Source organism: Marinicauda pacifica, assembly GCF_004793635.1.
GTDB classification, from domain to species: Bacteria; Pseudomonadota; Alphaproteobacteria; order Caulobacterales; family Maricaulaceae; genus Marinicauda; species Marinicauda pacifica.
The window spans coordinates 55,670-169,787 of sequence record NZ_SRXV01000003.1 but is presented as its reverse complement, the minus strand read 5'-3'; the positions used below and the strand labels follow the sequence as shown (position 1 = coordinate 169,787).

General features: G+C 65.3%; 105 protein-coding genes, 1 tRNA gene and 1 other RNA gene (2 of these 107 cut by a window edge). 62 read left to right on the top strand and 45 right to left on the bottom strand.

Annotated elements, in window-relative coordinates; genetic code table 11:
- From E5162_RS10795 to E5162_RS10780, 4 genes are all read left to right on the top strand, one after another.
- On the top strand, positions 1-540 hold the 3' portion of the coding sequence (locus E5162_RS10795; protein WP_135945273.1) for a zinc-ribbon domain-containing protein. The gene continues 216 nt to the left of window position 1, outside the view; only the last 540 of its 756 coding nucleotides appear in the window; its start codon lies off the left edge, out of view; the stop codon is at positions 538-540.
- A gap of 178 nt (positions 541-718) precedes the next feature.
- The gene (locus tag E5162_RS10790) at positions 719-982 is read left to right on the top strand and encodes a DUF4212 domain-containing protein (RefSeq protein WP_135945694.1); all 264 of its coding nucleotides are present in this window, start codon (positions 719-721) and stop codon (positions 980-982) included.
- An 11-nt stretch (positions 983-993) separates the two neighbouring features.
- The gene (locus E5162_RS10785) at positions 994-2,943 is read left to right on the top strand and encodes a sodium:solute symporter family protein (protein WP_135945272.1); all 1,950 of its coding nucleotides are present in this window, start codon (positions 994-996) and stop codon (positions 2,941-2,943) included.
- Between the two features lie 107 nt (positions 2,944-3,050).
- Entirely contained in the window at positions 3,051-6,482 is a 3,432-nt protein-coding gene (locus E5162_RS10780) for an ATP-binding protein (protein ID WP_135945271.1), read from the top strand.
- 4 nt (positions 6,483-6,486) lie between these two features.
- On the opposite strand, the gene E5162_RS10775 is transcribed toward E5162_RS10780, so the two are convergent.
- Entirely contained in the window at positions 6,487-7,119 is a 633-nt protein-coding gene (locus tag E5162_RS10775; RefSeq protein WP_135945270.1) for a LuxR C-terminal-related transcriptional regulator, read from the bottom strand.
- Between the two features lie 179 nt (positions 7,120-7,298).
- Between E5162_RS10775 and E5162_RS10770 the strand changes: the two genes are divergently transcribed.
- Positions 7,299-8,657: a DcaP family trimeric outer membrane transporter gene (locus E5162_RS10770; RefSeq protein ID WP_135945269.1), complete on the top strand. Its 1,359-nt coding sequence runs from the start codon at positions 7,299-7,301 to the stop codon at positions 8,655-8,657.
- 21 nt (positions 8,658-8,678) lie between these two features.
- Complete coding sequence (acs, locus tag E5162_RS10765) at positions 8,679-10,655, top strand: acetate--CoA ligase (protein ID WP_135945268.1); 1,977 nt, start codon at positions 8,679-8,681, stop codon at positions 10,653-10,655.
- A gap of 145 nt (positions 10,656-10,800) precedes the next feature.
- Here the strand turns inward: acs and E5162_RS10760 are convergent.
- Together E5162_RS10760 and cpdR are read right to left on the bottom strand one after the other, a co-directional pair.
- A tRNA-Val gene (locus E5162_RS10760) sits at positions 10,801-10,877 on the bottom strand.
- A 124-nt stretch (positions 10,878-11,001) separates the two neighbouring features.
- Positions 11,002-11,370 (bottom strand): cell cycle two-component system response regulator CpdR, encoded by a 369-nt coding sequence (gene cpdR / locus E5162_RS10755; RefSeq protein ID WP_135945267.1) that lies wholly within the window; start codon positions 11,368-11,370, stop codon positions 11,002-11,004.
- 141 nt (positions 11,371-11,511) lie between these two features.
- Here cpdR and E5162_RS10750 point away from each other — a divergent pair, with 141 nt between their 5' ends.
- The 3 genes from E5162_RS10750 to hisN all read left to right on the top strand — a co-directional run bounded on the left by E5162_RS10750 (position 11,512) and on the right by hisN (position 13,800).
- Complete coding sequence (locus E5162_RS10750; RefSeq protein WP_135945266.1) at positions 11,512-12,381, top strand: N-formylglutamate amidohydrolase; 870 nt, start codon at positions 11,512-11,514, stop codon at positions 12,379-12,381.
- A 162-nt stretch (positions 12,382-12,543) separates the two neighbouring features.
- The gene (locus E5162_RS10745) at positions 12,544-12,942 is read left to right on the top strand and encodes a helix-turn-helix domain-containing protein (protein WP_135945265.1); all 399 of its coding nucleotides are present in this window, start codon (positions 12,544-12,546) and stop codon (positions 12,940-12,942) included.
- 45 nt (positions 12,943-12,987) lie between these two features.
- Positions 12,988-13,800 carry a histidinol-phosphatase gene (hisN, locus tag E5162_RS10740; protein WP_135945264.1) on the top strand — a complete coding sequence of 271 codons (813 nt, stop codon included), beginning with the start codon at positions 12,988-12,990 and terminating at the stop codon, positions 13,798-13,800.
- Between the two features lie 22 nt (positions 13,801-13,822).
- Here the strand turns inward: hisN and E5162_RS10735 are convergent, their stop codons facing one another.
- The gene (locus E5162_RS10735) at positions 13,823-14,836 is read right to left on the bottom strand and encodes a class I SAM-dependent methyltransferase (RefSeq protein WP_188634451.1); all 1,014 of its coding nucleotides are present in this window, start codon (positions 14,834-14,836) and stop codon (positions 13,823-13,825) included.
- Between the two features lie 230 nt (positions 14,837-15,066).
- Here E5162_RS10735 and E5162_RS10730 point away from each other — a divergent pair, with 230 nt between their 5' ends.
- Complete coding sequence (locus tag E5162_RS10730) at positions 15,067-15,543, top strand: Hsp20 family protein (protein WP_135945263.1); 477 nt, start codon at positions 15,067-15,069, stop codon at positions 15,541-15,543.
- A 125-nt stretch (positions 15,544-15,668) separates the two neighbouring features.
- On the opposite strand, the gene E5162_RS10725 is transcribed toward E5162_RS10730, so the two are convergent.
- From E5162_RS10725 to gpmA, 4 genes are all read right to left on the bottom strand, one after another.
- Positions 15,669-17,750, bottom strand: coding sequence for an NAD(+) synthase (locus tag E5162_RS10725; protein WP_135945262.1), 2,082 nt, complete (start codon positions 17,748-17,750; stop codon positions 15,669-15,671).
- A 96-nt stretch (positions 17,751-17,846) separates the two neighbouring features.
- Positions 17,847-19,148, bottom strand: coding sequence for a pentapeptide repeat-containing protein (locus E5162_RS10720; RefSeq protein ID WP_135945261.1), 1,302 nt, complete (start codon positions 19,146-19,148; stop codon positions 17,847-17,849).
- Positions 19,149-19,216: 68 nt separating this feature from the next.
- Positions 19,217-19,822 carry a bifunctional diaminohydroxyphosphoribosylaminopyrimidine deaminase/5-amino-6-(5-phosphoribosylamino)uracil reductase RibD gene (ribD, locus tag E5162_RS10715; RefSeq protein WP_233342201.1) on the bottom strand — a complete coding sequence of 202 codons (606 nt, stop codon included), beginning with the start codon at positions 19,820-19,822 and terminating at the stop codon, positions 19,217-19,219.
- Positions 19,819-20,538, bottom strand: a complete 720-nt coding sequence (gpmA, locus tag E5162_RS10710) for a 2,3-diphosphoglycerate-dependent phosphoglycerate mutase (RefSeq protein WP_135945260.1) — start codon at positions 20,536-20,538, stop codon at positions 19,819-19,821. The genes ribD and gpmA overlap by 4 nt, the downstream gene beginning before the upstream one ends.
- Positions 20,539-20,729: 191 nt before the next feature.
- On the opposite strand from gpmA, the gene E5162_RS10705 reads away from it, so the two are divergent.
- The 6 genes from E5162_RS10705 to galU all read left to right on the top strand — a co-directional run bounded on the left by E5162_RS10705 (position 20,730) and on the right by galU (position 26,737).
- Positions 20,730-21,698, top strand: coding sequence for a KpsF/GutQ family sugar-phosphate isomerase (locus tag E5162_RS10705; RefSeq protein ID WP_135945692.1), 969 nt, complete (start codon positions 20,730-20,732; stop codon positions 21,696-21,698).
- A complete protein-coding gene (locus tag E5162_RS10700) occupies positions 21,698-22,273 on the top strand; it encodes a hypothetical protein (protein WP_135945259.1) in 576 nt (191 codons plus the stop codon). The genes E5162_RS10705 and E5162_RS10700 overlap by 1 nt, the downstream gene beginning before the upstream one ends.
- Positions 22,274-22,449: 176 nt before the next feature.
- Positions 22,450-22,653: a hypothetical protein gene (locus E5162_RS10695; RefSeq protein ID WP_135945258.1), complete on the top strand. Its 204-nt coding sequence runs from the start codon at positions 22,450-22,452 to the stop codon at positions 22,651-22,653.
- Positions 22,654-22,754: 101 nt separating this feature from the next.
- Positions 22,755-24,263, top strand: coding sequence for a phosphomannomutase/phosphoglucomutase (locus tag E5162_RS10690; RefSeq protein ID WP_135945257.1), 1,509 nt, complete (start codon positions 22,755-22,757; stop codon positions 24,261-24,263).
- A 132-nt stretch (positions 24,264-24,395) separates the two neighbouring features.
- Positions 24,396-25,709, top strand: a complete 1,314-nt coding sequence (locus tag E5162_RS10685; RefSeq protein ID WP_135945256.1) for a UDP-glucose dehydrogenase family protein — start codon at positions 24,396-24,398, stop codon at positions 25,707-25,709.
- A 149-nt stretch (positions 25,710-25,858) separates the two neighbouring features.
- Positions 25,859-26,737 (top strand): UTP--glucose-1-phosphate uridylyltransferase GalU, encoded by an 879-nt coding sequence (galU, locus tag E5162_RS10680; protein WP_135945255.1) that lies wholly within the window; start codon positions 25,859-25,861, stop codon positions 26,735-26,737.
- Here galU and E5162_RS10675 read toward each other — a convergent pair.
- Genes E5162_RS10675 through E5162_RS10640 form a run of 8 tightly spaced genes read right to left on the bottom strand, consistent with a single transcriptional unit; the run spans position 26,734 to position 35,271 of the window.
- Complete coding sequence (locus E5162_RS10675) at positions 26,734-27,468, bottom strand: VTT domain-containing protein (protein WP_158291285.1); 735 nt, start codon at positions 27,466-27,468, stop codon at positions 26,734-26,736. The two genes, galU and E5162_RS10675, sit on opposite strands and share 4 nt — an antisense overlap.
- 19 nt (positions 27,469-27,487) lie before the next feature.
- On the bottom strand, positions 27,488-28,252 hold the full coding sequence (locus E5162_RS10670; protein ID WP_135945253.1) for an SDR family NAD(P)-dependent oxidoreductase: 765 nt from the start codon (positions 28,250-28,252) through the stop codon (positions 27,488-27,490).
- On the bottom strand, positions 28,245-29,585 hold the full coding sequence (locus E5162_RS10665) for an FAD-binding oxidoreductase (protein ID WP_135945252.1): 1,341 nt from the start codon (positions 29,583-29,585) through the stop codon (positions 28,245-28,247). Before E5162_RS10665 ends, E5162_RS10670 begins: the two co-directional genes overlap by 8 nt.
- On the bottom strand, positions 29,582-31,006 hold the full coding sequence (locus E5162_RS10660) for a UbiA family prenyltransferase (protein ID WP_158291284.1): 1,425 nt from the start codon (positions 31,004-31,006) through the stop codon (positions 29,582-29,584). The genes E5162_RS10665 and E5162_RS10660 overlap by 4 nt, the downstream gene beginning before the upstream one ends.
- A complete protein-coding gene (locus E5162_RS10655) occupies positions 31,003-31,440 on the bottom strand; it encodes a GtrA family protein (RefSeq protein WP_206751101.1) in 438 nt (145 codons plus the stop codon). Before E5162_RS10655 ends, E5162_RS10660 begins: the two co-directional genes overlap by 4 nt.
- Positions 31,430-32,767 carry an NAD(P)/FAD-dependent oxidoreductase gene (locus E5162_RS10650; RefSeq protein WP_135945249.1) on the bottom strand — a complete coding sequence of 446 codons (1,338 nt, stop codon included), beginning with the start codon at positions 32,765-32,767 and terminating at the stop codon, positions 31,430-31,432. The genes E5162_RS10655 and E5162_RS10650 overlap by 11 nt, the downstream gene beginning before the upstream one ends.
- An 8-nt stretch (positions 32,768-32,775) precedes the next feature.
- Positions 32,776-33,705, bottom strand: a complete 930-nt coding sequence (locus tag E5162_RS10645) for an NAD-dependent epimerase/dehydratase family protein (protein WP_135945248.1) — start codon at positions 33,703-33,705, stop codon at positions 32,776-32,778.
- A 3-nt stretch (positions 33,706-33,708) separates the two neighbouring features.
- Entirely contained in the window at positions 33,709-35,271 is a 1,563-nt protein-coding gene (locus tag E5162_RS10640) for a hypothetical protein (RefSeq protein ID WP_135945247.1), read from the bottom strand.
- Between the two features lie 200 nt (positions 35,272-35,471).
- Between E5162_RS10640 and E5162_RS10635 the strand changes: the two genes are divergently transcribed.
- The 14 genes from E5162_RS10635 to E5162_RS10570 all read left to right on the top strand — a co-directional run bounded on the left by E5162_RS10635 (position 35,472) and on the right by E5162_RS10570 (position 56,140).
- On the top strand, positions 35,472-36,548 hold the full coding sequence (locus E5162_RS10635; protein ID WP_135945246.1) for a phytanoyl-CoA dioxygenase family protein: 1,077 nt from the start codon (positions 35,472-35,474) through the stop codon (positions 36,546-36,548).
- Between the two features lie 5 nt (positions 36,549-36,553).
- Positions 36,554-38,122, top strand: coding sequence for a hypothetical protein (locus tag E5162_RS10630; RefSeq protein ID WP_135945245.1), 1,569 nt, complete (start codon positions 36,554-36,556; stop codon positions 38,120-38,122).
- A 54-nt stretch (positions 38,123-38,176) separates the two neighbouring features.
- Positions 38,177-39,220, top strand: a complete 1,044-nt coding sequence (locus tag E5162_RS10625) for a sulfotransferase family protein (protein ID WP_135945244.1) — start codon at positions 38,177-38,179, stop codon at positions 39,218-39,220.
- 159 nt (positions 39,221-39,379) lie between these two features.
- Positions 39,380-41,098 carry a hypothetical protein gene (locus E5162_RS10620; RefSeq protein ID WP_135945243.1) on the top strand — a complete coding sequence of 573 codons (1,719 nt, stop codon included), beginning with the start codon at positions 39,380-39,382 and terminating at the stop codon, positions 41,096-41,098.
- The gene (locus tag E5162_RS10615) at positions 41,095-42,147 is read left to right on the top strand and encodes a glycosyltransferase family 2 protein (RefSeq protein ID WP_135945242.1); all 1,053 of its coding nucleotides are present in this window, start codon (positions 41,095-41,097) and stop codon (positions 42,145-42,147) included. The genes E5162_RS10620 and E5162_RS10615 overlap by 4 nt, the downstream gene beginning before the upstream one ends.
- 51 nt (positions 42,148-42,198) lie before the next feature.
- The gene (locus tag E5162_RS10610) at positions 42,199-42,999 is read left to right on the top strand and encodes a hypothetical protein (protein ID WP_135945241.1); all 801 of its coding nucleotides are present in this window, start codon (positions 42,199-42,201) and stop codon (positions 42,997-42,999) included.
- Positions 42,999-45,647 carry a glycosyltransferase family 2 protein gene (locus E5162_RS10605; RefSeq protein WP_135945240.1) on the top strand — a complete coding sequence of 883 codons (2,649 nt, stop codon included), beginning with the start codon at positions 42,999-43,001 and terminating at the stop codon, positions 45,645-45,647. Before E5162_RS10610 ends, E5162_RS10605 begins: the two co-directional genes overlap by 1 nt.
- Positions 45,648-45,753: 106 nt before the next feature.
- A complete protein-coding gene (locus E5162_RS10600; RefSeq protein WP_135945239.1) occupies positions 45,754-46,527 on the top strand; it encodes an ABC transporter permease in 774 nt (257 codons plus the stop codon).
- The gene (locus E5162_RS10595) at positions 46,524-47,342 is read left to right on the top strand and encodes an ABC transporter ATP-binding protein (protein ID WP_135945238.1); all 819 of its coding nucleotides are present in this window, start codon (positions 46,524-46,526) and stop codon (positions 47,340-47,342) included. The genes E5162_RS10600 and E5162_RS10595 overlap by 4 nt, the downstream gene beginning before the upstream one ends.
- A 127-nt stretch (positions 47,343-47,469) precedes the next feature.
- On the top strand, positions 47,470-50,436 hold the full coding sequence (locus E5162_RS10590) for a rhamnosyltransferase WsaF family glycosyltransferase (RefSeq protein WP_158291283.1): 2,967 nt from the start codon (positions 47,470-47,472) through the stop codon (positions 50,434-50,436).
- Between the two features lie 304 nt (positions 50,437-50,740).
- Positions 50,741-52,291, top strand: coding sequence for a hypothetical protein (locus E5162_RS10585; RefSeq protein ID WP_135945236.1), 1,551 nt, complete (start codon positions 50,741-50,743; stop codon positions 52,289-52,291).
- A 156-nt stretch (positions 52,292-52,447) separates the two neighbouring features.
- A complete protein-coding gene (locus tag E5162_RS10580) occupies positions 52,448-54,226 on the top strand; it encodes a GspE/PulE family protein (protein WP_135945235.1) in 1,779 nt (592 codons plus the stop codon).
- 23 nt (positions 54,227-54,249) lie between these two features.
- On the top strand, positions 54,250-54,936 hold the full coding sequence (locus E5162_RS10575; protein ID WP_135945234.1) for a class I SAM-dependent methyltransferase: 687 nt from the start codon (positions 54,250-54,252) through the stop codon (positions 54,934-54,936).
- A 4-nt stretch (positions 54,937-54,940) separates the two neighbouring features.
- Entirely contained in the window at positions 54,941-56,140 is a 1,200-nt protein-coding gene (locus E5162_RS10570) for a type II secretion system F family protein (RefSeq protein ID WP_135945233.1), read from the top strand.
- On the opposite strand, the gene E5162_RS10565 is transcribed toward E5162_RS10570, so the two are convergent.
- The gene (locus tag E5162_RS10565; RefSeq protein WP_135945232.1) at positions 56,122-56,847 is read right to left on the bottom strand and encodes a class I SAM-dependent methyltransferase; all 726 of its coding nucleotides are present in this window, start codon (positions 56,845-56,847) and stop codon (positions 56,122-56,124) included. The genes E5162_RS10570 and E5162_RS10565 overlap by 19 nt on opposite strands.
- Before the next feature lie 102 nt (positions 56,848-56,949).
- Between E5162_RS10565 and gspG the strand changes: the two genes are divergently transcribed.
- Positions 56,950-57,417 carry a type II secretion system major pseudopilin GspG gene (gene gspG / locus E5162_RS10560; RefSeq protein WP_135945231.1) on the top strand — a complete coding sequence of 156 codons (468 nt, stop codon included), beginning with the start codon at positions 56,950-56,952 and terminating at the stop codon, positions 57,415-57,417.
- Positions 57,417-57,854, top strand: a complete 438-nt coding sequence (locus tag E5162_RS10555; RefSeq protein ID WP_135945230.1) for a pilus assembly FimT family protein — start codon at positions 57,417-57,419, stop codon at positions 57,852-57,854. Before gspG ends, E5162_RS10555 begins: the two co-directional genes overlap by 1 nt.
- Here the strand turns inward: E5162_RS10555 and E5162_RS10550 are convergent.
- The 9 genes from E5162_RS10550 to E5162_RS10510 form a co-directional block, all read right to left on the bottom strand.
- On the bottom strand, positions 57,802-58,221 hold the full coding sequence (locus E5162_RS10550) for a hypothetical protein (RefSeq protein ID WP_158291282.1): 420 nt from the start codon (positions 58,219-58,221) through the stop codon (positions 57,802-57,804). The genes E5162_RS10555 and E5162_RS10550 overlap by 53 nt on opposite strands.
- A complete protein-coding gene (locus E5162_RS10545; protein WP_135945228.1) occupies positions 58,218-58,847 on the bottom strand; it encodes a prepilin peptidase in 630 nt (209 codons plus the stop codon). Before E5162_RS10545 ends, E5162_RS10550 begins: the two co-directional genes overlap by 4 nt.
- A gap of 2 nt (positions 58,848-58,849) precedes the next feature.
- Positions 58,850-60,988, bottom strand: a complete 2,139-nt coding sequence (locus E5162_RS10540) for a secretin N-terminal domain-containing protein (RefSeq protein ID WP_158291281.1) — start codon at positions 60,986-60,988, stop codon at positions 58,850-58,852.
- Complete coding sequence (locus E5162_RS10535) at positions 60,981-61,472, bottom strand: SctD/MshK family protein (protein ID WP_135945226.1); 492 nt, start codon at positions 61,470-61,472, stop codon at positions 60,981-60,983. Before E5162_RS10535 ends, E5162_RS10540 begins: the two co-directional genes overlap by 8 nt.
- On the bottom strand, positions 61,469-62,065 hold the full coding sequence (locus E5162_RS10530) for a hypothetical protein (RefSeq protein WP_135945225.1): 597 nt from the start codon (positions 62,063-62,065) through the stop codon (positions 61,469-61,471). Before E5162_RS10530 ends, E5162_RS10535 begins: the two co-directional genes overlap by 4 nt.
- Entirely contained in the window at positions 62,062-62,913 is an 852-nt protein-coding gene (locus E5162_RS10525; protein ID WP_135945224.1) for a hypothetical protein, read from the bottom strand. Before E5162_RS10525 ends, E5162_RS10530 begins: the two co-directional genes overlap by 4 nt.
- A 115-nt stretch (positions 62,914-63,028) precedes the next feature.
- Positions 63,029-64,153, bottom strand: coding sequence for a hypothetical protein (locus E5162_RS10520; RefSeq protein WP_158291280.1), 1,125 nt, complete (start codon positions 64,151-64,153; stop codon positions 63,029-63,031).
- Positions 64,150-64,797, bottom strand: coding sequence for a prepilin-type N-terminal cleavage/methylation domain-containing protein (locus tag E5162_RS10515; RefSeq protein ID WP_135945222.1), 648 nt, complete (start codon positions 64,795-64,797; stop codon positions 64,150-64,152). The genes E5162_RS10520 and E5162_RS10515 overlap by 4 nt, the downstream gene beginning before the upstream one ends.
- A gap of 63 nt (positions 64,798-64,860) precedes the next feature.
- The gene (locus E5162_RS10510) at positions 64,861-66,423 is read right to left on the bottom strand and encodes a DUF2793 domain-containing protein (protein WP_158291279.1); all 1,563 of its coding nucleotides are present in this window, start codon (positions 66,421-66,423) and stop codon (positions 64,861-64,863) included.
- A gap of 256 nt (positions 66,424-66,679) precedes the next feature.
- Between E5162_RS10510 and rfbC the strand changes: the two genes are divergently transcribed.
- From rfbC to cysN, 8 genes are all read left to right on the top strand, one after another.
- A complete protein-coding gene (gene rfbC, locus E5162_RS10505) occupies positions 66,680-67,237 on the top strand; it encodes a dTDP-4-dehydrorhamnose 3,5-epimerase (RefSeq protein WP_135945220.1) in 558 nt (185 codons plus the stop codon).
- Positions 67,238-67,285: 48 nt separating this feature from the next.
- Complete coding sequence (gene rfbB, locus E5162_RS10500) at positions 67,286-68,350, top strand: dTDP-glucose 4,6-dehydratase (RefSeq protein ID WP_135945219.1); 1,065 nt, start codon at positions 67,286-67,288, stop codon at positions 68,348-68,350.
- On the top strand, positions 68,347-69,246 hold the full coding sequence (rfbD, locus tag E5162_RS10495; RefSeq protein WP_206751100.1) for a dTDP-4-dehydrorhamnose reductase: 900 nt from the start codon (positions 68,347-68,349) through the stop codon (positions 69,244-69,246). Before rfbB ends, rfbD begins: the two co-directional genes overlap by 4 nt.
- Positions 69,239-70,114 carry a glucose-1-phosphate thymidylyltransferase RfbA gene (rfbA, locus tag E5162_RS10490; protein ID WP_135945217.1) on the top strand — a complete coding sequence of 292 codons (876 nt, stop codon included), beginning with the start codon at positions 69,239-69,241 and terminating at the stop codon, positions 70,112-70,114. The genes rfbD and rfbA overlap by 8 nt, the downstream gene beginning before the upstream one ends.
- A gap of 111 nt (positions 70,115-70,225) precedes the next feature.
- A complete protein-coding gene (gene glmS, locus E5162_RS10485) occupies positions 70,226-72,046 on the top strand; it encodes a glutamine--fructose-6-phosphate transaminase (isomerizing) (RefSeq protein ID WP_135945216.1) in 1,821 nt (606 codons plus the stop codon).
- Between the two features lie 97 nt (positions 72,047-72,143).
- Positions 72,144-73,262 carry a DegT/DnrJ/EryC1/StrS family aminotransferase gene (locus E5162_RS10480; RefSeq protein ID WP_135945691.1) on the top strand — a complete coding sequence of 373 codons (1,119 nt, stop codon included), beginning with the start codon at positions 72,144-72,146 and terminating at the stop codon, positions 73,260-73,262.
- A gap of 169 nt (positions 73,263-73,431) precedes the next feature.
- Complete coding sequence (cysD, locus tag E5162_RS10475; RefSeq protein WP_135945215.1) at positions 73,432-74,400, top strand: sulfate adenylyltransferase subunit CysD; 969 nt, start codon at positions 73,432-73,434, stop codon at positions 74,398-74,400.
- Entirely contained in the window at positions 74,400-76,295 is a 1,896-nt protein-coding gene (gene cysN, locus E5162_RS10470) for a sulfate adenylyltransferase subunit CysN (protein WP_135945214.1), read from the top strand. The genes cysD and cysN overlap by 1 nt, the downstream gene beginning before the upstream one ends.
- Before the next feature lie 27 nt (positions 76,296-76,322).
- Here cysN and cysQ read toward each other — a convergent pair whose 3' ends face one another.
- From cysQ to E5162_RS10455, 3 genes are read right to left on the bottom strand one after another with little or no spacing between them, the layout of a single operon-like run.
- Complete coding sequence (cysQ, locus tag E5162_RS10465) at positions 76,323-77,132, bottom strand: 3'(2'),5'-bisphosphate nucleotidase CysQ (RefSeq protein WP_135945213.1); 810 nt, start codon at positions 77,130-77,132, stop codon at positions 76,323-76,325.
- Between the two features lie 24 nt (positions 77,133-77,156).
- A complete protein-coding gene (locus tag E5162_RS10460) occupies positions 77,157-77,900 on the bottom strand; it encodes a phosphoadenylyl-sulfate reductase (RefSeq protein ID WP_135945212.1) in 744 nt (247 codons plus the stop codon).
- A gap of 35 nt (positions 77,901-77,935) precedes the next feature.
- Complete coding sequence (locus tag E5162_RS10455; RefSeq protein WP_135945211.1) at positions 77,936-79,123, bottom strand: NAD-dependent epimerase/dehydratase family protein; 1,188 nt, start codon at positions 79,121-79,123, stop codon at positions 77,936-77,938.
- Between the two features lie 225 nt (positions 79,124-79,348).
- Here E5162_RS10455 and E5162_RS10450 point away from each other — a divergent pair, with 225 nt between their 5' ends.
- The 6 genes from E5162_RS10450 to E5162_RS10425 all read left to right on the top strand — a co-directional run bounded on the left by E5162_RS10450 (position 79,349) and on the right by E5162_RS10425 (position 82,553).
- A complete protein-coding gene (locus E5162_RS10450) occupies positions 79,349-79,660 on the top strand; it encodes a DUF4164 family protein (RefSeq protein WP_135945210.1) in 312 nt (103 codons plus the stop codon).
- Entirely contained in the window at positions 79,661-80,020 is a 360-nt protein-coding gene (locus tag E5162_RS10445) for a cell division protein ZapA (RefSeq protein ID WP_135945209.1), read from the top strand.
- Between the two features lie 34 nt (positions 80,021-80,054).
- Positions 80,055-80,214, top strand: a non-coding RNA gene (gene ssrS, locus E5162_RS10440) — 6S RNA.
- Between the two features lie 29 nt (positions 80,215-80,243).
- Entirely contained in the window at positions 80,244-80,819 is a 576-nt protein-coding gene (locus E5162_RS10435; RefSeq protein ID WP_135945208.1) for a 5-formyltetrahydrofolate cyclo-ligase, read from the top strand.
- A gap of 109 nt (positions 80,820-80,928) precedes the next feature.
- Positions 80,929-81,699 carry a ferredoxin--NADP reductase gene (locus tag E5162_RS10430; RefSeq protein ID WP_206751099.1) on the top strand — a complete coding sequence of 257 codons (771 nt, stop codon included), beginning with the start codon at positions 80,929-80,931 and terminating at the stop codon, positions 81,697-81,699.
- Positions 81,700-81,731: 32 nt separating this feature from the next.
- Entirely contained in the window at positions 81,732-82,553 is an 822-nt protein-coding gene (locus tag E5162_RS10425) for a TIGR00282 family metallophosphoesterase (protein WP_135945206.1), read from the top strand.
- A gap of 3 nt (positions 82,554-82,556) precedes the next feature.
- On the opposite strand, the gene E5162_RS10420 is transcribed toward E5162_RS10425, so the two are convergent.
- Positions 82,557-83,519 (bottom strand): NAD-dependent epimerase/dehydratase family protein, encoded by a 963-nt coding sequence (locus E5162_RS10420; protein WP_135945205.1) that lies wholly within the window; start codon positions 83,517-83,519, stop codon positions 82,557-82,559.
- A gap of 181 nt (positions 83,520-83,700) precedes the next feature.
- Here E5162_RS10420 and E5162_RS10415 point away from each other — a divergent pair, with 181 nt between their 5' ends.
- Complete coding sequence (locus E5162_RS10415) at positions 83,701-85,965, top strand: S8 family peptidase (protein ID WP_174235005.1); 2,265 nt, start codon at positions 83,701-83,703, stop codon at positions 85,963-85,965.
- Positions 85,966-86,054: 89 nt separating this feature from the next.
- Positions 86,055-87,290, top strand: a complete 1,236-nt coding sequence (serA, locus tag E5162_RS10410; protein ID WP_135945203.1) for a phosphoglycerate dehydrogenase — start codon at positions 86,055-86,057, stop codon at positions 87,288-87,290.
- Positions 87,291-87,312: 22 nt separating this feature from the next.
- Here serA and glmM read toward each other — a convergent pair whose 3' ends face one another.
- From glmM to kdsB, 6 genes are read right to left on the bottom strand one after another with little or no spacing between them, the layout of a single operon-like run.
- A complete protein-coding gene (gene glmM / locus E5162_RS10405; RefSeq protein ID WP_135945202.1) occupies positions 87,313-88,653 on the bottom strand; it encodes a phosphoglucosamine mutase in 1,341 nt (446 codons plus the stop codon).
- A 39-nt stretch (positions 88,654-88,692) separates the two neighbouring features.
- A complete protein-coding gene (fsa, locus tag E5162_RS10400; RefSeq protein WP_135945201.1) occupies positions 88,693-89,349 on the bottom strand; it encodes a fructose-6-phosphate aldolase in 657 nt (218 codons plus the stop codon).
- Positions 89,350-89,390: 41 nt separating this feature from the next.
- Positions 89,391-90,800, bottom strand: coding sequence for an exopolysaccharide biosynthesis polyprenyl glycosylphosphotransferase (locus tag E5162_RS10395; protein WP_135945200.1), 1,410 nt, complete (start codon positions 90,798-90,800; stop codon positions 89,391-89,393).
- A 49-nt stretch (positions 90,801-90,849) separates the two neighbouring features.
- Positions 90,850-92,070, bottom strand: a complete 1,221-nt coding sequence (locus E5162_RS10390; RefSeq protein ID WP_135945199.1) for an O-antigen ligase family protein — start codon at positions 92,068-92,070, stop codon at positions 90,850-90,852.
- Complete coding sequence (locus tag E5162_RS10385; RefSeq protein WP_135945198.1) at positions 92,070-92,720, bottom strand: histidine phosphatase family protein; 651 nt, start codon at positions 92,718-92,720, stop codon at positions 92,070-92,072. The genes E5162_RS10390 and E5162_RS10385 overlap by 1 nt, the downstream gene beginning before the upstream one ends.
- 1 nt (position 92,721) lies before the next feature.
- Positions 92,722-93,501 carry a 3-deoxy-manno-octulosonate cytidylyltransferase gene (gene kdsB / locus E5162_RS10380; RefSeq protein ID WP_135945197.1) on the bottom strand — a complete coding sequence of 260 codons (780 nt, stop codon included), beginning with the start codon at positions 93,499-93,501 and terminating at the stop codon, positions 92,722-92,724.
- A 190-nt stretch (positions 93,502-93,691) separates the two neighbouring features.
- Between kdsB and E5162_RS10375 the strand changes: the two genes are divergently transcribed.
- The 5 genes from E5162_RS10375 to tkt all read left to right on the top strand — a co-directional run bounded on the left by E5162_RS10375 (position 93,692) and on the right by tkt (position 99,703).
- Positions 93,692-94,462 carry a YebC/PmpR family DNA-binding transcriptional regulator gene (locus E5162_RS10375; protein ID WP_135945196.1) on the top strand — a complete coding sequence of 257 codons (771 nt, stop codon included), beginning with the start codon at positions 93,692-93,694 and terminating at the stop codon, positions 94,460-94,462.
- A 27-nt stretch (positions 94,463-94,489) separates the two neighbouring features.
- The gene (gene cmk, locus E5162_RS10370; protein ID WP_135945195.1) at positions 94,490-95,116 is read left to right on the top strand and encodes a (d)CMP kinase; all 627 of its coding nucleotides are present in this window, start codon (positions 94,490-94,492) and stop codon (positions 95,114-95,116) included.
- A 60-nt stretch (positions 95,117-95,176) separates the two neighbouring features.
- Positions 95,177-95,986, top strand: a complete 810-nt coding sequence (locus E5162_RS10365; protein ID WP_158291277.1) for an aldo/keto reductase — start codon at positions 95,177-95,179, stop codon at positions 95,984-95,986.
- Between the two features lie 115 nt (positions 95,987-96,101).
- Positions 96,102-97,652 carry a glucose-6-phosphate isomerase gene (pgi, locus tag E5162_RS10360; RefSeq protein WP_135945193.1) on the top strand — a complete coding sequence of 517 codons (1,551 nt, stop codon included), beginning with the start codon at positions 96,102-96,104 and terminating at the stop codon, positions 97,650-97,652.
- 62 nt (positions 97,653-97,714) lie between these two features.
- Entirely contained in the window at positions 97,715-99,703 is a 1,989-nt protein-coding gene (tkt, locus tag E5162_RS10355; protein WP_135945192.1) for a transketolase, read from the top strand.
- Positions 99,704-99,790: 87 nt separating this feature from the next.
- On the opposite strand, the gene E5162_RS10350 is transcribed toward tkt, so the two are convergent.
- Positions 99,791-100,504 (bottom strand): hypothetical protein, encoded by a 714-nt coding sequence (locus E5162_RS10350; protein WP_135945191.1) that lies wholly within the window; start codon positions 100,502-100,504, stop codon positions 99,791-99,793.
- Positions 100,505-100,550: 46 nt separating this feature from the next.
- On the bottom strand, positions 100,551-101,327 hold the full coding sequence (locus tag E5162_RS10345) for a hypothetical protein (RefSeq protein ID WP_135945190.1): 777 nt from the start codon (positions 101,325-101,327) through the stop codon (positions 100,551-100,553).
- 261 nt (positions 101,328-101,588) lie between these two features.
- On the opposite strand from E5162_RS10345, the gene ruvC reads away from it, so the two are divergent.
- The 5 genes from ruvC to ybgC all read left to right on the top strand — a co-directional run bounded on the left by ruvC (position 101,589) and on the right by ybgC (position 105,600).
- Complete coding sequence (gene ruvC, locus E5162_RS10340; RefSeq protein ID WP_174235008.1) at positions 101,589-102,074, top strand: crossover junction endodeoxyribonuclease RuvC; 486 nt, start codon at positions 101,589-101,591, stop codon at positions 102,072-102,074.
- Entirely contained in the window at positions 102,071-102,724 is a 654-nt protein-coding gene (gene ruvA / locus E5162_RS10335) for a Holliday junction branch migration protein RuvA (RefSeq protein WP_135945188.1), read from the top strand. Before ruvC ends, ruvA begins: the two co-directional genes overlap by 4 nt.
- Positions 102,721-103,758, top strand: coding sequence for a Holliday junction branch migration DNA helicase RuvB (gene ruvB / locus E5162_RS10330; protein WP_135945187.1), 1,038 nt, complete (start codon positions 102,721-102,723; stop codon positions 103,756-103,758). The genes ruvA and ruvB overlap by 4 nt, the downstream gene beginning before the upstream one ends.
- 118 nt (positions 103,759-103,876) lie before the next feature.
- A complete protein-coding gene (locus tag E5162_RS10325; RefSeq protein ID WP_135945186.1) occupies positions 103,877-105,130 on the top strand; it encodes an SAM-dependent methyltransferase in 1,254 nt (417 codons plus the stop codon).
- Positions 105,131-105,147: 17 nt separating this feature from the next.
- Positions 105,148-105,600, top strand: coding sequence for a tol-pal system-associated acyl-CoA thioesterase (gene ybgC / locus E5162_RS10320; protein ID WP_135945185.1), 453 nt, complete (start codon positions 105,148-105,150; stop codon positions 105,598-105,600).
- On the opposite strand, the gene E5162_RS10315 is transcribed toward ybgC, so the two are convergent.
- Complete coding sequence (locus E5162_RS10315; RefSeq protein ID WP_135945184.1) at positions 105,597-106,178, bottom strand: cob(I)yrinic acid a,c-diamide adenosyltransferase; 582 nt, start codon at positions 106,176-106,178, stop codon at positions 105,597-105,599. The two genes, ybgC and E5162_RS10315, sit on opposite strands and share 4 nt — an antisense overlap.
- 114 nt (positions 106,179-106,292) lie before the next feature.
- Positions 106,293-106,499 (bottom strand): twin transmembrane helix small protein, encoded by a 207-nt coding sequence (locus tag E5162_RS10310; RefSeq protein ID WP_135945183.1) that lies wholly within the window; start codon positions 106,497-106,499, stop codon positions 106,293-106,295.
- Positions 106,500-106,695: 196 nt separating this feature from the next.
- Here E5162_RS10310 and E5162_RS10305 point away from each other — a divergent pair, with 196 nt between their 5' ends.
- Entirely contained in the window at positions 106,696-107,319 is a 624-nt protein-coding gene (locus E5162_RS10305) for a TetR/AcrR family transcriptional regulator (RefSeq protein ID WP_135945182.1), read from the top strand.
- Here the strand turns inward: E5162_RS10305 and E5162_RS10300 are convergent.
- From E5162_RS10300 to cobT, 3 genes are all read right to left on the bottom strand, one after another.
- Positions 107,300-108,271, bottom strand: coding sequence for a DMT family transporter (locus E5162_RS10300; RefSeq protein ID WP_135945181.1), 972 nt, complete (start codon positions 108,269-108,271; stop codon positions 107,300-107,302). The genes E5162_RS10305 and E5162_RS10300 overlap by 20 nt on opposite strands.
- A gap of 87 nt (positions 108,272-108,358) precedes the next feature.
- The gene (locus E5162_RS10295) at positions 108,359-109,351 is read right to left on the bottom strand and encodes an esterase-like activity of phytase family protein (RefSeq protein WP_135945180.1); all 993 of its coding nucleotides are present in this window, start codon (positions 109,349-109,351) and stop codon (positions 108,359-108,361) included.
- Between the two features lie 3 nt (positions 109,352-109,354).
- Entirely contained in the window at positions 109,355-111,295 is a 1,941-nt protein-coding gene (gene cobT, locus E5162_RS10290) for a cobaltochelatase subunit CobT (RefSeq protein ID WP_135945179.1), read from the bottom strand.
- Between the two features lie 133 nt (positions 111,296-111,428).
- Between cobT and E5162_RS10285 the strand changes: the two genes are divergently transcribed.
- Together E5162_RS10285 and E5162_RS10280 are read left to right on the top strand one after the other, a co-directional pair.
- A complete protein-coding gene (locus tag E5162_RS10285; protein ID WP_135945178.1) occupies positions 111,429-111,710 on the top strand; it encodes a type II toxin-antitoxin system Phd/YefM family antitoxin in 282 nt (93 codons plus the stop codon).
- Positions 111,707-112,099, top strand: coding sequence for a type II toxin-antitoxin system VapC family toxin (locus E5162_RS10280; RefSeq protein WP_158291276.1), 393 nt, complete (start codon positions 111,707-111,709; stop codon positions 112,097-112,099). The genes E5162_RS10285 and E5162_RS10280 overlap by 4 nt, the downstream gene beginning before the upstream one ends.
- 10 nt (positions 112,100-112,109) lie before the next feature.
- Here the strand turns inward: E5162_RS10280 and cobS are convergent, their stop codons facing one another.
- Positions 112,110-113,099, bottom strand: a complete 990-nt coding sequence (gene cobS, locus E5162_RS10275; RefSeq protein ID WP_135945176.1) for a cobaltochelatase subunit CobS — start codon at positions 113,097-113,099, stop codon at positions 112,110-112,112.
- 95 nt (positions 113,100-113,194) lie between these two features.
- Positions 113,195-113,821, bottom strand: a complete 627-nt coding sequence (locus E5162_RS10270; protein WP_135945175.1) for a J domain-containing protein — start codon at positions 113,819-113,821, stop codon at positions 113,195-113,197.
- A 54-nt stretch (positions 113,822-113,875) separates the two neighbouring features.
- Between E5162_RS10270 and E5162_RS10265 the strand changes: the two genes are divergently transcribed.
- On the top strand, positions 113,876-114,118 hold the 5' portion of the coding sequence (locus E5162_RS10265) for a BolA family protein (protein WP_135945174.1). 42 nt of this gene lie beyond the right edge of the window; only the first 243 of its 285 coding nucleotides appear in the window; the start codon lies at positions 113,876-113,878; its stop codon lies beyond the right edge, outside the window.

The following is a 114,118-nucleotide window of genomic DNA, read 5'->3' as shown; positions in this document are numbered from 1 at the left end:
GCCGAATCGCGCCGCCGCCAGGCGCGCCTGGCGACCGAGGGCGCCGGCTGGGCCGCTGTCGCGGCCCTGTTCGTCGTCATCATGGCCGGGGCCTGGCTGTTCCGCGTCGATGTGGTGCAGGCCTTCCCGCGTGCCGCCAATGTGTATGCCAGCGTGGGCATGACGGTGAATCCGCACGGGCTGGAAGTGCACGAACTCGTCGTCGAGCGGATTGAGGCGCGGGGCACACCGGCGCTCGCCATCGAGGGCGCGCTGGTCAATGTGACGGGGCGCGAACGCCCGGTCACCCCGCTGCGCGCCGCCGTGCTGGACGCCGACGGCGCGGTTCTGGTCGAATGGACGGTGCTTCTGGAGAGTCCAGAGCTGGCCGCCGGCGCGCTGGAGCGCTTCCGCACCGTGCTGCCCGATCCGCCCGCAAACGGCACGGAAGTCCTGGTCGAGCTTGCCCCGCAAGCAACCGGCGGCACACCGAGCCAGGCGCCGGCCCAGAGCCATGACGCCCCGGCCGCCGAGGCCCACGAGACCCCCGCCGCGCATTAGAAAACACAGCTCAGCGTTCGCTTCGGCGCCCGCGCTTAGACCAAGGTCGGGGTGTGCGACCGGGCCATGATTTTGCCACTCTCGCCTTTGGAGCCGGAAAACCGGCCGAGACGGGAGGAGAGATATCATGGCGAGTGTCCACGAGACCGATCAGGCCGGGCCGACGACCCGCCCGGTCATGAGCGTAGAGCGCGGCAAGCGTTACTGGCGTGAAAATCTGACATTGATGGCGATTCTGCTCGCGATCTGGTTTGCGGTCTCTTTCGGGGCCGGAATCCTGTTCCGCGATGTGCTCGACCAGTTTTCCATCGGCGGCGCGCCGCTCGGATTCTGGTTCGCCCAGCAAGGCTCCATCTACGTCTTCGTCGTTCTGATCTTTGTCTACAGCGCCCTCATGCACCGCATGGAGCAACGTATGGCCAAAGAGCTGGATCAGGGCTGAGGGAGGCGATCATGGATATTCTGGGACTTTCTCCGACCCTGTTCTGGACGGCGTTCTTCGTCATCTCCAGCTTCGGGCTCTACATCGCCATCGCCGTCTGGGCGCGCGCCGGTACCACCAACGATTTCTACGTGGCCGGTCATGACGTGCACCCGGTCTTCAACGGCATGGCCACTGCGGCCGACTGGATGAGCGCAGCCTCATTCCTGTCGATGGCCGGGTTGGTCGCCTTCATGGGCTATGACGGATCGGTCTTCCTGATGGGCTGGACGGGCGGCTACGTGCTGCTGGCCCTGCTGCTCGCGCCGTATCTGCGCAAGTTCGGCAAGTTCACCGTGCCCGATTTCGTCGGCGACCGGTATTACAGCCACGCGGCGCGGATCGTCGCCGTGATCTGTGCGCTCTTCATCTCGTTCACCTACATTGCCGGGCAGATGCGCGGCGTCGGCATCGCCTTCACCAACTTCCTCAACGTGCCGATCGAGGCGGGCGTCATCATCGGCGCGATCATCGTGCTGTTCTACGCAACGCTCGGCGGGATGAAGGGGATCACCTATACCCAGGTCGCCCAGTACTGCGTCCTGATCTTTGCCTTCATGGTTCCGGCGATCTTCCTGTCGCTGCAGATCACCGGGTCGCCCATCCCGCAGCTGGGTTTCATCGGCAATGCGCAAGACGGCACGCCGCTTCTGCAGAAGCTCGATACGACGATGACCGATCTCGGATTCCAGCCCTATACAGAGGGGGCCAAGGCGATGATCGACGTGTTCGCGATCACGCTGGCTCTGATGGTGGGAACGGCCGGTCTGCCCCACGTCATCATCCGCTTCTTCACCGTTCCCACGGCGTCGGACGCGCGCAAGTCGGCCGGCTGGGCACTGGTCTTCATCGCCATCCTGTACACGACCGCACCGGCCGTGGCGGTGTTTGCCCGGTCCAACTTCATCGAAACGGTCAACGAGTCCGAGTACTCGGTCGACGTGCGCCGGGGCGAAGTGACGGCGGACTCCCTGGGCGAGGACGCGACCCCGCAATGGTTCTATAACTGGGAACGTGCGGGCCTGCTGGGGTTCACCGACAAGAATGATGACGGGCGGATCCAGTACCGGGCCGACGCGGAGGCCAACGAGGTCACCACGCTGGACCGCGACATCTTCGTGCTCGCCAATCCGGAGATCGGTAATCTGCCGAGCTGGGTGATTGGCCTTGTCGTGGCCGGCGGGCTTGCGGCCGCCCTGTCGACGGCAGCCGGCCTGCTGATGGTCATTTCCTCGGCGGTCAGTCACGATCTCTGCCGCAAGGTCCTGTTCAGGGGCATGAGCGATACGCAGGAATTGCTGGTGGCCCGCCTCGCGGCGGTCGGCGCGGTCGTCGTGGCGATCTACGCCGGGATCAACCCGCCCGGCTTCGTGGCGGCCGTGGTGGCGTTCGCCTTCGGCCTGGCGGCGGCCAGCTTCTTTCCGGCCATCTTCCTGGGCATCTTCTGGAAGCGCATGAACAAGGAAGGCGCCATTGCCGGGATGGCCACGGGCCTGGTCCTGACGGGCATCTACATCGTCCATTTCAAGATCGGCTTCGGTTCGGGCGTGATCGGGGCGTGTGCCCTGCTCGGCGCGCTGGCCTTCGCCGTCCTGTATTTCGGAACGAGAGACCGGGGCGACGGCACGCGCGGCTCGATGGGCTTTGCCGCGGGTGGGGTCGGCCTGGCGGTGATCGGCCTCCTGGGCCTGGTCGGTCTGATGCCGAGCTTCGGCGCCGGCGTGGAAAGCGAGTGGTTCCTGGGCATCTCGCCGGAAGGCTTCGGCACTGTCGGGATGATCGTGAGCTTCGTCGTCTCGATCGGTGTCGCCCTCCTGACTTCGGCACCGCCCCAAGACGTGCAGGACCTCGTCGAGGAAATCCGCATCCCCTCGGTCGATCAACCTGCCGTGACCGGCCCGGCCCCGGCCCCCGCCGAGTAGCGGGCCTCCTCCCCCCGGGAGACCTGGTGGCGGTGTCCGGCCCGGACACCGCCACCTTTCTTTATACGCGCGGGCCACGATAGGATGGCAGCCGGGAGGCGACGCGATTGGGCCTGACTGAGACGCTTTTATGGTGCGTGGTCTATGTCGCGGTGCTGTTTGCCATCGCGGCGGTCGGCGAGGCGCGTGCCGCCCCGATCACCCGGCATCGCGCCCTGCGCCCGGCGATCTACGCGTTCGGGCTCGGCGTGTACTGCACCAGCTGGACTTTCTATGGCGCGGTGGGCGAGGCCAGCCGCAATGGCTGGGACTATCTGCCGATCTATCTGGGCCCGGCGCTGATCTTCGGCCTCGCCCATCCGCTGGTTCACCGGATGGTGCGGCTGGGCCGCGAGCACAACACCGCCTCCATCGCCGATTTCCTGTCGGCCCGATTTGGCAAGTCGGCCTCGGTCGGCGCGCTGGCCAGCTCTCTCCTGGTATTGGCCTCTCTGCCCTATATCGCGCTGCAATTGCGTTCGGCGGCGGCGAGCCTGGAAATCTTGCTGCAGCGGCCGATCGAGTTCGACGCCGCGCTGGCGTGCGCGATCGCGTTCGCCGCCTTCGCGCTTCTGTTCGGCGCGCGCCGGCCCGATCTGGGCACCGGCAATCGCGGCCTGGCCCTCGCCGTGGCGGTGGAGAGCCTGGTCAAGCTGGTCGCCATGCTGGCGATCGGCCTGTTTGCCTGGGGGTTGTGGACCCAGATGCCGGAGGGCGAGCGCGCGCAGGCCCCGGCGGCTCTGGCGCTGGCTGGCTCAAGCCTGGATCTGCGGTTCTGGACGCTGACGCTTCTGGCCGCGCTGGCCGCGCTCTGCCTGCCGCGCCAGTTTCACATGAGCGTGGTCGAGGCCGGACGCGCCGGAGATACGCGCACCGCACGCTGGGCCTTTCCCGCCTATCTCGGCGTCGTGGCGCTCGTTGCCCTGCCGGTCGCCTTGGCCGGGACGGCGCGCCTGCCGGGAGCGAACCCGGACTCGCTGATCCTCGCCCTGCCGGTGGATGCCGGGCGCGACGGGCTGGCCCTCCTGTCTTTCCTGGGCGGATTGTCGGCTTCGGCGGGGATGGTGACCATCGCCTCGCTGGCCCTGTCCACCATGGTCGTCAACGACATGCTCGGCCCGCTTCTGCTGCGCAAGGGCCACCGGTCGAGCGAGGAAGGCCTGGCGCGGCGCCTCCTGACCTACAGGCGGCTCGCCATCGTGGGCGTGGTCGCGCTGGCCTACCTGTTTCACAGCGGAATGCAGGCGCCCAGCGGGCTCTCCAGCATCGGGCTGATCGCGTTTGCGGGCGCGGCCCAGCTCGGTCCGGCCCTGATCTTCGGCCTGTACTGGCGCGGAGCGAGCCGGCCCGGCGCGCTGGCCGGCATCGGTGTGGGCGGGCTGTGCTGGGTCGTGCTGATCCTGGCGCCGGCCTATGCCGGTCTGGCGCCCATCGCGCCGGCGGGTGTGGACCCGTTCGCCTTCGCCGCGCTCACCTCGCTTGCGCTGAACACCTTCGCCTTCATTGCGGCAGTGGCGTTCCGGCGCACCGGGCTGGTCGATTACATCCAGGCCGACGCCTTCATCCGGGCGGAGAATGCCGCCCAGGAACGCGACCCGGTCGCGAGCGGCACGCGTGTCGCCGACCTGGAATTGCTCCTGATGCGGGTGTTGGGCGAGGAGGAGGCGCGCGCCTCCCTGGACAGTTTCGAAAGTGCGCTGGGCCGTGAGTTGAAATCGGGCGACACGCTGACTCCGGCCCTCGCCGGACTGGCCGAGGCGCGCCTGGCGCGCTCGGTCGGCGCGGCCTCGGCCCGGGTCCTGATGACCCGCGTGGTCCAGGGCGCACGCATCAGCCCGGACGAGGTCGTCGCCCTGCTCGACGAGACGGGGGAGAAAATCCGCTCCTCGCGCGATGCGCTGGAAGAGAGCGAACGTTCCGTCCGGTTCTACACCGACAACGTGCCCGCCCTCCTGTCCTATGCCGATCGCGACTACCGCCTGCAGTTTGCCAACCAGGCTTATCTGGACTTCTTCGCCATCGACAGGAGCGCCATCGGTCAGCCGATGAGCGCCTATCTTGGCGAGACTGAATTTCACCAGCGCAAGGGCTTCATGGATGCGGCGCTGCAAGGCCAGCGTCAGGAATTCGACGTCACGCATCCCGATGCGCGCGGACGCGACCGGATCTGGCAGCTGGTCTACCAGCCGCGCATCGAGAACGGGACGGTGCTGGGTTTCTATGGCGTCTACCAGGACGTGACGGCGCGCCGGGAAGCCGAAATCGGCCTGAAGCGCGCCTACGAGACGCTGGAGGAGAAGGTCGAGGCGCGTACCGCCGCGCTGCGCGCGGAAAGCCAGGCGCGGCTGGAACTGGCGCGCGACCTGGAAATTGCGCGCCGGGAGGCCGAGGCGGCCACCGCGTCGAAGACCCGGTTCCTGGCCGCGGCGAGCCATGACCTGTTGCAGCCTCTATCGGCCGCCCGCCTGCTGACCAGTGCGCTGGAGCAGGAGATGGAGGCTGCGGGCGACCGGCCCCGCGATCTCGCGCGCCGGATCGACCGGGCGATCGAGAATGCCGACCAGCTGCTGCGCGCGCTTCTGGATATTTCGCGCCTGGATGCGGGCGGGGTGACGCCGAATCTGAGTGTCTTCTCTCTTGGATTGCTGATCGAGGATACCGCGAACCAGTTCGCGCCTCGGGCCGCGGCCAAGGGAGTGGAGCTAACGAGCGTAGCCAACCGGCTGAGCGTCTATTCCGATCGTGGCCTGATGACGAGCGTGCTGCAGAATCTGGTGTCGAACGCGGTGCGCTACACCGAGACCGGGCGGGTCCTGGTCGGGGCGCGGCGCAGCGCGGACGCGGTGACGTTATGTGTCTACGACACCGGACCGGGCATTGGCGAGGACGAGCGCGAGCGCGTGTTTCGCGAATTCGAGCGCGGCTCGCGCAGCACGCGCGAGGATCGTGGGCTTGGACTCGGGCTGGCGATCGTCGACCGGATCGTGAAGCGGCTCGGCCACCCGATCCGGGTCCAGTCCGAAGTCGGCCACGGCACGTGTTTCCAGGTCGTCATTCCCCGCGCCAGCGGGCGGGCCGCGCGCACCAACGCGGGCTCGCGCCGCGCCGGGGCCTCGCTGGACGGCTTGCGGGTGCTCTATGTGGAGGACGATCCGGGCGTGCTGGAAGCGGGCGTGGACGCGATGCGGCGCTGGGGTTGCGAGGTGGAGGGCGTGCCGGGCGGCAAAGAGGCGATGGACGCCTTTGGCGGGAATGCGCCGGATGTGGCCGTGCTCGACTACCAGCTGGAGGAGGACGAGACCGGCCCGGAACTCTATGAGCGGCTCTGCCTTCAGTGGGGCGTCCGCCCGCCCGGCCTGCTGGCGACCGCAGAGCGCGGCGCTGCGGTGCGCGATGCGGCGGCGCGCAGCGCGCTCGACGTGCTGTCCAAGCCCCTGGCCCCGGCAGCCCTGCGCGCGAGCTTGGCAGCGATGAAGCGCCGGGCCGGACGCGGAGCCTGACCGCTCAGGCCGCAGGCGGCTCCACATCGAGCGCGCGCGCGACCAGGGTGGCCTGGGTCCGGTTGATCACCCCGAGCTTGCGGAAGACCGCGGTGATATGGGCTTTCACCGTGGCTTCGGTGATCGCCATCTCGAACGCGATCTGCTTGTTCAGCTTTCCTGCAGCGACGCCCTGAAGCACGCGCATCTGGGCGGGGGTCAGGCTGGCGAGCCGGGCCGTTGCGTCGGCGGCTTCCCCGCTGAGCTCGTCCGCGTCGTCGAGCGCCCAGATGTCTCCGGCGAGCACGGCCCTGAGCGCTTCGACCAGCGTGTCCAGCCCGGCCGTCTTCGGAATGAAGCCGGACGCGCCAAATTCAAGCGCGCGCGCCCCGATACCGGGCGCTTCGCTGGCCGAGATCACGACGACGGGGATGGCCGGAAAATCCTGGCGGAGCTCGGTCAGGCCGATAAAGCCGGTGGAATCGCACATGTGCAGGTCGAGGCAGATCAAGCTGGCCCCGTCGCCGAGCGCGTCACGCGCCTCGGCCAGGCTGCCCGCTTCCACAATGTCGGCCCCTGGCAGCACGCGGTGAACCGCCTGAACCAAGGCTGCGCGAAACAGCGGGTGGTCGTCGGCCAGAATGATGCGATCGCTCATGCAAGCCCCTTCCAAGAGAGACAGGTTTACGCTGCACCGGGCTGCGTCGCCATACGCCTAAAGTCTAAGGCCGACCGCGCCGGTTTCATACCAATGGCCAATACCGGGCGCGCTTCCCGCTCCCGATACTCCTGCGGCGACGCCGAAAACGGCGCGTTCACAAAAGGGAGGGCGGCCTCATGGCCTTTGGATCGACTTTCAAGCGGGTCTTGTACTCTGGCGCCGGCGCGGCGGCCTTGAGTCTGGTCTCGGCCGGCGCGGGCGTCGCGCAGGATGTCGACGCGCTTGAAGCGCGTATCGCAGAACTCGAAGCCATGATCGGCGCCTTGCGCGACGATCTTGCCGAAGTGCGCGAAACCAGTGAGCAGACCGGCGACCGCGTCATCGAGCTGGAACGGCGCGAGACTGCCCCGGTGGCCACGACCGCGGCGGCCAGTCCGGACGCGAACGGCTTCATGGCCGGCAATACGCGCGTGGGGTATGGCGGCTTCATCGATCTGGATGCGCATGCGACCGACCTGAATGACGGCCAGATCGCGCCAACTTCGATTGCGCGTGATTTCTACATCCCCGGCGCGATTCCCGTCGGCGCGGGCAATGCGGGCGATGCGTTCACCGATTTTACCGCGCAGGGCTCGCGCTTCTTCTTCACCACCGAAACGCCGACCGATTTCGGTCCGGTCACGAGCCGGCTCGAGTTCGACTTCCTGGGCTCGCCGGGCGGCGATGAGCGCGTATCCAACTCCTACAATCCGCGCATGCGCGTGGCTTGGGCGCAGGTGGGCAACTGGCGCATCGGCCAGGACTGGTCGACCTTCCAGAACACCAGCGCCATTCCCGAAAGCGCGAGCTTCCTCGTGGCCTCGGACGGCATGATCTTCGTGCGCCAGGCGCAGATCCGCTACACGGCGGGCAATTTCCAGTTCTCTGTCGAGAACCCGGATACCACCGTCACGCCGTTCGGCGGCGGGGGCCGCATCGATGCCGGCCAGGGCGCGATGCCCGACCTGGTCGCGCGATACAATCATGCCGGCGACTGGGGCAATCTCTCGCTTTCCGCCCTGGCACGCGACCTGGCGGTCGACGGGCCCGGCGTCGAGGCCAACACGTTCGGTTGGGGCCTGGCCGCCCAGGGCCGAATCGAACTCGGCGAAGGCTCCGACCTGCGCTTCAGCCTCGCCGGCGGCGAGGGGATGGGCCGCTATATCGGCCTGAATGCGGTCAACGGCGCGGTCGTGACGGCGAGCAACGAGCTGGAAGCCATCCCGTCCTATGGCGGGTTGGTGGCCTGGCGCCAGAGCCTCGGCGAAGGCCGCCGCGTCTCGCTGGGCTATTCCCACCTGGAAGCGGACAACGATGTGACGCTGACCGGCCTGTCGGCGACCCGCCGGGTCTATTCGGCCTTCGGCGCCTATCTGGTCACGCTGGCTCCGGGCATCACGGTGGGCGCCGAAGTGCTGTTCGGCGAACGCGAGCTGGAGAGCGGCGAGTCCGGCTCCCTGTCCCGGTTCACCTTCTCGACCAAATACAGTTTCTAGCTCTGAAAGGAGAGCGGCTTTATGGATGCGTCCAGTCCGAAGCCGGCCAGTGCCCCCTCCCTGGTGCCTGTGTCCGACACCTATGTGCGCGATCACGCCCGTGTCACGCGGGAGGTCTACGAGGCCCGGTACCGGCGCTCGATCGAGGATCCGGACGGGTTCTGGCGCGAGGAGCTCGGCCGGCTGGACTGGATCACGACGCCGCAGACGATCAGCGAGGTCGACTGGGACCCGGACAGCCTCTCCATCAAATGGTTCGAGGACGGAGTGCTGAACGTCTCCTACAACTGCCTCGACCGGCATCTGGAGAGCCGGGGCAGCGATGTCGCGCTGATCTGGGAGGGCGACAATCCCGGCTTCCACCATTCGCTGACCTACGCCCAGCTGCACAACCATGTCTGCCGGTTTGCCAACGAACTCAAGGCGATCGGCGTGCGCAAGGGCGACCGTGTCACGCTCTACATGCCGATGATCCCCGAGGCGCTCTATGCCATGCTGGCCTGCACGCGGATCGGCGCGGTCCACTCGGTCGTGTTCGGCGGCTTCTCGCCCGAGGCGCTGGCCGGCCGGATCACCGATTGCCGCAGCGAGTTCGTGGTCACGGCCGACCAGGGCGTGCGCGGGGGCAAGCCGATCGCGCTGAAGGAAAATGTCGACAAGGCGCTGGAGATCGCTTCGGGGGTGCGCGCCGTGCTGTGCGTGCGCCACACCGGAGCCGGTGTGCCCTGGGTCACCGGGCGCGATCACTGGCACCACGATCTGGCCCTTGAGGTCGATGCGCGGTGCGACCCGGAGCCGATGAAGGCCGAAGACCCGCTCTTCATTCTTTACACGTCCGGTTCGACCGGAAAGCCCAAGGGCGTGCTGCACACGACCGGCGGCTATCTGCTGTGGGCCGCGCTGACCTTCGATACCGTGTTCGAGATGAAGCGCGGGGAGGTGTTCTGGTGCAGCGCCGATATCGGCTGGGTCACCGGGCACACCTATCTTGCTTACGGCCCGCTGGCCAACGGCGCGACGACGCTGATGTTCGAAGGTGTCCCGACCTGGCCGGGCCCGGACCGCTTCTGGCGCATCGTGGCGAAACACAAGGTCAGCGTGCTCTACACCGCGCCGACCGCACTGCGCGCCCTGATGCGCGAAGGCGACGAACCGGTGAAGAGACACGACCGCTCCTCGCTGCGCCTTCTGGGCACGGTGGGAGAACCGATCAATCCCGAGGCCTGGCGCTGGTATCACGAGATGGTGGGCGAGGGGCGCTGTCCGATCGTCGACACCTGGTGGCAGACCGAGACCGGGGGCTGCCTGATCACGCCGCTGCCCGGCGCGCACGACCTGAAACCGGGCGCCGCGAGCTTTCCCATGTTCGGGATCGAGCCGGCCCTGGTGGATGCGGACGGAAATTTCGTGGAGGGCGAGGGCGACATTTCCGGCAATCTGGTCCTGAAATCGAGCTGGCCGGGGCAGATGCGCACCGTCTACGGCGATCACGAACGCTTCGCGGAAACCTATTTCACGACCTATCGCGGGCTCTATTTCACTGGCGACGGCGCGCGCCGCGATGCGGACGGCTACTGGTGGATCACCGGCCGGGTCGACGACGTGCTGAACGTGTCCGGCCACAGGTTGGGCACGGCGGAGATCGAGAGCGCGCTGGTGGCCCACCCGCTCGTTGCGGAGGCCGCGGTCGTAGGCTATCCCCACGAGATCAAGGGGCAGGGCGTGTATTGCTATGTCACCCTGAATGCCGGACTGGAGCCGACGTCCCACACCGCCGCCGAGCTTAAATCGCATGTGCGTACCGAGATCGGCCCGGTGGCGAGCCCGGACGTGATCCAGTTCGCGCGCGCTCTGCCCAAGACCCGTTCCGGCAAGATCATGCGGCGTATCCTGCGCAAGATAGCGGAGGGCGAGGTGAACACGCTGGGCGATACCTCGACACTGGCTGATGCCGACGTCGTGGAGAGCCTCATCGAGGGGCGCAGCGCGCTGAACTGAGCACGCCTGCGAGCCGCGCAACGGCGATGTCAGTCACTGGGCCAGCCACCGGGCGGCCGCTTCAATGGCACACGTTCATGCAGCGCCGCACGGCGCTGTATCGCAGCCTGGGCGGCATCTCGCCGGTTATTTCGGGAATTTCGGATGGTGGGCGCGACAAGATTCGAACTTGTGACCCCTACGATGTCAACGTAGTGCTCTAACCAACTGAGCTACGCGCCCCAACCGAAGGGAGCGTTCCTATAACGGGGCCAATTGGCCCTGACAAGGCGCTATGTGAACTTCCCCGGCGTGTGTCATCCGGCGGGCTGCATCCGCCCGGTCCGGCAAGACGGTTCGGGACTGCTCAGGCCGCTTCCATCACGCGGGCGACCTCGTCGACCAGGTCGCGCAGGTGGAAGGGTTTGGACAGGACCTTGGCATCCTTGGGCGCGTTCGAGCCCGCATTGAGGGCCACCGCCGCGAAGCCGGTGATGAACATGATCTTCAGCCCCGGGTCGATTTCGGCGGCGCGGCGCGCCAGCTCGATCCCGTCCACGCCGGGCATGACGATGTCGGTCAGAAGCAGGTCGAAGACGCCGGCGCGGTCGCCAAGGGCCTCGAGGCCTTCTTCCCCGTCTCCAACCGGCTCGACCTCATGACCGGCGCGCTTGAGCGCCTTGGTCAGAAAGTCGCGCATGGAGTGGTCGTCTTCAGCGAGCAGAATGCGGGCCATGCCTGTTCCTCTTGGCGTCGTGTTGCTTGAAAGGAAATATACCCCGGCGAGGTAAAATTCCCCTGAACGCGCTGTTAGTTCCGATGAAACCGGTTCAACTATCGTTTGACCCCGGCGGGGTGAGTCTTGAAAGTTAACGCCATGAGCGCTTCGTCCAGCCCTTCGTCATCGTCCAGCAACCCGGTCCGCATCGACAGGCCCCAAGTGCGCAGCTCGCGCTTCGTGTTTGCTTCCCCCCATTCGGGACGCGATTACACGGCCGATTTCCTGGCGCGCGCCGCGCTGCCGGTCTCCCTGCTGCGCCGTTCGGAAGACGCCTATCTCGACCAGCTGTTCGAGGCGGTGCCCCGGTACGGCGCCTCGCTGGTGGCCGCGACCTTTCCGCGCGCCTTCGTCGATCCCAACCGGGCACGATGGGAGCTCGATCCTGCAATGTTCGACCGCAGGCTGCCCTCCGAGGCCGGACCTGTCACCGCGCGCGCCGCAGCGGGCCTCGGCGTGGTGCCTCGCCTGGCAGCGGACGGGCGGGCCATCTATGCCGGCCGTATCTCGCTTGACGAGGCGCTGGAGCGCGTACGCCGGCACTACGATCCCTATCACGCCGCGCTGAAGCAGGAGATCGCGATCGTGCGCGACCAGTTCGGCGAGGCGGTCGTGATCGATTGCCATTCCATGCCTTCGGGCAGTGCGCGCGGCGCCGATATTGTGCTGGGAGACCGGTTTGGCGTCTCCTGCGCGCCGGGCCTGGTCGAACACGCCGAGCAGGCCTTCCGCCGGGTCGGGCTCGGCGTCGTGCGAAACCGGCCCTATGCCGGCGGGTATACGACCGAATATTACGGGCGGCCGGACGCAGGCGTTCACGTGTTGCAGGTCGAGATCAATCGCGCGCTCTATCTGGACGAATCGCGTGTCGAGCGATCTGCGAAGTGGCCCCGTTTGGCCGCGGCGCTGGACAAGTGGGCGCAGGACATTATGAGCTATGGCGAGGCGACACGTGCCGCTGCGGAATAGGCGCCGATGACGAAGTTCCGATTCAGCGTACTGTGGAATTTCAATTCCAAAAGACGCGCAGGGCGTGTATGTCTGATGTAAATTGTCAATTGATGACCGTCTGTCGCACCGGGGGGAAGACAGAATTAGAGCCAGTCGTCTAATCGTGAGGGAAACCGGCCTATGACCAACGAGATCGACCATCATGTAGGCAAGCGCCTGCGCCGCCGCCGGCGCCTGCTGGGGCTGACCCAGTCCCAACTTGCCGATGCGGTGGGCATCAGATTCCAGCAAGTGCAGAAATACGAGTGCGGCGCCAATCGCGTCAGCGCCAGCCGCCTGTTCGAACTCGCTGAAGCGCTCGACGTGCCGGTGCAGTATTTCTATGAAGGCATCGAGGGGCGCGGTCCTGCTGCAGTGCCTCAGGAGGACTCGCTGGAGCCTGACATTCTGTCGAAGAAGGAAACGGTCGACCTGGTGCGCGCCTATTACCGTCTCAAGGAGCGTCCGCGCCGCCGTCTGCTGGATCTGGCCCGTTCGCTCGATCCGAGCGAACGCTCGGCCGACAGCGACGTGGCGTGAGGCCTTCGCATCCCGGATCTCCGGGACGCGCAAGAGCCGGTCTGAATGTCCCTGGATTCTCTTAAAGCCGATCTCGTCTTTGCCGAAGATCTTGCCGAGGCCGCGCGCGACTGTGCGCGGTCTCGTTTTCGTGCCGGCCTGCAGGCCGACAACAAGGATGCGGGCGGCTTCGATCCCGTGACCGAAGCGGACCGGGCCATCGAGGCCCGGCTTCGGGCCCTGATCGAAAACCGCTACCCGATGGACGCTGTGCTGGGCGAGGAGGGCGGCCACACGCAAGGCACGAGCGGGCGGACCTGGGTTCTCGACCCGATCGATGGCACGCGCGCCTTCATTGCCGGGGTGCCGACCTGGACGGTGCTGATCTCGCTGACGACGCAGGACCACGGTCCGGTTTTGTCGGTGATCGACCAGCCCCATATCGGCGAGCGTTTCTGCGCGATTGCCCATGACGGCCATCTTCAGGCCGAGCTGGTGCACGAGGCGCGCCGCCGTGCGCTGACCACGCGCTCGACAAAGCATCTCAAGGACGCGCTGGCCGCGACGACCGATCCCTACCTGTTCAAGGGCGCCGAAGCGGACGCGTTCGAGGCGGTCCGCGGCCGGGTGCGCCTGATGCGCTTCGGCCTGGATGCCTATGCCTATGCGATGATCGCTGCGGGCGGTCTGGATCTGGTCGTGGAGAGCGAGTTGCAGCCCTGGGATATAGCGGCTCTGGTGCCGGTGGTGCGCGGAGCCGGAGGCGTCGTGACCGACTGGCGCGGCCGCGACACGTTCGAGACCGGCCAGGTCGTTGCCGCGGCCACCGCGGCGCTGCACCGCGAAGCGCTGGACGTGCTGCGCCCCGCCGCCCGGTAGGCGACGGGGCCGGGCACGGGTATCAGCCTTCGGTGTCTTCGCCGTTTTCGCCGGTGTCGCTGTCGTCTTCGACCGACTCGCTCGACCCGTCCGCGGCCTCATCGCCGGCCGCCGGCTTCACGAAGCGCAGCGTCATGCGATCGGATTCCCCGATGCTCGTGTAATAGTCCGGATCGAAATCCTCGCCTGCATCCTCGCCGATGCGCGAAACCGGAGGCAGGGTCCAGACGCCGAACGGGTGGTCGGCGGCATCGGCCGGGTTGGCGTTGATCTCGCTGGCTTCAACCAGTTCGAAGCCGGCCTCCTGCGCCAGCGCGACGACATAGTCTTCCTGAACATAGCCGCTGGCCGCACGCGGATCCTGCTCCCGGCTCGCGGGCAGGCGGTGCTCGACCACACCCAGTACGCCGCCGGGCGCCAGCACCTCGTAGAAGTCGGCGAAGGCCTTTTCCGCAAAGCCGCGCGACATCCAGTTGTGCACGTTGCGGAAGGTGAGGACGGCGTCGGCGCTGCCGGGCGCCAGGATAGGTCCGGTTTCCGGGCCGAACTCGGTCATCTCGACCTCGCCGTAGCGCGGGTCGGAGAAGCGCTCGACATAATTGTCGCGGAAGGCGATCAGGCGCTCCTCACCGGCGGTCGGGAAGTAGGCGGCGACGTAGCGTCCCTCGTTCGCGGCGATCCACGGGGCCAGCACCTGGGTGTACCAGCCGGCGCCCGGCCAGATCTCGACGATGGTGCCGGACGGATCGATGTCAAGAAACTCGATTGTTTCCTGAGGATTGCGCCACTCGTCGCGCTCTGTCTGATCGCCGCGCCAGTCGCCTTCGACCGCCCAGGCGAGCGAGCCGTAGGGGGCCTGTTCCAGCAGGCCGGCCTCGGCTTCGGTCTCCTCCCCGGCCTCGCCGTTGGCGGCGCCTTCCGCACCCTCGGCGGGCGCAGCCGTCTCTTCGTCCGAGGTTTCGGGCATGGTGTCGTCCTGGCCGCCGCAGGCAGCGAGCAGGGTGCAGAGGGCGAGGGTGCAAACTGAATAGCGCATTGAAAATCCCATACCAGAGCTGGAAAGCAAGACCCGCATCAAGCCGTGTCCTTGCCTGAAAAATCAAGGGTGTTGACCGGTTTTTGCCCGGCCCTCTTGCACAGGCGGAAATCGTTACCCAAATATTTTGGCGAAGACCGCCTCATGGGGTCTTCGCCTACCACCCGGCCGGTGCCGCCTCATGCGGGCCGGCTTCACATCAACGTTGATCGCTCACTGGAGGATCTAGAATGCGTACTGTGGACTTTTCCCCGCTTTACCGGACGATTGTCGGTTTCGACCGTCTGGCCAACATGATGGATACCGCGTCCAAGCTGGAAGGCGGGTCCGGATACCCCCCGTATAACATCGAGCAGACCGACGAGAACGAGTTCCGCATCGAACTCGCTGTCGCCGGTTTCTCCGAAGACGATCTCGAGCTTGAGGTTCAGGAAAACGTGCTGACCGTGGCCGGAAAGCGCGACCGCGCCGACGAAGACACGTCGCGCACCTTCCTGCATCGCGGCATTGCCGAGCGCGGGTTCGAACGCCGCTTCCATCTCGCCGACCATGTTCAGGTCCGCGATGCGGAGCTGAAGCACGGCATGCTGACCGTGCGCCTTGAGCGTGAGGTCCCTGAAGCCAAGAAGCCGCGCCAGATTGCCATTAACGGGCAGTCGAAATCCGGCGCGAAGCTGATCCAGGGCGGCAAGAAGTCGGCCGCCTGATCAGCTGAGAGCCCGGTCCGGCACCGCGGGTCTCCCCTGCTCGCCAGAGTGCCGGACACCGGCTCTTGCTTTCTCAAGACAGGCAGTATGAAGCGCGTCCGCACCCCCCTTGCGGACGCGCTTTTCTATGTGGAACCGGATGAGGAGGCGGGCAGGCCTAGCTCGCGGCGCAGCGCAGCCAGCTCATCCATCCAGACCCTCGCCGAGCTGTCGGACGGCATGCGCCAGTCTCCGCGCGGAGACAATGCCCCGGCCGAGGTGACCTTGGGTCCGTTGGGCATGGCGGAACGTTTGAACTGCGAGGTCTGGAAAAAGCGCCGGCAGAAGACTTCGAGCCAGCGAACGATTTCCTCCAGCGTGTACTCGCCCTGCTTGTCGATCGCGATGTGGGAGGGCCAGTCGCCGCGTGTGCGGTCGCTCCACGCGCGTTCGGCCAGGAAGGCGATCTTCGCCGGTCCGAGCCCGAACCGCATGGCGTGGTGCAGGTTGAAGTCCTGCAGCGAATACGGTCCGATCGTGCTTTCGGTGCTTTGCAGCGGCTCGTCGGCCGCCGAAGGAATGAGCTCCGGAGAGATTTCGGTTTCCAGAATGGCGTTGAGCGTTTTTGAAACGGGCGCGCCGAACTCCTCGCGCCGGGCGACCCATGCGATGAGGTGCTGGATCAGCGTCTTGGCCACGGCCGCGTTGACGTTGTAGTGGGCCATCTGGTCGCCGACGCCGTAAGTGCACCAGCCCAGCGCCAGCTCCGACAGGTCGCCCGTGCCCACGACCAGGCCGTCATGGTGATTGGCCAAGCGGAAAAGATAGTCGGTGCGCAGCCCGGCCTGGACGTTTTCGAACGTCCGGTCGTACTGCGCCTTGCCTTCCGAATAGGGGTGGTCGAGATCCTCCAGCATGCGTTCGGCGGCCGGGCGGATATCGATGCTCTTGTGCGTGACGCCCAGACCCTCGATCAGCGCCGTGGCGTTGCCGGCCGTCTTGTCGCTGGTGGCGAAGCCGGGCAGCGACACGGCCAGGATATTGGCGCGGTCCAGCCCCAGCCGGTCGAAAGCGCGGGCCGTGACGATCAGCGCCTGTGTGGAATCCAGCCCGCCGGACACGCCGATGACGGCGGTCTTGATACCGGTCGAACGCAGGCGCTGGGCCAGGCCCTGAACCTGGATGTTGTAGGCCTCGAAGCAGTCTTCATCGAGACGGGCAGCGTCGTTCGGCACGAAAGGAAAGCGGTCGATGGCGCGCTCGGTCGGGATGGGCGTGTCCAGCGGCAGGTCGAGTGCAAATCGCACCCGACGAAAATCGCGCAGGCGTTCGGCGGCGCGCGCGGCGGTGTCGCGATAGGTCGCAAAGCGGATGCGGTCCTGCTCTATGCGCTCCAGATCGATATCGGTGAACAGCTCGGTTCCGTCGGGATTGAACCGGTCGCTTTGCGCCAGGGACTGGCCGAGCTCATGTACTGTCAGCTGCCCGTCCCAGGCCAGGTCGGTCGTGCTCTCGCCGACGCCCGCAGCCGCGAATGCGTAGGCGCCCAGGCAGCGGAAGGACTGCACCTGGCAAAGCTGCGCGCGCTCTCGCGCCTTGCCGATCGTGACATTGGAGGCCGACAGATTGGTCATGAGGGTCGCGCCGGCCAAGGCGCCGTCGAGGCTCGGCGGGTTTGGCGCCCACAAGTCCTCGCAGATCTCCACATGGACGCGAAGCTCGGGCAGGTCTTCCGCCTCGAACAGCAGGCGCGCGCCAAATTCAGTTTCCTGACCAGCATAACGCACACTTTCGACCAGGGCGCCTGGCGCTTCGGCAAACCAGCGCTGCTCGTAATACTCGCGGTAGTTGGGCAGATAGCTTTTCGGGACGATCCCCAGAAGGCGGCCGCGGTGAATCACCAGCGCGCAGTTATAAAGCTGGCTGTGAACACGGACCGCGGTGCCCACGAGCAGGAGCGGGCGCCAGGCCTTGCTATGCTCGATCAGGTCACGGGTGGCGGCCTCGGCCGCGTCCAGGATCGGATTTTGATGATGCAGGTCGTCGAGCGAATAGCCGGTAATGCAAAGCTCGGGAAACAGCGCGACCGCCGCATGGCGCTCGTGCGCGTGCCGGGCGAGATCGACGATACGCTCCACATTCACAGCGGGCTGCGCGAGTGCGACCGGCGGGGCGAAGGCCGCGATACGGGCCATGCGGTGACGGTAGATATTGTCGAAAACGGACATGAAGCAGGGCCACTCTTGAGCTAAGCGCCTACTCCTACCGCGAAACTTCTTTTGCTCAAAGTGAGGATTATTGCTCGTGCCCGTCCGGCGTGCGGGTCAGGCCACCGAACCGCGCGTGCCCGCGGCGCCATTGCGCGCCCGGGCCCGGAAATCGGCGGGCATCAGGGCATCTTCCAGGCACGCCTCGGTAAGGTTGGACTGGGTCAGGTTCGCGCCGTGCATGTTGGCATGGGAAAAGTCGGCTTGAACAGCATTGATGTGGCGCAGATCCGCGCGCGAGAGGTCGGCATAGCGCAGGACTGCCCTCTCCAGAGAGGCAGGATGGATGCGGTCATTGGGCAGAAGCAGCGGGCCGAGCTGGGCTTCGCGCAGGTCGGCATTGTTCAGCCGGGCATTGGTCAGGTCGGCACCGCGAAGGTCTGCGCCGCGCAGGCACGCCATGCGCAGGTCGGAGCCGGCCAGCTTGGCGCCTTGCAGGGCCGCGCCTTCCAGATCGATGCCGTAAAGGACCGCGTCCTTGGCCTGAAGCGCGGTGAGATTGCGGCGCGCAAGGCTCTTCAGGCCGCGCAGGTCGCAGCCATTGAAGATGGAGGGTTTGCCTTGCTTGCCCTCGGTCTCGCACCACAGGGCATGTTCCTTGAGAAGCTGGGCGGTTTCCTCCACGTCGGCGCCCGGGGCCGGACCGGTCGGCGCGTCGGTGAGCGCGCCCTCGGTATTCATGCCCTGCTTCTGGCACATCGTCATATTGACGCCGATGAGCACGCTATTGGAGAGGTCCGCGCCGCTGAGGTCGGAGCCAGACAGGTCCGCGCCTTCCAGATTGGCGCCGGGGAAACGTGCGCCGCGCAGGTTCGCGCGCTGCATGCGCGCGCCGATCAGCACGGCATCGGAGAAGTCCGCGCGCTGCGCGATTGCGCCGGTCATCTTCGAATTGGACAGATTGGCGCCGGAGAAATTGGCTTCGGCCACTTCGCCAGGGCGCTGTTCGTGCCGGATCACGGCGAGGCCTTTTTCCCGATCGACCTGGGCAATGGCGCCTTCGCGCATATCGGCCTGATAGAGGTCTGCGCCGGTCAGGTTGGCCCCGCGCAGGACCGCGCCGCGCATGTCGGCCCGGCGCAGGATGGCCCCGGACAGGTTGGCCCGGCGCATGTCGGCCGCAAACAGGTTCGTGCTGGACAGGTTGGCCTGGGAGAAGTTGGCGGCATGCATGATGGCGCCGGAAAAGTCGGCATCGGTGAGGTTGCGTCCCGACAGGTCGAGGCCCTGAAGCACCTTGTAGGCAAAGTTCGCGCGAGCACCGCCCATCTCGCCGGCGAGCAGACGCTCATGGCGATCACAGGCCAGGGTCACCGCCTCTTGGCTCAAGCGTTCGTAGGTGATGCCTTTGCCCATCATGTCGGTCCGCGCCTGTCTCTGGCCGGTACATAACAGGCCAGTCTTTCGTGTACTTTACGCGCGAGGCTTTAACGCGGTGTTTCCGGTCCTGTCAGGCGTACGCGGTTCGCACCCGCTTGCCCCAGGCGCAACAGCGCCTCATCCAGGCTCTCGCCGGCGTGAGACGAAACCTCGGCGTCGAACAGGGCCGGGCGCCGATCATGAAGGGCGAGCGGCCGCCCGGTCTTCAAACGCGAGAAGAAGCCCGCATGGTGGGCGCGCGCGCGGGACTCCCTGACTCCGGTCACGACCGTGATTCCGGCTTTCTGGAGCCACGCAATTCCCTCCCCGGCCACGCGTGTATCGTCATCGGTGACAGCAACGAAGACCGTGTCGACCCCGGCCGCGATCAGCGCGTCCGCGCAGGGCGGGGTCTGGCCGTGATGGGCGCACGGCTCCAGCGTGACATAGGCGGTGGCGCCGCGGGCCGACGGGCCGGCCTGATCGAGGGCGACGCGCTCGGCGTGAGGACGTCCGCCCGCTTGCGTGGCTCCGGCGCCGACCACCCGGCCATCCTTGACCAGTATGCAGCCTACCGCCGGGTTGGGCGCGGTGCGGCCGAGCGCGGCAAAACCCAGCGCCAGGGCAGCGTCCATGAAGCGCAGATCGCGCGGGGTGAGGCCGGGTGTGGTCACGGGCAGGGGGGAAGATCCCTGGCCCGGCTGTGGTCGAGATACTCCGCGCGGGTCGGACGCAGATCGTCCAGCTCGATCAGGAGCGGGTTTCCGGTGGGAAATTCAAATCCGGTGATGGCCTCGTCACTGACCTCGAAAAGCAGTTTGAGCAGGGCCCGCAGCGAATTGCCGTGAGCGGAGACGAGCACGTCAGTGCCGTCCTGAAGACGCGGGGCGATTGTCGTCTCCCAGTAGGGCCGGACACGATCGAGCGTGAGCTTGAGACTTTCAGTGGCAGGAAGCTGCGCCGGGTCGAGATGGCTGTAGCGCGCATCGTGGACGGGGTGGAACGGGCTGTCTTCGGGCACGCCGGGCGGCGGCACGTCGTAGGAGCGCCGCCAGATCAGCACCTGGTCCTCGCCGTGCCGGGCCGCGGTCTCGGCCTTGTTAAGGCCGGTCAGGGCGCCGTAGTGGCGTTCGTTCAGCTGCCAGTCCTTTTCGACGGGGATCCAGACCCGATCGAGTTCCTCAAGGCCCAGCCAGAGCGTCCGGATCGCGCGCTTGAGCAGGCTGGTATAGGCAAAGTGCGGTTCGAACCCGGCAGCGCGCATGAGCTGGCCGCCCTTGCGCGCCTGGGCTTCGCCTTCTTCGGTAAGGTCGACATCGTGCCACCCGGTAAACCGGTTTTCCAGGTTCCACTGGCTTTGGCCATGGCGGGTCAGGACAAGGCGTGTCACGGGAGGTGGCTCCTCAGATTTTTTCGAAACTGGCCGCCTGTTTAACCGATACTCGGGGCAATTCCACTCCCGTCCGCGTCCTTCATGACGCTCTAGCAACACGCGTCGCCCGCTGCTAGACGAGCGGATGCCTGCGGCGTCCCGCTTTTGTGAAAACAGCCGGTGAAAGCTCTACCGTGACATCGACCGACCTGACCCATGAGTCCGTTCTGGCTTCCATGCAGCGCACGCTGGATACAGAAATGGCCGGGTTGTCCGCCCTGCGCAGCTCCATCGGCCGGGATGCCAGCGAGATCGTGCGCCTGCTCGCCGGACTGGAAGGCCGGCTGATCTGCGCCGGGGTCGGCAAGTCAGGTCATGTTGCGCGCAAGATGGCGGCGACCTTTGCCTCGACCGGCACGCCGGCCCAGTTCGTGCACCCCTCCGAAGCGAGCCACGGCGATCTGGGCATGATCACGACCCGCGACGCGGTGCTAGCCCTGTCGAAATCGGGAGAAACGCGGGAGATGGGCGATCTCATCGCCTATTGTCGCCGCTTTGGCGTGCCGCTGATCGCGATGACGGCCGGGGCCGACAGCGCGCTGGCGCGCGGCGCCGACCTGGTCTTTCTGATGCCGAACGCCGCCGAGGCATGCGGGGAGACGCGCGCGCCCACCACGTCGACCACGATGATGATGGCAGCCGGAGACGCGCTCGCGGTGGCGCTGATCGAGGCGCGCGGCTTCACGGCGAACGATTTTGCCCGTTACCACCCCGGCGGTGCGCTCGGCGCAGCACTCGCCTCGGTTGAAGACCTCATGCATGCCGGCGACGAACTGCCTCTGGTCGCGCTCACGGCCTCGATGGGCGACGCGCTGATCGAGATGAGCCAGAAGGGCTTTGGCTGCGTCGGCGTGACCGGCGAGGACGGACGCCTGGCCGGCATCGTGACGGACGGCGATCTGCGCCGCCGCATGGCGCCGGACCTGACCCAGCGCCGGACCGGGGAGGTCATGACGGCCGATCCCATGACCGCCTCGCCCGGCCTGCTCGCCGCCGAGGCGCTGCGCCGCATGACCGCGGGAGACCGCAAGATCACTCAGCTTTTCGTGACCGGCGAGGATGGACGTCCTGTCGGACTCCTCCACATCCACGATCTGCTGCGCGCGGGCGTGTCGTGATGCGGGCGATTTCCTTGCCCGACTGGGCCTTCTATCCGCTGATCCTCCTTGTAACCGCGGGCCTGATTGCTCTCGCCCTCGTGATCCGGCCGGCCGGAACTGCCCCGATCGTGACCGACACGCGGGTCGAGTACCGAGGCGCCTCGCTTGCCGATTTCATCTCCGGTCCAGGCACCTGGGCGAGCTTCATGCCGGATCATCCCGGCAGTCCGGTCGTTCGCACGACCTCGGTCGCTCCGGTCGAAAGTGCCAATTCGGCGGGTATCGGATTCCTGGTTCCCGAGCCATTCGAGGCCGCGGTCCGCGGGCGCAGAATTCGTGTCAGCGCAATCGTTCGTCGCACCGATCCCTCCCTTGAATCGCTCGCCCTGGCGTACTTCACGGCGGCTAACGGAGATTCCGGTTGGCGCGAAATTGCCCTCACCGATGAATTCGAGCCGGTCTCGTTCGAATGGTCGGTCCCCCGCGGCGAGGTCAATGGACAGGAGTGGATCGGCATCTGGCCCGATCCCGAAGGCGGCGCGCGCGAAGTCATCATTCGCCAGGTCTCGGTCGAGATATTGCCGCAAGACTGATGCGCGCGGCTGTCTCCTAAACGCCTCACATGCAGCCACAAGTGGTGTTTTGTCAGTACAAACACAGATGCGCGCCTTGCCGTGCCGACAATCTTGAGTCCACACTTTTCTCGCAAAGGCAGACCGAAGGGGACAGGTCGATGGTATCCTTGCGCTTATCCCTCCTTGAGGGGCAGGTGGACGCGTTCGAAAAAGCGCTCCATGAATTTGTGCAACGGCTGGAACGCGAGTCCGACGATTTCGTCTTTCTGCAGACCGAACGGGCGGGGTGCGGAAAGAAGGCAGTCTTCGAGATCAGCACGGGGCGGGAGCAAACGCTTACCGATTGCCTCGATCATGTGCAGGGCGCGCTGCACCTGCCCGTTTCCGCACAGAACTAACGTTCAAACGGACTGTTTGCGACCGGGCGCGCGCGAACGCTTGACCGCGTGCGCGTTCGGTGGTTTGCACCTAATCCTGTCATCAAGGGATACACACGATCGTGCGCGCAGACCTGACCCCCAATAGCTGGGAATTTGAGACTGAAGCTCTGGTGAAGCCCACCGGATTTCGCGAATACGATGCGCGCTGGTGGTTCGGCCATCCCGGCTCGGACAAAGCCCCTGAAATCAATCTTTATGGCATCCAGGCGCTGGGGCTCGGCCTCGGCACGCTGATCCATGAGCTGGGCATCGAGCCTCGCATCGTGACCGGCCATGATTTCCGCGGATATTCGCTCGGCGTGAAGCAGGCGCTCGAGGTCGGACTGATGCAGGCGGGCATCGAAGTTCACGATATCGGCCTGGCCCTGTCACCGATGGCCTATTTCGCCCAGTTCGACCTGGACATTCCCGCCGTCGCCATGGTCACGGCGAGCCACAACTCGAATGGCTGGACCGGGGTGAAGATGGGTGTCGAGCGTCCGCTCACCTTCGGGCCGGACGAGATGGGGCGGCTGAAGCAGATCGTCCTGAACGAGGAATTCGAGGCCAGGGGCGGCGGATCCTGCGTGCGCGAAACCGGCGTGTTCGAACGCTACATCGCGGACGTGGCTGGCGAGACGCGGCTGTCACGCCCGATCAAGGTCGTGGCCGCATGCGGAAACGGCACGGCCGGTGCGTTCGCGCCGAAGGCGCTGCGCGCGATGGGCGCGGAAGTCATCGAGCTCGATTGCGAGCTCGATCACACCTTCCCGCGCTATAATCCCAACCCGGAAGACATGAAGATGCTGCACGCCGTGCGCGATGCGGTGCTCGAGCACAAGGCCGATGTGGGCCTGGCGTTCGACGGCGATGGCGACCGGTGCGGTGTCGTCGATAATGAGGGCACCGAGATTTTCGCCGACAAGGTCGGACTGATGCTGGCGCGAGACCTTTCGGCCAGTCATGCCGACGCGGTCTTCGTGGTCGATGTGAAATCGACCGGGCTCTACGCTATCGATCCGGTCCTGAAGGCCAATGGCGCCAGGACCGATTACTGGAAGACCGGCCACTCCTATATCAAGCGGCGCAGCCACGAGCTGGGCGCGCTCGCCGGGTTCGAGAAGTCGGGTCACTTCTTCCTGCGCCCGCCCATTGGCCGAGGCTACGACGACGGCCTGGTGGCGGCGCGTGTCATCCTGGAGATGCTCGACCGGGCCGGGACCAAGACCATGGCCGATCTGCGCCGCGACTTGCCGGTCAGCTACGGCTCGCCGACCATGTCCCCGGCCTGTGCCGATGAGGTGAAATACGATGTGGTCGACCGCATCGTGAGCGCGTTTCAGGCCAAGAAGGAGGCCGGCGAGACAATCGCGGGGCGTGCAATCGAGGACGTGAACACGGTCAACGGGGTCCGGTTCACGCTTAGCGACGGGGCCTGGGGCCTGGTGCGGGCGAGTTCGAACACGCCCAACCTCGTCGTCGTGGTGGAAAGCCCGAACTCGGCCGAAGACGTGAAGGCTGTGTTCCAGGCGATCCAGAACGAGCTGGCACGCCACGACGACGTCGGCGAATTCGACCAGACGCTCTAGGCCTCACCCGGTCTCGCAATCGCCTCCCCGCCACCGGCGCGGACGGAGGAAAACAGTTGCACCGCTTCGCGCAAATGGCGTAGCGGTCGATCAGTTGCCGCCAGGCGAAAGCGAACAGACTGGAGTGTGTCCATGCGCGTTGCGATGATCGGAACCGGGTATGTCGGGCTTGTCTCGGGAGCGTGCTTTGCCGATTTCGGCCATCACGTCACCTGCATCGACAAGAACCAGGAAAAGATCGACATGCTGCGTGCAGGCGGGGTGCCGATCTATGAGCCGGGCCTCGATCTGCTCGTCGACCGCAACATGCGCGAGGGCCGGCTGGACTTTGCCACGGACCTGACCGAAGCGGTGCGCGCGGCCGATGTGGTTTTCATCGCCGTTGGAACCCCGTCGCGCCGGGGCGATGGCCACGCCGATCTCAGCTATGTCTATGCCGCGGCAGAAGAGATCGCCAAGGTGATGGACGGGTTCACCGTCGTCGTCACCAAATCCACCGTGCCGGTGGGAACCGGTGACGAGGTCGAAGCGGTGATCCGCAAGGCGAATCCGGACGCCGAATTTGCCGTGGTCTCCAACCCGGAATTCCTGCGCGAAGGCGCGGCGATCGAGGACTTCAAGCGGCCCGACCGCGTGGTCGTGGGCGTGGAGGACGATCGGGCCCGGGAGGTGATGCGCGAGCTCTACCGCCCGCTCTTCCTGAACGAGACCCCGATCCTGTTCACCGAACGGCGCACCTCGGAGCTGATCAAGTACGCGGCGAACGCGTTCCTGGCGATGAAGATCACCTTCATCAACGAGATTTCCGACCTGTGCGAGGCGCTGGGCGCCGACGTGCAACAAGTGGCACGCGGCATCGGGCTGGATAACCGGATCGGGAAGAAATTTCTTCACGCGGGTCCCGGCTATGGCGGGTCGTGCTTTCCCAAGGACACGGTCGCGCTCAGCCGCACCGCCCAGGAAGCCGGCAGCCCGGTGCGACTGGTCGAGACGACGATCGACATCAACGACAAGCGCAAGGCCGCGATGGCGGAGCGCATCGTCAAGGCGTGCGGCGGCTCTGTCGATGGCAAATCCATCGCAGTGCTGGGCCTGACCTTCAAGCCGAACACCGATGACATGCGCGAAGCGCCGAGCCTGGACATCATCCCGGCGCTGCAGAAGCAGGGCGCGACGATTTCCGCCTACGATCCTGCCGGGACGGTGGAAGCGGAAAAGCATTTCACCGACGTCAAGTTCGCGTCCGGTCCGTATCTGTGCGTGGAAGGTGCCGACGCGCTGGTCTTCATTACCGAATGGAACGAGTTCAGGGCGCTCGACCTTGACCGGGTTCACGATCTCATGCGCGGCAATGTCGTTGTGGACCTGCGCAATATCTACGACACGCGGCAGATGACGGAGTCCGGCTTCGTCTACACCAGTGTCGGACGCGCCGGCCGCTCCTGATCCGCGCCGATCGCCCGGCTCGTTCGCATGCACCGAGCGTCATCCAGGCGGGCCTGCCAAGCCTGTACTTGGCGAGGCGAAACGGCTTATCCTGCTTCAGGTTTCCGGCTGCGGGCGCAGCGGCGTTCAACAAGTAAAAGAGGTCGTGAATGACACGGGTACGCAAGGCCATCATCCCGGTGGCCGGAATGGGCACGCGCGTGCTTCCCGCCACGAAGGTGATCCCCAAGGAACTCCTGCCGGTGTTCGACCGGCCCGCGCTGCAATACGTGATCGACGAGGCGCGCGAAGCCGGGATCGAGCATTTCGTCCTCGTCACCGGGCGCAACAAGGGCGCGATCGAAGACTATTTCGACAGCGCGTACGAACTGGAAGCCGGGCTGGAGGCGAAGAAGAAAACCGCGCTGCTGGACGAGCTCAAGGACTTGCTGCCGGAGGCGGGCGCGTTCAGCTTTACCCGTCAGCAAGCCCCGCTCGGCCTTGGACATGCCATCTGGTGCGGGCGCGACATCGTTGGCGACGAGCCGTTCGCCGTGCTCTTGCCCGACATGATCATGGTCAATGACCGGCCTTGCCTGGCCGAGATGGTCGAAGCCTACGACAAGGTCGGCGGCAACCTGGTCTCGGTCGAGGAGGTTCCGGCCGAGGACGTCTCCAAGTACGGCATCATCGAGCCGGGCGAGACCCGGTCCGGTCTGATCGAGATGCGCGGCATGGTGGAAAAACCGGCTCGCGAGGCCGCCCCGTCGCGCTACATGATCTCTGGACGGTACATCCTCCAGCCGGAGATCTTCCAGTTGCTGGCTTCCCAGGAACCTGGCGCAGGCGGTGAAATCCAGCTCACCGATTCCATGCTGAAGCTGATGAAGACAAGCCCGTTCCACGCCTTCCCCTTCACAGGCCGGACCTACGATACCGGCTCCAAGCTCGGCTATCTGGAAGCCTTTGTCGGCCTGGCGCTGGAAAGCGGCGAGTTTGGCGCGCAGAGCCGCGAGGTCGTCGAGGCCTTGCTCAAGGCACGCCGCTAATTGCGATCCTGACGCGGCCCTGAAATCCCGGGGCCGGCCGGCGCAAGAAGCAGCCAGAGCGCGGCCGAGGTCGCGCCAAGACCGGCCAGCGAGATCCAGAGCGCCGGATTGGCGAGGAGGCTCGTCCAGGCAAAGCCCTCACGCGCGGCGGTCGCGATCTGATCGCCGAACACGGCAAACAGGACCGGCCGTACCCAGCCGGTTGCCAGCGTGCCCAGAAGAAGCGCTCGAAGAGAGAAGCCGGACAGTCCGGTCACCATGGCGCAGCCTGCGCTTGGAAGCACCGGGACCAGCCGCAGCACCGCTGTCATCAGGACGGGTCGCCGGCGCGCCCGACGGCTGAGCAGGCGCAGGAAGGCTTGGCGGCGCCGGTCGCGGATGAATTGCGCCAGCGTTCGCGAGGCCCGGCCAGGCGTCTGCCAGCTGATCACGTACACGATCATGCCCGCGAGCACCATGGCCGCAAAATAGAGAAGGCCCGCCTGCCATCCGATCACGGCGCTGGTGGCAATCACCGAGACCGTGCCGAACGGCGCCAGGACCAGCTGGGAGGCGAAGAACCAGGCCCCGGCCACCAGGGTAAACACCACAAGCGCGCGTCCCTCCGTTTCCGGAGCGGCCAGGAGGACGAGAAGTGCCTCGCGGTTCAGCGCCGCGGCCAGACCGGCAGCCAGGCTGAAACCGATGAAGAGCACGACGCGCAAGGGCGGGAAGGTGAGGCGTGATGACACGAGGCCTGTCCGGGCCGGGTTACAGATTGACCCGCTTGAAGATGAAATGCGGCGTGGCACGCACGGCCAGCATGATGAAGCGCCAGAACCAGGGCGCGTAGACGGTCGGCCCGCTTTTCTCGATGGCCCGGTCGACGATCGCGGCAATGTCCTCGGGCGACGCCCAGAGCGGGCCGCCCTTTTCGACGTCGCTGGTCATGGGCGTATCGACGAAGCCCAGCTTCAGGTTGACGGCGCGCGGCGCGTCATCCAGTCCGCCCCATTTGTGAGCCAGGCCTTGCATCAGGACCGAGAGGCCGGCTTTGGCGGAGCCGTAGACGAAATTGGACCGGCGTCCGCGATCGCCCGCGACCGAGGAGGCGGTCATCAGGACGCCGCGCGATTTCGCGCCGGCTTCCAGATGGCGCGCGCCAGCCAGCACCCATTGGGCGGCACTGGTATAGGTCACGTCCATGATGCGGGCGGCTTCGCCGGGATCGGTCTCGGCCCCGGCCTGGTCGCCCAGAACGCCGTAGAAAAGCAGGATCGTATCCAGCCCGCCCAGTGCCGCGCTTGCATTGGCCAGGATGGTGTCGGTCTGGATCGTGTCGGTAAGATCCATGGCCAGCGTATCGACCGTGCCAGCCCCGCGCACACGCAGATCGTCGGCTTCGGCCCGCAGGGCTTCCCCGTCGCGGCCCACCAGGTAGAGCGAGGCACCTTTGCCTGCTTGCACCCGGGCGCTTTCGCGGGCCATCGCGGAGAGGGCGCCCAGCACGAGAATCTTGCGGTTTTGATCAGTCATCGGTCACCCGGCGCCAGAATTGAGAGGAAAGAAGAGGGTCGCGCATGGCTTCCACGCGCGTCCAGTCCGGATAGCCGGCCTTGAACATGCCGGCGGACATGCGCCCGTCCTTGGCCGGATAGAGACGCCCGCCGGCCTCGGCCACGATGCGGTCCAGATCGGCCATGAGGGAGAGGGTGTGCTCGCCGGTATTGGCAAAGTCGAGCGCAAGCGTCGCGCCCTGCTTCGGGAAAGACAGCACACCTTCGGGCGCGTATTCGCCGAAGGTCTTGAGGACAGCCAGGAAGGACCCGAGCCCGGACGCGGCGATACGCGTCAGCATGGCGCGCGTTGCCTCGCGCGCGGTCTCGAATCCGATGACGGACTGGTACTGGTAGAAGCCCCGCGCGCCATAGAGCCGGTTCCAGTCCCGGACCGAGTCCAGCGGATGGAAGAAGCCGGAATAATGAATACGCGCGCGCGCGGGCTTCATCAGCTGGCGTTTGCGGTAGGCGAGATTGAAGGTCTTGAGCGTGAGCGGGTTGAGCGCGAAGCCGGGCAGGTCGACCGGCAGGGCCGGGCCGGCCTTGGCCGGATGCGGCGTCAGCGCGCCCTCGTCCGCCCAGTCGCCGCAGGACAGGACGCCCTGTCCGAGCCGGTCGCCGCTTGCGGTGCAGTCGATCCAGGCCACCGTGTGCTCGTGCTCTTGCGCGCGCGTCTCGGCAATGTCGAAGAAATGGTCGACGCCGGTCAGCGCTTCGGTGCGCTGATCTATGAAGGCGGAGGCGATGGGCACGAGGTCGATTTCCGCTTCGAGAATAATCCCTGTCAGGCCAAGTCCGCCGATTGTCGCGGCAAACAGCTCGGGGTCGGTCTCGCGCGTGACGTCTTGAATGCCGCGATCGGACCGCTCCAGGCGGATCGAGCGTACATGGCGACCGAAACTGCCCGCCGAATGATGGTTCTTGCCGTGCACATCGTTGGCGATGGCGCCGCCGAGCGTGACATAGCGCGTGCCGGGAACCGTCGGCAGGAAAAGCCCGTGGGGCACGATGGCGCGCAGGATGTCGTCAAAGCTCACCCCGGCCTCGGCGCGAAGGACGCGGGCCTCCACGTCGAGCGCAATGAAGCGGTCCAGGCCGCGCGTCTCGATCAATGCGCCGCCGGGATTGAGATTGCTGTCGCCGTAGGACCGTCCGAGACCATAAGCGAGGGCGGTGAGCCCGCGGTCCCCGGCCTGGTGCAGGAGATCGCGCACCGCTCCCGTCCGGCGTGGACGCGCGACCTGGTGCTCGCCCTCCACCACCCGGCCCCAGGACTTGTGCCCGGTCTCGGTGCGGAATGGGTCGGTCACAGGAAGCTCGCCGCGGCGAACGCGACCGCCAGGACGACGCCAAGTGCCAGGCTGATCCTGTCGCCGACCGCAAAGGCCACCGGATCGTCGTCGAGCTCCCCGCGATGGGCGAGCAACCAGATGCGCAATACCCAGGAGCCAATCACGACCGGGACCACCCAGAGAAACCCGGGTTCGGAGTAACGCAATACCGGCATCGCATCCTCGGTCACGTAGAGGCACAGGATGACAATGGCGGCCATGCCGGAAGACAGGCCCACGCCGAGCGAGAACGGACCGTCCTCCGCGGTGTAGCCCCGGCCGTTCAGCCGCGTGCCCGGTTCGGCGGCGGCAATCTCGACATGGCGCTTGGCCATGGACAGCGAGAGGAAGAAGAACATCGAGAAGCTGAGCAGCCAGAACGACACCGCTGCGCCGATGGCGGCGACGCCGATCAGGAGGCGTAGCGTGAACAGCGCCGCCAGGATCATCACGTCGACGACCGGTTTGCGCTTCAGCCCGAAAGAATAGCTCAGCGTCGTCGCCAGATAGGCAGCGAGCGCGACGACAAGCGCGAGATTGACAAAGAGCCCCAGCAGAAGACCGGCGAGGATGAGCGCGGGGGCTGCGATCATTCCGATCCAGACCGGCAGGGCGCCGGTCGCCATCGGCCGGAGGCGCTTGGACCGATGCCGCCTGTCTGCAGGCAGATCGGCCAGATCGTTGAGCAGGTAGGTGCCCGAAGCGACCAGGCCGAGGGCAAAGAATGCCGTTATCGCCGCGAGGATTGCGGCGGGGTCGTAATACAGGCCGCTGAGAAGCAGGGGCGCAAAGACCAGAAGGTTCTTGGCCCATTGGTGCAAGCGGAGCGCCTTGCGCCAGACCCGCGTGGTGAGTGCCTCGTTTTCGAAGCTTCGCTCGACCGGCTTGCCGAGCCGGCCGGCGGCGCGCGTGGTGCCGGGCGAGGCGCCGGCCAGGATGATCGCGTCGGCGTCCTGCCAGACTTTCAGGTCGGCCCGGCTGTCGCCGGCATAGACATAGCCTTCGGGAAAGCGCTCGCGCAGATAGGCCTGCTTGTTCGCGCCTTTCAGATTGACCTCGGTTGACGTCCCGGTTGCGCTGTCGAAGACGTCGAAATGGGCCGCGATCCGGTCGGCGATGCGCTGGTCGGTGGCCGTGACGAGATGGACCTGCCGGCCCGTCTGCCGCTGGTGTTGGAGAAATTCGAGAAGGTCCTCGCGCACAGGCAGCGCTTCGATGTCCAGCTCCACATCCGCAGCCAGGCGCCGCTTGAAGGCCGGCCGCCCTTCATACAGGCGCAGGCAGCAGACTGCGGTGCGGGCAGGGCGGGCGAAGATCGCTGCGGCAAAGTTCTCCACCAGCGTATCGGTGCGAAGCAGCGTACCGTCCAGATCGACAATAAGGGGCAGATGGGTCGTCACGGCTGGTCGTCCTGCTGGGGCGGATCGAGCGGTTCGAGGACCGGCTTCGGGGCGAAGGTGAAATAACGATGCCCGAGATAGCTGGTCACGATCGGGGAGGCGACGCCGACCGCGTGCGCCAGCTCGGCCGGGTAGAAGGTCCACCCGATGGCGGGAAGCAGCAGCCGGGCAAGCCCCATCGTAACGAGCCAGACCTGGGCCAGCGCGATGACGTTGACGATGGCAAAGCGGACGTATTCCTCATGCACCTGCCGCCCGGACAGCTTGAACACGAAAATGCGGTTCAGCGTGTAGGCGGTGGTCATGCCGATCAGGTATGCGACGACCACTGACCATTCGAGCGGCATGACGAACAGCAAGAGCACGTTCGAGAGCCAGTTAATGGCCGCCGCGATCGCGCCGGCCACCACGAAGGTGATGAATTCACGCGACATCGTGCTCGTCCTGGCGGGCATCGCCGATCTGGCTGACCAGCCGCCGGGCGTAACGGATACTCTCCGACACGCCCCGGTCTTCGGGATAGTAGAAGCAGGTGTCGGCGATCTGCAGGCCTTTGACCGGCGTGACCGGGTCGGGGATCATTTCGGCGAATCCGGTTTCGCACACGGGCTGGGCATACCGCAGCCGCCCCACATGGGAGGCGAGCAGGTCTTCGCGCTTCAGCGAGGGATCGACCGTCTTCAGATAGCCGAAGCTCTCGTCCACGAAACTCTCGTCGTCGCGCGTGAACTTCTCGTGGGTCTGGGGCATGTAGTAGGGCACGTAGACGACGTGACCGTCGGTCGGGCGGAGGTTGGAGAATTCAACGAAGCCGGGAATATCGATCCGCGTATCGCTGATATTGACCCAGAAATTGTCCGTAATCGGACGGGTCAACTTGTGCAGCACGCAGACCACGCCGATATTCTTGATCTTTTCGTACGGCGCGCGCAGCTGGGCATGCGCCTCGTCGAACAGGTCCGGGACATAGGGTGTAGGGATGGTGGAGATGACGTGCTCCGCCTCGAAGTGGGCGCCGGAGGCGGTTTCCACGCCCGTCACCCTCATGTCCTCGATGCGCAAATGCGTCGCGCGGTCCTTGTAATGAATGCGGCCGCCGCGCTTGGTGATTGCCTCAGCCAGCGCATTCATCAGCGTTTGCGACCCGCCCTCGATATAGCCGAGCCGCTCCTCGAACAGAGATTTGCGCGAGTTGCCGAGCCGCTTGATCCGCTGCCAGATCCAGGCGGCCGAAATATCGTCGGCGAACTGGTAGAATTTCAGTTCCAGCAGCCGGCGCCAGAGCCGGTCATAGGCCTTCTGGCCGGACCAGCCGATGAACCAGTCCTTGGCGCTGATCTTGTCCAGGCGTTCCCAGTCGCTGCGCTTGGTCGACAGGAACATCTGCAGCCCGTACCGCACCTTGGTCACGATATCGATGCCCGGCGCCTGAAGCAGGGAGACCGGATCGCCCCAGCGGATCAGATGGCCGTCGAGATAATAGCCCATCTTGGTGCTGACCCATTTCATCGCATCCGGCATCCCCAGCTCTTCAAGCAGGGCCAGCGTGTCGGTGTCCGACAGGCAGCAGAAATGATAGAAGCGCTCGATCGACAGGCCGTCGAAGTCGAAGTGGGCCGCCATGCCGCCCGGCCGGTCGTCAGCTTCGATGACGTCGACGTCATAGCCTGCCTTCAAGGCCTCGTAGGCGGCGGCGAGACCCATGGGGCCAGCGCCGAGAACGATCAGCTTCTGCGAGGGGGATTGCGCGGTATCGGCCATGGGGGGATCTAGAATTCCAGCGAGATTTGCGAGTATTCGGGGTGACAGAACGTCTCTTCAAGCGCTTCGTCGAGCGGGGTCGCGCGCACGCCGAAAATTTCCGGCCAGTCGATGACCTCGAACACATCCGGGGTGACCAGCGCCTTGAGCTGATGGGTGGTGAAGGGCGGATTGCGATCAAACACCGCGTAGGTCCGCAACATGACATCGAAGGCCCAGTACGGGATCTTGACGATCGGCGTCTTCGCGCCCGTCACTGACCGGATGCGCGCGATCAGATCGATATAGTCGATCCGCTCACGGCCCGAGATGTTGTAGCACCCCTCGATTTCCTGGCGCAGGCATGCCGCGATGATGGCGGAAAAGTCGCCGCCATACAGCGGCTGGCGCAGATAACGGCCATCGCCGGGGATCGGGAATACGGGCGCGCGCTCCATGAAGCGCTTCAGCCAGCCGAGATGCTTGCGGTCGAACCAGCCGAACATCAAGGTCGGGCGCAGGGTGACATGCGTGAATCCGGACTGCTCGACGATCTCTTCCTGGCGGGTCTTGGAGCGCGTGTAGAAGTCGTCGGCCATGGAATTGACCACGGATGACGAGACATGGACCAGATAGCGCGTGCGTCCGCGCTTCATCGCGTCCAGGCAGAGCTCGGTGGCGGTCAGGTTGTTGCGGACGAATTCGCTCTCGTCCAGGCCGCCGATCTGGGCATGTAGGAAGATCGCATGCTCGCATTCGCCGAGGCGGGCCTGCCACGGGCCTTCCTCGGCAAGATCGGCCTCGATGACCTCTACCTCAGGATGCAGCTCCCGCAGCACTTTGAGATTTTCCGTGTGCTTGTCGGCCGCGACGATCTGGTAGGCGTCGTCATTTTTCAACGACGCGATCAGGTTCTGGCCGACAAGGCCTGCAGCCCCGGTGATGAAGACGCGTTCCACGGACTATCCCCTGACATAGGTCTGGCAAAGCGGGTTCTCGGCAACGAGCTGCCACGACCCAGCGAATAACGGTGTCGCCGTGTACTCGTCCAGCTTTGACTTTTGCGATTCACACAGCACCAGCGCAACCGGCTCGAGACCCTGCTCCAGCGCGTAGGTGATGGTGAGGTCGCCCGCGTGGGTGCCCATCACGGCGCGGCGGTCCATGAAGTATTGCAGGGCCGGGCTCCAGGTCAGGCCGAACGCGTGGACGATATCGTCCGGTTCGGTGTGCGCCCGCACCGCTTCTGCCGCCCCCATAAGGCCCGCGCGATATTCCGTCGGCGGGTCGAGGAAAAATGTCTTCATCGTGATGGCAGAGCTGCCGGCAAAGGCCAGCGCGAAGACGGCAAACAGGACGCCATGGCGGCGCCGGCCGACCGGCAGGCCGGCGCGCCGCGCCAGGCGCGCGACCAGGGCGATGAGCCGTTCCAGTCCCAGCGCGATGAAGGCGGCTCCGAAAGGCAGCACGGCAACCCAGTAGTAGTTATGAACCATGTAAAGATTGGCGAAAATGAGTGGCCCGCTTAAGAATCCGAGGCCGAGCCCGCCGGCGCGCAGCCAGTAGCGCGGCCCCGCGGCAAGCAGGCCCATGGCGGCCAGGGCGAGAAGAACCGGTCCCAGAACTCCAAGTGCCTCGACGAGCACGGGGGGCTGGCCGGCATAGAAATCGTGAACAATCGGACGCAGGCTCTCCAGCCTCGACCCGCCGAAATTCCATTGCGACAGATTGGCCGACGTCAGCCAGCCCGTTAGCACGGACTGCGTTTTCACGCGGTCGGCAAAATCGACATAGGCGTAGCCGATCAGCAGGGCTGGGCCGAGCAGGAATACGCCGGCCAGGACGCGCTGGAAGAAGTGCTCCGCCAGTCCCTTGATGGCACTGCGCCGAAACGCAAAACCGAACCAGGCCACGCGCAGGAATTCGATGGAGAACAACGCGAAGACGAAGAGAAGGTAAAGCCCGAACGTCGTGGATTTGGCGAGCGCCGCGCAGATGGCTGCCAGGGTGCCTCCGGCGAGGGCCCAGACGCGGTCGCGGTAGAGATATTCGCAGGCGCAGACCGTCATCACGAGGGAAGCTGCCAGCGCAAAGGTCTCGATCATCACCGCGTTCGACCAGTAGATCATCATCGGCGAGAGCCCGAAGACGAGCGAGATGGTGACGATCTGAAGCCGCGTGGCGCTCAGAAGGTAGGCCAGCCGGGCCAGCGCCGCGACGCAGAGCGCTCCGCTCACCGCCGCGACCATTCGCCCGCCATGGCGCGCTTCAAGCTCGAGCAGGCCGGCGATCTTGGCAGATATGATCTGATAGAGGGGAAACTCGAACGGCACCGTCCACGGCGGACCCAGGACCGGGATGCGATAGGCCAGCCACGGGCCGTCGCGCATCAGCTCGCGGATCGCGGTTGCCGTCTGCGCCTGCCGGAAGAGGTGGTGATCGAGCAGCTCCCAATCGAAGGTTGCTGCCAGGAGCCCGGCATAGAGCGCGAAGGAGAGGCAGATGATGAAAGCAGGCGTAAGCACGCCCGCATGCACCGTCCTGAGAGGGCTTCGCTGGCGCTCGCGGCGGTTCGACATGAGGCTTGTCCGTCCCCTGCGCGCGCTTTGTCGGCGGATCGCGCTCGCTATCACCCTCTCGTGAAGGGCGTAATTGCCTGAGTGCCGGTTTCTGATAAAGCTGTTTTTTTACACTCGCAAGCAATCCAGGCCGGGGAGGGCATAACGTGGCAGACGCGAACAGCAACGAGTCGTGGCAAAACCCTCTGCCCGGCGTGCCCGATGTGGAATCGCCGTTCTTTGATCGTCTCTTCAACCAGAAGCAGGCCAAACCCGGCTGGTACGAGGCGGCGGTCAGTCTCCGCGACAAAGGCTATGCGATCATCGATTTCCCCGATGAGGATTTCGACGCGCTCGCCGACGAGATCAAATCGGACCTTGAGCCGCGCTACGATTTCGACGGCTGGCGACGCGAGGGACGCGACCGGGGCGCGAGCCTGCGCATTCAGGACGCCTGGAAGGACAATCCTGCCGTGCGTCGGGTGGCGGGCAGCCGGGCCATTCTCGAATTGCTGGAATATCTCTACGGTCGACCGGCCTGGCCTTTCCAGACGCTGAATTTTCCTGTTGGCACCCAGCAGCACTTCCACACCGACGCGGTTCACTTCTCCTCGATCCCCGAGCGTTTCATGTGCGGAGTCTGGGTCGCGCTGGAAGACATCGATTCTGAAAACGGTCCGCTGGTCTATTATCCCGGCAGTCACAAGCTGCCCATCTTCACCAACGAGCATATCGGCCATTTCGCCGACGACTGGCTGGCCACCGGGCAGCAGACCTACGAGCCGATGTGGCGCGAGCTGGTCGAGGCCCAGGGGCTGGAGCGCGAACAATTTCACGCGAGGAAAGGCCAGGCGCTGATCTGGGCGTCAAACCTGCTGCATGGCGGGGAACGACATCTCGATCTGGACCGCACCCGCTGGTCTCAGGTCTCGCACTATTATTTTGACGACTGCCTCTACTATACGCCGCTCAATTCCGATCCCGGATACGGACGCATGTACCTGCGCGACATGACCAACATCATGACCGGCGCGCAGATACCCAATCGCTATCTGGGCAACGACGTGCCGAAGGATTTCATCCACCGGATGCGCCACGGGGTGACGATTCATCGTGATGTTCCCGACGATTTTAATTCCGAGCTCTATCTGGAGTTGCATCCCGATGTCGCCGAGGCCGGTGTGGATGCCGGGGAGCATTACCTGACTTACGGCCAGTTCGAACGCCGCCCCTACAAGCGGTAGCGGTCATGGCGTTTTTCTTCCTTCTGCTGTTTGCGCTGTTCTCCGGGGCCTGCCTGGCTTTGTCCATTCTGGTTCCGGCCGGGTTGCTTGCACGCCGGGGCGAGAACGAGATCGTGTCGCTGGGAGGCGGGCTGGTTGCCAGCGCCGTGGCAGCCTGGATCTGTGTTCTTGCCTTCACCGTCGCGCCGGTCATCGGACATGTCGTACGGCTTGCGATCTGGGTCCTGATCGCGGCCGGAGCTCTATCGCTCGTCCGCCCGCCATTGAACCGCGCCGTTGCCGCCATCGGGTGGGACGGGCTGACCTGGCCCGTCCTCGTATCTTTTGCGTTCGGATTCCTGCTTCTTGTCGCCGGATTTGCGGGCGCCGATTTGACCGATCCGTTCGCCGTAGCCGCGAACCGGTTCAGCCACCCGCTGCCGAACGACAACTTTCTCCCCTACCAGTTTGCGCAATTTCTGCTGAGCGGGACGGTCCCTTCTCCGATGAATGGTGACTGGCTTAGTTCGGATCGTCCTCCCTTGCAGACGGGCTTCACCCTGCTGTGGACGCCTCCGCTCATGTCCGCAGACATGGCGGCCTACTACTATCAGGGGCTGGCGACGCTCCTGCAGATGTATGCGCTGATCGGGGTCTACCTGCTGACGCGGGCGCTGTCGGGAAGCTGGAAGGTGGCCGCCCTGACAGGCGTGGTTGCGGCAGCCAGCCCGCTGGTGATCGTCCACGCAGTGTTTGTCTGGCCCAAGCTGGTGCCAGCCGGACTGTTATGCGTGACCGCCGCACTCTTCTTCACTGGCGAATTCGACGTTCAGCGCCGGCGCGGTCTCGTCGGAGCGATCGCAGGTCTTGCCGCTGCACTGGCCCTGGGTGCCCATGGCGCGACGGCGTTTGTCCTTGTCGCGTTTGCCGCAGCTGCGCTTCTGCTCCACCGTCTCCCGCATTGGCGTTTCAGCGTTGCCGGGCTGGGTGTGTTCGCTGTGTGCTATCTGCCGTGGACGTTCTACCAGCGCTTTGTCGATCCGCCCGGGACCCGGCTGGTGAAATGGCACCTGGCCGGACGCGGCGAGCCGGACGGGACCAGCATCTCTGACGCGATGAGAGCCTCGCTTGGCGAGGTCAGCGTCCTGGACTGGATCTACGTGCGGTGGCTGAATGTCAAAGCGATCGTCGCGCAGCCGGTCGGTCATCTCCTGGACAAGCTCGGCCTGGCCTTTGCCGACGATCCGGTGAGCTTTGCCGCTCATCTTCGCGCGCTCGATTTCTTTACCGTTTCCTACAGCCTTGGGGTGCTGGCGCCGATGGTCCCGCTCGGCCTGGCCGGGCTGGCCATTGCGCGCCTGCGCGCCTTGACGGCAGCTACCTTCCTGGCGTTGCTGATCTGGGCCGGTCTGATGTTCGAGCCGGGCAACGCGATACCCCACCAGGGCAGCCTGTTTCCGCAACTGGCGGTCTTCGCGGTCTCGATGGTGATCGCGGCCCGGATCAGCCGCATTCTTGCGTTGATCGTGGCGGCCTCGCAGATCGTGCTCGCCCTTCTGGTCTATTTCATCTTCAATGCCGGACTGACAGGGTGAGCCGTCTGATCTGAAGCGAACCGGCATTTCGAGTCGAGACGAGGCAAGGCAGCATTGACCCAATCAGCGTTTATCGTTCTCGGAATGCACCGGTCCGGCACATCGGCGCTGACCCGGAGTCTGGAAGCGTTCGGACTTGAACAGGCGAACGATCTGCTGGAGGCCAACGAATTCAACCGGCAGGGCTATTTCGAAGCGCGGCCGGTCGTCGAGCTCAACGACGAGCTGCTTGAGAGGCAGGCCCGGCACTGGGCCGATCCGAAGCCATTCGACCTTCCCGGCATAGCCACGGTATCGGACTGGGCCGGTCAGGCGGCGAAAGTCCTGCGCACGCTCTTTGCGCTGAAGCGGTCGCCGCTGGTCAAGGATCCGCGCATTTCGCGCACGCTTCCGGTCTGGACCGAGGCGTTCGCAACGCTGGGCCATACTGGCAAGCTTGTGATCTTGTGCCGCAACCCGCTGAGCGTGGCGGCTTCCCTCTATCGCCGTGATGGAATGGGCTTCGCCCACGCGCTCGATCTGTGGTTTGCCTACATGATGGAGGCCGTGCGCCTCAGTCGCGGGCATGACCGCGCGCTGGTCCATTACGAAACTCTGGTCGCAGACCCTCAAGGCGCGCTCGAACGGCTGGGTAGCGCCCTCGGGCTGGCGATTGACGGCAAGGCGGGCGACGCCGCGGGTGCGATCGTGTCGGCCGATCAGCACCACCGGTCCGACGCGGACCGGCTTTTCGATCACCCCACGGCCGGCGATCACATCAAGCGGCTCTATGCGGTCTTGTCCGAGGATGGGCTCGGCGACGAGGCCGCGATCGAAACGCTCTGGCAGGACTGGCTCGATCTCTGGGAGCATCGCGGGACGGATCGTTCTGCTGGATCCGATCTGCATCTCTCATTGCCCGATCACCACGCCAGCGAAGCTAGGAGCTCAATGGCGCGCGGTGACGTCGCCGGCGCGGTTGCCGCGTGCCGCCGGGCCCTGGAAGGCGGCGAGCACCTGGCGCGTATTCAGCTCCTGGCCGGCCAGACATTTGCTGGCGCCGGCCTCGTGGATGAAGCCGAGCTGGCGTGGGATGCCGCCCGGCGCCAGTCGACATGAGCTTGCTCGCGGCGCGATCATTCTGCCACTGGTCTAACGGCGCGCGGCGCGCTAAGCAGCCGGGTCCGCCGGTCGGGCTATCGGCGGCCGTGCCAATCGACGGTCGATCGACCCGGTGAACCAGCCGCATCCCGCCACTGCATCCGATCAGGGTTTGCCATGAATGATCGCTATCTTCTTCGTTTTGCAGGTGTGCTTCTGGCCGCGCTCGCGGCACTCACGCTGATCCTGACCTGGCGTGCGGTGCTGTCAGCCTACTCTCCGCTGCCATTCTGGGATCAGTGGGAAGAGGTGGTGACAAGCCAGTATCTGGCTCATCTGTTCAGTGCGCACAACGAACACCGCATTGCCATTCCACGCTTGTTCTTTGCGATCGATTCCAGTGTTTTCGGAGGCCGGAACCTGTTTCTTCTGGCGGCCATCCAGCTGATCCAGGCCCTTCATGCGGCTGCCCTGGTCTGGGTCGCGCGCCGCGCCGGGGTCCGCGGTCCCGCATTGGCGCTGATCGGGGCGCTGGTCGTCGCGCTGCTTTTTTCCGGTGCGCAGATCGAGAATTTCTACTGGGGCTTCCAGGTTCAGTTCGTGCTGGTCTATCTGCTGGCCACGATCACCTTCATTCTTGCCCTCTTGGGCAAAGCGACGCTCTGGCGCGATGCCGGGGCCGTGGCGTGCGGGATCGCCGCCGCGCTCTGCCTGTCCGCCGGGATTCTGGTGCTGCCGGCCTGCGCGGTCTTTCTTGTGCTGATGCGGGCTCCGGTCCGCCGGATCGTGATCTATGCCGCCACCGGGATTCTGATCTGGGTTGCCTACTTCCAGGGCGGGATTCTCAGCTCGGCCGGATCCGAGCCCGTGGCCACGCTCTCGGCACCGCTCAACATCCTTTACTACGCCTTTGTCTTCCTGGGCGGACCGCTGCGCCATCTCGCGTCCTCGGGCCCGGTTACCGCGCTGCTGCCCGTACTCGAGACGGAGGTGCGCGCTGCCGCGCTGACGGGGCTGGCCGGTTTGTCGCTGGCGCTGCTTGCCGGCCTGATCGTGCTGGTGCGCAACGGACCGCGAGCGCGGTTCGTTCTGCTGGCCATTTGCGGTCTGGTCGTCGTCGTGGCGGTGATGACCGGCGCCGGACGCTGGGAGCTGGGCGCCGAGCAGGCCCTGTCGTCGCGCTACGCTACGCCCGTCTTCCTGTTCTGGGCGTCGCTCGGCGCCCTGTACTGGTCGCTCTCCAGGCAATTGCCCCGCGCGATATGGCGCACGACCGCTCAAAGCGTGCTGACGCTGACCTTTTTCATCGTCGTCATTCTGGCGTTGACTCATCGTGGAGGCTGGACCGACCTTGCCCGGGCACAGGGTGATCGGCTGGAGCGGGCCGAGTCGGCAGTGCTGACCGGTGTTCGGGAGGACGAGATCCTGGCCGGGATCTATCCTTCGCCACAGAAGGTGATGGAGCAGGCTGCGGTGCTGCGCGAGGCCGGTAATTCGGTGTTTGCCAGCGGTCGCGATGACTGGATCGGGCAGACGCTGGATTCGATCGCGGACCGGGTCGACCCGTCGCAATGCCTTGGCGTCATCGACGAGCGCCGCACGGTCGGCGCCGGCCAGGAGGGAGAAGGAGTGCGCGCGACCGGCTGGGTGTTTGCCACGCAGCCCCAGAGGCCGGTCAACGAAATCCTGCTTGTCTCTGGGAGCGGCGAGGTTCGCGGCTACGGTCAGCGGCTCATCGACCGGCCCGATGTGATGGCCGCCGAGCCCGTTGTCACCGACAGTCGCTCGGGCTGGCTCGGCCATACCCGGAGTGCGGAGGGCGAGACGATCGTCGCGTACGCCATTCTGGACGAAGCCGGCGGCCGTCTGGCCGTCTGTGAATTCGCCCGGCGATGAGCCAGATCCTGCAGTCTGACGGCGAGGGCACCGACCCGGCCGTCACGGTCATCATCGTGGCCTACAATGCCGGTCGCTTCCTGCAGCCATGTGTGGACGCGCTTGCGCGCCAGGACTTTACCCGGTTTGACGCGGTCATCGTGGACAACAGCTCGTCCGACGAGGCGGTCGAGACGCTGCGCCTGCCCGATGCGCGGTTCCGGATTGACCGCGCGGGCGAGAATCTGGGCTTTGCCGCAGGCAATAACCGGGTCGCGATGGCAGCTGGAACGCCCTGGATTGCGACCCTCAACCCGGACACCGAGCCCGATCCGGACTGGCTGTCCGCGTTGATGGGCGCCACGGTGCGCTGGGATGGCGTCGCCGGCTTCGGCTCGACGCAGGTCAAGCTGGACGACCCGGACATCCTCGACGGCGTAGGCGATGTCTGGCACGCCGCGGGGCTGGGCTGGAGGGCGCTGGAAGGCCGGCCGGTCACCGATGCGCCCGGGGAGGGGGAGTCCTTCGCAGTCTGCGCGGCCGGCGCGCTGTACGCGACAGAGGCCTTCCAGGCCATTGGCGGTTTTGACGAACGCTTCTTCTGCTATTGCGAGGATCTGGACCTCGCCTACCGCCTGCGGTCACGCGGCTGGAGTCTGGTGCAGGTGCCTGATGCAATCCTGCGCCACGCCGGATCGGGGACGACCGGTCGCCACTCCACCTTCACGGTCTTCCACGGGCACCGCAACCGAATCTGGACCTTTGTGAAGAACACGCCGGGCTGGCTGTTCTGGCTGATGTTGCCCGCGCACATCGCGGTCAATCTGCGCATGCTTCTACGCACGCCGACGCCGGATTATCGCCGCGACCTGATCGCGGCCTACAAGGCGGCGTGGACGGGCCTCGGTCCGGTCTGGCAGGACAGGCGCATCGAGCAGAGACAGCGCACCACGCCAACCGGTGTGCTTGCGCGCATGATGGCATGGCGCCCGCGTCTGATCACGGAGCGTGGCGTGGTGACCGGACGCGATGGAAAGCGTCGCAAGATGGGTGCAAGACGGGTTGTCTAGGCGCGGCGCGCGTGCTTCATGCAATTTCCCGGGGGTTTGAAGGGTCGGCATATGACAACGCTGAGCGAACGCAAGGCCTTAAGGACGAGCGACACGAAGTCGGGTAGCACCGGCCACGCCGAGCAGCGCTCCGTGGAGCTGATGCGCGAGCGGTATAACCGGCTTGAGGCGCGCTATCGCGACAGTGCCGCAGTGATCGAATTGCTGATGGCCGAACGCGACGAAGCCGAGCGGCGCGCGACCGAGTACGCGACCGCCCTGCGCGCGAGGGACAAGACGCTTGTCTGGCGCGTCGGCGGGCTGTTTCGCCGTTTCGGGCGCCGCTTCCCGTCTCTGGCCGGTCGGGTCCACAACCAGTTGCGCAAGGTGATTGCGCTGCTTCGCGGCCGGTACACGGCCTACAAGGAAAGCATCAAGGCCGAGCAGGGTCTGATCGACGAGGACCGCGCTGTCATTACCGCCAGCGGGTTGTTCGAGGCGGAATGGTATCTTGCCGCCAATGGCGACCTGGCCGGGCATTGCACGGTCGAGACCGCGATCGACCATTATCTGCGCTATGGCTCTGCCGAAGGACGCCGGCCCAATCCCGATTTTGATCCGCTCTGGTATTCGGCTGCCTATCCCGAGGTTGCCGCGATGCGCCGCGATCCGCTGGCTCACTACATCCTGCGCGGCGCGCCGCTCGGCCATAAACCCAACCCGGCATTCGATGCCGGCTGGTATGTTCAGAATTACGCGGTGGACACGTCCGAGTATGCGACGCCGCTGCGCCATTACCGCATCCATTCCGCTTCGCCGGATATCGCGACCGAACCTGCTCAGCTTGCCCTGAAGCGGATCGGGGATTTGTGATGATGCGACGCGACGCTCTTGTGCGCCGTGCCGATGGCATCTGGTATCGAGGGCATGTGCCGATCCGGGTCGAGTTGCCGGGCGAGCTGGCGCGGCAGGCCCGGCTCGGCGATGTAGAAGTACATCTGTCGATCTGCGCGCCCGGCCACGACCGCGAGCTGGTTCCCGTGGTCGAATTCGATTTTGGCCGGCAAGACGCGCCTTCGCTGCGCTTCGGCGTCAATCCGGCGGTTTTCGGCGAGGGCCTGCGCCTCGTCCTGCCGCGTGGCACCCGCACGCTGTTCGTCAGGCCCCATATCGGCGCGTTTTTCGCGCGTGATCTCTCCATCAGCGTTCAGCCGGCAGCTCTTGGCTGCGACGGGCGATCAGTCTGCGCCTTTCACGCACGCCCCGGCCGCGCGGAAGGGCGCTCCGATCTTGTCGCCGCGTCCGAGAACGACATTGCCGCTCACGGCATGACGTTCGACCCCAATGGCGCCTTCCGCACCCTCAACCACGATCCCCATGCCTATTTCGCGCTGCCGCGGCCGCTCCAGCCGGGCTGGTGGCGGATCAGCGTCAGCATGGAGTCTGACCGGCCGGTCTCGCCCAGGGTTTATTTGCCGCGTGCGGGGGCCTGGACGGAAGAAGAGAGCGCTACCCTGTTTCCGGCAGGTGGGGGGCATTACTGCGGTTATGTCCACCTCGTCGATGAGGTCGAAAGCGTGCGCTTCGATCCGTGCGACCTGTCCGGGGTGAGCGGTGCGCTTGGCATGGTCCGGCTCGAACCCTGCCATAATCCGGGACTCGATCTCCTGCGGCCCCGCGTCTTACGCGCCACGCGCGAGCAACGACAGGCGAGGCGGCTCTGGAGAGCGCTGCGAGCGGGTCAGACGATGGAGCGACATTTCGCGCTGCCCGTTTCGATGCCGGCGAGTACAGAGCCGGTCCTGTCGCTTCATAAGACCGGCGCAGAATACGAGCGTTGGATCGAGCGGTTCGACGTTCATCCCACACGCAAGGAGTATGGCGAGGCGATCGGCCGGCTCGGCGAGCTGCCGCTGATCTCGATCGTGATGCCCGCCTACAAGACCCCGATCGATCTATTGGACCAGGCGATCGAGTCCGTCCGCTCCCAGTTCTATACCAACTGGCAGCTCTGCATTGCCGAGGATGCCTCGGGGGATGCCGCGCTGCGCCGCCGGCTTGAGCTTTGGCAGCAGCGAGATTCTCGCATCCAGGTGGTTTTCCGCGAGCAAAACGGGGGCATATCGGCCGCGACGCAGAGCGCGTTCGAGCTGGCCGATGGCGAGTGGATTGCACTGCTCGATCACGACGACGTGCTTCGCCCCCAGGCTCTGGCCGAAATTGTTCTTGCCATCGGACGCTCGCCGGGTGCCGAGCTGATCTACAGCGATGAGGACAAGATCGACATCCAGGGGCGGCGCTACGACCCGTTCTTCAAGCCCGATTTTTCCTACCACCTGCTGCTCAGCCAGAATTACTTCAACCACCTGACTGTCCATCGCGCGGACAATATCCGCGCCGTGGGTGGCTGGCGCAGCGCCTTCGACGGCAGCCAGGACTATGATCTCAACCTGCGCATCGTCGACCATGTCGACGGCCGGAACATCGTTCACCTGCCCAAGATCCTCTACCACTGGCGCTCCATCCCGGGCAGCGCCGCGGCAGGAGCGGGTGAGAAGTCCTATACGTTCGAGGCGGGCCGCCGCGCGCTGCTGGAGCATCTCGACCGGCGCGACGATCAGGGCACGATCGGCCAGGCGGGGCAGTCGCCCTATTACCGGGTGCGCTTTGATCTGCCGGCGCCGGCTCCGCGGGTCAGCCTGATCATCCCGACGCGGGACCGGGCCGATCTCGTCCAGCTTTCGGTAGGATCGATCCTGGAGAAGACCGACTATCCCGACTACGAGATCCTTCTGGTCGACAACCAGTCGAGCGATCCCAAGGCGCTGCGTCTGTTCAAGGAACTGGAACAGGACGACCGCGTGCGCGTGCTGCGCTACGACCGGCCGTTCAATTATTCGGCGATCAACAACTTCGCGGCGCGCGAGGCGACGGGCTCGATCCTGGGGCTGGTCAACAACGATATCGAGATCATCCACGATGACTGGCTGTCGGAAATGGCCAGCCTGGCTGCGCGCCCGATGGTGGGGTGTGTCGGCGCGAAGCTCTATTTTCCCGACGAGCGCATCCAGCATGGCGGGGTGGTCTTGGGCATTGGCGACGTTGCCGGGCATTCGCACAAATATCTTCCGCGCGACACGTTCGGCTATTTCGGCCGCATGACCGTCACTCACGAAGTCTCGGCCGTGACGGCCGCCTGCCTGCTGGTGCGACGCGCGGTCTTCGAAGAGGTCGGGGGGCTGAACGAGACCGAACTTCGCGTCGCGTTCAACGATGTCGATTTCTGCCTCCGCGTGCGCGAGGCTGGCTACAGCAATCTGTTCACGCCCTTCGCCGAACTCTACCACCATGAATCGGTCAGCCGCGGGCAGGAAGACTCCCCGGAGAAGCGCGCCCGCTTCCAGACCGAAGCCGAGTACATGATGAAGCGCTGGCAGACGAACACGAAGCCGGACGCTTTCTACTCCATTCACCTGTCCCGGACGCACGAGGATTTCCGTCTTCGCGAGGAGCGGGCATGAGCAAGTTCAACCGTGTATCGATTTCTTGCCTCAAGACAGTGAGCCCCGTAGAGAGTCGTCGCGGGCTGCGCGACGCCGCGGGGGCGGAATTATACGGGACGGTGCGATGACCGGTCTTCAAACCATTGCCGGCGGCATGCGCCGGTGGCGTTTCTGGACCTTTCTGGCCTGGCAGGACATCAAGCAGCGCTATCGCGGGTCGGTGATCGGTCCGTTCTGGACGGTAGGCCACCTGGCACTCACCATTGCCGGCATCGGGTTTCTCTATTCGGGCCTGATGAATATCTCGCAGGACGGTTATTTTCCCTTCCTGGCGGCCGGTCTCCTGTTCTGGTTCCTGATCTCCAGCACCGTGGTGGATGCCACGAACGCGTTTCCGCAAGCCGGCTCGATCCTGCGTCAATCCTCGGTGCCGCCGATCATCTTTCCGTTGCGGATCGTGGTCCGCAATCTGATCGTGTTCGGACACAACATGTTCGTCTTCGTCGTGGTCGCGGTGATTTTCGGCACGACGCCCGATCCCTTGCCGTTGCTGTTCACCTTCCCGCTCTTGCTGGTCAATCTGGCCTGGCTCTCGATCCTGGTCGCGCTGATGTCGGCGCGTTATCGCGATCTGGGCCAGCTCATCTCCCAGCTGATGGGCTTCTTCCTGTTCGTCACGCCCATCTTCTGGGTGCCGAGCGCGGTCTCGGGTTTCCGCTCGGCCTATGTGCTCTACAATCCTTTCGCGCACTTTCTGGAGATCGTGCGCGCCCCGCTTATGGGTGAGGCGCCGGCCGGGATCAGTATCGCGGTGTGCAGTGCACTTGCCGTAATCGGGTGGGCGGTTGCCGTCTTCGCCCTCATCCGCCATCAGCGCAAAGTGGTGTTCTGGATATGATTTCGCCTGACTCCAAGACCGCGGACGCCTCGTCAGACGCTGTCGTGCGGGTGCGAAACCTCACGGTGGAACTGCCCATCTATTCGGCCGAAAGCCGCAGTTTCAAGCAGTCCCTGCTCTCTACCGAGATTGGCGGCCGCCTCCTGTCCATGCGCCACGGACCGCTGCGCGTCCGCGCCCTGACGCAGCTTGATCTGGACCTGCGTCCGGGGGAGCGCCTGGGCGTGATGGGCCATAATGGTGCCGGCAAGACGACCCTGCTTCGCGCGCTGGCCGGGGTTTACCCGCCGACGCAAGGCAGCGTCGAGGTCGATGGCGATGTCGCGACCATGTTCGACATCGGTCTGGGCATGGATATCGAGGCCAATGGCCGGGAGAATATCTTCCTGCTGGGTTATTCGCGCGGGCTGGACCCGGCGCACATCCGCTCGAAGATCGACGAGATCGCCACCTTCAGCGGGTTGGGCCCGTATCTGGAACTGCCCGTGAAGACCTATTCTTCCGGTATGGCGAGCCGGCTCGCGTTTGCGGTGGCGACCAGCTTCCAGCCCGATATCCTGTTGATGGACGAATGGATCTCGACCGGCGACCAGGACTTCATGAAGAAAGCCGAGGCGCGTCTGTTCGAACTGCTGGAGCAATCGCGGGTCATGGTCTTCGCCTCTCACAGCGCGGAACTCATAGAGCGGACCTGCACCCGATTCATGATCCTGTCCCACGGCCAGATCGCGCTTCAAGGGCCGGTCTCGGAGTTGCAGGATGCGATCCAGCGCACTCGGGCCACCCTGGAGCAGAGCGGCGAGGCGGCCCAGTAGACGCAGCAAATCAACCCCGCGTCTTGGCCGGGACGTCCGGAGGAAGCGCGGAATACTTTGCCTGGCGCCATGCGGCAGGCTACGACGCAGGACCGGCGGCAGACGCGCGAAAGGCGAGGGTTATCTGATGAGTGATGGCGAACCCAAATCTGCGATGAAAACGCCGGAGACGGACGTGTCCGGCGTCGCCGGGTCGGTGGACCGGGTCGTAGACGGAAAGCTTCTCGGATGGGCCCACCGGGGCGGGCGCGCCGTGCGTCTGGACATCTTCGTCGACGACGAGTTCGTCTCGACCGTCCAGTCCAACCTGCCGCGCGCCGACCTCGTTGCCCAGAAGATCGGCGCGCGAGCCTTCGAGTGCGCGCTGCCCGACGCGCTGATGGACGGCGCGCCGCATGAAGTGGTCGTGACGCTGGCCGACGGTGTCGATCCGGTCCTGGGCACGCCGCGCCAGATCGTTTTCGATATTCCTGCCGGGCCGGGGGCAGCGGCGCTTGCCCATGCCGCCGACGGACACCCGATCAAGGGCCACCCGCTTTCGCTCTATATCGACAAATCCTGGTACAAGAAGGCCTATCCGGAGATTGCTGCGGCCGGACAGGATCCGGTTGCGCACTATCTGGCGAGAGGCTGGAAAGAAGGGCGCGAGCCGAACGCCTATTTCGATGCTGAGTATTACCGGGCCGAGGCCGGTCTGGCCAAGGACGAATTTGCCCTGGCTCACTACGCCTCCCAGGGGTGGAAGACAGGACTTTCGCCCTCTGCGCGCTTCGATGCGCTGGCTTATCTTAGAGCCTATCCCGATGTCGCCGCGCAGCGTGAACTGGAGCCACTCGCCCACTTCCTGGCCAGTGGCCGCAAGGAGTTGCGCAAGGCGCTGCCTGTGGCTTCGGCGACCGGCGTGGCGCAGACCGGCAAGCAATTCTCCACCCCGGCGGAGTTCTTCAACAATGCCCAGCTCGAGGCTCTGACATCGGACGATGCCCTGGGGCTGACGCGGACGGCGCATTTCTATCGCGGCGGTTACGACCCGTCCTGTCTCGACATTCACTGGATCATTCCAGATTTCACGCCGGGCGCCGGCGGGCACATGTCGATCTTCAAGACGATCAACTGGCTGGAGTTTCTCGGGCACCGCAACACGATCTGGATCAATTATCCGTCCCAGCGGCCGGATGCGGAAGATGCGCGCAACGACATCATCCGTTACTTCCAGCCGCTCAAAGCCCAGGTGCGCCTGCTCGAGCCGATGAGTTCGATCGAGGCGGACGTGCTGGTGCTCACCGACGTGTCCACGGTCTGGTCGGGGCTCAAACACGCGCAAGCCGGCGCGATGCTGTATTTCGTGCAGGATTACGAGCCGATGTTCTTCCCGGCCGGGTCGCAGCACATCCTGGCCGAAGAGACCTACAAGCAGGGCATTCCGTGCTTCTGTTGCAGCCCGTGGCTTGCGTCAAAGATGAAGGCGTTCGGCAATCGGGTGGAGAGCTTCAGCTTCCCGATCGACGGCGCGATGTACTATCCGGCGAGCGACGCGCCTGGTTTCGAGCGCAAGCGCCGCGCCCTGCGCGCCTCCCCGCTGGCCGGTGAAGACACGGTTCACATCGCCTTCTACGGGCGCCATTTCACCAGCCGCCGGGCAGTCGAGCTGGCCGTGATGGGCCTGTACGAGCTGCACAAGACCAAGCCGGACATCCTGGTCCACGTCTTCGGCCAGGACTGGGATCCTGAAAAGCCCTGGCCCTTCCCGGTCAAGCTGCACGGCGTGATGGCCGAAGCCGATCTGGCCGACCTTTACCGCGCCTGCGACATCGGTCTCGCCCTGTCGGCGACCAATTACAACATCGCCAGCATCGGCATGATGGGCTGCCGCCTGCCGGTCGTCGACATCTCCAACGAAAGCACGCGGGCGACCTTCAAGGAGGGCACGATCTTCCTGGCCGAGCCGCGCCCGCAGGAGATCGCCAAGACGCTGGCGCGCGTCATCGACGACCCGAAGGAGCGCAAGACGCGCGCCGACCTCGCCTTCGACTGGGTGACCGGCCATACGTATGAGGACATTGCCGCCAGCTTTGCCGATTTCATGCGCGCCGAGCTGGAGCGCAACGACGCGTTGAGCGCGCGGCCGGGCTCGGTGAAGCCGGCCCGCGATTCGAAGACGCCCTTCGCGACCGTCTGCATTCCGACCTACAATCCGGGCGAGGCGATTCGCGGTCTCTTGAAGACGCTGCAGACCCAGCGCGCGCCCTGGCCGTTCGAGATCCTGGTGATCGACAGCGCCTCGACCGATGGCAGCGTGGAGATCTACAAGGATTTCCCGGAGGTGCGCGTCATCGGCATCGACCAGCGCGAATTCTCCCATGGGGGGACGCGCAACCGGGCGATGGCGGCGGCGAAGGGCGAGTATGTCGCCTTCCTCACCCAGGACGCGATCCCCGACAGCGAGTACTGGCTCTACCATCTCGCCGGCACGCTCGACGCGGTCGACGGCGCCGCGCTCGCCTTCGGGCGCCATTTCGCCCACACCGGGGCCGACCCGTTCACCGCGCGCGATCTCGACGCCCATTTCGACACGCTGGCCGCCCTGCCGCCCATCCTCGACGCGGACACCAAGCCCAAGAAATTCCGCGCCCGCGACGAATCCTGGCTTGGCCTGTTGCGCTTCAATTCCGACAACAATGCCTGCTACTCGCGCAAGGTGTGGCAGCGTCTGCGCTTCCGTGACATCGATTACGGCGAGGACCAGGCCTATGCCTGGGACGCCATCCTGGCTGGCTACCGCAAGGTCTATGTCGACCGCGCCGCCGTGCGCCACTCCCACGACTACACCGCACGTGAGGTCGAGGAGCGCGCCCGCACCGAGATGCGCTATTTCAAGCAGCTCTTCGGCGTCGACCTCTCGATTCAGAGCCAGGCCGATTACGCCGCCCGCCTGTCGATGATGAACGGCGCCGACATCGCCTTTGCCATCGAGGCGGGCCTCGACGAGGCCGCGCTCGACCGTCGGCTGGCACAGAACGCAGCCCGCCTGCAAGGCTTCAACGAGGCGCAGCTCCCGCTCGCCCCCGTTTTCACTTACCAACGCGGCCGATAGCTGCTAAACATCTCGGGCAGTTTGCAAACACCGCCCTGCACGCGGACTGCACCCGAACTGTGTCACTGGTGATCGTGTTCATCGGGCGTCAAGATTCGGGGTGCTAATCACAAGACCGTTGCGCGTTAACAACACAAGGGCTTTCGGGCCGGGGTGTGGGTGACTAAAATGACGTCTCTTCGGGGAAATTGTTATTGACTTCACACCCGGCACTGCCCTTAGATGACGCCCGTTCGGCGCCTTTCTTCAATGAGGGGGGCGTGACGGTGCCTCTGCAGGGCACTTGGATCGATCGAGGAACCCCATGGCGCTGAACAGCCATGGCTTAAACCTAATGGGGGATTACCCAATGAAATTGTCTCACCTTCTTACCGGCGCGGCTCTTGTCGCACTCACTGCCGGTGCTGCCGTCGCTCAGGTGCCGTCGGCTCAGCAACCTGGCCTGACTGTCGAATCGGCCCTGAACGCAACCGATTTCGGTCCGGCTCAGATCTTCGCTTCGGAAACCGACCTCTCCGCAGCTCGGCCCGATGGTCGTATCCTGTTCCAGTTCGATGCAACCGAACTCGGTGCCGGTGGCACGCCGCTCTTTGACTCGCTGTCGGCTGCCGAAAAGGTCTCCATCAAGCTCACGCTGACCGGCGGTCTGCATTTCGATACCCAGGTTCAGGATACGGATTTCGCCAGCCCGGGTGGTGCCGCGTGTACGATGGTCGTGTCCGCTGGCGGTGCCATTGGATCGCAATCGGTCACGTTCGAGACGACCGGCGGCAACAGCAATTGCGATGACAACGCCAACGAAATCCAGTTCGACGTCGACCTGGAAGCCCGCGGCGCTGGCAACGCTTCGGTCGAAGTGCGCGATGGCAACAACGCCGTAATCTACACCGAAACCTACCGCTCTGCTCCGACCCAGGCGGGCGGCGTCGATCTCGTTCGTGTGGCCAGCGGTGTGCTGGTCAGTGTATCGGCTGATACCGTGGTCACGGAAGCTGAAGGCACCGCTGGCGGTGCAGGTATTCGTTTCGACGCGCTTGACATTGATGCAGTCGGCCCGCCCGTCAAAGACGCGGTCCTCGGGTCCATCGCATTCTCGAACGCCGGCGGTGTGCTGTCCGGTGTGAATCCCGCCGCCCTGAACGAGACGTTCGACCTTGGTACGCACGCGTCCAATGCCAGCTTCACTGTCACCCTGCCGAGCGCTTCGAGCTTCACGGGTATCCAGTTTGAAGGCTCTGACTCTGGCGCGACGCCGACAGTGAACTTCACGTCGAGCAATCCGAACAGTGCCACCGCGACCATCAGCGGCACGGCGCTTACGCTGGCCGACATTGCGAATGGTGACAATGTGGAGTTTGCGCTCGTCGAAGACGGCGGTGATCTCGGAACTCCGATCTCGTTCCAGACGCCGACTGTCTCCGCAACCTTCACCGGCGTGACCAACGTGAATCTTGCCGGCGAAGCGGTCAACGGTGCGGCCCTGCAGACGATCGCCCTCGAAGGCGTCTCTCAGGCTGACTCCGATGGCAATGCATTCCGTTGGGTTGGTGACGGCGGCGGCACGGACAGCATCTTCCGCTGCTACATCAACGGTACGTCGGCTCGTGTGTTCGCATCGCTCACCAACGCTGTGAATGGTGCCAACGGCACTTACGATCTCGGCGTCATTGGGGCTCCGGCCGGAGAGCTTATCGTGACCAGCGATATGATCTCGGCGGTCTCTGGCGCATTCTCCCGCGCCGATGTGACCCTGTCGGTTGCCGACCCGCGCGCCTTCGGCGGCAATGGTTGCGACCGTATGCTCCTCTCGGGCGCCGGTACGCTGTCCGATTTCGGTGCTGACTACGACGGCTAATTCAGATTTCTTATCTGGATGGGGAAAGGGCGGCTTCGGCCGCCCTTTTCTTTTTGTCTGATGCTCTGCCGTGGCCCGATGAGTGACAGGCTTTATCGTGTGGGGTAGAGACTTAGACTGGCACCCATCTTTTAGACTTTGAGGGCAGACAGGCTCATGGACCCCAGACGCATCGGTGAAATCCTTCTCGGCGAGGGCGTAATTACCGAACGCGATCTGGATGCGGCCGTGCGCTACCAGGCCGAGATCGGGGCACTGCTCGGTCAGGCCTTGCTGCGGCTCGGCGCCGTGTCCGAAACTGCCTTGCTTGAGGCACTGTCGCGCCAGCTCGATCTGGCCGTGATCGACCGCACGGCGCTGCCCGAAGATGCCGGCGCCTATGTCCACGCGGCGACCCGGCTTTCCATCTCGCGCGCCTGGCTGCTCCACCACGATATCGTCCTCTGGTTCGTGGACTCCGAGGGCCATCCGGTCTCGCCGCGCGAGGATGACGCGCCCGAAGGACCCGAAGCACTGGAAGACATGCGCCTGCGTGTCCTGCCGCGCGCGCCGCTGGATTCCGCGCTGCACGACACGCTCGTGCGCGCTGCGCCGGTGGAGATCGAGATCGTGCTCGGCTCCAACCGTGTGCTCGACACCGCGCTGGCTACGCTGCGCTCGACCGGACAGCGCGACAGCTCTGGCGATGGCGACGATGCCTCGCGCCTGCGCGAGATGGCCGAGGAAGCCCCGGTCATCGACTTCGTGAATTCCATGTTCGAGGATGCGCTGCGTCAGCGCGCGTCCGACATGCATGTCGAACCCTTCGAATCCCATTTCCAGATCCGCTTCCGGGTCGATGGCGTGCTCAGCCTGATCCAGACCCTGCCGCGCGCGCGGTTCGAGGCGGTCGCAAGCCGTATCAAGCTCCTGTCCGGCATGGACATCGCAGAGCGGCGCCTGCCGCAGGACGGTCGTCAGTCCGTGCGCTTTGCCGGCCAGGACATCGATTTGCGCGTGTCCAGCCTGCCCGGCGCCTGGGGTGAAAGCCTGGTCCTGCGCCTGCTGCGAAAGCAGCAGGAATTACCCAGCCTGGAAGGGCTCGGGCTCGACGGGTCCTCGATGGTCAACTTCCAGCGCCTCATTACCGAGCCGAACGGCGTCATTCTCGTGACCGGCCCGACCGGCTCGGGCAAGTCGACCACGCTCTATCGCGGCATCGAGATGATCAATGACGGTGAGCGCAAGATCATCACGATCGAGGACCCGGTCGAATACGACATGGACGCGGTGACCCAGGTCCAGGCGCGCTCCGACATCGGCTATACCTTTGCGCGCGGCCTGCGCGCCATCCTGCGCCAGGACCCCGATGTCATCATGATCGGCGAGATCCGCGACGGGGAGACCGCCTCCATCGCGGCGCAGGCGGCCCTGACCGGCCACCTCGTCTTCTCCACGCTGCACACCAATTCGGCCATGGCCGCGATCGAACGCCTCGTCGATCTGGGCGTGGAACGCTTTCTGGTCTCGGCTGCGCTGCGCGGCCTGATGGGCCAACGCCTGGTGCGCCGGTTGTGTACGCACTGCGCCGCGCCGGCCGGGCTGGACGAAACCGCGCAGGGCGAGCGCGAGCTGGACCAGCTTCGCCGCACGGTCGGCTCGATCGCGCTGGAGGGCGCGCCGCAATGGAAGCGCGCGGTCGGGTGTCCGGCCTGCGGCGGGCAGGGCTATTCGGGCCGGATCGCGCTCTATGAAGTGGCCCGGGTCACGCCGGCCCTGCGCAGCGCGATCAACAATGCGGCCGCCTCCGAGGATCTGGTGGCCGCCGCACGCCAGGACGGCTTCATGACGATGTATGAGGACGGGATCGTGAAGGCCGCGCGCGGCTTTACCACCATCGCCGAAGTCATGCGCGTGGTCGGGGCCGGCCATGAGCGCGCCAATGTCGGCGCATGAAGCAGGACGGGGGAGGCGAGATCATGAGCAAATGGTATAGCCATTACGACGATATCGACGGGTTGCGCGGGGCCGTTGCCGAAGGGCGCCATCGCGACATTATCGGCGGGCTGTGGGAGGCGCTGGGCACGCTCCAGCTCGACTTCCTCAAGCAGCAGGGGCTCAAGCCCGGCCATACGCTGATCGACATCGGATGCGGATCGCTGCGCGCCGGCGTGCCGCTGACCCGCTATCTCGATGCCGGCAATTATTACGGCATTGATCTGCGCCCCGAGCTTCTCGAAGCCGGCTATGATCGCGAGATCGCCGCCGAGGGCCTGGCCGAAAAACTGCCCCGGGACAATCTTCACGCCACCGCCGAATTCGATCTGTCCGTGTTCGGAATAAAGTTCGATTACGCCATCGCCCAGTCGGTCTTTACCCACATGCCGATTTCACGCCTGACCGATTGCCTCCTGGCGATCCGTCCCAACATCAAGGCTGGCGCGCCGGTCTATATCACCTTCTTCGAACGCCCCGAGGACGCGGACCCGTCCGCGCCGCTGCCGCACGAGCCGGGCGGTATCGTCACCCATCCCGGTGAAGATCCCTACGATGTGAAGCCCTCCGCGCTTCGCGCCGCCTGTCCGCCGGGCTGGTCGCTGGACATTATCGGCGAGTGGACTCATCCGCGCGACCAGCGCATGGCCTGTTTCAGGCACGAGGGCTAGCTTCATGGCCGGCTTCGTCTATCGCGGGCTGAACGCCGAAGGGGCGACCGTCGAGGGCCGCATCACGGCGGCCGACGAGACCGATGCGCTGCGCCAGCTGGAATCCCAGTCCATCGCGCCCTTCCGCCTGACGCTGGAGACGCCGGCCAGCCGGAAATTCGCGCGCAAGAAGGCGCGCCCGGCCGACCGTCACCGCTTCATCCGCCAGCTCGCCGTGCTCCTGCGCGCGGGCGCGCCCCTGCTCGATGCATTCGAGACCGTGTCCTCCGAGGAGCCGTGCCGGGACCTCGCCCTGGAGGCCGACGGCGTTCGCCGCGATCTGAGGGCGGGCAGCCGGCTGTCGGTCGCGATGAAGACGCATATGGACGTGCTGCCCGATTATGCGCCGCGCCTGATCGAGCTGGGCGAGGCGACCGGCCAGGTGCCCAAGGCGCTGTCCGACATTGCCACCCAGATGGAGCACGAGCTGAAAAGCGCGGCGGAAATCCGCAACGCGCTGGCCTATCCCGCCTTTCTCGCCGTCGCGGGCGGCGTGGCCGTGGTGTTCATGTTCCTGTTCATCGTGCCGCGCTTTGCCGCGCTGATCGGCGATGACCGCACGGCCCTTCCGGCCCTGTCGCGCATCGTGATCGGGCTCGGCGTGACCATGCGCGAGAATCTGCCCGTCACCCTTGTCATCCTGCTCGCGATCGTGGGCGGCATCGTCTTCCTCCTGCGCAGCCGCAAGAGCCGGGCGGCGGTCGGGCGGGCGCTCTACGGGCTGCCCGTTGTCGGCAGCTTCCTGCGCTCGGCCGAGATCGCGCGCTGGGCGCGCACATGCGCCACCGCCCTGTCGGGCGGCGCGCCCCTGCTGGAGGCGCTGATCCTGGCCGAGGGCTCCTTGCAGTCGCCGCGCCGCCGCCAGGGCCTGGCCGAGGCCCGCCGGGCCATCCGCGCCGGGGAAGCCATCGACGTCGCCCTGCGCGCCCACACCGATTTCGACGCCATGACGATCAACCTGGTGCGGACCGGGCGCGCCTCGGCCAGCCTCGACGAGATGCTCGCCTTCCTGGCCGACCTGCACGAGGAAGAAGCGCGCAACCGGGCCAAGCGCCTTACGGCCCTGGCCGAACCGATGGCCGTGCTCTTCATCGCCTCGGTGGTGGGCCTGGTGGTGGTCAGCCTGGTCCTGGCGATGACCAGCCTCTACGACGTCGCACTCTGACCGGCGCGCCAGCGCGGCGTCGGCCGTCCGTGCAATCCCATCGTCGCGTCGTCGGGAAGGCGGGTTTCGTCGCGCACCAGAAGCGCCCACTGCGCGCCGGGGTGGAACCAGGAAATGTCCCGCCAGACAAGGCCGTGCTGACGTGCGGTCTCTTCAAGCCAGGCGGGCGGATACGCGACATTGTGCGGATAGGTCCAGTCGGCACCGGGCAGGGGGGTGGACTCCTCGCCTCGAATATAGCTCAGAGCCAGCACACCGTCCTGTTTCAGAGATTTGGAGGCGCTCTCGATCAGCGCCGCCGTCTGGGCCGGCCCGGCATGGGTAATGACCGACTGGGCCATGATGAAATCGAAGCGGGTATCGAACACAGTGCAATCAAAGTTTGCATCGCCAGAGAAGCGCGGCTGCTTCACCGCCCTGATCGCCTCACCTGTTTCGTGCGCGAGCCCGTCATCGATCAGCCAGAGATTGGGATCGAGACCGAAATAGCATCCAGGGCGCAGATAGGGGATGAGGGAGCGTCCTAGACGCAGCGACCCGCACCCGAAGTCGAGGACCGTATCGGTTTCCTCCAGCCCGAGGGCAAAGAGGAGTCCGAGTTGCAATTGGGTGAGAAGCCCGAACCGGCCGGGCGGCCCCACATAGGCGCGGTAATGGTCGTCTCCAGGCTCCAGAGTCTCGGCGTCTTCAATGGAAAGGCTTCGCATTCTCGCTTCTCCCGTTTGAGAGGCGGGTTCAGATGGACCCGCGTGTTTTCTTCCTGCTGCTTAGCTGGTAAATGAAAGTCTCCCAAGACCCGGTTGGACATCATGACCCAGTTGAAACTTGCCCTGCAGCGTTTTGCCGCCCGGCTGCGCGTTCATCGCCCGGGATATTCGCTGATGGAAATCCTGGTGGCGGTCGCGATCATTGCCGTGCTGGCCACACTCGTGGCGCCGCGCCTCTTCGGTCAGCTCGACCGCTCGCGGGTGACGGCTGCCGAGACGCAGATCCGCATGATCGAAACCTCGCTCGACACGATGCGCCTGGATATCGGGCGCTATCCGACCGAGGAGGAGGGCCTCGCCCTGCTGACGCGGCCGAGCGACGCGGTCGAGGGCCGCTGGGCCGGACCCTATATCGACGAGGCGGTTCCGGCCGATCCGTGGGGCAATACCTACCGCTACGAGGCGCCGGCCAACTCCAGCGGCCGGGCGCGCGTCTATTCCTATGGCGCCGACAATGAAGAGGGCGGCAGCGGGCTCGATGCCGATATCGGACGGACGCCCAGCAGCTGATGCGCGGCCAGCGCGGCTATTCGCTTCTCGAAATCCTGGTGGTGCTCGCCATCCTGGCCGTCGCCGCAACGATCAGCGTCCCGCTGGTCGGCAACATGGTGGACCGCTATCGCGCCCACTCGGTCGCGACCGATCTGCAAAGCCATCTGATCGAGTTGCGGACCCGGGCCGTGCTGGAGGCGACCGACTTCTCCCAGGCCTCGATTTCGCAGACTCTCAACGAGGCGCTTCCGGCCGGATGGGCGATCGAACTCGACGAGGCGATCTCCTTCCGCGCAAACGGCTACTGCCCCGGCGGGCCGGCCTCGCTCACCTCCCCGGCGGGCCGGGTGCGCCCGCTCGTCCTGGAGGCCGGGCGATGCTTCATCGAAAGCGGTGGCACGCCTAGAAGGGAAGCGGGTTTCCGGTTCTCCGCCAGACCAGACGCCGAACGGTAAGCTCGCGCTCGCGGCTGCCCCGGCTCAGCGTGGCATCCACCTCATAGAGCCAGACCGAATAGAGGCGGCCGCCCATATACCCGTCGGCATTCTCCTCGTTGGCCAGAAGCTGAGAGGTCCAGCTCAGCGTCCAGCCGCCGATCTCGGTTTCGCCGTCCGGTTCCTCTAGCGGATCGAGGAGCTGGAGGTAGGCGAGCGCGTTGGATTCTGCCTCGATCGCCGCGCGCAGGCCTTCGGCCCGGTAGGCAGCGTCCGCGAGTGTCGATTGCATGTGATAGAGCGGTAAAAGAGTGGCAGCCAGCACGGCTATAGCGACAAGCGCTTCTAGGATAGAGAAGCCTTCATGGTGCGATAGCAACCGGTTCATCGGATCAATCCCGCAACCGTCATGACCAGAAATCCCCCGAACAGGCCGGGGGCAAAGGCGATCCCGCGCGCGGTCCGCCCGCGTCCGCTCAGACCATAGGCAGCGGTCAGCACGACAGCAAGCAGCAGGGCCGGACCTGTCGCGGAGAGCCCGGTCCATGTTGCACAGGCAGCCGCAAAGGGCAGGTCGCCTCCGCCCAGCCCTGCCTGCCCGCGGCGCATCTTCACGAACCGGCCGGCCAGCCAAAGGACTCCCGCAGCGAGGACAACGCCCAGCGCGGCGTCAATCAATCCCCATTTCGCGCCGAGCGGCGACGCCAGCCCAAAAACCAGCCCGCTGAAGCCGATCAAAAGGCTCGCCATGTCCGGAATCGTCCCGCGTGCAAGGTCGCTGCGACTGGCGCCCAGCCCTGCCAGGCCTGCAATTGCCAGGCAGGTCGCCGCTAGAATCTCGAACTCCAGCAGAACCAGACCGGCCCAGAGCGTCAACCCCGCCGCCAGCGCCCCAAACGCTGCCAGAAGACCCTCCGCGCCATCCCGCGCCATCGACCAGCTGAGAAGGTAAGTGCTTCCGGCTACAGCCAGAATCGACACGCCTACCGGGAGGATGGCTGCAGAACCGCTCAAGCTCAGGAGTCAGGATCCTGAAGATAGTTCGCTCCGCCTGCCGGCCGAATCTCCAGCGGTTCGCTCGGCGGGGTCAAAGTCCGTCCGCGACCTTGCATATTGCCGAAATTATAGTTGAGGGCACCGACCAGGGCATCCACAACCTGTTGGCGATCATCCCGCGAATCCAGGATGAACGGGGTCACGAGGACGACCAGCATCGTCCGGGTCGAGGTCAGAGCCTCGTTGCGGAACGGCGCGCCCAGGATAGGTACGTCCTTCAGGAAAGGGATTCCGGTGTTGTTGCGCGTGAAGCGGTTCTCGATCAAGCCGCCCAGCACCGCAGTCTGGCCATCCTGCAGGGATAGCTGCGAGACCAGCGAGCGGTTGGAAATGATCGGGCTCGAAATCTCGGAGCTTTCGTTAGGCTGGGCCGCACTAAGCTCCTGGCTGATCGTCAGATCGATCCTGTTGCCACTGTACACCCGCGGCTCGACGCTTAAGAGAATACCGGTGGAACGGTACTGGACTTGCTGCAGGAAGTCGGTCGTTCCGCCGCTCTGAGAGTCAGAGGCGCGCTGGGTTGTGATGATCGGCACCTCGTTGCCCACCTGGACCGAGGCCGTGGCGCCCGACCGGGTCACGACCCGCGGTGTAGACAGCACGTTGATCTGGTTGTTGTCCGCCGATGCCTGACCGTCAATCGTGACCTGGCCGGTATCGACCACTGCGGAAAACCCGCCGCTCGAATTGAGAGTGGCGGCAAAGCCCGGCGCGATCTCTGAATCGAACACGATATCGAGTCCGTAGCTGGACCCGTCCGTCAGAGTGACCTCGGCGATCGTGACCTCGATCAGCACTTCGGGAATGGGCGTGTCGAGGCGCCGCAGAAGGCTCTCGATCGCGTCGTACTCTTCATATGTCCCATAGAAGATGATGCGATTGCCTTCCTGGTCGACCGTCAGATCGCCGGTATTGGCAGGGCCTGAAGCCGCTTGACCGTCTTCGCCTCCGCCTTCGGCCGCCGCGCCTGCGGAGCCTGCGTTGCCGCGCCCGGAAACCACCGCAGACACAATTCCGGCCAGCGTCTCGGCCTCAGCGTTCTGGACGTCGTAGACGTGGGCCGCCTGGGCCTCACCCCGATAGGCTTCCCGGTCCAGCTGCTGGGCCAGGGACAGCACATAGGTCGCCTGGCTGCGTTCCGGCGCGAAGATCATCAGCTGGTTGGTAAAGTCCAGCGGCAGAAGGGTAAGTGCTCGGGGGGCTGAAACACCAACGCCGATGCTGAAGCCTTCCAGCGTCAGAATTTCCTGGATGCTCTGCGCGAGCTCCGAGGCTTCCCAACTGGTGGGAGAATAGGTGATCACCTGGCGGCCTGCCTGGCGCAGCTCGTCCATCTCGTCAACGATCGCCATGGCGGCATTCACGTCGTCCGCAAGCCCGCTGATCACCAGAGAGTTGGTGAGAGGCGTAGACCGGATCGTCAGCTGTGAGCGGTCGGGGAATGCCTGCTCCAGAATGGTCTGCATATCACCCGCATTGATCGCGGTAAGCTGAACGAATTGAATGACCGGGCGCAGGCCGCTCGGCACCTCAGCGCGTGCGCGCGCATTGACGAAGCGAGGCATGCGCGCTCGCAGTTCGCTGACTTCTACTAGGCGGTAGAGGCCATCCTCGTAGATGACGCCAACGCCGTAATCCTTGAGCGCCTCTTCAACGAGGCTGAGAAAGGTGGCCGCCTCCATCTCGCGCACGCTGCGCAGCGAGATCAGCGCCTGGTTCTCGGCGACCGATGGCCCCATCGAGAAAGGCTGCTCCAGAATTTCCCCGAAGACCGTATTGATGAAGCTCGGCAGGGGCTGGGGCGGCAGCGTCACGTTGACCGTGCCCGTCGGCAGCTCCGGCGACTCTCCACCCGGCAGCGGGGTTTGGGAACCTGGGTTGATGTAAGGCACGACCCGGCGCTCAACCCGGCCTTCGCGCTCCGGACTCGCCTCGTCCTCCATCAACCGGTCATCCGTCGGGGGCGTGGCAGTGCCCGGGCGCGTCAACGCCTCGCCAAGCTGAAGCCATTCTGCGCCTGTGCCCTGCCCGGACTGGGTCGTGCAGCCGGTTGCCAGTATCGCAATGGCCGCTGCCGCGTATCGGCTTGCCTTAATCATCCCCGTCGTCCTCCACTCGCGAAAAGGCATCAAGCCGCCGCGTTGTCCCATCGCGCTGCAGGGTAACGTGCGTTGGTCCTATCTCGGAAATCTGCCACCCGTCCGCCAGCACATCCCCTACGCGCTTGCGTTCGGCCTCGGTCCCGGAAGAAGCGTACAGAAAAAGCGTCCACGCTTCATCTCGCAAAACCATGGCCGACAAGTCGGGCGATGCTATGGCACGCGCCAGATCCTCTGCCGTGCTGATCTGACCATCGGTTTGGGCATCGGGTTCTCGCAGGCCAGCCAGCGGAAACAGGCCGCTCGAGGTAATCTGGCGTGCGAAGCGATCGATATTGGTGGCGCTGGGCGGCTCGACTCGTTGCCAACTGCCCAGACCAGCCACTGGTGTTGGATTTGCCCCTTGAAATCCCGATGCCAGCCCGGCCAGTCCGGCGAGTATCAGGACGGCGAGCGCCGCGAGCAGGCGAGCTCCTGACGTCATGGCTGGGGCTCCCCGGGGGCAGAGGACTGGACGACGCCAGGCGCGACAAGCTGGATTTCGAGCTGTCCGGTTATCCGGTTCCAGCTGAAGCCGACGGGAATAAGTGTTCCCTGACCGCGAGCGATCTCCTGGAAGAAGGCAAGGAACTGCCCACGATTATCGCGCGCGGATACGGATATTTCGAACAGGACCGCCTCATCGCCGAGCGGTGCGGGCGGGCTGAGCACGCTGACACGCGGCTGAAGCACTCCTGAAGTCCGGGCTGCGGTTTCCACGCTGCCTTGCAACTGTGCGGCGATGATCCCGGATGTGTCACCCTGCCAAAAGCCGCTACGCGCCTCTTCCAGCGCCTCACGGGCCTCTACCGACCGGTCAACCCAGTCCGGATCCGCGAGAACAGCCTCGTAGAGCCGCACTTCGCGCTGCATCTGGTCGACCTGGCTGGCGATCCGGGCCGTGTGGGAGCCAAGCCCATCGAGCGCAAAGAACATGACAATGGCCACCAGCACGCCGAGACCTATCAGCGCGCGCGGCGTGGCCTGACGCCGCAGGGTTTCGCTAAGGCCGGAGAAGCGGGTGGCGAGTGAAGTCATGGCTGGACGACCTGTGCTTGTATGCGCCACTCACCGGGCAAACGCCCGGGCTCAGCCAACACGTCGTACATTAGATCATCGGCTTCCAGGCTGCGCACCAGATCGGCGGGAGCGAACTCCCCTTCGGCAAACAGGGCAACTGAGAGGTCGTCGCCGCGCATGGCGAACTCGCGCAAGTCCACGCCGGCATCCGACAACAGGCCGGTCAGAACTGCCAGCAGCTCGATCGGGTGCTGGCGGTCAAGCGCGCCTTCGTAGTCGCGCAATTCATCCAGCGCTGTACGCGCTTCGCCCTGGGCTGCCGTGATCTCCCCGGCTGCTTCGCTGAGCGTTTCGAGTTTTGCGGCCAGGCGGGCCTGTTCGAAGGTGACCGCGGCCCATTGCAGCGCGAAATAGGCGATCGGCGCAGCCAGGAGCGCAATTACGGCTGCTGTGATGTCGCGCTGACGCGGCGCCTGAAGAGAAACCAGCCGCGCCATCCACGGCGAAGCGGGCGGGTCGGCGCGCATCGGGGCAGCGCGCGGGACCGGGGATCCGGCATCGGGGTCCTGGCGCGAAGCACGCAGAAAGTCGCGCCATTGCGCGTCGGTAGGCGGGTCTGACCACCACCGGGTCGCGAGCAAACGGCCGCCTTCCCAGACTTCGCCTTCGTAGCCCTCGGAAACCTCGACCAGACGGGGACCCACGCCGGGTGCGTGGAAGATACTTTCCGGTACGCACTCGCCCTCGAAATCGGACAGCCCGGTAATCGCCCCCCGGGGCCAACTCCAGACGCCGATGTCGTCTTCGCCCCAGTCGAGAAAAAATTGCGGATCTAGGAGCGGTGAGCGCGCCTTGGCCGCCAGCATTGCCGCGCGAGCCTGCTGGGGACCCCGCTCCCCGGGAGGGGCAGGCATGCGTTCGAAATGACAGAGCGCACGGCTGATCACCGCGCGCTCGCCAAGGAGAAATCTCGACCCGGCGCTACCGCCGCGTTTGACCGCGCCCGATGCCAGAACTTGAGTTGCCGGCCGGGCGGGGAAGGGTGTCAACCTGTTCCGCATCGTCTATGAAAAGAACCTCGCCCGCATAAGACCCTCCGATAGCGTATTTGCTATGAACCGTGAAGGGGGCAAACACGCTGCTGGGCGTCAATTCGTAGACCGTCGCGCGCGCATGCGATCCGTCTTCGGACTGGGCTACGACGGTAAAGCGCGGCCCGGGCAAAGTGACGACATCGAATGGATCGCTTGCGTGGTCGAGCTCCGGGCGGCCGTACATCGCGAAATTCACGATTTCGTCCGGCCTGGGCATGGAGGTCTCTTCCTCACCCGGCCGAGGCCGGCCGGGCAGACCCGACATCGAAGCGGAAAACGGCGAGCCTCGTTCACCAATCAGGGCCTCGCGCAGGAAGGGGGTCATGAGCCGAGGGTTGAGCCGGCTGTTTGGTCTCACGCTGGTCAGAAGCAGGAGGCGCCCCCGATCGCCGCAGAGCGACAGCTCGCGCCATGCCGGGATGGAGCAGACTTCAAGCGAGTCCCGCAGAGGGCGGTTGGCCGGCCCCGCCGAGCCCTCCGGATAGTCATCAGCTTCGGCGCCGCCGATCCGGCGCAGGTCGTCGCTGTCTTCATAGTCTCCGATTTGGGCGAACAGACGCTGGGTCAGCGCCGGGTCTTCGCCCAGAATTTCCAGTGCGGTCTCCAGAGTTCCCGGTGCGTCTGCCGACAGATTCAAAAGCGTCTGGTCTGCAATGAGGCGAACGAAGCCGCCGCTGTCCTCCACGAGGTAGGGCCTTGCATCCACCCGAATGAGCTGAACATTGCCAGCACGCCGTGGACCCGCGCCGCCCCGGTTGAGAAGGCCGAGTGGGTCGCCCTCTCCGCCAATCTCAATGCCCCCGCGGGTGATCGGCTCGGTCATCAGGTAGAACAGGACAGTCTGCTCTGCCGAAATGAGCTCGGCCTCGGTCGCTGTGTGGTGTGAAAGCTGGAACACGGCCTCGTTGGCCTTCTGAACCTGAGCCGCCGCGATGGCCGCTATCAGCGATATGGCCATGATTGCGGCTAGCGCGATCGGAAGAACGTATCCGTCATCATGACCCGGCTTCACGGTATGGACCTCCCCATTATGTCCTCGACCCGGACCGGCGGCGCACCGTCTGCAGGGAAGGCGATGATCATATCGAGGCTGGTGTGCCCCTCCGAGCGCACCTGGATGCGAACCGCTTCCGGGAGCGGTGAATAATACAGGGTGCTGTGATCGGGGCGCGGCCAGGTATCGACCCATTCTCGTTCCAGCTCGAGCACTGGGCCGGTAAGGTCTACCGACTGGGGCAGGGTGCCGAAATATTCGAATCCGACATCAACGCCCTCCCACCAGCCAAGCTGATAGGTTGCTTCGCCTTCTTCGTAGATCAGGGAAACGCCTCCGGCCTCCTGCTCAAAGCGCACCGCATAGGGACGCATTTCTCCCGCATAGCCGGTGACCGGCTGGGCAGTAACCGACTGGAAGCCGGTCGTGTCGCCGCTAAAGCGGCCCGGGCGTTCCTGATAGGCGGTCCTGCTGGCCTCGACGGCAGTTCGGAAAATCCGCTCATCGATCAGCTCGCCGGCAACCGAGCGTGCGGCCTGCTCGACCCGGATCGCGTTGGTGCTTGCCGCGCGGATCGCCTCGATGGTCAAGGTGGCAACAAAGCCGCTGATAATCAGCATGATCAGCATTTCGATCAGCGTGAATCCGGCCTCGCGAGTCATTGGTACTGTCTGCCTGGATCGCATATTCCAACTCCACCCGGCGGGGCCGGTATTGAAGGCGGGCTAGTCGCGTTGCGCTGCAGCCGATACGGCCGCACCGTCAGGCCACCGCCACGCCTCGCCATCGCTGAACGCCAGCCTGGGCTCGCTGCCGGCTGATACGACCATAACAGTGGTGCCCGCCGGGGCCGGTGTGCCAGCAATCAGATCATCGAGCTCGATACTCTTCACGCGCAGGTGACCTTCCGCTGACACGAAGGCGTGGCCTCGATGGATGAGAGCGCCGTCACTGCCCACCTCGAGCGCGCCGCTCGGCGCGCCGGGCCAGATGACCATCGGGAACTGTCCGGCCTTCGCATCGTGTATGTAGAAACCGCCATGGGCGTGGCTCAGGCTCACATTCCATGCATGCTCGTTGTGACGCAAGCCATAGCCAGGCTCGCTGCCGACAGTGGCAGTGCCGGGGATATGGAATATCTCGCGCACGGACCCGGTTTCGTCCGATGTGGTCATGTTCAGGCGCCCCTTTTCGCCGGTGGCCGTCAGATGCATCGCGCCGAGTGATATCCAGCGGCCACCTTCGAATATAACAGAACAGTCCGCCCCGGTATCGCGCGCCAGCCAGCCCGCTTTCGGGTGGATCTCAAGCCAGCCCCCGCCGGTCCATACAACGAGTGCATGATCGATCATGAACGCCCAGTCGGATCCCGTCTTTCCCGGCGCGAGAATATAGGCCGAGCCTGGCTCCGGGGTCTCGGGCTGGCGTTTGGCCTGCGCGTCGGCGACCAGGATTTCCATGATGGCGCCATCCGTCATGAAGGCCGTTGAAGCAGACAGCCAGGGCGCGCTCTTGCCCTCCGCGCCCTGCATGACTGCCTGACGCGAACGAACCTGGAAGGGAATGTCGTGGGCGAGGAAGAGATCGGCGGCCCCTGGAAGCCCGGCCTGCGTATCCTCAAGGTCAAGACTTTGCGGAATCCATGTCTGCGGCTCGCCGGCATTGCCCGCCTGCTCACCCGCCGTGGCCGGCAGCGCAAAGAGGGACGGCGAAAGCTCGGGCACGGGTGCGCCCGTCTTGTTGTACAGTCCGAGAACCCAGGCCGGTTCGCCGCAACCTGCCGGCAAGACCGCCTCCGCTTCCGACTGCGCGGCGGGTGGCGTCTCGAGCGGGAAGAAGACGGAGCCGCTCATCTGCGAAAGCGCATACCGCGATGCAGATCGCAGGCCTGCGTCGACCGCAGGGCCTTGCTGTTGCGCATCAAGATGTTCCAGGAAGACGGCGAGACCCTCGCCGGAGAGAACACGCGCTGCGTCTGTCAGCACAAGGCGTGCGGTAGCCTCGTCGAGACAGACCAGCAGGTCGACACTGTTATCGTCGAGCGGCAGTACCGGTCCGCTCATCGGGCCGACATGGATATGCTCGACCCCGTCATAGCGTTCGCCGGCGGTGCGTGCCGCTTGCTCGTCGCTTTCTAGCCCGATCAGGGACCGCGCCGTTCTGCCTAGCTGGCGAAGCCCCTCGCCCGCGCCGCAGCCGACCTCTACGACCCGGCGGCCCTCGGCGAGGGAGGACAGGCGCTGGTAGCAATGTCTCCTGAACTGGGTGTCTGACGATGCGGATTTCAATTGAACGGTCTCATCTGAACGGATGTGCGCCGAATAACGCTCCGTATTCTGCAATACGCGCTCTGAAGCGGGCTCACAACATCGCGCTTCGTGACCTGCCGGGCCGACAGGCCGAGCTGCGGTGCTCGACCTGCAATCGCAGGGCGTGCCCTGGCGATGCGTGGATTGTCTTTCCCGGCCTGAAGTGCTTTACCCACTCGCGCGGGATGCCGACTCCCGCAGGTCTTTTTCAGCCCGATGCAGCGCGAATTTTATAATGAATGTGACCGACCTTGAGCTTCCCGGCGTGAAGATCATCGAGCCGAGACGGTTCGGTGACGATCGTGGCTGGTTCAGCGAGACGTATAATCAAAAAGCGCTCGCAGCTGCGGGTGTCGATCTGGAATTTGTTCAGGACAACCATTCCTATTCGCGCGATGCGGGCACGTTACGAGGCCTGCACTATCAGGCGCCGCCCTTTGCCCAGGACAAGCTGGTGCGAGTTGTCCGCGGCTCGGTGCTCGATGTCGCGGTCGATGCCAGGAAAGGGTCGGCGAGCTATGGCCGATGGGTCAGCGCGACCTTGTCGGCCGAAAACGGCAAGCAGATTCTCGTCCCGGCCGGATTCCTGCACGGCTTCCTCACCTTGGAACCGCACACCGAAGTTGTTTACAAGGTCACAAGTTTCTACTCGGCCGAGTGCGACGGCTCGGTTCTCTGGAACGATGCGGACCTGGCCATCGACTGGGGGGAGCTGGATGGCGAGCCGGTGCTCTCGGGCAAGGACAAGGACGCGGTGACGTGGGCCGAGTTCGACTCCCCGTTCAGCGTTTAGCCGGAACTCACGCGCGCCAGTGTGGTCTGACAGGAAGATGAGGGGACAATGAAGATTCTTGTCACAGGCGGGGCCGGCTTTATCGGCTCGGCAGTGGTTCGAACCGCGGTTGAGCGCGGGTTCGACGTCGTCAATCTCGACAAGCTCACCTACGCTGCCAACCTGGACAATGTGAAAGACCTGGCGCCAGCTCGCCACGCGTTCGAGCAGGTCGATATCTGCGACCGGGCCGCGCTCGACGAGGTGTTCAGGCGCCACCAGCCGGACACGGTGATGCACCTGGCGGCCGAATCCCACGTGGACCGGTCGATCGACGGGCCGTCCGACTTCATCGAGACCAACATTGTCGGCACCTACACGCTGCTCGAAGCCAGCCGGGCCTATCTGGCCGCCCTGGACAGCGCGCGGGCCGCGGCCTTCCGCGTCCACCATGTATCGACCGACGAGGTCTACGGTACGCTGGGCGATACCGGACAGTTCACCGAGGAAACGGCCTACCGGCCCAATTCGCCATACTCGGCCAGCAAGGCGTCGTCGGACATGCTGGTGCGCGCCTGGGGCGAGACTTTCAGTCTCCCTGTGGTCATCTCCAATTGCTCCAACAATTACGGACCTTACCAGTTTCCTGAAAAGCTGGTGCCCGTCGTCATCCTCAATGCGCTCGCCGGCGAACCCATTCCCGTCTACGGCAAGGGCATGAATATTCGTGACTGGTTGTATGTCGAGGATCATGCCGACGCGCTGCTGACGATTCTCACGCGCGGCGAGCTGGGCGAGACCTATAATGTCGGCGGCAATAACGAGGTGAAGAATATCGAGCTGGTGCGGACGATCTGCGCGATCCTCGACGAGATTTCACCGCGCGCGAGCGGCCGGTATGAAGACCAGATCACCCATGTAACCGATCGGCCAGGGCATGATTTCCGGTATGCGATCGACGCGACCAAGATCAAGCGCGAGCTCGGCTGGGAACCGCGTGTCACGGTGGAGCAGGGCCTGCGTCAGACCGTTCAATGGTATCTCGACAATGCGTGGTGGTGGCAGGCGGTCGAGGCGCGCAATGGAATTGCCCGGAAGCGGCTGGGCCTTTCGGTCCCGGAGCGGGCCAAGTGACATCCATTCTCCAGATCGGCGCGAACGGGCAGGTCGCGAGCGAGCTGCGTCGGCAGCTCGCTGCTTCGGGCGTCGCCCATCAGGTGCTGGCGCGGCCCGAGCTGGATATGGCCGAACCTGCCAGTGTCGAGCGCGCCATAGACGCGGCTGAGCCTTTCGACATTCTGATCAACTGCGCGGCCTACACCGCGGTCGATCGCGCAGAAGAGGAAGAAGAGCTCGCCCGGGCAGTCAATGCATTGTCGGTGGAGGCGGCCGCCAGGGCCTGCAAGCGTCGCGGCGCGGCGATGATCCACATCTCGACCGATTATGTCTTCGATGGCGAGAAAGATGGCGCATATACCGAGGATGACCCGGTCGCACCGATCGGCGCTTACGGGCGGACCAAGCTCGAAGGCGAGCAGCGCCTCGCCGACGTGCTGGAGCGCTTCGCCATCGTGCGCACGGCTTGGGTCTATTCCCATCACGGAAACAACTTCGTGAAGACCATGCTGCGCGTGGGGCGCGAGCGCGACGCTCTGCGAGTGGTGGACGACCAGCATGGCTGCCCCACACAGGCCGGCGACATTGCGCGCATGCTCGTGGCGGTAGCCGGCCAGATGGACAAGCCGGGCGCCGGCGGCATCTATCATTATTGCGGTGCGGGCGAGACCAGCTGGTGCGGTTTCGCGCGGGAAATCTTCGAGCAGACCGCCGGGTGGGCCTTCGCTGCGCCCCATGTTGAAGCGATCGAGACAAAGGACTACCCCACTCCGGCCCGTCGTCCGAAGAATTCGGTCTTGTCGACATCGAAGATTGAGCAGCAATTTGCTATCGAGCCGCGGGATTGGCGGGACGCGCTTGCCGAGACGCTGCAGGAACTGGCCAGGAACGAGGATGCGAGCCACCATGCGTAAAGGGATCATTCTGGCCGGAGGGGCTGGAACTCGGCTTCACCCGATTACTCGCGCCGTGTCCAAACAGCTTCTGCCGGTGTATGACAAGCCGATGATCTACTACCCGCTATCGGTCCTCATGCTGGCCGGTATCCGGGACATCCTGATCATCACGACCGAGCATGACCAGCCGCTCTTCAGGCATCTGCTCGGCGATGGATCGAGCCTGGGTCTGAGCTTCTCCTACATCGTGCAGCCGAAACCTGACGGGCTGGCGCAAGCCTTTATCCTTGGCGAGGAATTCCTGGACGGAGCGCCGAGCGCACTGGTGCTGGGCGACAACATCTTCCATGGCGAAGGCTTCTCGAAGATCCTCAAGAACGCCAGCGCGCAAGACGACGGCGCAAGCGTCTTCGCCTACCGCGTCAACGATCCCGAGCGCTACGGCGTGGTCGAGTTCGACGAGACGGGGAAAGCCAAGAGCCTCGAGGAAAAGCCGGCCAAGCCGAAATCGAATTTTGCAGTCACCGGCCTGTATTTCTACGATGGACGCGCCCCGCAAATGGCGCGTGAGGTCAAGCCGTCTGCCCGCGGCGAGCTGGAAATCACCACACTGAACGAGATGTATCTCGAACAGGGCGCCCTGAACGTCCAGACACTGGGACGCGGCTTTGCCTGGCTCGATACCGGCACCCACGACGCGCTGCTGCAGGCGGCCGAATATGTGCGCACCATCGAGGAGCGCCAGGGGCTTCGTGTCGGCTGTGTGGAGGAAATCGCCTTCCGCAATGGCTGGATCGACGCGGGCCAGCTGCGCGCCCTCGCCAAAGAATTTCCGAAGAATCCCTACTGCAAGTATCTCGCCTCGGTCGCCAAAGAAGGCCGGTAAACCTGCGCAGCGTGTGAAACTCTGAAACGAATTGTGTCACGCTGGCAGGCTGACGCGGTCTTCGGCCTGCTCTAGGAGAAGCCCTCGGCGCTAACCTCTAGGACGTATTCGATGTGTGGCATTATCGCGGTAACCGGGCGGCCTGACGCAGCCCGAGTCCTCATTCAGGGACTGGAGCGTCTTGAGTATCGCGGCTACGATTCCGCCGGGCTCAGCGTGACAGACGGCGAGGGCGGGATCGTCCGGGTCCGCGTGGCCGGCAAGGTCAACGAGCTGAAAGCAGCCTGGAATTCGCGCGAGGCCGGCTCATGCGGCATCGCGCATACACGCTGGGCTACCCACGGTCCCGCGACCGAGGCCAACGCGCATCCGCACACGGCCGGACGCGTCCACGTTGTGCATAACGGCATCATCGAAAACTATCGCAGTTTGCGGGAGGCGACGACCAAGGCCGGGGCGACCTTCCATAGTCAGACCGATACCGAAGTCATTGCCTGGCTCTACGCGGCTGCGCTCGAAGAGAGCAATGACGTGGTCGATGCCTTTCAACGCACCGTACGCAAGCTGGAGGGCGCCTATTCTCTCGCGGTCATGGTCGATGGCGAAGACGATCTGCTACTGGGGGCACGGCGGGGGGCGCCGCTGCTTGCCGGTTTCGACGACACGGCGGGCTATTTGGCATCCGATCCACTCGCGCTCGCCGGCGAGGCCCAGTCGCTGATCTTTCTGGAAGACGGCGAGATTGCCGCGGTTCGTCCGGGCCGGGTCGACATCACCGATCTGACCGGGCGCGCCGTCACCCGGCCGGTTCAGCCCGCGCAGCTCTCCCCGGTCCTGGCGGAGAAGGGCAGCTACCGCCATTTCATGGAGAAGGAGATCCACGAGCAGCCCGAAGTCGTGGCGCGCACGCTGGGCGCCTATGTGGATCAGGTGGAAAATACCATACGCGCCCGCGACGGGCTCGACTTCTCCAAGGCCAGCCGCCTCCTGATCGTGGGCTGCGGGACGGCAGCCTATGCCGGTGAAGTCGCCGAGTACTGGTTTGAACGCATTGCGCGCTTGCCCACCGAGGTCGATATCGCGTCGGAGTTCCGCTATCGAGACCCGGCATTTCTGGAGGGTGACGTTGCCCTTTTCATCTCCCAGTCCGGGGAGACCGCTGACACGCTAGAAGCCATGCGTCTGTGCAAGGCGGCGGGCCTGATCACGGTTGCGCTGGTCAACACAGCCCATTCGACCATGGCGCGCGAGGCCGACATCGTGGCCCCGACGCTGGCCGGGCCGGAAATCGGCGTCGCATCGACCAAGGCGTTCAGCTGCCAGCTGGCAGCGCTCGCCTGCCTGGCGGTGCGTGCCGGAATCGAACGCGGTCATCTGGATACAGCTTCTGTGACCGATCATGTGGCCCAGCTCATGGCCATCCCTGGCACGATGTCGGAGGCGTTGCGCGCAGACGGGCAGATCGACCAGCTTGCCCGCGATCTCAGCCGCAGCGAGATCGTGCTGTATCTTGGCCGCGATCAGTATTTCCCGATGGCCCTGGAAGGCGCACTGAAGCTGAAGGAAATCAGCTACATTCACGCCGAGGGCTATGCGGCGGGCGAGCTCAAGCACGGTCCGATCGCGCTGGTCGAAGAGGGGGTGTCGGTCATCGTGCTGGCGCCGAGCGATAGCCTGTTTGCCAAGACGCGCTCCTCTATCGAACAGGTGCGCGCACGCGGTGCGCACGTCCTGGCCCTGACCGACGAGGCTGGCGCCGAGGCGCTGGAGGGACTGGTGCAGGCCAGCATCCTGCTCCCCGCGGCACGCGGCGCGGCCAATTTGATGTCTGCAGCCGTGGCCGTGCAGCTGATCGCCTACCACGTCGCCGTTCACAAGGGGACGGACGTCGATCAACCGCGCAATCTCGCCAAATCGGTCACCGTAGAATAGCGAAACCATTCGTGATTTTATCGCTGGCGCGGGTCCGGCTACTCCCGCGCCGCACCGCATTATTTGCCCGCAGACAGGACCTAGCTCCGTGACAGACATGATCCCGTTTATCGACCTGGCCGCCCAACGTGCGCGTATCAAGGATGATCTCGACCGGCGCATCGCCAAGGTGATCGAGGAAGGACGCTATGTCCTCGGCCCGGAGGTTCAGGAGCTCGAGACGCGGCTCAAGGAGTTCGGCCGGGCGCCCCATGCGCTGGCGTGCGCCAACGGCACCGATGCCCTGGTCCTCCCGCTAATGGCGTGGGGCCTGAAGCCGGGCGATGCGGTGTTCGTGCCAAGCTTCACCTTCGCGTCCACCGCAGAAGTCGTGCCCTGGCTGGGCGCGACGCCGGTCTTCGTCGATATCGATCCGGACACGTATTGCATGGACCCGGCTTCGCTGCAGGCAGCGATCGAGAGTGTCGTGGAGGCGGGTGAGCTCAATCCAGTGGCCGTGATCGCGGTGGACCTGTTCGGTCAGCCGGCCGACTATCCGGCCATCAGCGCGCTGACCCGGCGCCACGGCCTTAAATTGATTGCCGATTCCGCGCAGGGCTTCGGCTGCACGCTCAACGACGAACATCCGATTCACTGGGCCGACGTGGCCACGATCAGCTTCTATCCGGCCAAGCCGCTCGGCTGCTACGGCGATGGCGGGGCGATCCTGATGCGCGACGCTGCCGACTACGCGACCATCAAGTCGCTGCACGTGCACGGGGAAGGGTCCGACCGCTACGAATATGCCCGGATCGGCATGAATTCGCGACTCGACACGATCCAGGCCGCGATCCTTCTGTCGAAGATGGACGTGTTCGAAGACGAGATCGCCAAACGCAACGAGGCGGCCCAGCGCTATGCGGCGGGCTTTGGCAATGCAGTCAAGCCTCACCACGTCATCGCGGGCGGCCGGTCGGTCTGGGCGCAGTACACGATCGAAGTCGATGATCGTGACGCGTTCCGCAAGGCGATGGCCGATCAGGGTGTGCCCACGGCAGTCTATTATCCGCGCCCGTTGCACACGCAGCCGCCCTATGCGCGCTATCCCAAGGCGCCTGGCGGTCTTCCGGTCACCGAAGCGGCTGCCGATCGTGTCGTCTCCTTGCCGATGGACGGCTATCTGGACGGCGAGCGCCAGCAGCGCGTGATCGACGCGATCCGCAACACGCTGGGCTGACCGGGCCCCTTGTTGGCTGCGGCCCGGTACGCCGATGCGCGGCCGGGCCGTGCCCATCCTGTGTCCGCATACGGCAAGCCCGCGTTGCCGCCGGCAAAAGCATTCCTTTTTTGATTTCAGGCGTGGCTACGAGTAGCACTGCGCCATCTGGCGGTTTTCCAGGATAGTCATGAGCGACATTCAACAGACTCTGCGCGCCTATGCCGAGCGCTTCACGACGCGGCCGCGCGAGCGCGCGCCGCTCTCGGCGCATTTGCGCGAGCTGGAAGCGGAATCGATCTTCATCATGCGCGAAGTGGCGGCCGAGTTCGAGCGGCCGGTCATGCTGTATTCGATCGGCAAGGACTCGGCCGTGATGCTGCATCTGGCGCTGAAGGCCTTCTATCCCTCGCGCCCGCCCTTTCCGCTTCAGCACGTCGATACGACGTGGAAGTTCAAGGACATGATCACCTATCGCGACACGCTCGCCGAAGCGCTTGGCCTGGAATTGCGCGTGGAGATCAACGAAGAGGGCGTGGCGCGCGGGATCAATCCGATCGGGTCGGGTTCCAACCTGCACACCCAGGTCATGAAGACCGAGGCTCTGCGCAATGCGATGAACAAGCATCGCTATGATGCAGCTTTTGGCGGCGCACGCCGCGACGAGGAGAAATCGCGCGCGAAGGAACGTATCTTCTCCTTCCGCGACGCCAATCACGGCTGGGATCCGCGCAATCAGCGCCCGGAGCTCTGGCGAACCTTCAACACCCGGATGAAGCCCGGTGAGAGCATTCGCGTCTTCCCGCTCTCCAACTGGACCGAGCTGGATATCTGGCAATACATCCTGGAAGAGGACATTCCGATCGTCCCGCTCTACCTGGCCGCCGAGCGCCCGACGGTGGAGCGCAACGGTCAGATCTTCATGCTGGACGATGACCGCTTCCCGCTGGAGCCGGGCGAGACGGCCCGCCAGCGCATGATCCGCTTCCGCACGCTGGGCTGCTACCCGCTGACTGCCGCGGTGGAATCCAGCGCCGCCACGCTGGAGGACATCGTCATGGAGATGCTGACCGCGCGCACCTCCGAGCGCTCCGGCCGGCTGATCGATCATGACGAGTCCGGCTCGATGGAAAAGAAAAAGCGCGAGGGTTATTTTTGATGCGCCTCGAAGAAACCCGGGAGCAGCTCGTCGAACGCCTGACCCGGTCCGGTGACAAGGGCGTTCTGCGCTTCATCACGTGCGGATCGGTCGATGATGGCAAGTCCACGCTGATCGGGCGCCTGCTTTACGATTCCAAGCTGATCTTCGAAGACCAGATTTCCACGCTGGAAAAGGACAGCCGCAAACACGGCACGGCGGGCGAGGAGATCGACTTCGCGCTCCTGCTTGACGGGCTCGAGGCCGAGCGCGAGCAGGGCATCACGATCGATGTTGCCTATCGCTTCTTCAACACCGAGACTCGCAAATTCGTGGTGGCCGATACGCCCGGCCACGAACAATACACGCGCAACATGGCTACCGGCGCCTCGACCGCCGATCTCGCGGTCATTCTGGTCGATGCGCGTAAGGGTGTGCTCGTCCAGACGCTGCGCCACACCTACATCGCCAACATGATGGGCATTCGCCATGTCGTCCTGGCGGTCAACAAAATGGACCTGGTCGATCATTCGCGCGCCCGCTTCCACGAGATCGTCGCCGAATATCTGAAGACGGCCGATGGCCTCAATTTCGAGACGATCACCGCCATCCCCATGTCGGCGCGCTATGGCGACAATGTCAGCCACACGTCCGAGGCGATGGACTGGTATACCGGCCCGACCCTGCTGGCTCATCTCGAAACGGTCGAGACCGCGCGCGACGAAGCCAGCCAGCCCTTCCGCTTTCCGGTGCAATGGGTCAACCGGCCAAATCTCGATTTTCGCGGGTTTTCCGGCACCGTGGCGTCCGGCCAGATTGCCGTCGGCGACGAGATCGTCGTCGCGGCGGCCGGAACCAGGGCGGTGCTGCAACGCATCGTCACCGCCGACGGCGACCAGGAAGCCGCCCGTGCCGGCCAGGCCGTCACACTCGTGCTGGATCGTGAGATCGACATATCGCGCGGCGATGTTCTCAGTGGCGCCGACGACCGGCCGCAGGTCTCCAGCCAGTTCGCGGCCGAAGTCCTCTGGATGCATACGGACGAAATGCTGCCCGGCCGGTCCTACTTGCTGAAAGCCGGCGGCCAGACGACCCCGGTTTCGGTCACGACGCTGAAGCACAAGCTGGACGTGAACACGTTCGACAAGGAGCCGGCGCGCAAGCTGGAGCTCAACGAAATTGGCGTTTGCAACCTGTCGACCTCCAGGCCGATCGCATTCGATGCGTATAAGGACATTCGGGAAACGGGTTCGTTCATCCTGATAGACCGATATACGAATCTGACGGTCGGCGCGGGCATGATCGAGTTCGGGCTGCGCCGGGCGACGAACGTGCACACCCATGCGATGGACGTGACCAAGACGCGCCGCGCCGAGATCAAGCATCAAAAGCCGGCTATACTCTGGTTCACCGGCCTGTCGGGTGCGGGCAAGTCGACCATCGCTAACCTGGTCGAGCGCAAGCTGACCGAAGCCGGTCACCACACCTATTCGCTCGACGGGGACAATGTGCGCCACGGGCTGAACAAGGATCTGGGCTTCACCGACGCCGACCGGGTGGAGAATATCCGCCGGATCGGGGAGGTCGCGCGCCTCTTCGTGGACGCCGGCATGATCGTGACCTGCTCCTTCATCTCGCCCTTCCGATCCGAGCGTCGGATGGTGCGCGAGCTGGTCGGCGAAGACGAGTTCATCGAGGTTTTCGTCGATGCGCCATTGGAGGTCTGCATCGCCCGCGATCCCAAGGGCCTCTACAAGAAGGCCCAGGCCGGCGAGATCAAGAATTTTACGGGCTTTGACAGCCCCTATGAGGCGCCCGAATCGCCCGAGCTCCATGTCAGGACGGCCGATCTGTCAGCCGAAGATGCGGCCGAGCAGGTCATAGAGGAACTGAAGAAGGCTGGGCGCCTCGGCTAGGCGCCAGCCGCGCTTGCCGCTGATACGCTAGCCCTGCGGTTTTCCGGGCTCGGGCGTGGCCCATGCCACGAAAGCTCCGTTCAGATAGTTCTGCTCGGATTTGGCGTAGAGGAATTCGGACCCGTCCGGCGCGCTGACGCAACCGCCGGCGGCATTCAGCACGCCATGTCCGGCTCCGGTGTCCCACTCGCAGGTCGGGCCGAAGCGCGGATAGAGGTCGGCGCGTCCTTCTGCGATCAGGCAGAATTTGAGCGAGGAGCCGGCGCTGACCTTTTGTGTGACGCCGTGGCGGTCGGCAAAGTCTTGCGTCTGCTGGTCCGCATGGGAGCGGCTCATCACGGCAGTGAGACCGCCTGACGGGACCGGCCGGGTGGTGACCGGCTCCAGCGCTGCGGCATCGAATGTCTCGCCGGGCGACAGGGGCCCGGCCCAGGCGCGTGTGCCGCCGATATAGATGCGCTTCATCGCGGGCGCGTAGACACAGCCGGCCACGGGGCGGCGGCGCGAGATCAGAGCGATATTGATCGTGAACTCGCCATTCTTGTTGATGAATTCCTTGGTCCCGTCGACCGGATCGACCAGAAGGAAATCGCCGTCTATGTCCGGGCGCACCCCGGCGGCATAGCTCTCCTCCGCGATGACCGGAATATCGGGAAGGTCATGCGAAAGCCGGTCGAGGATCAGCATCTCGGCGCGCTTGTCGGCCGCAGTCACCGGCGACCGGTCGGCCTTCTGTTCCGGTGTGAAATCGGTGGCGTAAACCTCCATCACCGGCACGCTGGCCTGAGCGCAGATATCGCCGAAGAGAGCGGCGAGTTCGTCGGCCTCGCGGGGCATGGGCATCTCCAGATGTCGTGAGGTCTAGCCGGTCGTGCGCGTGATCGTGCCGTCGGCGCCGATATGGATACCGCACTCGGTCTTGTCCTGCCCCGCCCAGCGCCCGGCCCGTGGATCGTCGTCCGGGGCGACCGGAGAGGTGCAGGGCACACAGCCCACCGACAGATATTTCTGTTTCAGGAGCGGATGCTGCGGCAGGTCGTGCTCGCGCGAATAGGCACGCAACGCCTCCGCGTCCCAGTCGTAGAGCGGGTTGAGTTTCAACTTGCCGTCCTGGATCTCGACACGCGGAATATCGGCGCGCTCGCCGCCATGATAGCGCTTTCGGCCGGACACCCAGACCTTGTAGGGCTGCAGCGCGCGTATCAGCGGCAATGTCTTGCGCACGTGACAGCACAGGTCCGGATTGGTCTTGTGAAGCGTCCCGTCAGGATCGTCGGCCGCGATGTCGTGGGGGCTGGGCGTCAGGGAGCGCACATTCGTGAGGCCGAACCGCTCGGCCAGGCTGTCGCGATAGGCCAGCGTCTCGTCGAACAGCTGTCCGGTATCCACGAAGAGGACCGGCGTATCCGGGGCGATCTGCGCGGCCATGTGAAGGATAACGGCCGATTCCGTCCCGAAGGAGGAGACGACGCAGCTTTCGCCCTTGAAGATCTCGGCGAGGCAACGCTTGAGGGCGCCCTGGGCATCCAGGCCGGACAGGGCGGCCTCAAGGGCCTGGGCGCCGGCCTCGAGTGCGAGGCGATATTCCGATTTCAGCGAGGCCATGTCCGCCTTTCGCCGGCGCGCGTCCCGGCCGGTCTCTAGCTTGCGGTCTGGGCTTCGGCGCGCGTCTTGTTCCAGTAGGACACCGACGGGACTTTGGAACGGTCGCAGCGATCGGCGTATTTGCGTGCAATCTCGGTGACTTCTTCCATCAGGCCGGCTTCCAGCGTGATCGGCTTCAGGCCCATCGACAGGAAGGTATCGTTCTCCACATGGAGCTCGTTCTCGTCGGCCTCGTTGCGCGGATTTGGCAGGAAGGCGACTTCCGCCTTCGTTAGGTCGGCGATCATCTTGGCCAGGTCGCGCACGCGGTGGGTCTCGGTCATCTGGTTCATGATGCGAACCTTCTCACCGGTCTGGGGCGGGTTCTCGACTGCCAGCTGGATGCAGCGAACCGTGTCCTGGATGTGGATAAAGGCGCGGGTCTGACCGCCCGTGCCGTGGACGGTCAGCGGGTGCTCGACCGCGGCCTGCATCAGGAAGCGATTCAAAACGGTGCCGTAATCGCCGTCATAATCGAAGCGATTGATAAGGCGCTCGTCCTTGCGGGTTTCTTCGGTCTGCGTGCCCCAGACGATCCCCTGGTGCAGATCGGTGATCTTCACCTTGTCGTTCTTGTTGTAGAAATAGAAGAAGAGCTGATCCTGCGTCTTCGTCATGTGATAGATCGAGCCGGGATTGGCCGGATAGAGGATTTCCTGATCCTTCAGGCCTTCCGATGTTTCGACCTTCACCTTCAGATAGCCTTCGGGAATCTTCATTCCCGCAGTGCCGTATCCGTAGACTCCCATCGTGCCCAGATGGACCAGGTGAATATCCAGCCCCGAATCGACAATCGCGGCCAGCACGTCATTGGTCGCGTTCAGGTTGTTGTCCACCGTGTAGCGCTTGTGGCGGGCCGACTTCATCGAATAGGGCGCCGCGCGCTGCTCGGCGAAATGGACGATGGCGTCCGGCTTTTCCGCAGCGATCAGGTCGACCAGTTCCTGATAGTCCTTGCCCACATTGAGGTCGACGAAGGCGATGTCCTTGTCCGACACCTCTTTCCAGGCGGCCAGACGCTTGTGCATCGGCTGAATCGGGGTGAGGCTCTCCACCTCGAGTTCAACATCGATCTTGCGGCGGGATAGATTGTCGACAATGACCACGTCGTGACCACGCGCAGACAGATGCAGCGCCGAAGGCCAGCCGCAAAAACCGTCACCACCAAGAACGAGTACTTTCATGAGATAACTCCGCCGTGTCGGGGGCTGTCATGTTTGGATATTCAGCGGGTTCTGACAGGACGGATGCGTATATGCAAGCGTCTCGGGCCGTGTCTGCGCGCCCTCATGCGCACGCGCGCGCGCCGGAACTGCCGTGTTCGACTCCTGGTTGTCTTCTGCTCGCCGACCTGAGTGCAGGGCGATACAGTGCTTGAACTTATCGCGCTAAAGCCTGATTTTAGAGCCATGAACGACACTGACGCGTCTCAAACATCGCCTGAGGATGCCTTCGAGGCTGGCCGCGAACGCCTGCAGCGCGCCATAGATGGCGTGCAGGCGCGGATCAAGGCGCTGCAGAGCCGCGCCGAGATTGCCGAGGGCGAGGCCAATGCCTCCCGCGACAGCGACGAGGACCGCGCCCGCCTTGCCGAGCAACTCGATGCCGCGCGCGCTCGCGAGAGTGCGCTCGGCGAGGCTGCCGAGGACGCATCCCGGTCTCTGGACGAGGCAATCGAGGAGCTGCGCCGCACGCTCGGCCAGGATGAGGAGAGCGCGTAGGTGTCCAAGGTCACGATCTCGCTGAACGGACGCGCCTTCACCATTGGCTGCGAGGAGGGCCAGCAGGCCTATCTGCGCGAGCTTGCCTCCCATCTGGATTCCCATGTGCGCGACCTGGCGGAGAAGGTGGGTCAAATCGGCGAGTTGCGCCTCCTTCTGATGGCCTCGCTCATCGTGTCCGACGAATGGCGTGAAGCGCAGGGCCGGGTCGCGGAGCTCGAAGATGAGCTGATGGAGGCTAAAGGCCGCACCTCCCAGGCCGAGGCGCGCCGGCGCAACGATCGTGCCCAGGCAGCCGAGCTTTTCAATGCGGCGGCCGAGCAGCTGGAGGCGCTGAGTGCATCTGGCGAAGAGGCTTGAGAAAGATGTGCGCCGGGCCCATCTTCAGTGATGGCGGACACTGGAGCGTGCGTCGAGCATTCTCATCCCGGAGACCTTACGTTTCTGATAGGGAGCTGTCCCTGCCCTTGGCCGTGGCCTCGGGCACACGGCGCCCACCTGGTAATCCAGGTCATCGGGGATGTTCAGATGCTGACGGCGCAATCGGTTCCGCCACCCTGTTTCTGACTGTACGGCCCACGCCATGCTGAACCGCTGGCGCAAGGCTCGGGTTCGAAAAACCGCGACGGCTGCGCGCAAGGCGGCCTGGCAGGCCGATCCCAATGCCGGCCGGCGCCTCGCCTCCCATTTTCCTGACAGCGCATGGCCTTCGGTCGGAACGGTCGTGGGCGGCTATCGCCCCATCCGCGATGAAATCGATCCCACCCCGCTGATGGAAACCTTCTTCTGCGAGCAGGCGCGGCTCTGTCTGCCTTGCGTCGTCGCGCCGGATACCCCGTTGGTATTTCGCGCTTACGAGCCGGGCGATCTTTTGGTGCGCGGCACCTTCAACGTCGAAGAACCGTCGGGCCAGAGTCCGGAGTGCCGTCCGCTTCTCATCCTCGCCCCGCTTCTCGCATTTGATGAGGCAGGCCGGCGCATCGGCTACGGTGCCGGGTTCTACGATCGCACGATCGAGGCCCTGCGCCGCCACCATCCGGTGACGGTGATCGGACTCGCCTATGAGGCCCAGCGCGTGAAGACGGTGCCGGTCGATCGTCACGACGTGGCCCTGGACTGGATCGTGACTGAGGAGCGCGCCTATCGCGGCGCGATCTAGGCAGGGTTTGCCACAGCAAGCAGCATCATATCGCCGCATTGGAATCGCCTCGCGGGCGGCCTAGAAGGCGCTTTTCCAAGCCTGTCGCCGTGCAAGGATGTTTCGCCCCATGGCCGCCGTGACCCATCAGACCGTGTTGTCGGTCAAGCATTACACAGACCGCCTGTTCGCGTTTCGCATTACGCGTCCGGCGAGCTTCCGCTTCCGGTCCGGCGAGTTTGTCATGCTCGGCCTTGAAGTGGACGGCAAACCGCTCCTGCGCGCCTACTCCATCGCCAGCCCGTCCTGGGACGAGGAACTGGAATTCTTCTCCATCAAGGTGCCCGACGGTCCGCTGACCTCGCGACTTCAGGAAATTCAGCCGGGCGATGAAATCCTGCTCGCGACCAAGTCCGTCGGCACGCTGGTCCTCGATGCGCTGATGCCGGGGCGCCGGCTCTACCTGTTGTCCACCGGCACCGGCGTGGCGCCGTTTGCCAGCATCGTGCGCGATCCTGAAACCTACGAGAAATTCGAGACCGTGGTGCTGACGCACACCACCCGTGAGGTCGCCGAGCTTGAGTATAGCCGCGAGCTGATCGAGCGGGTTCGCAACGATCCGCTCGTCGGCGAAGCAGCGGCCGGACGCCTGATCTACTATCCCAGCTGCACGCGCGAGACGTTCGAGCGTCAGGGGCGTATCACACGCCTGATCGACGACGGGACACTATTCTCGGATATTGGGTGCCCGCCCTTCGATCCCGCCGAGGACCGTGTGATGATTTGCGGCTCGATCGAGATGATCGCCAGTTGCCGTACCCGCGTGGAAGGGGCCGGTCTGAGCGAAGGGTCGAACGCGCGACCGGGCGAGTTTGTTGTCGAGAAGTCTTTCGTGGGCTAGGTCCTGCGGTTCGCAACACAGAAAGCCTATCCATGCGCATCGCATTCTTTGGAGACGTCGTCGGCAAGGCCGGTCGCACGGTGCTGGCCGATGAGCTCGCCGGGCTGCGCAAGCGCCTCTCGCTCGATTTCGTGATCGTCAACGCAGAGAATGCCGCCGGGGGCTTCGGCATTACCGCCAAGACGGCCGAGGAGCTGTTCGATGCCGGCGCCGACGTCCTCACCCTGGGCAACCACTCCTTCGACCAGAGCGAGGCGCTCGGCCTGGTCGAGCGCGATTCGCGTATCCTGCGTCCGTGCAACTATCCCGAAGGGACCGCTCCGGGACGCGGATCGGGGCTCTACGACCTTCCCGACGGACGGCGTGTTCTGGTGATGAACGTGCTGTTGCGCCTCTTCATGGAGTCGCTCGACGATCCGTTCCGCCGGGTCAGCGAGGAACTCGATTCCGCCCCTCTCGGCGCTGTCGCGGACGCGATCGTGGTGGACGCGCACGGCGAAGCGACCAGTGAAAAAAGTGCGCTCGGGGTCTATTGCGACGGACGGGCCAGCCTGGTCGTGGGGACACACACGCATATTCCTACGGCAGACGCGCGCATCCTTCCCGGCGGGACCGGATATCAGACCGATGCCGGCATGTGCGGCGACTATGATTCCGTTATCGGGATGGACAAGGAAGAGCCGGTCAGCCGCTTTGTGACGCACATGCGCTCCAGCCGGTTTTCGGCAGCCAGCGGTCCGGCGACGGCCTGTGGCACGTTTCTGGAAACCGATGACAGCACCGGACTAGCCCGCCGGATCGAGCCGATCCGCATTGGCGGCGTGCTGGCAGGCCACGAGCCATCGGTGAGCTGAGCGCTAGCGCTCGCGGTAAGCGCGGAACCAGGGAGCAAATTCGGCGATCCCCTCGGCGAGCTCGGTCTGAGGCGCTTCGCCGTAATCGCGCACCAGTTTCGACGTGTCGGCGCAGGTGAAGCTGACATCGCCGGGCTGGGCAGGCACGGCCTCGGTCTCGGCCTTGATGCCGAACGCCTGTTCGAGGGCTGCCACGAGATCCAGCGTGGAGACCGGGTGGCTCCCGCCGATATTGTACAGCGCGTTACGCGGCGGGGGCGTGTCGTCGAGGATGCGGCACACCAGCGGAACCACGTCTCCGACGAAGGTGAAATCGCGTTGGTTATGCCCCCCGTTGAACAGCCGGATCGTCCCGCCCGTCAGCATTGCCTCCGAAAAGCTCCAGTACGCCATGTCCGGCCGTCCGAACGGGCCATAGACGGTGAAGAATCGCAGCCCCGTCTGCGGCAGGCCGTAAAGATGGGCATAGGTGGCGCTCATCAGCTCGTCGGCGCGCTTGGTGGCGGCATAGAGCGAGACGGGATCGCCAAGGGGATCGTCTTCGCTGAACCGGCCTCCGCGCTCGCCATAGACCGAGCTTGAGGACGCATAAACCAGGTGATCGAGCCGGTCGCCCAGCGCGCGCGCCGCTTCCAGAACCGACAGGTGTCCGGACAGGTTGCTCCGGCTATAGGCAAACGGCGCGGTCAATGAATACCTTACCCCGGCCTGTGCGGCGAGATGCAGGATCCGGTTCGGTGCTTCCTTCACGGTCAGCGCGCGCAGGGCATCGGCGTCCGCGATGTCGAGCGTGTGGAAGCTAAAGTCCTTGAAGGCCGACAACTCAGCCAGGCGTGCCTGCTTCAGCCGGACATCGTAATAGTCTGTCAGGCAGTCGACCCCGATCACGCGTTCTCCGCGCGCGAGCAGGCGTCTTGACGCGTGAAAGCCAATGAAACCGGCCGCCCCGGTCACCAGAATCGTCATGTCCTTTGGGTCTCTCCCCGAGCGAGACGCGGCATCCTAGGAGGCTTCCCCGCCCTGTCAACGCGGCCCGCTGGCTCGCGCTCCGGCCGCTTTGGCGGACACACTTGGAATCCGACATATGCCGTAATCTTAGGTTAAGCCGTAGGGCGGTTAAATGGGGTCTCGATCGGAACGGAGATACATGATGAGCCGGCTGCGCAACGCCCTCTTCCTGACGGTTTTCACCAGCGCTGCTCTCATGGCGGCAGGATGTGCTGGGGGCGGCGGTGGGGGACCGTCCGAAGGTCCGCTCTATACGCCTCCCGCTCCGGCGCCTGCGCCGCCTCCTCCTCCGCCGCCACCACCCCCACCTCCGCCGGGTCCGCCCCCGAGCAGCTTTGAAACGGCGGAATATCTGCAGCAATCGGGCCTGGCCCAGATCAATGCCTCATCGGCCTACAGCTTCGGTGCAACCGGTCAGGGGATCACCGTGGCGGTCGTCGATACCGGCATCGACCTTGACGATCCCGAGTTTGCCGGCCGCATCGCGGCAACCAGCACCGATGTCGTCGCGACACGAAGCGCGGACGACACGGACGGTCACGGAACGGCCGTCGCCGGCGTCATCGCCGCGGCCCGGGACGGCGCTGTGATGCACGGCGTGGCCTACAACGCCACGATCATGGCGCTGCGGGCCGACGAGGTCGATTCCTGCTCCAGCGACGATGGCTGCCTCTTCGGCGACCGCGCGGTCGCCAATGCGATCGACCATGCCGTGGCCAATGGTGCACGAATCATCAACCTGTCGCTGGGACGCAATGCCGCCCTGAGCGACGAGGTTACGCGGACCTTTGCGGCTATGCGCCGGGCGACCTCGGCGGGCGTGCTCCTCGTCGTGTCTTCGGGCAACCAGGGCGATGATGAAACGGAACCCAGCGCCTCGCCCGGTTTTCCCGCGAATTTCGCAGGGGATCCGGGGGCGAACGGATTCGCCGTAGCCGTGGGGTCGGTCGACGGGTCCAATGTGATTTCCGACTTTTCCTATCGGGCCCGAGGCGTGGAGACCGCCTTTCTGGTAGCCCCTGGCGAACGCATTGCGGCGCCGAGCGAGACCGATGACTATTTCCTCTTTTCCGGCACTTCGTTTGCCTCCCCTCACGTTTCCGGAGCGCTGGCGCTGCTGCTTGAAGCCTTCCCGAATCTCGCCGGGGACGCCGCGCTCGACATTCTCTTCGAAACAGCGCTCGATCTGGGGGCACCCGGACCCGATTCAATCTACGGGATGGGTCTCATCGACCTTGAGGCAGCTTTCTCCCCTGTGGGCACCGCCACCGCCCAGCTCCAGGGCGCTCAACCCGTCAGCCTGGGCCAGATTCTTGCCGAGCCCTCCGGCGCGGCCGGCGACTGGGTCTGGGCCTCCGGACTGTTCGACCAGTCCATTCTGCGAGACGGATACGATCGCGCTTTCCGGTTTGACCCGGCCGCTCCCGTGACGCCATCGGCGTCCGCTGAGACCGACCGCTTCGAGGCGGCGGCGCAGGCCGGGCTGACCCATATCTCGGCGAGCCGGGCGGGGCCGGCGTCCGTGACGCTGCGTCAGGCGCAGGACCGCATGCAAGCCCTGTCCAACCTGCCGGACGAACTCTACCGCGGAGAGACAGATGTCGCGTTCGCCTTCACGCAAGGCCGTTTGACCGGCCGCGCGGGACGGGGCTTTTCCACGCCTGGCCCGCTTGAGGGGGCAGGCGGCTCTATCCTGTCTCAAGCGAGTTTTGCCGGTGGCGTAGCCCAGCTCTCCTCGCAACGAGGCTGGATGGCAATGGAATACGACCTTGAACCCTTCTCCCTGTCCTTGCGCTCTGCGGGCGGTGAGGGCTCCCGCTTCTCTGCTGCCGCCGTCAGCGTGAATGTAATGGGGCAGGCCTTCGGGTTTGAAACCGGAGCCGGCCAGGAAGAGGGACGTGCGCTCGGGGGCGCGGTTCTCGCGCGCTTCGGCCGCCGCGATGAGGCGGAAAGCACGTTCAATGCCGCCTTGTGGTCCGGCCCGCTCGGTCTTGGCTGGCGCGGCGCAGCGCGTTTCGAGCAAGTGGAGAGCGAGTTTTCCATGCCCGGCTTCATCTCCGCTGGCGAGGCGGTATCGGCCAGTGCCTGGACGGTGGGACTCGACCGCCCGGTCGGCGCAGGTCAGTTCGGCCTGACCCTGTCCCAGCCGCTACGCGTAGAGGAGGGGACGATTCGCGCTCGCGTGCCGGTCGCTGTCGATGCCGAGAACCGTACCCTTTACGCCCTGCGCGAGGCTTCGCTCTCGCCCTCGGGCCGCGAGGTGTCGCTTGAAGCCGCCTACCACCTGCCCCTGAATGTGCACAGCAATGTCAGCATGGCCGCCCGGTTCACCCGTGATCCCGGCCATGTCGCTTCGGCCGAAGACGCGGCCGCAGTCTGGCTCGGAGTCAGGACGCGCTGGTAGCGCGGGGCCGCGTCGGCAGAGCAAGGCTTGCTTTCTGACGTGCGATCAGGAAGCTGTTCGCGCGTGCAGCACGTCTTTGGGAGCGCGACATGTCCTCGACGCCGAATTTTAATGCCCTGCTTGTAGAAAATGTCCATGAGGACGCCGATCCGGCCCTGAAGTCCCAGGGCCCGGTCTCGATCGAACGCGTCACCGGGTCTCCTGACCGGGAGGCGCTTCTCAAGGCTGTGGGCGGATTCGATGTGCTGGGGATTCGCTCGCGAACCCAGATCGATCAGGCGCTCCTGAATGCGGCCACGGACCTCAAGGCCATCGGGTGCTTCTGCATCGGCACCAACCAGGTCGACCTGGAAGCGACTTCGCGCCGGGCGATTCCGGTGTTCAACGCCCCCTTCGCCAATACAAGGTCGGTGGCCGAGCTGACGATGGCCAGCGTCATCATGTTGATGCGCCGCATCCCGGAAAAGATGTTCGCGATTCGCGACGGGGGCTGGCTGAAAACCGCCGAGGGCGCGCATGAAGTGCGCAAGAAGAAGCTCGGGATTGTCGGCTACGGCAATATCGGTGCCCAGCTTTCCGTGATCGCCTCAGCCCTCGGCATGCACGTCTACTATTACGACGTCGAGCCCAAGCTCGCCCACGGCAATGCCCGTCCGGTCGAGAGCCTTGAGGCGCTGCTGGGCGAATGCGACGTGGTCACGCTGCACGTGCCGTCCACGCCGCGTACCAAGAACATGATGACCCGCGACCGCATCCGGGCGATGAAGCCGGGCAGCTTCCTGATCAATCAGGCGCGCGGCGATCTGGTCGACGTGGAGGCCCTCAGCGAAGCCCTGCGCGACGGCCATATCGCGGGCGCCGCCGTCGACGTGTTCCCGGTGGAGCCCAAGAGCAAGGACGAGGCGTTTGAAAGCCCGCTGCAGACCGCGTCCAACGTGATTTTGACGCCCCATATCGGCGGCTCGACGCTGGAAGCCCAGGCAGCCATCGGTCAGGACACCGGGCTGAAGCTTGCTAAATTCCTGTTCGAGGGCGCCACCCTGCACTCGGTCAACTTTCCGCAGATCGAGCCGGGCCCCGTGCGCCAGGGCCGTTCGCGCCTGCTCGTGCCGCACCAGAACGTGCCGGGCTTCCTGCGCCGGCTCAACGATGTCGCCGAAAAAGCCGGTGCGAACGTCGCCGCACAGTTTCTCCAGACAGAGGGTGAGCTGGGCTACGCCATCGCCGATCTGGAAGGTGATCTGCCGACCGACTTCCTGAAGCAGGTCGAGAGCCTCGAGGGCACGATCTGGGCGCGGCTGATCGTGGGTCAGGCGGAAGTGTAACCGCCTCTGCTCTGAGCGGCAGTCAGGCCTTAAGCGCGTTGACGATGGCGTCGACGGCCTCGGTGATCAGCTTGCGGTCGCCCTCGGCCATGACGCGTACCAGTGGCTCGGTGCCCGATTTGCGGACCAGGATGCGCCCTTTTTCACCCAGCTTGGCCTCGGCTGCTTCGATGGCCGACTTGACGCTGTCGCGTTCCATCGGCGCGGTACCGGGTTCGTAGCGGACATTCTTCAGCAGCTGCGGCGCGGGTTTGAACACGCGCAGGAGCTGGCTGGCCGGCTTGTCTGACTGGACCAGGAGCGAAAGCACCTGAAGCGCCGCGATCAGCCCGTCGCCGGTGGTCGCATAATCGCTCAGCACGATGTGCCCGGACTGCTCGCCGCCCAGATTGGCGCCGCTCTCGCGCATGCGCTCGACCACGTAACGGTCGCCCACCTGCGTCCGGTCCAGCGTCAGGCCTTCGGTTTCGAGAAACTGCTCGAGGCCCAGATTGGACATCTGCGTGGTCACGACAGAGTCGGTCGCCAGCAGCCCGGCGCGTTTCCATTCGCGCGCCAGAAGCGCGATCAGCTGGTCGCCGTCGATGACATGTCCGGTCTCGTCGCAAATGATCAGCCGGTCCGCGTCGCCGTCGAGCGCGATGCCGATGTCGGCGCGGTATCGCAGGACATTCTCGGCCAGTCCGCTGGGGGATACGGCCCCGCAATCCTCGTTGATGTTGAAGCCATTCGGTTCGCTGTTGATCGGAATCAGGTCCGCGCCGAGCTCCCACAGCACGTTCGGCGCGACCTTGTAGGCCGCACCGTTGGCGCTATCGACCACGATGCGGAGCCCGGACAGACGCATCTGGCGCGGGAAGGTCGCCTTGACGATCTCGGTGTAGCGCGCCTGGCAGTCGTCCACGCGCTGGGCGCGGCCAAGATCGGCCGGCGCAGCCAGGCCTTCCGACATGTCGCCGTCCATGAAGGACTCGATTTCCAGCTCGGCCTCGTCTGACAGCTTGAACCCGTCCGGCCCGAACAGCTTGATGCCATTGTCCTCGTAGGGGTTGTGGGAGGCCGTGATCATGACGCCCATGTCCGCGCGCAGCGACCGGGTGAGTGTCGCGACACCCGGCGTCGGCAGCGGACCGAACTGGAACACGTCCATCCCCGCACTGGTGAAACCGGCGACCAGGGCGCTCTCGATCATATAGCCGGACAGACGGGTATCCTTGCCGATCACGACGGAGTGGCGCCGGCCCTCCTCGCGTCGGAAATGGCGCGCCGCGGCCATGCCGAGACGAAGGGCGGTCTCCGCGGTGATGGGAAACTGGTTCGTCGTCCCGCGTACGCCGTCCGTGCCGAAATATCGTTTGTTCATGAGGGGTCTCGAAATAGGGGACAGTCCGGCTGCGAAGCCTTAGACGAAAGACGCGCCGCCCGAGGCTTTCCAGTCGGACAGGAATGTCTCCAGCCCGCTATCGGTCTGGGGATGGCTGGCCAGCTGGTCGAAAATCTTCGGCGGCAACGTGGCCGCATCGCAGCCGGCCAGCGCCGCGGCCTCGACATGGGCCGTCGAGCGCAGCGAAGCGGCCAGAATCTGCGTCTCGTAGCCGAATGCATCGTACACCGCTCGGATCTTGTGAAGCAGCTCGATCCCGTCACCGCCCGCATCCTCGACCCGGCCCACGAAGGGCGAGATGAAGGTCGCGTTCGCCTTGGCCGCCATCAGCGCCTGGTTCAGCGAGAAGCACAGCGTGACATTGGTAGGGATGTCCTCTTCGGCAAAGCGTGCGCAGCATGCGAGCCCGGCCTGGGTCAGAGGCAGCTTCACCACCACATTGCCCGCGATCTCGCGCAGACGGCGGCCTTCTTTCAGCATCCCGTCCAGATCGGTCGCGACGACCTCGGCCGAAACCGGCCCGTCCACGACCGCGCAGATCGCCTCGATCCGCTCGAGGATGTTGGCTCCCGATTTTGCAATCAGCGACGGGTTGGTGGTCACGCCGTCCACCAGGCCGGCCTGCATGCGCTGGCGGATTTCGTCGGTGTCGGCGGTATCGAGGAAAATCTGCATCGGGTTCGCGTCCTCAAATCAAGCTGGGTGCAGCCTAGCGCCTATTGCCCGTTTGGGAACAGGACTTCCCTGACAGTTCTCACCAGAATGACGATGTCGCGCCACAGCGACCAGTTTCGCGCATACCAGTCGTCCAGCCGCGCGCGTTCGGTGAAGCTCGTGGCGTTGCGCCCGTTGACCTGCCACATGCCGGTCAGGCCGGGCCGGACACGCACATAGCTTTCCAGCGACGCGCCGTAGGCGGCCTGCTGGTCGATCGTCATCGGGCGCGGACCGACCAGGCTCATCTCGCCGCGAACCACATTGATCAGCTGGGGCAGCTCGTCGGCGCTGATCTTGCGCAGAACCCGGCCGACCGGCGTGATGCGCGGGTCGCGGGTGAGTTTCTGATAGGTGTTCCACTCGCAGGCCGCCACTGGGTCGGCGCTGAGGATCTCGCCGAGGCGGCGGTCGGCGTCGACCGCCATCGAGCGGAATTTGAGGCACTGGAAGATCTTCCCGTCCCGCCCGACGCGCGGCTGCGAATACAGCGCCGGTCCGCCATCGCGGCGTACCAGGACGGCGATCAGGACGAGCAGCGGGGAGAGCACGATCAGGCCGGCCCCTGCTGCCAGGGTTTCAAGGACGCGCTTGGCCGCGCGCGCCAGCGGACGGTTCAGGCTGTCGCTGATCTGGAAGACAAAGCCTTCGGTCGGCGGATAGTCGATGATGTCGACATTCTGCGTCGGTGCCGGCCCGATGGCCGGCTGGTAGAAATAGGCGGCGCCCGCGGCGCTCAGCCGGGCCACGATCCGGTTGGCGACCGGTTGGCTCCGTTCGTCCGGCGCCAGGAACAGGGTGCGGTCGGTCAAGCGCGACAGCCGCGCGCTCAGGGTACGGTCGTCCAGGCCCTCGAATCCGGCGAGGTCCAGCGTGCGCGTCACGGTCAGGCCGTGGTTGGTATTGTGCTCGATCAGCCGCGCGCGATCGGAGGCGATCGCCGCGGAGGTCAGAAGGGTCACCGGCTCCTGCCACCGTCCCGCGGCCAGCAGGAGGGCACGTGCGGTCCAGCGCATCGCGAGGATCAGCACCGGCACGCTCGCCCAGAAGCCGGCGGTTGCACTTGTCAGGCGGGTTTCCTCGAACGAGACCTGCAGGGTCGAGGCGGCGAGAAAAGCCAGACCGCAAGCCATCAGGACTGGGCGCACCATGTTGGCGAGCGCGTGACGGGCGCGGTAATGGCCCTTGGAGCGGAACCAGATCATGACCGCGAGGCACAGGCCCGCGCTGATGCCGGCGTGGACCGACACGGGCGCACCGTGTTGCGCATAGTCGAGCAGGGCCATCGAGATGAGGCCTGCGGCGCCGAACGCCAGCAGATCGGCCAGAATGAAGACACGCAGCACGTTGGAGCCCGCCGAGCGGGTCTTGTTCAGGGAATCGTAGGCCAGAGCTGCATCGAAATGGGTCACGAAATGGCGTCCTTCCGGTCTCCGGCGCGTCTTCTGCGCGCCTGAGCCGTCAGGTACGCAAGTCTTTTGCCACACCGGGTCCGGGCGCTGCGATCATCGCGGCCGCTAGCGCAAGCGACAGGGCGCCATGATGCCATTCCTGCCAGAGCCCGAAGCCGAGCATCACGCTGACCAGCCAGTAGGTCACCATTCCAGCCGTCATCATGCACAGCACGCGCCCCGGCACATGCCGGCCGATCTCGCGAGCGGTCAGCACCAGGGTCGCGGCGATCAGCAGGGCGCCGGCGAAGCCGGTATCCAGCCAGATGGACAGCGCGGCGTTATGGGCGTGCAACGGCAGCAGATCGACGTCGAAGCCGCGCATGGGCTGGGTGGCGGTGATGGCGCGCGCCGAATCCAGCCCGTGGCCGAAGATCGGCTTCTCCCCGATAAGGTCGACGACGAAGTCCCAGATCTCGACCCGCCAGGCCCAGCTGAAGGGCAGGCTTTCGCGCATCGTGTCGGGAACGAGGCGGAGGCAGACCCCGAAAAGGAAGGGCGCGGTCACCAGCACCACCGCGACGACGACCAGTCCGGCCTGCAGCGTGCGCACGGGCCAGCGCCAGGCCGATGCGGCGAGCGCGATCGCCATCAGGGCGCTCACCAGGTTGGCGTCCGTGGCCAAGGTCGATGCGGCGACCAGCGCCAGCACACCCATCGCGATGGCGGCCACTCTGAGCGGCCGCGTGCCTGCTCGCCAAAGCAGGATGATCGCCGGTATCGCGAGGATTTCGACAAATAGCGCGCCGCGCCCCAGCATGCGGTTGGCCAGCGTCAGCAAGTCCTGCCGGTCGCTGGCATAACCCTCGACACCGATCTTGTAGCTGATCGTGACCGGCGCCCCGGCCAGTCCTTCGAACGTGATCATGATGAGGGCCAGAATCGCCGACACGATCACCACGGGACGCAGGCGCACGCGTACCTCTTCCGGTGCCCTGTGCGCAATGAAGGGCAGGGCCAGGAAGAGCGGGGTGAGGAGGGCGAGCTTGATGGCCTGGTCCGGCCGGTCATAGGGCGACCAGGCGAAGCTGAGGACCAGCCAGGCAAGCGCCAGACCTGCTGCGATCAGGGCCGGGGATGGATTGCGAACCACCCGGTACAGCGCGCGCGGGGGCAGGCTGACAAGCGTTGCAAGCCCAGCCGTCGCGGCCAGGCCGAGCCCTCCCGCCACGGCAAACAGGCCTCCGAGCGGAAGCGCGACCCGCAGGGTCCAGAGGAAGCGGGCGAACACTATGCCGCGTCCTTCAGGATGGGGATGATGTCGCCGGGAGCGCGGTTCCAGGCCAGCAGGTCGATCCTGCCCGGCTCGATGCGGACCGCGCACAAATGGCCGGTCTTCACCTTGGCCTCTGCGGACGCGGCTTCGTCGCCAGCGAGGCGTTCGTGGAAATAGCGCAGTATGCCGTTGGAGGTCACGATCAGCACGGCAGTGTCGGGCGAGAGATCGCCGGTCACCGACCCGAGGACGGCTTTCACGTTCTCGCGCAGCGTTCCGGGCGACGGGTTCCAGCCCGCGCCTTCCGGCACGATGGAGCGCTCGCGCCAGTTCTCGATCGCGTCGCGGCCCCAGCTCTCCTCGATCTCGCTGTCCGGCTTGCCGCCCCAGACGCCGTAGTCGATTTCCTTCAGCCGGTCGTCAATCTCCACCTCGGTGGTGAAGCCGCAGGTTTCAGCGGCCAGGCGCGCGCCGGTCCGGGTGCGCTTCAAGGGGCCCGCGATGACGCGGTCCAGCGTAATCCCGCCATCGCGGATGGCCCGGCCGATCGCGCGCGATTGTTCCAGCCCGGTCTCGACCAGGGGCAGGTCCTCGTTCGCGCCGACCCAGACCGGGGTGTCGTCGGGACCGAACGTGTTGCCGTGACGAGCCAGGATCAGCAGCATTTCAGACGATTTCCCCTTCGCGTTCGATGATCTGCGCGGCAATTTCCGCGTCGCGCGGGGAATCCACCGACCACGGGGTCCGTCCGCGATATTCGGTGAGCACGATACGGATGGGAATTCCGTTCTCCAAGGCGCGAAGCTGTTCCAGGCTCTCGGCCAATTCCAGCGGCGTGGGCTCCAGCGCGACCAGGCTTTCCAGCGCCGAGAACCGGTAGGCGTACAGCCCGATATGCTTGTAGGTCGCCGTTCCCGCTTCGGGATGGCGCTGGAAGGGAATGATGGTCTTGGAAAAGTACAGCGCATTCATCTTCCGGTCGAAGACGACGGTTGTCCCGCCAACCTCTCCGGCGGCCTTGGCCGCGCTCATCTTTTCGTAGGCATCAGGCTCCAGCTTCACGGCCGGTGTCGCCATGGCCAGCCCGGGCTCGGCCGTCATCGCGGCGGCCGCGGCGTCGATCACCCAGGGCGGGGTCAGGGGCGCGTCGCCCTGAAGGTTCAAGATCACGTCGTCCGGCCGTGCGAACCCCTTGGCGGCCGCATGGACGCGCTCGGTGCCATTGCGGCATTCGGTCGGCGTCATGACGGCCTCACCGCCGGCGGCCTCGACCGCGCGCACGATCTGGTCGTCGTCGGTTGCAACCAGGACCCGGTCGACGCTCGGCGCCGCTGCGGCCAGCCGCCGGACGCGTTCGACCATCGCCACGCCGGCAATGTCGTGGAGCGGCTTTCCGGGAAAGCGGGTCGAGCCGAAGCGGGCCGGGATGATGGCGATTACGGTCATGGATCAGGACAGGCAAACACAGCTGAAAAGGGTTCAGGACAAGGCTGCATGTCTGGCATGCTCCGGCGCAGGACGGAAGAGACAAGGGCGTCTTTCGCCACAGCGCCTGATGGGATAGAACGCCTGCTTCGTATCGCCCGGACGCGGTGTGCGTGTCGCGCTTCCCGGGTAAAGGTCAAGGAGGATCGAGATGGCCGGCCACTCTAAATGGGCCAATATTCAGCACCGCAAGGGACGCCAGGACAAGGCACGCGGCAAGCTGTTCTCCAAGCTCTCGAAAGAAATCACGATTGCCTCGAAGATTAGCGGTCCCGATCCGGACATGAATCCGCGCCTGCGTCTGGCCGTGGCCAACGCCAAGGGCCAGTCCATGCCCAAGGACAATATCGAGCGCGCGATCAAGAAGGGTCAGGGCGGCGACGTCGAGGAATATTTCGAGATCCGCTACGAGGGCTTTGGCCCCGGCGGTGTCGGCGTGATCGTGGAAGCCTCGACCGACAACAAGAATCGCGCAGCCTCCGAGGTTCGCAGCGCCTTCTCCAAGAATGGCGGCAATCTGGGCGAGACCGGCTCGGTCTCCTTCATGTTCGATCAGGTCGGTGAAATCCGTTTCCCGCTGTCGGTTGCCGATGAAGAAGCCATGCTCGAGGCCGCCATCGAGGCCGGCGCCGAGGATGTCGTTCAGGAAGAGGGCGGTGAGGACGACGAGGACGAAGGCGAACATGTCGTCTTCTGCGCGCGCGACGATCTGGCCGAGGTGGCCGAAGGTCTGGAAGCCCGCTTCGGCGAAGCCAGATCGGTCAAGATCATCTGGAAGCCGCAGACCCTGACCCCGGTCGAGGGCGACAAGGTGGCGACCTTGATGAAGCTTATGGAGACGCTGGACGATCTGGACGACGTGCAGGACGTCTACGCCAATTTCGATATTTCCGACGAGGACATGGCCCAGCTCGCCTCGTAGCGCGCGGAGCCGGGGGACAGATCTGCCATGCTGATCGCCGTGGACGGGCCGCTGGCCTCGGGCAAGGGCACGATTGCCCGGGCCCTGGCGGTCCATTTCAACCTTCCGCACATGGATACCGGAACGCTCTACCGGGCGGTCGCGGTGGAAATGCTGGAAGCCGGTGAGGACCCGCGCGACGCGGGCCGTGCCGCCGAGCGCGCGCGCGCGCTCGATCCGGCTGCGATCAACGAGCGCAAGATCCGCAGCGCCGGCGCAGGCATGGCCGCTTCAGTGGTCTCCGCGCATCCTGAGGTGCGTGAAGCGCTGCTGCGCCTGCAGCAGGAGTTCGCGGCCCAGCCCGGCGGCGCGGTGCTGGACGGGCGCGACATCGGCACGGTCATCGCGCCGCATGCCGATCTGAAGCTCTTCGTCACCGCCGATGAGGAATCGCGAGCCTGGCGGCGCCACGCCGAGCTGACCCATCGCGGCGAGTCGATCAGCTACGATCAGGTTCTGGTGCAATTGCGCGCCCGTGACAGCCGCGACGCGGCCCGGTCCAGCGCGCCGATGGCCAAGGCGGCCGATGCGGTCGAGCTCGATACCAGCGACATGTCCATCGACGAGGCCGTGCGCGCGGCGATCCATATCGCGCAGCATGCCGCAAACCGGTGAGGCCCGCCGGCCCCGGATATGGACATTGCGCCCATTCCGGCGCGCGCTAGCCTTGGCGCCATGACCGACCCCCTTCCCACCCGGCTCGGCTTCGGCGTTTCCGGCGCACTCGGCACCCCGCTCATCGGCGCGGACAAGGTCTGTGCCCTGGTCCATGCGGCCTTCGAAGGCGGGCTTGCCCATTTCGATACCGCGCCGGCCTACGGGGCAGGCGAGGCCGAACGCCGGCTCGGCCTCGCCCTGCGCGATCTGCCGCGCGATGCGCTTCACCTCTCCACCAAGGCCGGCATCCTCAGCCGGGGTCTGGCCCGCAGGCAGCGCGACTTCACGCCCGACGCTATTGAGGCGTCGCTCCGCGCCAGCCTGTTGCGTCTCGGCGTGGACGGGGTCGATACGCTGTTCCTGCACGGCGCCGCGGTGCAGGAGTGGACGCCGGACCTGCGCCGTCGGCTCGACGATCTGCGCGCAGCCGGGGCGTTTGTCCGTCTCGGCGCGGCCGGGCGCGGCCCCGAGCTCGATGCCGCGCTGGACGCGGGTGCACGCGCGATCATGTGCCCGGTGCACCCCTTCATGGACGATGCCATGAAGGCGCGGCTGGTCCGGGCCCGGTCGGCGGGGTGCGCCGTCTTCGCGATCGAGACGTCGGGCCCCGGCCGCAGTCCAGTAACGCCGCCCCGGCGAGTGACCGATCTCTACCGGCTGGCAAGATCGCTCCGCGCGCTCGCCGTGCCCGGCGCACCATCGCGGCTCCGCGTACCCGTCGCCGAAGGGCTGCGCCACGCGCTCGATCATCCTCATGTCGATATCGCGCTGATGACCACCACGCGGCTCGATCACCTGGCCGACAATCTCGCCCTGTCCCGCGCGTGAGCACGGACGGGGCCGGTTCTCGCGGCGTCTGCCTGCTCTGCCGGTTGGCGAGGCCGCCAAGGAAAGCTAAAGCGAAGGGGCAGACCGTCCTGCCCCCTTATCCCAGAGTGCCCTCATGACCGACTTTTCCGCGCTTGATCCTCACGCCCGCCGCCTCGGCGAGACCAGCCTCGCGGAACTTGTGGGACGCGATCGCGAACGCGATGCCTCGCTCGTCGTGGAGGGCGCCGGCCTCATGCTGGACGCCCGCAAGCAACGCCTCGACGCGTCCGCCTGGTCCGCGCTTCTGGATATGGCCGCAGGCAGTGATCTGGCCGAGCGCCGGTCGGCCCTGTTCTCGGGTGGCATCGTCAACGAAACCGAGCACCGGCCTGCCCTCCATCCCGGCCTGCGCAATCCGGACCGGCTGACAGATGGCGACCTTGCCGGGCGTATCCGCGCCGCACGCGAGGCGACCTCCCGATTTGCAATGCGGGCCGGGGAGCGAGACGTGCTGGCCGGTCATCCGGTGCGGCGCGTGGTGAATATCGGGATTGGCGGGTCCGATCTCGGCCCGCGCTTTGTCTATGATGCGCTGAAGGCTTATCGCCGCGCGGGGATGGAGGCGCGCTTCGTCTCCAATCTCGACCCGGCCGATCTCGACGATGCACTGGAGGGCGCGGACCCGCAAACCACGCTGTTCTGCGTCGTCTCCAAATCCTTCACCACGCAGGAAACCTTGATGAATGCGCAGGCCGCCCGCACCTGGCTCGTGTCCCAGGTGGGCGAGGAGGGCGCGAATATCCGCTTCTGCGCGGCCACCGCCGCACCGGACAAGGCGCGCGCCTTCGGCATCGACCCGGCCCAGATCTTTCCGTTCGAGGACGGGGTGGGCGGACGCTACTCGGTCTGGTCGGCCGCCGGCCTCGCGCTGGAGATCGCGCTCGGCCCCGAGGCGTTCGAGGCGTTTCTCGCCGGTGCCCGCTCAATGGACGACCATTTCTACGACGCGCCGCCGGAGTCCAATCTGCCCGTGGTCAAGGCTCTGATCGATGTCTGGAACCGGGCCGGGCTGAAGCGCCTCTCGCGCTGTGTCGCCGCCTATTCCTCCCGGCTCGAACGCCTGCCGGCCTATCTCCAGCAGCTGGAAATGGAAAGTCTTGGAAAATCGGTGACCCGCGAAGGCCGCCCGCTGGCGGCTGACCGGGGCGGACAACTGGTCTGGGGCGGACGGGGCAGCGATGTGCAGCACTCCTTCTTCCAGTGGCTGCATCAAGGCGTGGACGATGCCCCGGTCGATTTCATCGCGCTCAAATCGCTCGCGCAAAGTGAGGATCCGCGCGCCCAGGCCCTCACCGCCAACCTGCTCGCCCAGGGCGCGGCCCTGATGCAGGGCCAGGACGGGACGGGCGAACTGGCCGCACACAAGGCGATGGCCGGTGGACGGGTCAGCTCCACGCTTCTGCTCGACGCGCTCACACCGCAGACGCTCGGCGCGCTCATCGCGCTGCACGAACACAAGGTATTCGTCGAAGCCACGCTCTACCGGCTCAACCCCTACGACCAGTGGGGCGTCGAGCTGGGCAAGCAGCTTGCACGCGATATTGCGATCGGCGATGTCAGCGTTCTCGACCCCGCCACCCGCGATCTGATCGACCGTCTCGGCCTGTCACCGCGCCGGGATTGATGCTACCAGCGCGACAGGCCTCGCCCAGGCTGTTCGCGCCCTGCCGCCCAGGAAAACCCGACATGACCTCCAAGCTCGACCTCGCCACTCTCAAGCCGATGGCCAATGCGATCCGCGCCCTGTCCATGGACGCGGTTCAACGCGCCAATTCCGGTCACCCCGGCATGCCGATGGGCATGGCCGATGTCGCCACGGTGCTCTGGTCGCGCCATCTCAAATTCGATCCGGCCGACGTGAACTGGCCCGATCGCGACCGCTTCGTCCTGTCGGCGGGCCATGGCTCGATGCTGATCTATTCCCTGCTGCACCTGGCGGGCGTGAAAGAGGTCACGATCGAGGACCTGAAGAATTTCCGTCAGATGGACTCCAAGACGGCGGGTCATCCCGAATACGGCCACTGCCCGGGCGTTGAAACCACGACCGGTCCTCTGGGTCAGGGCATTTCGACCGCCGTCGGCATGGCGCTGGCCGAACGTCTCCTGAATGCGCGCTATGGCGACACGCTGGTCGATCACCGCACCTGGGTCATCGCATCGGACGGCGACTTGCAGGAAGGCATCAGCCACGAGGCCATATCCCTGGCCGGTCACCTGAAGCTGTCCAAGCTCGTCGTGTTCTGGGACGACAACGAGATCTCCATCGATGGCTCTACCGGGCTCGCCGATTCGGTCGATCATCGTGCCCGGTTCGAGGCTGCCGGCTGGACGACGATCGCCGTGGACGGACATGACATGAATGCGGTGGACGAGGCCATTATCAAGGCCAAGGTCAGCGACAAGCCGGTCCTGATTGCCTGCCGTACCGTCATCGGCTCGGGCTCGCCGAACAAGCAGGGCACGGCTGCCACCCACGGCGCTCCGCTGGGCGATGACGAGATTGCCGCAACGCGCGAGGCGATTGGCTGGAGCCACGAGCCGTTCGAGATTCCCGAGGAGGTCACGACGAACTGGCGCACGATGTGCCAGGCCTCCGCCGAGATGCGCTCCGAATGGCGCGACCGGCTGCAGGTCTCCGACGAACGCGAGGCGTTCAACGCGCAGATCTCCGGCAAGCTGCCGGACTCCGCGCGCGACGCGCTGGAGGCGTATGCCCGCCAGATGGCGGAGGAAAAACCGGTCCTCGCCAGCCGGGCCGCCTCCGGCAACACGATTGCCGCAATCTGCGAGGCCTATCCCGGCCTCGTCGGCGGATCGGCCGACCTGACCGGGTCGAACCTGACCAAGGCGAAATCCCAGACGCCGGTTTCGGCCGAGGACTTCTCGGGGAGCTATATCCATTACGGCATCCGCGAGCACGCCATGGCGGCCGCGATGAACGGGATGAGCCTTCATGGCGGCATCCGGCCCTATGGCGGCACTTTCCTGATCTTCTCCGATTATTGCCGTCCGGCAATCCGCCTGTCGGGGCTCATGAACCAGCCGGTCGTCTACGTCTTTACCCACGATTCCATTGGTCTGGGCGAGGACGGCCCGACCCACCAGCCGGTCGAGCATCTGTCCGCGCTTCGCGCCATGCCCAACGTAGAAACCTTCCGCCCCTGCGATGCGGTCGAAACCGCCGAGGCCTGGGCCTGCGCGCTGGAGCGTACCGACGGGCCGACGACGCTGGCACTCTCGCGTCAGAAGCTGGTTCATGCGCGCCAGGATGATGCCTCGGAAAATCTCAGTGCACGCGGCGGCTATGTCCTGCGCGAGCCGGAAGAGGGCGAGGCGCAGCTTGTTCTGATCGCCACCGGTTCGGAAGTCGGCCTTGCGCTTGAGGCGTACGAAACGCTTGCGGGCAAGGGCGTGAAGGCGCGCGTCGTGTCCATGCCTTGCCTGGAGCGTTTCCTGCGCCAGGACAGGAAATATCGCGAGAGCGTCGTACCCGCCGATCTGCCCAAGGTCGCGGTCGAGGCGGCGGTCCGCTGGGGCTGGGATGGCCTCATCGGGCCGGATGGCGGCTTCGTGGGCATGGCTGGATTCGGCGCGTCCGCGCCGGCCGAGGCGCTTTACGAGCACTTCAACATTACGGCCGAGGCCGTCGTCGACGAAGCGCTCAAGCGCGTCTGATCGGTTGTCCAGACGATACGAAAGAGGCGCTTTCCCGACCCGCAGTCGATGAAAGCGCCTCTGTTCTGACCGGCAATTGCTGTGCCGCTAGCCGTTGACGTGTCGCACGGCAATGGCGTGGATATTCACCGCCTCGCCGCCCGTGGGAACCACTCCGATATAGTCGCCGCTGCCGGTTTCGTTTGCCGGGACGGAATATTCGAACATGAAGGCTTCAGGCTCCTGGCCGGCTTCAAAGCTGTGCCAGCCGGAATCCTGTCCTTCGTTGGTGCTGTAGGCGACGTTGAAGCCGGCCGCGCTCTCGGCGCTGGCAACCACCACGACCTCGACACTCTGGCCGGCAAAGCTGGCGGCCTGGTTGGTCGGGATCTCGAACGCCGCGCCGCCCGTCATGCCGCTGGAGTCAGGTTCTTCCGGCAATTCACCCGAAAGAATGTAGGACTCGTCGCCCGCTTCCCAGCTCAAGCCATCGGGTATCTCGAGCGGCTGCGCGCCGCGGTCCTGGGTATAGTCCAGCAGGAAGGGCGCGTCGTAGAAGCGGCTGATATTCGCACCGCCTTCGGCGTCCATTCCGGCGTTCATGGTTGCGGCGTCGCCGTCCATGCCGCCCGGCCCGGTTTCCATACCGGACTCGTCCTCCATGCGTGGATTGCCGGTCGTGGCGTCGTCCTGGGTCAGGGTCTCGGTTTCGGTCTGGTCGCCGGGCTCGAGCTCCTCGTAGCCGGCGCCATTCTGTTCACCGCAGGCGGCCAGCAGCAGGGCCGACATAGCGGTCGTGGTAAGAATCTGGGTGCGCATCATTCTGTGTCCTTTCGCCGCCAGGAAGGCGGCTTGTTTCTCGATCGCTCTATTGCGCTGCGCCGTAAGCCCGCACCGCGATGGCATGGATCATGACCGGGCCGTCTCCGGCGGGAAGCAGCCCGATATAGTGAGCGCTCTCCAGTTCGCCGTTCGGCACGTTGTATTCGAAGGTGAAGGTTTGAGGGATCTCTCTCGCCTCGAAGCTGCGCCACCCTGAGTCCGCGCCGTCATTCGTACTGTAGGCCACGTCGAATTCGGTCATGGTGTCTGCGCTTGCGATGATGGCGACTTCCACCGTCCTGCCCGCCAGGGAGGAGGCGGTCTCGCGCGGCACTTCGAACGCGACCCCGTCGGTCATGGCATTGGACGTCGGCGCCTCTGCCGGTTCACCGGACAGCACGGCGGCGTTGTTGCCTGCTTCCCAAGTCAGGGTGTCGGGCACAGCGGCCGGCGGCACACCGACGCCCTGGGTGAAATCGAGCAGCAGCGCGGATCCGTAGAATCCGCTTATGCTCGTCTGGACCTCGACATCCGTCGTCTGGGTGGCCGTTCCCGGGTCCGATCCCATCCCTATGTCGGTTCCGGTATCCGTGGCCGCAGTTTCGCCGGCCATCGTGCCATCAGCGTCCTGCTGCTGCGTGCCGGATTCGGCCGGATCGATTTCGATGTCCGTCGGGCTCTCGGCTTGCGTGTCGGTCAAGCTCTCCGTCGCCGCCTGGTCGCCCGGTTGGACCTCCTCATAACCGGCACCGTCTTGGTCGCCGCAAGCTCCCAGCAGGAGGGCGGATATGGCGGTGGTGGTGAGAATCTGGGTGCGCATCATGGAGGTGTCCTTTCATTGCGAGAGGGACAACGGCCGGCCGGTAGCGGCCTTCCGCATTTCAAGTGTCTCGACTAGGTAAATGCGGTCGGAGCGGGAAAGGTTTCGGCTTCGCTCGACTCCTGCGTGCGGGGCGGGCCCCGGAGCGGGCCCGGTTTCAACGCCGGGAAGGCCGGGCGGGACTGAGAACTTCGCAGTCGTGCGGCCAGACAGGGGGCGCACTGGCGCCAGGTTCAGGCTATGTTCGCCTCCATGAGCACGGCGATTCGCATTCTGGGTATCGATCCCGGCCTGAACGCGACGGGATGGGGCGTTATCGACCAGACGGGGTCGCGCGTCTCCGCGGTCGGCTGGGGTGTCATCAAGGCGCCGCCCCGCGCCGCCATGTCGCAACGCCTGTGCTTCATCCACGACGCGATCGAGGCCTTGATCGCCGAGTACGCGCCGGGCGAGGCGGCGGTGGAAGACCAGTTCGTCCACGTCAATCCGGGATCGGCGCTGAAACTTGGACAGGCGCGGGCAGCAGCCATTCTCGCGCCGGCCCGGGCCGGCCTGTCCGTGGCCGAATATGCCCCGCGTCTGATCAAGAAGGCGGTGGTCGGGACCGGCGCGGCGGACAAGGGGCAGATCGCCGCCATGATTGCCATTCTCCTGCCCGGCACGAAGGCCGAGGCCGACGCCGCCGATGCGCTGGCCATCGCGATCTGCCACGCCAATCACCGCACCAGCATGACAAGGCTCGCCCGATGATCGGAAAACTGACCGGAACCGTGGATGCCATCGGGGACGACGAACTCGTCCTCGACGTCGGCGGCGTGGGCTATCTGGTGACGGCCGGGACTCGCACGCTGGCCAGGCTGGAACCGGGCACGCGGACCGTGCTGCACATCGAGACCTATGTGCGCGAAGACATTTTCCGGCTCTACGGCTTTCTGGCCGACAGCGAGCGCGCCTGGTTCGTCCGGCTTCAATCGGTCCAGGGGGTCGGCGCCAAGCACGCCCTGGCCATGCTCGATGCGATCGAGCCTGGCGATCTTGAAAGCGCCGCGGCGCTGGGGGATGCCTCGACCTTTGCGCGCGCCAAGGGGGTGGGCCCCAAGCTGGCGCAACGCATCGCCGCCGAACTGAAGGACAAGGCGCCCCCTGCCGGGCGCCGCCTGGCCGGCCAGACGCTGTCGGCTGCGCTAGGACAGAAGGGCGCAACCGCCAGCCCAGGTGCGCCCGCCGAACCGGCTTCCGCGCCGAACGCGGCGCGCGAAGGCGCGATCTCGGCGCTGATCAATCTGGGTTACCCTGAAAGTCAGGCCCGCCAGGCGGCGGCCAGCGCGTCGCGCGCATTGGGCGCGGACGCCGATGAAGCCGCCCTGATCCGAACCGCGCTGAAGGAGCTGGCCCGGTGAGTGAGGAAACCGACCGCATCGTCTCCCCCGAGCCTTCGGCCGGGGACGGGCGCGACAAGGCCTTGCGCCCTCTCTCCTTCGACGAGTTTGTCGGCCAGCCGGCCGCGATCGCGAATCTGAAAGTCTTCGTGGCCGCCGCCGCTGCCCGCGGCGAGGCGCTGGATCACGTGCTCCTGTCGGGCCCGCCCGGGCTCGGCAAGACGACGCTGGCCCAGATCGTCGCGCGCGAACTCGGCGTGAATTTCCGCGCCACATCCGGCCCGGTGATTGCCAAGGCCGGCGATCTCGCGGCCATCCTGACCAATCTGGAAGAGCGCGACGTGCTCTTCATCGACGAGATTCACCGCCTCCTGCCCAATGTGGAGGAAATCCTCTATCCGGCGATGGAAGATTTCTGCCTCGATCTGGTCATTGGCGAAGGGCCGAGCGCGCGCACGGTCCGCATCGACCTTCCGCCCTTCACCCTGGTCGGGGCCACCACGCGGGCCGGTCTTCTGGCAACGCCATTGCGCGACCGGTTCGGCGTGCCGGTGCGCCTGGAATTCTACGACGAGGCCGAGCTCGCGAGCATCGTGACGCGTGGCGCAAAAAAGCTGGGCGCGGCGATGAACGAGGACGGGGCGCGCGAGATTGCGCGCCGCGCGCGCGGCACGCCGCGCGTGGCCGGGCGTCTGCTCCGGCGGGTGCGTGATTTTGCCGAGTCCGATGGCACCGCCCTCATTGACCGCAAGGCGGCCGATGCGGCGCTGCGCCGGCTCGAGGTCGACGAGGTCGGGCTCGACAGTCTGGACCGGCGCTATCTGCGCGTCCTGATCGAGGGCTTTGCCGGCGGGCCGGCCGGGGTGGAGACGCTGGCGGCCGCCTGCGCCGAAGCGCGGGACGCGCTGGAGGAGGTGGTCGAGCCCTTCCTGATCCAGCAGGGCTTCATCCAGCGCACGCCGCGCGGACGTATCGCCGCCCCGCGCGCCTGGTCCCATCTCGGGCTGGAGCCGCCGCGCAGCGTGGCGGAAGACCTTTTTTCCGGCCCGAAGTGAATCGCGCTGCAACCTGGGCTATGCTAGACTTCGCCTTGTAAGCCGGAGCGCGCGGGCCAACCCGAACCAATGCCGCCATCCCCGCGTTGCTCCTTCGGACATCAGGAGGAGCGCGCCTATGCTTTTGGCCAGACTTGCCCGCCAGGTAATCCGTGAAGGCCGGTTGACACTGATCGATGCGCGGGGCCACAGTCATGTTATCGAGGGTGCGCGCGAGGGACCGCACGCCGCGCTCCGCTTCCACACCGCGAAAGCCGAACGCCGCGTCGCCTTCAACCCGCAGCTGGCGCTGGGCGAATGCTATATGGACGGTTCGGTGGAGCCGGAGGGCTGCGACATCATCGATGTGCTCCGCCTACTGATTTCCAACATGAAACATCTCGACGGGTCTGTTCTGCACGATCTGACCAATCGCTGGCGCTTCGTCACGCGGCGCATTGCCCAGCACAACCCGATCGGCAAGGCGCGCGACAACGTGGCCCACCACTACGATCTGTCGAGTGAACTCTATCAGCGCTTCCTCGATCGCGACCGCTTCTATTCATGTGCGTATTTTCCCGAAGGCGTCGACACTCTGGAAGAGGCACAGGCGGCCAAGGCCCGCCATCTCGCCGCCAAGTTGAGGCTGGAGCCGAATGCGCGCATCCTCGATATCGGCTGCGGCTGGGGCAGCCTGGCCATGCATCTGGTGCGTCTGGGCGCGCAGCGCGTGGACGGCGTGACGCTGTCCCAGGAACAACACGCCTGGGCCAGCGAATGGGCCCGGCGCGAGAAGCTCGACCGTCAGGCGCGCTTTCATCTGCGCGACTACCGCGATGTGGAGGAGCAGTATGACCGCATCGTCTCGGTCGGCATGTTCGAGCATGTCGGGGTGGGCCACTATGAAGAATATTTCGCCAAGGTCGCCCGGCTCCTCAGGGAGGACGGCGTCGCCGTCATCCACTCCATCGGCCGGTCGAGCCCGCCGGGATTCACCAATCCGTGGCTGGCCAAATACATCTTCCCCGGCGGTTACGTCCCGGCCCTGTCCGAAGTGCTGCCGGTGATCGAGAAGGCCGGGCTGATCGTGACCGACTTGGAGGTGCTGCGCGTCCACTATGCCGAGACGCTGCGCCACTGGCGCGAACGCTTCCTGGCGCACTGGGACGAGGTCGCCGAGCTCTATGACGAGCGGTTCTGCCGTATGTGGAATTTCTATCTTGCCGGTTCGGAAACAAGCTTCCGCGAGGGCGACATGATGGTGTTCCAGGTCCAGCTCGCCAAGACGCACGCTGCCGTCCCGCTGACGCGCGATTACATCCACAATTTCGAGAACGCGCACCCGCTCGACCAGACGATGAGCAAGGCCAGGGTGGAGCAGCCGGCCGAATAGCGCTACGCGGCGTCGTCATGAGCGATATGCAAACCCCCGAAGCCGGACGCTGGACCGGCGGCATCCACCTGCTGCCTGTGCGGGTCTATTACGAAGACACCGACTTCACCGGGGTCGTCTATTACGCCAATTATCTGAAATTCCTGGAGCGTGGGCGCACCGATGCGCTTCGCACCGCCGGGGTCAGCCACAACGATCTGTGGCAGGCCGAGCCGCGTCTGGGTTTCGCCGTGCGCAAGATCCAGGTGGAATATCTCGTTCCGGCCCGCATCGACGATGCGCTCGGCGTGGAAACGCGCTTTATTCAGGCGCGCGGGGCCCGGATGACGTTGGCCCAGCGCATTCTGAGAGACGGCGAGGTGCTCGTCACGGCCGAGGTCGAAGCGGCCTGCATCGACGCGGACGGCCGCCCGCGCCGCCTGCCTGCTGCAGTGCGCGATGCCTTTGCCAGGCTGGCGGGGCCGTTCTAGCCCTCGCGGCTCTGGCCCGGCACCCATTTCACATCGTCCCGCCCGTCCTTGTTGGCGATGCGCGCTGTGACAAAGAGCAGATCGGACAGGCGGTTGAGATAGCGGATGACCGCTGGATTGACCGGTTCGCCCGTCGAGGCCAGGGCCACCACGCGGCGTTCGGCACGCCGGGTGATCGTGCGCGCCGCATGGAGGCGGGCTGAGGCTTCGCTGCCGCCGGGCAGGATGAAGCTGTCGAGCGGCTCCAGCCGGGCGTTGAGCGTGTCGATATCGCGCTCCATCGCCTCGACCTGACTGTCCAGTATGCGCAGCGGCTCCCACTCCAGCGTCTGGCCGCGGTCGGGGACGCACAGGTCGGCGCCCAGGTCGAACAGCTCGTTCTGAACCTTGAGCAGCGTGGGGCGAAGCGCGTCATCCCCTGTCAGGGCGCAGATCGCGAGCCCGATCGAGGCATTGGCCTCGTCGACCGTGCCATAGGCTTCGACGCGCGGATCGTGCTTGTCCGCCTCGCTCATGTCGCCGAGCCGGGTCCGTCCGGCATCGCCGGTCTTGGTGTAGATTCTCGTCAGGCGCACCATGTCGAGCCCTTCATTTGCAGGAGGCTAAATAGAGTTGCCTATTGTTAACCCTGTTGCCAGGCCGGGCGACACACTTTACTGTCAGGTCTCGTTAAGGGCTTTGAGCAAATACTGCTACCCGGCGAGGGCTCCGCGAAGCCAGAAGCCCGCGAGAATGAGCAGGATAGCGACAAACTGAACCAGCACGCGCGCGCGCATCAGCCGGTTCGACCATGTGCGGCCGAACTGGCCGCCTTTGAACAGGGCAAAGATGCCGGCACACAGGATCAGGAAAACCAGCCCCAACCCGACATAGAGTAGCCAATCGACGATCTGTATCATGGAGGTCCATCTAGGGTGGGAGACTCAGGCAGGCAATCTTCCTTATCAGATAGATTTTTTTGATGCGAGCTATCGAAATTAGTGGCATTGGAGGCGGGCACTTAAGCGCGTATGGAATTGAAAGCTGAAGTTTCGGGAACTTTCAGCAGGCCTGTGTGATTCAGACACAGTCGCGAGGAAACGGGTACGGGAATCGATGAGCGATCCGAGAGTGAAACGCATGACGCGGCGAGACATGCGGCGCGAAGCCACGAAGGCGACGGTTATCGAAGCCGCGCGCGAGGTCTTCCTGCAGCGCGGTTACGACGGCGCCACCATCAAACTCATCGCCGACGAAGCCAGCGTCTCTCCAGGTACCGTTCTCAATGCTGCGCCGTCCAAGGCTGCGCTTCTCATCCAGATACTCCAGGAAGAATACGAGACGATTCGCGACACGCTCGACCGGTTGGAGCAAGCGCTCTCCGGCGATGTGCCCGATCGGCTCGTGGCCCTTTTGCAGGCAATGCTCGAGGCGCAAAGCCAGCACAGCGAGCTCTTCTCCGCCGCAATCGGCCATTCCTGGCTGTGGAGTGATCCGGTCTATGAAGAGACCTTCGACCAGATGAATCTGGCGTGGGCTCCGGTCGTTCGCATCCTGGAGCAGGGCAAGGAAGCGGGCGAACTGGCCGCCGACAGCGATGTGCACGAAGTCTGCGCCGCCCTCCAGGAGGTCTATCTCGGTGCATTCCGCCGGATCCGGCGTGAGGAAATCGACATGAGCGGGGCCGGGGCGCTGCTGCGCCGCCGCGTCAATGTCCTGCTCAAGGGCTGCCTCGCCTGATCTTCGCCGTCCGTATGCGCTGGGCGCTGTAGACCCCGGCCAGAACCAGGCCGGCGCCGATCCATTGGCTGAAGACCAGTATCTCACCGAAGATGAGCCAGCCCGCGATGGCGGCCACGATCGGCTGGATCAGCAGGATCAGGGCAGCCAGCGCCGCGGGCACCCGGCCGAGGCCGAAGGCGACGCCGCCCTGTCCGCCGGCATGGACCACGATCCCCAGTCCGATCAGCGGCAGCCAGCCGGCCAGCGTGGCCGGGAAGAGCGTGTCGCCCAGAACCAGCGTGACCGCGAGCGAGATGATTGCGGCCAGCGCTGTCGAGACGATCATCACCAGCACGGTCGATGTCGTCCTGCGGGCTCGCTGGACAGATAGAAGATAGCTCGCATACCACAGCGCCGTGATGGCCGAGAGCAGGTCGCCGACAAGGCGTTCGGGCGCAATGCGGATATTGGCAGCGGCCAGCAGGACCGCCCCGGCCATGGCGACCAGCCCGGCCAGGGCCAGGCGCAGCGAAATGCGCTCACCGAACAGCACCCAGGCAGCAATCGCGACGATAACCGGGGTCAGGTTGGACAGAAGGGCGGCATTGGCCGCTGTCGTCAGCTTGATGCCGGCATGCCAGAAGGCCAGGTCGCCGGCGAAGAACAGACCGGCCAGTCCCAGCGCGACATAGTTCGGCCGGCCCGCAGCGGCGCGGACCGGGCGCAGATTGGCCAGCGCCAGCCACACCGCGAAAGCGGGCAGGGCCAGCGCCAGGCGCCAGAAGGCGATGGGCTGCGGACCGAGATCGGACAGTTTGACCAGGATGGGCGCGAAACCCAGCAGCGACGCGGCAATGGCCAGGACGACCGTTCCGGTCACAAGGGAGCGCGCGTCGCCGGATTGCCCCGCGCCAGCGGCTGCCGTTTCCAGAGACGTCGGGACATCGGGTGTCTGATGATCGGGCGACATGGGGCGGACCTCTGCTGACCGGGATGCCTGCAGTTAAGTCCTTCTGGCACCGGGACGAACCGGGTGCAATCCTCGTCTTGAAATCGCCTAGCCGTCGCCGGAACGCAAAGAGAAGCTCAGCAGCAAAGTGCGCTGCTCGGCATTGAAATTATCGTCCGAAATCAGGAAGAGATGCGGCTCGCCGTTTACCTCGGCGATGGCCGCGCCTTCGAAATTGTCCACGGTCATGCTCGTATCGAGCTCGCCGAGCAGGTCCGGTCCCAGGCCCGGTCCCCCGGCGGCGCTGGCCTCCAGCGCGGAATCGGCGATCCGGGTCAGGCGAATCCGGTTGCCGGTGCTTCTCGACCAGTACCGCTCCACGGCGATCAGTTCGCCCGGTGCTGCGCGCGCCAGCGCGGTCAGGCCAAACCCGTCGCTCAGATGCATGCTGTGTGGGACGGCGTCGCCGTCGCCCAGATGCCAGATCGTATGCGGCTGCCCGTCGACGGCAGGATGCTCGATGCCGGCCCACAAGCCGTTTTCGGCCGGCGCCAGCGCCTCGATCCCGCCATTGTCGCGCAGGCGATTCAGACCGGGCGGGGCGGTGTAGGGCTCGGGCAGGGCCGCGTCGATGCCGCTCCAGTCCTCGCCGATATCGTAAACCTGGATCCGGTGGTCGCGCTCGAAGCTGACCGCGTAGCGCCCGCCGCCCAGGGGCGCGAGGCCTTCCGCGTCTCCGGCCGGGCCTTCGAGCGGCTCGCCGCGCGCATCGCGCAGCGGGGCCATGCGCGGGTGGCTCAGCCCGTCCAGATGTCCGTTCCGGTTGTATTCGAGCGTGGCGGTCAGCCAGGCGCCGCCATCGGAGATGGCCAGCAGACGCTCGCCGTCCGGACTGATCTCGATGGCCGACCACCCGCCAAAGCCGGGTGTTTCGGAGCTGATCTCGATCCCGCCCTGATAGGTCAGCTGGTCCAGATTGCGCCGGCCGGGGTCGTCGGGGAAAAGCGGGACGCTATCCGTGGAAACCGTGAGGGGCCCGGGATCCTGATTGCAGCCTGAGGCGAGAAGGACGGCGGCGAGGGTCAGGATCAGGCGTTTCATCGGCTACCTCTTCAAATCTGCACTGACGGCCCGTTTCAGCGCCGACAGCCTGTCCGCGCCGCCCGGGGCAGGCCGCGCCGGCTTGCGCGGATCGGCCTGTGCGCGGCGCGCCCGGCGCCCGCGCGGACCGTCCTCGAACAATGCAGCGAGCTGATCGGTCATCGCGCCGGCCAGCTGCTCCACGTCCAGCAGTGTAACTGCCTTTCGATAATAGCGTGTGACATCGTGCCCAATTCCGATGGCGAGAAGCTCGACCTCGGAGCGGGTCTCGATCTGTTCGATGACCTCGCGCAAATGCTTTTCAAGATAGGCGGGGGAGTTGGCGGACTGGGTGCCATCGTCGACCGGCGCCCCGTCGGAGATCACCATCATGATCCGGCGCTGCTCGGGACGGGCCAGGAGGCGCTTGTGGGCCCACAGTAACGCCTCGCCGTCGATGTTCTCCTTCAGGAGCCCATCGCGCAGCATAAGCCCGAGATTGTTGCGCGACCGGCGCCACGGCGCATCGGCGCCTTTGTAGATGATGTGGCGCAGATCGTTGAGCCGGCCCGGATTGGGCGGCTTGCCTGCTTCCAGCCAGCGCTCCTTGGAGCGGCCGCCCTTCCAGGCCCGCGTCGTGAAGCCGAGAATCTCGGTCTTCACGCCGACACGCTCCAGCGTGCGCGCCATGATGTCCGCGCATGCGGCCGCCACGAGGATGGGCCGGCCCCGCATCGAGCCGGAATTGTCGATCAGCAAGGTGACGATCGTATCGCGGAACTCGGTATCCTTCTCCTGCTTGAAGGAGAGGGGCAGCATCGGGTCCATGATGACGCGCGGCAGGCGGGCCGGATCGAGCACGCCTTCCTCCAGATCGAAACTCCAGGCGCGCTGCTGCTTGGCCATGAGGCGGCGCTGCAGCCGGTTGGCGAGCCGCCCGACGGCGCTTTCCAGGCCTTTGAGATGCTGGTCCAGATTGCGGCGCAGGCGCGACAGCTCCTCGGTGTCGCACAGATCGGTGGCGGTGATGGTCTCGTCGTACTGGGTGGTGAAGACCTTGTAGGCGTTCGGATCCTCGCCGGTCGGATTGACCCAGTTGGGCCGGGCCGCCTGGACCGACTCGCTTTGCTCCTCGTTGGCATCGACCTTGGTCTGGCTCTCCTCGGCAAAGGAGATGTCCTCGGTGTCGGCCGCCGAGCCGCGCGCATCTTCCGGCGAGTCGTCCTCGCCGGTATCGGGCTCGTTATCGCCTTCGTCCTCGCCGGACTGAGGCTCCTGCTCGACCCCGGAATCGTCGTCTTCAGGCTGGTCCTCGTCTTCCTCGGATTCCTCTCCGAGCTCTTCGGACAGGTCGAGATCGCGGATCACCTGACGCAGGGCGCGGGCAAACTGCTTCTGATCGCCGGCGTTTTCGGCCAGCGCATCGAGCGCGTCACCGGCCGCCTCTTCGAGGTCCTCGCGCCAGACCTTCATCAGCCCCTTGGCCGCTTCGGGCGCCGGGCGTCCGGAAATACGTTCGCGCACCAGCATCGATAGCGCATCGGCCAGCGGCGCGCTCTGCCGGTCCTCGGCGATATGCCAGCCTTCGCGCGTGCAGGTCTCGGTCAGCGAGGCGTCCAGATTCTCGGCCACGCCGCGCATGGCGCGCGCGCCAAGTCCTTCGCACCTTGCCTGCTCGGCGGCTTCGAAAATCTGCCGGCCCTTGGCGCCGGGGGGCAGGGCCGCGGCATGGTCCTCGCCATCGTGCAGGGCCAGGCGCAAAGCGATGGAATCCGCCTTGCCGCGCAGCTTGGCCGCGCTCTTCTCGTCCAGCGCCTCGGGCACGGAGGGCAGAACCGCACGCCCGTTGACCAGGCCCGACCGGTCGCCGCCAAAGCGCACTTCCAGCTCGCGATCGCGGGACATGGCGCGCGTGGCCGCGCTCAGGGCGCGCTGGAAGGTCTCTGTGTCGCTTTTATCGGTCATGAAAAGAGAGATAGCCTCGCTCAGGCGTCTTGCGAACCCGCAATGTGAAAACTGGCGGCGGGGCAGGGGATATGCTACTTAGTCAAGTTGACTAAGTTTGCCTCCGCGTTCCTGCTCCATATGGTGGTCTGCGATGAAAACCGTAACCGTGCACGAAGCCAAGACGCACCTCTCCCGCCTCCTGCGCGAGGTGGAAGCGGGCGAGGAGATCATCATCCGCCGCGGCAACAAGACGGTGGCCCGTCTCAGTGCGGCCGAGACCGGCGCGCCCCGGCCCCGCCACACGCCCGGCGCGTGGAGCGATCTCGGCCCTTGGTCGAAGGAGGCGAACGACATCCTGCTGGCACCGGCATTCACGGACGAGGAAATCGAGCAGCTGGAATCGATCGATAAATTCGAGGAGCCGAAGGCTTGAATCTTCTTGCGGACACGCATGCGTGTGCGTGGTGGATCGTGGGTGGGGGCCGCCTCTCGGAACCTGCAGTCCGGGCATTGAGCGATGCTGACCAGATCCTGATCAGCATCGCCTCGCTTTGGGAGGCCGGAATAAAGGTCGGCAAGTTCGGCGCCGAGCGTTCCGGTCCGCTTGCGCCCTGGCTTGACCGGATCACGCGCGATGGCCCGCCCGCTTCTGTCTCCATTCTCGAGGTTGCGCTACCCGATTGCCGAGCTGTCTCCCGCCTCCCGTCTCATCATGGCGATCCGTTTGACCGCATGCTTGCCGCGCAGGCCATGGCGCGCGATCTGGCCATCGTCAGCGCCGACCCGGTGTTCGACGATTACGGCGTCAAGCGGATCTGGTGAGCCGCTCGCTCTACGCCGCCTGGCCCGGCTTGACCCGGCTCTCGGGAAGGCTCTCGCCGAAGACGCGCTGGTAGAATTCGGCCACGATCGGGCGCTCCAGCTCGTCGCACTTGTTCAGGAATGTCAGGCGGAAGGCGAGGCCGGTATCGTCGAAGATCTGCGCGTTTTCCGCCCAGGTCAGCACGGTGCGCGGGCTCATGACCGTGGACAGATCGCCATTGATGAAGGCCTCGCGCGTCAGGTCGGCGACCTTGACCATGTCGGCCACGCGGGCCTGGCCTTCCTTGCCGGCAGCGAAGGCGCCCAGCTTGGCGCTCACGATGGCCTGCTCGGTCTCGGTCGGCAGATAGTTCAGCGTCGAAACGATCGACCAGCGGTCCATCTGGCCCTGGTTGATCTGCTGGGTGCCGTGATAGAGCCCCGTCGTGTCGCCCAGGCCCACCGTGTTGGTCGTCGCGAACAGCCGGAAATGGCTGTGCGGATGGATCACGCGCGTCTGGTCGAGCAGGGTCAGCGCACCCGAGGCCTCCAGCACACGCTGGATGACGAACATCACGTCCGGACGCCCCGCATCGTATTCGTCGAACAGGAGCGCGACCGGGCGCTGTACCGCCCAGGGCAGGATGCCTTCCTGGAACTCGGTGATCTGCATGCCGTCGCGCACGACGATCTGGTCCTTGCCCACCATGTCGATCCGGCTGACATGGCTGTCCAGATTGACGCGGATCATCGGCCAGTTCAGCCGCGCGGCGACCTGCTCGATATGGGTCGACTTGCCGGTGCCGTGATAACCTTGGACCATGACGCGCCGGTTGAAGGCGAAGCCGGCCAGGATGGCGCGCGTGGTCGGTTCGTCGAAGACATAGGTGTCGTCGATCGCCGGCACGTGGCTGTCGCGCTCTTTGAAGGCCGGCACCTCGAAGCCCGGATCGAACCCGAACAGTGTCTTGCAGTCGGCCAGCGTGTCGGGGGTCAGCGCGGTCAGGGTGTCGTCAGTCATCGCGTATCCACTATTCCCATGCGTTCGAAGTCTCTGCCCGCTTAGTTAGCGCGTGCAGCATCGTCTTGCCAGCCGCGCGGCGTAAATGCCGGGCGTCAGGCGTGGCCGGAGCTTTTCAGGATCTGGTAGGCGGCGACGACCTTCTGCAGCCGGTCTTCATAGCTGCGGTCCCCGCCATTGGAGTCCGGGTGGTAGGTGCGCAACAGCTCGGCATAGCGCTTGCGCACCGTGCTCTTGTCGCAGCCATACTCCAGGCCCATCTCGTCGAGCGCGCGTTCCAGCAGGCGGCCCAGGCGCGGGCCTTCCTGACGCGCCTTGGCCTTCTCATGGCTCGGCGGCGGGCGGTCGCCGAAGAAGGAATGCGGGTCGAAGAAGGCTTTCTGCCAGTCCACCGAGGCGCGCTCGGCCTGCTTTCGCGTGCTTCCCGCACGCGCAAAGCTCCAGGTCGGCCGGTGCCCGTAGGACATCGATTCCTGGTAGGACTTGGCCGCGGACTCGCTCATGCCCTCGAAGAAATTCCAGGACTTGTTGTACTCGCCGGCATGGCCCTGGCAGAACCAGTAATATTCGTGCAGCTGCTTGGGGCCTTTCGGCGCGCGGCTATCGGCCTTGCGGTTGCACTTGGGATACTCGCACACGCGCTCCTGCGCCCGCGGTTCATCCTTGGGCGGCTTGATGCGGATGTCTTTAAACCGCGGGCGATATCTGTAGTCTTGTGACATGTCCGCCAGAGTATGGGGGCGCAGCCCTTGCCGGGCAATGAAGAGAGACGTGAAATGTCAGAGATGAAAGCGCGCATCGAGCAGACGCTGACCCGGGCCTTCGCGCCCCGGCACCTGGATGTCAGCGATGACAGCGCGCTGCACGCCGGCCACGCGGGCAATCCGGACGGGGCGGGCGAAACGCATTTTACCGTCACCATCGTCGCGGACGCGTTCGAAAACCTCACCCGGATTCAGCGCCACCGCGCCGTCAACAAGGCGCTGACCGAGGAAATCGCCGACGGCGTCCACGCTCTG

What these genes read in the sequence shown, in the direction of transcription:
- tkt (WP_135945192.1), top strand. Translation starts at nt 97,715, where the DNA reads ATGACCTCCAAGCTCGACCTCGCCACTCTCAAGCCGATGGCCAATGCG.
- E5162_RS10450 (WP_135945210.1), top strand. Translation starts at nt 79,349, where the DNA reads ATGAACGACACTGACGCGTCTCAAACATCGCCTGAGGATGCCTTCGAG.
- E5162_RS10295 (WP_135945180.1), bottom strand. Translation starts at nt 109,351, where the DNA reads ATGAAACGCCTGATCCTGACCCTCGCCGCCGTCCTTCTCGCCTCAGGC.
- cysN (WP_135945214.1), top strand. Translation starts at nt 74,400, where the DNA reads ATGCGCCTCGAAGAAACCCGGGAGCAGCTCGTCGAACGCCTGACCCGG.
- cpdR (WP_135945267.1), bottom strand. Translation starts at nt 11,370, where the DNA reads ATGGCCCGCATTCTGCTCGCTGAAGACGACCACTCCATGCGCGACTTT.
- glmS (WP_135945216.1), top strand. Translation starts at nt 70,226, where the DNA reads ATGTGTGGCATTATCGCGGTAACCGGGCGGCCTGACGCAGCCCGAGTC.
- E5162_RS10655 (WP_206751101.1), bottom strand. Translation starts at nt 31,440, where the DNA reads ATGTCGCGTGAATTCATCACCTTCGTGGTGGCCGGCGCGATCGCGGCG.
- E5162_RS10315 (WP_135945184.1), bottom strand. Translation starts at nt 106,178, where the DNA reads ATGGTGCGCCTGACGAGAATCTACACCAAGACCGGCGATGCCGGACGG.
- E5162_RS10590 (WP_158291283.1), top strand. Translation starts at nt 47,470, where the DNA reads ATGAGTGATGGCGAACCCAAATCTGCGATGAAAACGCCGGAGACGGAC.
- E5162_RS10700 (WP_135945259.1), top strand. Translation starts at nt 21,698, where the DNA reads ATGCGGGCGATTTCCTTGCCCGACTGGGCCTTCTATCCGCTGATCCTC.
- E5162_RS10375 (WP_135945196.1), top strand. Translation starts at nt 93,692, where the DNA reads ATGGCCGGCCACTCTAAATGGGCCAATATTCAGCACCGCAAGGGACGC.
- E5162_RS10535 (WP_135945226.1), bottom strand. Translation starts at nt 61,472, where the DNA reads ATGACGTCAGGAGCTCGCCTGCTCGCGGCGCTCGCCGTCCTGATACTC.
- E5162_RS10345 (WP_135945190.1), bottom strand. Translation starts at nt 101,327, where the DNA reads ATGATGCGCACCCAGATTCTCACCACCACCGCCATATCCGCCCTCCTG.
- E5162_RS10575 (WP_135945234.1), top strand. Translation starts at nt 54,250, where the DNA reads ATGAGCAAATGGTATAGCCATTACGACGATATCGACGGGTTGCGCGGG.
- E5162_RS10630 (WP_135945245.1), top strand. Translation starts at nt 36,554, where the DNA reads ATGGCGTTTTTCTTCCTTCTGCTGTTTGCGCTGTTCTCCGGGGCCTGC.
- E5162_RS10610 (WP_135945241.1), top strand. Translation starts at nt 42,199, where the DNA reads ATGACAACGCTGAGCGAACGCAAGGCCTTAAGGACGAGCGACACGAAG.
- galU (WP_135945255.1), top strand. Translation starts at nt 25,859, where the DNA reads ATGACACGGGTACGCAAGGCCATCATCCCGGTGGCCGGAATGGGCACG.
- E5162_RS10650 (WP_135945249.1), bottom strand. Translation starts at nt 32,767, where the DNA reads ATGGCCGATACCGCGCAATCCCCCTCGCAGAAGCTGATCGTTCTCGGC.
- serA (WP_135945203.1), top strand. Translation starts at nt 86,055, where the DNA reads ATGTCCTCGACGCCGAATTTTAATGCCCTGCTTGTAGAAAATGTCCAT.
- E5162_RS10785 (WP_135945272.1), top strand. Translation starts at nt 994, where the DNA reads ATGGATATTCTGGGACTTTCTCCGACCCTGTTCTGGACGGCGTTCTTC.
- E5162_RS10555 (WP_135945230.1), top strand. Translation starts at nt 57,417, where the DNA reads ATGCGCGGCCAGCGCGGCTATTCGCTTCTCGAAATCCTGGTGGTGCTC.
- rfbA (WP_135945217.1), top strand. Translation starts at nt 69,239, where the DNA reads ATGCGTAAAGGGATCATTCTGGCCGGAGGGGCTGGAACTCGGCTTCAC.
- E5162_RS10425 (WP_135945206.1), top strand. Translation starts at nt 81,732, where the DNA reads ATGCGCATCGCATTCTTTGGAGACGTCGTCGGCAAGGCCGGTCGCACG.
- gspG (WP_135945231.1), top strand. Translation starts at nt 56,950, where the DNA reads ATGACCCAGTTGAAACTTGCCCTGCAGCGTTTTGCCGCCCGGCTGCGC.
- E5162_RS10770 (WP_135945269.1), top strand. Translation starts at nt 7,299, where the DNA reads ATGGCCTTTGGATCGACTTTCAAGCGGGTCTTGTACTCTGGCGCCGGC.
- E5162_RS10670 (WP_135945253.1), bottom strand. Translation starts at nt 28,252, where the DNA reads ATGACTGATCAAAACCGCAAGATTCTCGTGCTGGGCGCCCTCTCCGCG.
- E5162_RS10615 (WP_135945242.1), top strand. Translation starts at nt 41,095, where the DNA reads ATGAGCCAGATCCTGCAGTCTGACGGCGAGGGCACCGACCCGGCCGTC.
- E5162_RS10580 (WP_135945235.1), top strand. Translation starts at nt 52,448, where the DNA reads ATGGACCCCAGACGCATCGGTGAAATCCTTCTCGGCGAGGGCGTAATT.
- E5162_RS10685 (WP_135945256.1), top strand. Translation starts at nt 24,396, where the DNA reads ATGCGCGTTGCGATGATCGGAACCGGGTATGTCGGGCTTGTCTCGGGA.
- pgi (WP_135945193.1), top strand. Translation starts at nt 96,102, where the DNA reads ATGACCGACTTTTCCGCGCTTGATCCTCACGCCCGCCGCCTCGGCGAG.
- E5162_RS10310 (WP_135945183.1), bottom strand. Translation starts at nt 106,499, where the DNA reads ATGATACAGATCGTCGATTGGCTACTCTATGTCGGGTTGGGGCTGGTT.
- E5162_RS10285 (WP_135945178.1), top strand. Translation starts at nt 111,429, where the DNA reads ATGAAAACCGTAACCGTGCACGAAGCCAAGACGCACCTCTCCCGCCTC.
- E5162_RS10745 (WP_135945265.1), top strand. Translation starts at nt 12,544, where the DNA reads ATGACCAACGAGATCGACCATCATGTAGGCAAGCGCCTGCGCCGCCGC.
- E5162_RS10620 (WP_135945243.1), top strand. Translation starts at nt 39,380, where the DNA reads ATGAATGATCGCTATCTTCTTCGTTTTGCAGGTGTGCTTCTGGCCGCG.
- E5162_RS10750 (WP_135945266.1), top strand. Translation starts at nt 11,512, where the DNA reads ATGAGCGCTTCGTCCAGCCCTTCGTCATCGTCCAGCAACCCGGTCCGC.
- E5162_RS10365 (WP_158291277.1), top strand. Translation starts at nt 95,177, where the DNA reads ATGACCGACCCCCTTCCCACCCGGCTCGGCTTCGGCGTTTCCGGCGCA.
- E5162_RS10430 (WP_206751099.1), top strand. Translation starts at nt 80,929, where the DNA reads ATGGCCGCCGTGACCCATCAGACCGTGTTGTCGGTCAAGCATTACACA.
- E5162_RS10415 (WP_174235005.1), top strand. Translation starts at nt 83,701, where the DNA reads ATGATGAGCCGGCTGCGCAACGCCCTCTTCCTGACGGTTTTCACCAGC.
- E5162_RS10305 (WP_135945182.1), top strand. Translation starts at nt 106,696, where the DNA reads ATGAGCGATCCGAGAGTGAAACGCATGACGCGGCGAGACATGCGGCGC.
- E5162_RS10600 (WP_135945239.1), top strand. Translation starts at nt 45,754, where the DNA reads ATGACCGGTCTTCAAACCATTGCCGGCGGCATGCGCCGGTGGCGTTTC.
- E5162_RS10455 (WP_135945211.1), bottom strand. Translation starts at nt 79,123, where the DNA reads ATGAAAGTACTCGTTCTTGGTGGTGACGGTTTTTGCGGCTGGCCTTCG.
- ruvA (WP_135945188.1), top strand. Translation starts at nt 102,071, where the DNA reads ATGATCGGAAAACTGACCGGAACCGTGGATGCCATCGGGGACGACGAA.
- rfbC (WP_135945220.1), top strand. Translation starts at nt 66,680, where the DNA reads ATGAATGTGACCGACCTTGAGCTTCCCGGCGTGAAGATCATCGAGCCG.
- E5162_RS10385 (WP_135945198.1), bottom strand. Translation starts at nt 92,720, where the DNA reads ATGCTGCTGATCCTGGCTCGTCACGGCAACACGTTCGGTCCCGACGAC.
- E5162_RS10725 (WP_135945262.1), bottom strand. Translation starts at nt 17,750, where the DNA reads ATGTCCGTTTTCGACAATATCTACCGTCACCGCATGGCCCGTATCGCG.
- cobT (WP_135945179.1), bottom strand. Translation starts at nt 111,295, where the DNA reads ATGACCGATAAAAGCGACACAGAGACCTTCCAGCGCGCCCTGAGCGCG.
- cmk (WP_135945195.1), top strand. Translation starts at nt 94,490, where the DNA reads ATGCTGATCGCCGTGGACGGGCCGCTGGCCTCGGGCAAGGGCACGATT.
- E5162_RS10300 (WP_135945181.1), bottom strand. Translation starts at nt 108,271, where the DNA reads ATGTCGCCCGATCATCAGACACCCGATGTCCCGACGTCTCTGGAAACG.
- E5162_RS10515 (WP_135945222.1), bottom strand. Translation starts at nt 64,797, where the DNA reads ATGACTCGCGAGGCCGGATTCACGCTGATCGAAATGCTGATCATGCTG.
- ybgC (WP_135945185.1), top strand. Translation starts at nt 105,148, where the DNA reads ATGAGCGATATGCAAACCCCCGAAGCCGGACGCTGGACCGGCGGCATC.
- E5162_RS10735 (WP_188634451.1), bottom strand. Translation starts at nt 14,836, where the DNA reads ATGCGCTATTCAGTTTGCACCCTCGCCCTCTGCACCCTGCTCGCTGCC.
- E5162_RS10480 (WP_135945691.1), top strand. Translation starts at nt 72,144, where the DNA reads ATGATCCCGTTTATCGACCTGGCCGCCCAACGTGCGCGTATCAAGGAT.
- E5162_RS10435 (WP_135945208.1), top strand. Translation starts at nt 80,244, where the DNA reads ATGCTGAACCGCTGGCGCAAGGCTCGGGTTCGAAAAACCGCGACGGCT.
- glmM (WP_135945202.1), bottom strand. Translation starts at nt 88,653, where the DNA reads ATGAACAAACGATATTTCGGCACGGACGGCGTACGCGGGACGACGAAC.
- E5162_RS10775 (WP_135945270.1), bottom strand. Translation starts at nt 7,119, where the DNA reads ATGAGCGATCGCATCATTCTGGCCGACGACCACCCGCTGTTTCGCGCA.
- E5162_RS10550 (WP_158291282.1), bottom strand. Translation starts at nt 58,221, where the DNA reads ATGAACCGGTTGCTATCGCACCATGAAGGCTTCTCTATCCTAGAAGCG.
- rfbB (WP_135945219.1), top strand. Translation starts at nt 67,286, where the DNA reads ATGAAGATTCTTGTCACAGGCGGGGCCGGCTTTATCGGCTCGGCAGTG.
- kdsB (WP_135945197.1), bottom strand. Translation starts at nt 93,501, where the DNA reads ATGACCGTAATCGCCATCATCCCGGCCCGCTTCGGCTCGACCCGCTTT.
- E5162_RS10605 (WP_135945240.1), top strand. Translation starts at nt 42,999, where the DNA reads ATGATGCGACGCGACGCTCTTGTGCGCCGTGCCGATGGCATCTGGTAT.
- acs (WP_135945268.1), top strand. Translation starts at nt 8,679, where the DNA reads ATGGATGCGTCCAGTCCGAAGCCGGCCAGTGCCCCCTCCCTGGTGCCT.
- cysQ (WP_135945213.1), bottom strand. Translation starts at nt 77,132, where the DNA reads ATGCCCCGCGAGGCCGACGAACTCGCCGCTCTCTTCGGCGATATCTGC.
- E5162_RS10325 (WP_135945186.1), top strand. Translation starts at nt 103,877, where the DNA reads ATGCTTTTGGCCAGACTTGCCCGCCAGGTAATCCGTGAAGGCCGGTTG.
- E5162_RS10790 (WP_135945694.1), top strand. Translation starts at nt 719, where the DNA reads ATGAGCGTAGAGCGCGGCAAGCGTTACTGGCGTGAAAATCTGACATTG.
- E5162_RS10565 (WP_135945232.1), bottom strand. Translation starts at nt 56,847, where the DNA reads ATGCGAAGCCTTTCCATTGAAGACGCCGAGACTCTGGAGCCTGGAGAC.
- E5162_RS10525 (WP_135945224.1), bottom strand. Translation starts at nt 62,913, where the DNA reads ATGCTGGCGGCCAAGGCGCGCTCACCGCTCCTAGATCCGCAATTTTTT.
- E5162_RS10585 (WP_135945236.1), top strand. Translation starts at nt 50,741, where the DNA reads ATGGCGCTGAACAGCCATGGCTTAAACCTAATGGGGGATTACCCAATG.
- cysD (WP_135945215.1), top strand. Translation starts at nt 73,432, where the DNA reads ATGAGCGACATTCAACAGACTCTGCGCGCCTATGCCGAGCGCTTCACG.
- hisN (WP_135945264.1), top strand. Translation starts at nt 12,988, where the DNA reads ATGTCCCTGGATTCTCTTAAAGCCGATCTCGTCTTTGCCGAAGATCTT.
- E5162_RS10570 (WP_135945233.1), top strand. Translation starts at nt 54,941, where the DNA reads ATGGCCGGCTTCGTCTATCGCGGGCTGAACGCCGAAGGGGCGACCGTC.
- cobS (WP_135945176.1), bottom strand. Translation starts at nt 113,099, where the DNA reads ATGACTGACGACACCCTGACCGCGCTGACCCCCGACACGCTGGCCGAC.
- E5162_RS10270 (WP_135945175.1), bottom strand. Translation starts at nt 113,821, where the DNA reads ATGTCACAAGACTACAGATATCGCCCGCGGTTTAAAGACATCCGCATC.
- E5162_RS10595 (WP_135945238.1), top strand. Translation starts at nt 46,524, where the DNA reads ATGATTTCGCCTGACTCCAAGACCGCGGACGCCTCGTCAGACGCTGTC.
- E5162_RS10730 (WP_135945263.1), top strand. Translation starts at nt 15,067, where the DNA reads ATGCGTACTGTGGACTTTTCCCCGCTTTACCGGACGATTGTCGGTTTC.
- E5162_RS10420 (WP_135945205.1), bottom strand. Translation starts at nt 83,519, where the DNA reads ATGACGATTCTGGTGACCGGGGCGGCCGGTTTCATTGGCTTTCACGCG.
- E5162_RS10720 (WP_135945261.1), bottom strand. Translation starts at nt 19,148, where the DNA reads ATGATGGGCAAAGGCATCACCTACGAACGCTTGAGCCAAGAGGCGGTG.
- E5162_RS10350 (WP_135945191.1), bottom strand. Translation starts at nt 100,504, where the DNA reads ATGATGCGCACCCAGATTCTTACCACGACCGCTATGTCGGCCCTGCTG.
- E5162_RS10530 (WP_135945225.1), bottom strand. Translation starts at nt 62,065, where the DNA reads ATGACTTCACTCGCCACCCGCTTCTCCGGCCTTAGCGAAACCCTGCGG.
- fsa (WP_135945201.1), bottom strand. Translation starts at nt 89,349, where the DNA reads ATGCAGATTTTCCTCGATACCGCCGACACCGACGAAATCCGCCAGCGC.
- E5162_RS10540 (WP_158291281.1), bottom strand. Translation starts at nt 60,988, where the DNA reads ATGATTAAGGCAAGCCGATACGCGGCAGCGGCCATTGCGATACTGGCA.
- E5162_RS10460 (WP_135945212.1), bottom strand. Translation starts at nt 77,900, where the DNA reads ATGGCCTCGCTGAAATCGGAATATCGCCTCGCACTCGAGGCCGGCGCC.